The organism is Tepidibacter mesophilus, assembly GCF_002724055.1.
Lineage (GTDB): Bacteria > Bacillota > Clostridia > Peptostreptococcales > Peptostreptococcaceae > Tepidibacter_A > Tepidibacter_A mesophilus.
Genome location: NZ_BDQY01000001.1, coordinates 57,672 through 173,014 on the forward strand (window position 1 = coordinate 57,672; position 115,343 = coordinate 173,014).

Genomic DNA, 115,343 nt, shown 5'->3' on the forward strand with positions numbered 1-115,343 from the left:
TAGATTTGTCTTTCCTAAATGAAAAGAAACTTCTATCTCTTGGTATAACTAAGGACATAATTTTACCCGTTCCTTCATCAACTACCAAGTCTGATTCAGCTATAATTCCCAGTCTTTCCCCTGTTGTCAAATTAACAATCTCTTTACCAGCAATAGAAGACAATTTCATACTGCTCCCCCCTAAAAACTTAAATTTTCACTGTTTTTACCAACTACAGAAATAGCTATTTTATCTGTATTAAAAATATCTTTTATTATATTATCTATTTCATCATCTGTTACATTGTTTATTTTGTTTATTATATCTTTCGGATTATTTACTTTATTTAATAAAATTTGTGACTTACCCATAGACATCATTCTGCTACTAGTACTTTCAAGACCTAATATATAATTTCCCTTTAATTGTTCTTTTGACCTTTTTATTTCATCTTTTGTAAGACTGTACTCTCTAATTAATTTTATTTCATTAACAATAGAATTGTATACTTTATATATATTTTTTTCACTCATGCTACAAGCTATATTAAATACTCCTAATCCCTTGTTTAACGTCAAATATGAGTAAATAGAATATACCGTGCCTTGATCCTCTCTTATATTTTGAAATAATCTTGAGCTCATACTAGATCCAAATATATTGTTTACAATTGATAAAGCATATATATGTTCACTTTCAAGTCCTATACTTTCAAGCCCCATACATAAATTCATTTGCTCTATATCTTTATTTCTAGTTACGATTCCTAGATTAAAATTGCAATTATTAATGTCTATGTTTTTATTTTTTTTATTATTCCACCCTTTAAATTTTTGTTCTATGAGTTCAACCATATTATCAAAGTCGAAATTACCACATATTGATATTACGCAATTACTAGGAACATAATGTTCTTCAAAAAATTTAATCATATTTTCTTTTTTTATTTTTTGTAATGAAGTTTTTGTTCCCAATATATTCCTTCCAATTCCTTGATTTTTATAAATCATTTCAAATAGAATATCATGCGCTAAATCTTCTGGTGAGTCCTCATACATATTTATTTCTTCGAGTATAACACTTCTCTCTTTTGATATATCCTCATCTAAAAATAAAGGATTTAATATCATATCCGCCAATATATTTATCCCAGATTCTATATGTTCATCAAGCATTTTCACATAATAACAAGTTGTTTCTTTACTAGTAAAAGCATTTATGTTTCCACCTAAATTATCTACTTCCTCAGCTATTTTTTTGGCCGTTCTATTTTTAGTACCTTTAAATAACATATGCTCTATAAAATGAGACATCCCATTTGTATATTCATCTTCATGCCTACTACCGACATCTATCCAAATTCCGAAACTCACAGAGTTTACATAATTTATTTCTTCACCTACTATAACCAGACCATTATCCAAAGTATATTTTTTAGTCACTTTCTAGCCTCCCAACCTTTAAAGTTATACATCTAATTATAGTTTACATTATATATTTATTCAACATTTAAAATTCGTCTACTCACTAACGCGGTGACTCATGTCGCCAACCTGTGTTGATTTACTATATATCAAATATATCACTAAGTCTTCCAACCTCATATCCACTATTTCTTACAGTTTCTATTATGGATTTTAAAGATTGTGATGTGGCTTCCGTTGGGTGCATTAATATAATGCCAGATTCCTCTACCCCTTTTGATTTTATTCTATTTACTATTTCCTCAGGATTGTCTTTGTACTTCCAATCTATAGTATCCAATGTCCATTTTACAGGTATATAATTTAAATCAAATGCAGCTTTCACAGTATTTTCACTATAATACCCAGATGGAGGTTCAAAAAATTTAGTATCCTCATTTATTATATTATCTATTATATTCTTTGACTTTTTTATTTCATCGTAATTTGATTGATAATCAAGCTTACTATAATCAGTGTGTTTATAACCATGGTTCCCAATCTCATGACCATCAGATTTTATTTTCATGAGTATATCAGGATATTTATCTGCCCACCTGCCTGTAACCATGAAGGTTATTTTAACATTTTCTTCTTTAAGAGTTTTAAGCATACTATCTATGTATTCATTCCCCCAATCTACATTACAAGTTATGGCTACATGGTTTGAATTTTCTTTATCGCCTTTATAAAATGGTTCTTGCTTATTATCAAAGCAGGTTATACTATAGTTTGTTATAATGCTCATAATTCCAATAGCTAATATAATCAGTGTTAATGTAATTACTTTTTTCTTTTTAATTATAAATATCATAAATCCATCTCCTTTAAATTTCACTTTATCTTGAGGATACTAAGTTTAATACCTCGTCCAATATATATCTATTATCTAATTGATGGATTTATGCAATAAAAAAATAAGCACTTTACAAAGCGCTTATTTTACTTCTGTATCTTTTTTTTCAGTTTCTTTCTTTTCAGGTTTTTCAATCAATGCCTTTCTTGAAAGATTTATTCTTCCTTGTTTATCTATTTCAGTAACTTTAACTTTTACTATATCTCCTATTTTTAGAACATCTTCAACTTTTTCTACTCTTTCATGAGCTATATTAGATATATGAATTAAGCCTTCTTTTTTAGGTAATATTTCTACAAAAGCACCAAAATTCATTATTCTAGTCACTTTTCCTTCATATATTTCCCCTTCTTCAACTTCTTTAACAATAGTTAATATCATATCTTTTGCTCTTTGTCCTAATTCTTTATCCGGAGACATTATAAATACTTCTCCATCTTTTTCTATATCTATTTTAACACCAGTCTCTTCTATTATACTAGTTATAGTTTTTCCACCAGGTCCTATAACATCTCTAACTTTATCTGGATCTATTTTTAATTTTATTATTCTAGGAGCATATTCAGACATTTCTTCTCTATGAGTATCTAATGTTTTCTTCATTTCATTCAGTATATGAATTCTACCTTCTTTAGCTTGTGCAAGTGCAGTTTTTAGTATTTCTTTGTCTATACCAGCTATTTTTATATCCATTTGTATAGCTGTTATTCCATTTGGAGTCCCCGCAACTTTAAAGTCCATATCTCCTAAGAAATCTTCCATTCCTTGTATATCAGATAAAATAGCTATATTCTCATTTTCTTTTATAAGTCCCATTGCAATACCAGCTACCATATCCTTTATAGGAACTCCTGCATCAAGTAATGACAATGTACTTCCACAAACACTTGCTTGAGATGTAGATCCATTAGAACTTAATACTTCCGATACCAATCTTATTGTATATGGGAACTCTTCTTTACTTGGAATAACAGGCTCAAGTGCTCTTTCTGCAAGTGCTCCATGTCCTATTTCTCTTCTTCCAGGACCTCTTAACGGTCTTGTTTCTCCTACACTGTATGCAGGGAAATTATAATGATGCATATATCTTTTATTTTCTTCATCTTCAAGACCATCTATTATTTGTACATCACCTAGTGCTCCAAGAGTTGCTACAGTTAAAACCTGTGTTTGTCCTCTTGTGAAAAGTCCTGAGCCATGTGTTCTTGGAAGAACTCCAACTTCTGACCATATAGATCTTATCTCATCCGATTTTCTGTTATCAGGTCTTATTTTCTCATTTACAATCATATCTCTTACTAATTCTTTTATTATACTATGTAAAACAGAGTCTACATCTTTAATATTTTCTGGATATATTTGTTCAAAATGAGATAAAGTATCTTCTTTAACTTTTGCCATTTTTTCAGCTCTTTCAAGCTTTTCAATTGTTTTTATAGCTTGTCTCATATTTTCACAAGCATATTCTCTAACTGCAGCTTCAATATCATCATCAGCCTTATATAAAACAACATCTTGCTTTGACTTTCCAATTTCTGCTACTATTGTTTCAATGAATGCAACTATTTCTTTTATTTGCTCATGAGCAAACATAATAGCATCTAGCATTAAATCTTCACTTACTTCATTCGCACCAGCTTCAACCATCATAATAGCGTCTTTAGTTCCAGATACTACTAGGTTTAATTGGCTTTCTTTTTTTTGCTCTACAGTAGGGTTAACAATAAATTCTCCATCCATTAATCCTATACATATAGATCCAGTTGGACCATTAAATGGTATATCTGATATAGAAAGAGCAACAGATGAACCTATCATTGCTACTATATCAGTAGGACAATTTGGATCCGTAGACATTACAGTTGCTACAACTTGTACATCATTTCTATATCCTTTTGGAAATAAAGGTCTAATAGGTCTATCTATTAATCTAGATGTTAGAATAGCCTTTTCTGATGGTCTTCCTTCTCTTTTTATAAATCCTCCAGGTATTTTACCAACTGAGTATAGTCTTTCCTCATAATCAACGCTAAGTGGGAAAAAATCTATTCCCTCTCTTGGTTGTGAAGATGCACATGCATTCACAAGTACAACACTACCCCCATATTTTAACATACAACTTCCATTTGACATTTCACATACTTTACCTATTTCCACAGAAAGTTTTCTTCCTGCTAAATCCATCTCAAAATTTTTATACATAATTTTCCTCCTCTCATAGGTAAAAGATACTACAAATTTTAATTTTAGTAAACAATTTTATTTAAAATACGTCATATATTTATTATTCCCTAATAGGAATATATTATAATTTATTATGTATTTAAAAAGAGCAGGTAAACCCTGCCCTTTATTATTTTCTTAATCCTAATTTTTCGATTAAAGTCTTGTATCTGTTTAAATCTTTTTCTTTTAAATACTTAAGTAAACGTCTTCTGCTTCCAACCATCTTTAAAAGACCTCTTCTTGAGTGGTGATCTTTTTTGTGCATTTTTAAGTGATCATTTAACTCATTTATTCTAGTAGTAAGTAATGCTATTTGAACTTCTGGAGAACCAGTATCTCCCTCATGAGTCTTATAAGTCTCTATTATTTCTTGCTTTTTAGTTCCTTGTAACATATTAAAAACACCTCCATATTTTTTTAGCACCTATTGCTAAGCATTCGTCGGTGAATCAAATGCCGAGCAATGGTTTCAACTTTAATTATTGTAACACAACTTAGTTTATAAGTAAACTTATTTTTTATATTACATTATATTTTTTATATCCATAGACATCTGTTTCTTCAAATCCTCTAATGTATCGAACTTTATTTCATCTCTAATTCTTCTTATGAAAATAACAGATACTTCCTTCTCATATAAATCTCCATTGTATTGAAGTATATACGTTTCAACTGTAAATTCATTTTGCTTAACAGTTGGGCTGTATCCTACATTGGTTGCACCATTATAGATTTTCCCATCTATATTTACTTTTGTTTGATACACGCCAACCTTAGGAACCAATATGTTGTCATCATATTTCAAGTTAATAGTTGGAAATCCTAAATTTCTTCCTATTTTTTTACCATGTACAACAATTCCTTTAATTTCATAATCTCTTCCTAAAAATTCGCTAACTTTATCTACATCCCCAATTTCTAGCAAATTCCTTACATAAGTACTGCTTATTCTTATATTTTTCAAGCAAATAGGCTTCATAACCTTTACATCAAAACCATAAATCTTCCCCATATTTTTCAAAAACTGAGCATTTCCACCTCTATTTTGACCAAATCTAAAATCATGTCCTATAACTACTTGTTTTGCATTCAATTTATCCTTCAGAATTGTCTGTATATATTCCTTTGGATCTAATTTTATTATAAATTCATCAAATGGTATAGCAACAATTATATCTATTCCCATTTGATTTATAATTCTATATTTTTCTTCTTTAGTAATTATATTTTTTAGTTTGTCTTTTTTAAAAAAATTAACAGGATGATTAGTAAATGTAAAAAGTACACTCTTAATTTTTTTCTTTTTAGCGATTAATATAGCATCTCTTATTATTTTTTGATGGCCTTTATGTACTCCATCAAAATTTCCAATAGTTACAACAGTATCGTGGTCTATATTTAGATCTTGTAAATCTGTAATTATCTTCATCATACTCAGCTCCAATAATTAAATAAATAATTTATGGCTTTTTAATAATATATTATTGTCTTGTATTTTTATTTTCCCAATTGCACAGAACTCATCATCTATATATACTTTTACCAGTTCCTCATCCTGATATTGTTGGTTAATTATTAGACCTTTTTGATATATAGTATTCCCGTTAGAAAATGCCTTGAATGCACTTTTCTTTAAAGCTATTTCTTTATAATCTACAAGAGGATAGTCTATTCCTATTATATATTCTTGTAATTTAAAGTCTTTAGATGCTTGTTCAATTTCTTCGAGTGTATATGCATTTTCAATATCAAAATTTCCAGATTTAGTTCTAAGTAAAAACGACATATAAGCACCTACTCCAAGTTCATCTCCTATATCCTTACAAAGACTTCTAATATAAGTTCCCTTAGAAACGGTAGCTTCAAATAATACTTTTTGATTATCTATATTTTTTATTTTTATATCTTTTACTAATACTTTTCTTGATTTAATTTCAACATCAGTTTGTCCATTTCTAGCTAGTTCGTACAGCCTTTTCCCATTAACTTTTATAGCCGAGTATATAGGAGGTGTTTGTGTTATTTCTCCCTCAAATTTTTTAAATACCTTATATATTTCTTCTTTACTTATATAATCTGAGTCCTTTTTTTCTACAATTTGACCAAAAGAATCATACGTATCTGTTTGTATACCAAGTGTTAACTCTGCTATATAAGTTTTTTCTTTATTTAATATAAGTTCCGCTATTTTTGTAGCCTTTCCAAGGCATATAGGTAGCACTCCAGCAGCATTTGGATCTAAGGTTCCTGTGTGTCCTACTTTTTTCATATTTGCAATTCTTCTAATTCTCGATACAACATCATGAGATGTCATACCTGTTGGCTTTAGTATATTAAGTATTCCATTCATATTATCACTCTCTTAAATATGCTTTATTACTTCTTCTATGATTGTTATTTTTGCATTCTCTAAAGAATCATTTATTGTACATCCAGAAGCTCTTACATGACCTCCGCCTCCAAATACTTTTGCTATCTCACTAACATCAATATATGATTTTGATCTTAAGCTTATTTTAATTTGATTAAATTTCTTTTGCTTAAATAAAATACCAACTTCTACTCCATTTATATCTCTGGCATAGTTTACAAATCCATCTACATCATTAAATGTTATATTGTTATTTTTAAACATTTGAGTAGTCAATTCAATAGTAGCTACTTTACCTTGTACAACATTTAATGTATTTAAGGATTCTCCTAGTATTTTAACGTAGTTTATAGGGTTATTTTGATATATATTTTGTATTATATCTTGTTTGTCTATTCCTATTTTTAACAGATTGCATGCCATTTCAAAACTACTAGGATTAGTATTTGAATACATAAAATTTCCAGTGTCAGTTATTAACCCTGTATAAAGGCAGTTGGCTATTTTTTTGTCTATAATATTTCGATCTATTCTCATAAGCATATCATATATAACTTCACAAGTAGATGAAGCTTTAGCATCTACATAGTTTAAATCCGCATACAAATCATTGCTACTATGGTGATCTATATTTATAGTCATACTTGCTTTATCTTTTATAGTATCACTACAGCACAATCTATATTTATCTCCACAATCAAGGGATATAAGTATATAATCTTTAATGTTTATTTCCTCAGATTTATATATCTTAATATCTTTATATAAAAAATCTAAGTTAGCAGGAAGATTGTCATCTAATACGAATACAGCTTCTTTATTCATCCCTTTAAGTGCATAATATAATCCTATTGACGACCCTAAATTATCCCCATCTGGACTATAATGGGAAGTAATAATAAAATTATTACTTCCCATTATAGTCTTTATTATTTTATTCATTTGCATCATCTTCTTTTTTTGAGTTTACACTCTTAATTAAACTAGACATGTAAACCCCTTTTTCAATTGAATCATCCAATCTGAATATTATTTCAGGAGTATATCTAAGTTTAACATGTTTTCCTATTTCTTTTCTAACAAATCCACTAGCATTTTTTAATCCTTTTAGGGTTCCATCTTTATCTCCTGTAAGTACGCTAATATATATATACGCATACTTTAAATCAGAAGTTACGTTAACATCTGTAATACTTACTAGAGAAGATATTCTCGGGTCTTTTAGATCTCCTAAGAGTAATCTACTTACAACCTTTTTTATTTCTTCTCCTATTCTTCTTGTTCTAGAATATGATGCCATAGTATCTACAACCCTTCTATCTATTTTCTTTTTCTTTCATTATAAAGGCTTCTATTATATCGCCTTCTTTTAGATCGTTAAAGTTATTTAATGCAAATCCACATTCATAACCCTTAGCTACTTCTTTAGCGTCATCTTTAAATCTCTTTAAAGAATTAAGTTCACCCTCATGTATAACTATACCATCTCTAACTAATCTTACTTGAGCATTTCTCGCTAGTTTTCCTTGAATTACATATGCACCAGCTATAGTTCCAACTCCAGATACTTTAAATGTAGCTCTAACTTCTGCTTTTCCTAATTCTTCTTCTACAAATTCTGGATCAAGCATACCCTTCATTGCATGTTGTATATCTTCTATAGCCTTGTATATTATTCTATATGTTCTCATATCAACTTTTTCATTTGCAGCTACATCTGCTGCTGCTCCAACTGGTCTTACATTAAATCCTATTATTATAGCATTAGAAGCACTAGCAAGCATTACATCAGACTCAGTTATTGCTCCAACAGCTCCATGAATAGCTCTTACACTTACTTCTTCATTGCTTAATTTTTCTAAAGACTGTTTTACAGCTTGAACTGAACCTTGAACATCTGCCTTTATTATTATATTAAGTTCTTTTACGTCGCCTTGTTCCATTTGTTTGAATAATTCATCTAATGATACTTTTTGACTAGCCTTCATTTGTCTTGCTCTTATTTTATCTTTTCTTTTATCTGCTATAATTCTAGCCATTCTATCATTTTCAACTACAACAAATTGATCTCCTGCTTGTGGGACTTCAGAAAGTCCAAGTATTTCAACAGGTATAGATGGAGCTGCTTGCTTTACTCTTTTACCTAAATCATTTACCATTGCTCTTACTTTACCATGTGTAGAACCAACAACAACTGCATCTCCAACTTTTAATGTTCCATTTTGAACAAGTACAGTAGCTACCGGGCCTCTTCCTTTGTCAAGTTGAGCTTCTACAACAGTTCCCACTGCTTTTCTGTCAGGATTAGCTTTTAACTCTTCCATTTCAGAAACTAATAGAACCATTTCTAGTAATGTATCTATATTTTCATTTTTAAGAGCTGAAACCGGAACAGATATTATATCTCCTCCCCAATCTTCAACCAAAAGTCCATGCTCTGTTAATTCTTGTTTTACTCTATCTTGATTTGCTCCAACTTTATCTATTTTATTTATAGCTATTATTATAGGTACCTGAGCCGCTTTTGCATGGTTTATAGCTTCCACTGTTTGAGGCATTATTCCATCATCTGCTGCAACTACAAGTATAGCTATATCTGTAACTTGAGCTCCTCTTGCTCTCATAGATGTAAATGCCTCATGTCCAGGCGTATCTAAAAATACTATTTTCTTTTTATTAACTTCAACCTCATAAGCACCGATATGTTGAGTTATTCCACCAGCTTCTTTATCTATTACCTTGCTATTTCTAATAGCATCAAGTAATGAAGTTTTACCGTGGTCAACATGTCCCATAACAGTTACAATAGGTGGTCTTGGTTTTAAATCTTCCGGTCTATCTTCTTCTATTTCTATTTCATCATCTTGTTCGTCCTCTTCGTATTGTACAGCCTTAAATCCATAATCCATAGCTATACATGCTGCTGTATCAAAATCTATTTCTTGATTCATACTTGCCATTATTCCTAATTTTATAAGTTTTGTTATAACTTCTGTAGCACTTTTTTCTATTAGTTGTGATAAATTTTGAACTGTTATTTTATCGCCCATTTTAATTTGAGTCATATTATCATTTTCACTATTTTCAGCACCTTCGCCTGAAAGTTCCATTATCAATTCTACTTCTTCATCCGTTAAAGTACTCATATGATTTGCCACAGTTATTTCTAACGATTCCAATTTTTCCATAATTTCTTTAGTTGACATTCCTAATTCTTGTGCTAATTGATAAACTCTTGTCTTTGACAAAAGCTTCACCCCCTACTAATTTCTTTTATTTTCATTGCAAATTGCTCACTTTTTATACCAATTACTGCTCTACTACTTTTTCCTATGCTTTTTCCTAATTCTTCTTTCGTAAAAGCTATTATATAAGGTACATTCCTATATTCAGACTTATCTTTAAAAAGCTTTTTTGTATTCTCCGATGCATCATTTGCTATTATAATTAATTTTATTTTTCCTTTTTTAAGTTCAGATAATGTAGTATCATCTCCTGAAACCATGTTACCGCTTCTTAAAATAATACCTAATAACGAAAGAATTTTATTGTTCATATTTTTTTATTTCCTCCGATAAAGCATTATATACATTTTCTGGAATTTCTAATTTAAAGGCTCTATTTAATGCCCTAGTCTTCATAGCTTTTTCTAAACATTCTTTACTAGCACAAATATACGCTCCTCTACCATTAGCTTTACCTGTATTGTCTACAAATATTTCTCCATCTTTATTTTTTACTATTCTTATTAATGTTTTTTTAGAGTTTCTATCCTGGCAACTTATACATTTGCGTTGAGGTATTTTCTTTTGGCTCAAGAATATCGCCTCCTCTTTTATTAATTATTAGCTTGACTTTCACTTTTTATATCTATTTTCCAGTTAGTAAGTTTTGCTGCAAGCCTAGCATTTTGTCCTTCTTTTCCTATAGCTAATGATAATTGATAATCAGGAACTACAACCTTTGCGCTTTTTTCTTGATCGTCTAATTTAACTGAAATTACTTTCGATGGGCTTAATGCACTAGATATAAATTCAGCAGGATTTTCACTATATTTTATTATGTCTATTTTTTCTTCTTTTAACTCATCTACTATATTTTTCACTCTAGACCCTTTAGCACCAACACAAGCTCCTATGGAATCTACATTTTCATCTATAGAGTGTACTGCCATTTTAGTTCTTGATCCTGCTTCTCTTGATATAGATTTTATTTGAACAACTCCATCATATATTTCAGGTACTTCTAGTTCAAATAATCTTTTAATAAGTCCAGGATGACTTCTAGATAAAAGTATTTGAGGACCTTTTGTAGTCTTTTTAACTTCTAATATATATGATTTTATTCTTTGACCCACTTCGTATGTCTCACCTGGTATTTGTTCAGTTTGATTTAACACACCCTCTATCTTTCCAAGTGAAATATATACTAAACCTTTACTTACTCTTGCTACTATTCCTGTAACTATTTCAGTTTCTCTATTTATAAATTCTGAATATATAACATCTCTTTCTGCTTCTCTTATTCTTTGAACAACAACTTGTTTAGCTGTTTGAGCTGCAATTCTTCCAAAGTTTTTAGGTGTAACCTCAAATTCAACCAAATCATCTAGTTCATAATTTTTATTGAATTCTCTGGCTTCATCTATTGATATTTCTAAAAAATCATCATATACATCATCATCTTCTACTACTCTTTTTTGAGAGTAAACCTTAACTTCACCATTGTCTCTATCTATTTCTGTTCTAACATTTTGACACGAACCAAAATTCCTTTTATATGCTGAAACCAGTGCCGCTTCAATAGTATCTATTAATATATCCTTAGAAACACCTTTTTCTTTTTCTAATTGTTCTAAAGCTTCTATGAATTCTAAATTCATTATTTTTCCTCCTTATTAAATTTTCACAGATAATCTGATTATAGATACTTCTTTTTTGTTAAATTCCAATATCTCATCTTTATCTGTTTTTATTTTTATTATATCTTCAAATAATCCTACAAGCTCTCCTTCAAATTGTTTTTGACCATCTAAAGCTTTATAAAGTTTTAACTCAACATCTCTACCTTTATATCTGTCAAAGTCTTTGTCTTTTTTTAATGGTCTATCAATTCCTGGTGACGATATTTCTAAAAAATAGTTTTCTTTTATTGGATCTATTTTATCTAATGACTCACTTAATTCATCACTTACCATCTTACAATCATTCAGTCCGATTCCGCCATCTTTATCTATATATACTCTTAAATAATAATGTCCAGCTTCTTTGACATATTCTACGTCTATTAATTCAAAGTTGTTTTTTTCAACTATCGGTAAAACTATTTCTTCTATTGTACTTTCTATACTTCTTTTCATTTATGTAGACCTCCTTTATTTAGTTTTTAAGTTGTTTATTTTTGAATAAGTCTTGTCTCTTATTCAGTATAAAAGAAAGAGTGGGCATCATCCCCACTCTACATTTTACTAGTATATATATTTTTCTATACTAGTATACCATATAATGTTTTTTCATGCAACTTATCACAACAGAGATAGCTGGTTAGTCTCATCAAGGTCTTCAATACAGCCATGTCCTTTTAAGGTTTCAACTACTGTCTTTGAAATCTTAGTCCTTTTTCTCAAGTCCTCTATTGAAAGAAACTCTTCCTTTTCTCTTTCTCTAGCTATATTAATAGCGGCATTAGCTCCTACTCCCTGAAGAGCTATTAAAGGCGGTATTAATTTATGATCTACTATTTTAAACTGTTTGGCATCTGATTTATAAAGGTCTACTTTTGAAATTTCTATTTTTCTCGCAAACATCTCAACGACAACCTCAAGCACAGTTAGCATACCTTTTTCTTTAGCAGTAACATCATTCCCAAGATTCTCTATTTCTTTTATTTTACGAATAACTTCATCCTTGCCTTTTATAACCAAATCAGCATCAAAGTCTTCTGCTTTAGTGGTAAAATACGTAGCATAGAAAGAGTGTGGGTAATACACTTTACAATAAGCTATTCTAAACGACATCATGACATAGGCTACTGCATGTGCCTTTGGGAACATATACTTAATCTTATTACAAGAATCTATATACCATTGTGGGACATCATTATTTTTCATTTCTTCTTCATCTTCTGGTGTTAGACCTTTACCCTTTCTAACCTTCTCCATTATCTTAAATGAAAGTTTAGGTTTTAGACCTTTGAATATAAGATAATTCATTATGTCATCTCTCGTTGATATAACATCTTTTAAAGTAACAACACCATCTCTAACTAAATCCTGAGCATTATTAAGCCAAACATCTGTACCATGTGATAATCCCGATATTCTAACTAATTCTCCAAAAGTTGTAGGCTGAGTATCTATAAGCATCTGTCTTACGAATTTAGTCCCAAATTCAGGTATCCCAAGACTTCCTATGTTACAGTTAATGTCTTCGCTAGTAACACCCAAAGCCTCTGTAGATGTAAATATAGACATTGTTTTTTTATCATCAAGAGGTATTTTAGTAGCATTAATTCCTGTTATATCTTCAATCATTCGTATTATGGTGGGCACATCGTGTCCTAGTATGTCAAGCTTTAGTATTCTACCACTTATAGAGTGATAGTCAAAATGAGTTGTTATAACTCCAGAGGTTGAATCATTAGCAGGATATTGAATAGGTGAAAAATCGTATATTTCTTTATAATGAGGAACAACCATTACCCCTCCAGGATGCTGTCCCGATGTTCTTTTAATACCAGTACATCCCTTAGATAATCTATTTATTTCTGCTGATGTAGTTTTTATCTCATTTTCTTCAATATACTTTTTTGCAAATCCATAAGCTGTTTTATCCGCTACAGTTCCTATAGTGCCAGCTCTATATACATATCCTTCCCCAAATAGCACTTCTGTATACTTATGTGCATTAGGTTGATATTCTCCTGCAAAATTAAGGTCAATATCAGGCTCTTTATCTCCTTCAAAACCCAAAAAAACCTCAAACGGTATATCATGTCCATCTTTTATATAAGGTATTTTACAAACAGGACAATCTTTATCAGGTAAATCAGCTCCAGATGTATAACTTCCCGTTTCAAAAAATTCAGATCCTAAGCATTTTTCGCATCGGTAATGGGCTGGTAAAGGATTAACCTCTGTTATATCACTCATAGTGGCTACAAATGATGATCCAACAGATCCCCTTGATCCAACTAAGTATCCATCTTCTAAAGATTTCGTAACCAGTTTTTGTGATATTATATATAAAACTGCATACCCATTACTTATTATAGAATTCAACTCTCTCTCAAGTCTCTTTTCAACAACATCTGGAAGTTTTTCGCCATACATACCATGAGCCTTTTTATAACACATTTCTCTAAGGTCTTCTTCTGATCCTTCTATAACAGGCGTACAAGTCTCATCAGGTATAGGTTTTATTTCTTCTATTTGATCTGCTATTTTATTTGTATTGGTTATAACCACTTCCTCAGCAGTTTTATAATCCAAATAACTAAATTCATCCATCATATTATCCGTAGTTCTAAAATAAAGCGGAACCTCTTCATTAGCACTTTTAAATCCCTGTGAATGCTTTAATATTTTTCTATATATTTCATCATGAGGATCTATAAAGTGGGTATCTCCTGTTGCAACAACTAATTTGTCATATTTTTTGCCAAGTTTTATGATTTTTCTATTTATACTTTTAAGTTCTTCATAATCTTTAACAATTTCTTTTTCTATCATAAATTTATTATTATCAAGTGGCATTATTTCTAAATAGTCATACAGTTCCAATATTTCCTCTATTTCATATTCTTCTTTATTTTTAAGTACACTTTGATATACCTCTCCATTTTCACATGCCGACCCTATTAAAAGTCCATCTTTATATTCTTTTAAAACACTTTTAGGTATCCTAGGAGTTTTATAAAAATATTCTATATGCGATTTTGATATTAATTTATATAAATTTTTAAGTCCTGTATAGTTCTTAACCAATATAGTTATATGATTACTCCTTATTTTTTTAAAATCAGCAACTTTGAAAAGTTCATTGACTTGATGTAAATGAGTTGCTCCCTTTTCTTCTAGCATATTTAAAAACTTTATAAATATATTTGCTGTGGCTTCAGCATCATCAACTGCTCTATGATGATTTTCAAGAGAGACTTTAAGAGCCTTAGCTACTGTATTTAATTTATACCTTTTAAGATTTAAAAGCAATTCTTTTGCAAGATTTATAGTATCAACATATATATTATTAAACTCCAAAGACATTCTTTTGCAATTTTCTCTTACAAATCCTATATCAAACTCTGCATTATGAGCGACTAAAACACTATCTTGTATAAAGTCTAAAAAATCGGGTAATACCTGTTCAATAGTTCTTTCATTTTTAACCATATCATTAGTTATACCTGTAAGTTCCTGAACTTTATGGGGTATAGACTTTTCAGGATTTACTAGAACACTAAACCTATCTACGATTTCAAAATTTTCTATTTTGACAGCGCCTATTTCTGTTATCTTATCATTTTTATTAGAAAAACCCGTTGTTTCCAAATCAAATACTACAAAACTTTGGCTTAAAGGCAATTTATTAGGATTTTTTATAACTGGATTAGTATCATCTACTAGATATCCCTCAACTCCATAAATAACTTTAACACCATGCTTTTTAGATGCATCCATAGCTTCCGGGAAAGCCTGTACTATACCATGGTCAGTTACCGCTATAGCTTTATGTCCCCATTTTGCAGCTCTTTCAATAACCTTTGATACAGATGTTATTGCATCCATAGCAGACATTTGAGTATGCAAATGTAGCTCTACTCTTTTTTTATCACCTTTATCATGTTTTTCTTTTTTCCTTGATTTCTGTATATCAGAAATATTAACAATCAGTTCTTGAGAATAATTATCAAACAAAGCATTACCTCTAATTTTTAAATAAGAACCTTTATTTATATTATCAACTACACCATCTTTATTATTTTCTCTTAAAAACAATTTGCATTTTATAGAACTTGTATAATCTGTTATAGAAATAGTTAATAGAGTTCTCCCCCCCTTTAACTCTCTATTCTCAACATCAAATACTTCCCCTTTAATACATACCCTTCCCGTTTCCGGAGTTATATTCTTAATAATTTCAATATGGTCAGTAATACTTTTACCATATATAATATCCGTTTCTTCTTTTGCAGTCTTATATTCATCACTTTTAGTTTCAATTATTTCTGATTTTGGACTAGCTATAATTCTATTAGAAAGCAGATTGTCCGTTTCCTCATCTTTTTTACTTATATATTTTTTTAAGTCCATATCGCATTTACTTTCAAGATTAAATCTAACTCCTAAATCAAAACCTAATTCCTCATTTATCATACTTTTTATAGAATATGAAGCCTTCTTTAACTCTAATATTTTATATATTATTTCATTTTCTATATTTATAACTAAGCATCTATCTATATATTTCCATTTGATTTTTTCACCAGATGTAATAGATGGAACCATGGATTTCATTATAAACTCTATATTCTGCCAATATTTTTTTATAACCACACTTTCATCATCTTTAATGTCCATATATCTAATTTTAAATTTTACATCATTAAAAAAGGTGAATTCATTTTTTATCTTACATTCAATCCCTCTAAGTTCAGATATAGTTAATATTTGTTTTGATTCTAAATAAAAGTATACAATTTTATCTTCTTTAAAATAAACTATATTATTCAAAAAAATATCATCGTATTTTTTATCTAAATTTTTATATACTCCTATTTTTTCTAAATATTTTTTTATACTATCCATAATTCCTCCTAGACAGTTTCAATCTTTTTTATCATAAAGTCCAATATATAGATTAACACAAAAATTCTAGACTAAAAAGTCTAGAATTTTTCTATTTCCATTATTAATTCAGTTATCAAATCGTCACTCTTTATTTTTTTTACAATTTCACCCTTTTTAAATAAAATTGCATTTTCATTACCACCCGCTATACCAATATCAGCTTCCCTCGCCTCTCCAGGTCCATTGACAGCACAACCCATTATAGCTACAGTCATTTTCTTATCTATATTTTTTATTTGTTCTTCTATCTTTGAAGCTATATTTATTAAATCTATATTACATCTTCCACAAGTTGGACAAGATATTACTTTAATTCCTTCATCTAATAAACCTACAGATTTTAATATTTCTTTACCTACAAATATTTCTTCTTTAGGATCTCCCGTTAAAGACACCCTTATAGTATCACCTATTCCTTTAAGTAATAAATATCCTATCCCTATAGATGATTTAATAGTCCCTTTTTTTACACTTCCAGATTCTGTTATCCCTATATGGAGCGGATAGTCCACCTTTTCAGACATAAGTTCATATGCTTTTATAGTAGTATGTATATCACTAGATTTTAAAGATAGAACTATATTATAAAAGTCCATACTTTCTAAAATTTTTATATGCCTCATTGCACTTTCTACTAAAGCATCAGGTGTAGCCTTTTCATATTTTTCAAGTAAATCTTTTTCTAAAGATCCTCCATTTACACCTATTCTTATTTTTATATTTTTTTCTTTAGCTTTTTCAACTACCATTCTTACTCTTTCTATACTTCCTATATTTCCGGGATTTATTCTAAGTCCATCTACCCCTTGATTTATGGCCTCAATAGCTAATCTATAATCAAAATGTACATCTGCTATAATAGGTATATTTATACCTTTTTTTATTTGCCCAAGTTTTATAGCAGCATCCATATCAGGGACAGCAACTCTAACTATATCACAACCTACTTCTTCAAGATCTTTTATTTGATTTATTGTAGACTCTACATCCCTTGTATCAGTATTAGTCATTGATTGAATGGATATAGGATTATTCCCTCCTATTTTAACTTTGCCACAATCAACTACTGTTGTTAATTTTTTCAAAAGATCACCTTCTATTTTATTATTCTAGATACATCATTATAAATTGTAAATACCATCAAAAGCATCAATGCAACAAATCCTACAAAATGTATAGAACCTTCTCTTTCAGGATCCATTTTCTTCCCTCTAATAAGCTCTATAATTAAGAATACAATTCTCCCTCCATCTAAAGCTGGCACAGGAAGTAAATTAAATAATCCTAAATTTATACTTATAACGGCTGCCAAAAATATAACATTTATTATACCAGCATCCGCTGCTTGGCCTACTACATTTATTATGCCTACAGGACCTGCAACTTCATCTTTAGATACATTTCCAGTTATGGCTTTTCCCAGGAAATCTATCATCTGCCCTAATATAGAAAATGTTTGGTTCACTGCATATTTAAAGGATGATATTATATTTTTTTCATATTTAGGTTCTATACCTATAATTTTTTTGCCATTTTCATGTTTAGGTTTAATATTGTACTCCAGTACATTATCATCTCTTTGTACTTTAATGTTTATATCGTCAGTATTAGAAGCAGATATTGTTTTTCTTATATCATCCCAATTCTTTATACTAGAATCATTTATTTTTAATATCTTATCTCCTTGTTTAATTCCGACTTGTTGAGCTGGTAAGTTATCAACAGTCTTTTCTATAGTAGTTCCTGGAACTCCCTTATACATAAACATTACCGTAAACAACAATATAGCTAATATAAAGTTCATCACAGGCCCAGCAAATACTATGCTTATCTTTTGGAATATAGTTTTGTTGTTAAAACTTCTAGGGTCACTAGACTCTTCATCTTCACCCTCCATTCTAACATATCCACCTATAGGTAATAATCTAAGTGAATACTCTGTTTCATAGCCCTTATATGCATAAATTTTAGGTCCCATTCCTATAGCAAATTCATGTACTTTAACCCCCGCTTTTTTAGCAACTATAAAATGACCAAACTCATGAAACAAAACAAGTATTCCAAATACTATAAGAGATATAATGATATTCATATTTTCACCTTCCTATTTTATACTTTCTTTTATAAATTTTCTGCTCCAATCATCTATATACAATATTTCTTCTAATGTAGGTTCCTCTATGCTAGAATGTTTTTCCAATGCTTTTTCTATATACATTGGTATATCATAAAATTTAATTTTATCATTCAAAAATTCACTTACTAAAATTTCATTAGCTGCATTTAGAACAGTAGCATAGGTTCCACCTTTTTCTAATGAATCATAAGCAAGTTTTAAACATGGGAAAGTATTAGTATCGGCTTTTTCAAATGTTAGTGAACTTATTTTTGCAAGGTCTAATCTTTCATAATCATTATATATTCTATTAGGGTATGAAAGAGCATATTGTATCGGAAGTTTCATATCAGGATTTCCAAGTTGAGCTATAACAGAACCATCTATGAATTGTACCATAGAATGTACTATACTCTGAGGATGAACCAGTACATCTATGTCACTTGAATCAACTTCAAACAACCACTTTGCTTCTATAACTTCAAGACCTTTGTTCATTAAAGTCGCTGAATCTATACTTATTTTTCTCCCCATACTCCAATTAGGATGTTTTAAAGCTTCATTTTTAGTTACATTTATAAGTTGTTCCTTTGTTTTATTTCTAAAAGGCCCTCCTGACGCTGTTAATATAATTTTCTCGATTTCTTTATTACTTTCTCCATTTAGACATTGAAATATAGCAGAATGTTCACTATCAACTGGTAAAATATTAACTCCCATTTTTTTAGCTTCATTCATAACTAAGCTACCTGCTGTTACAAATGTTTCTTTATTTGCCAAAGCTATTGTTTTTCTATGTTTAATAGCTTCCAAAGTGGGAACTAACCCTATCATTCCCACGAGAGCTGTCAAGACTATATCTACAGATTCTAAAGATGCTATAACTTTTAATCCTTCCATTCCAGAATATATATCTACATTTACTTCCTTTGGTAGAATTTTTTTTAATTCATTAGATTTTTCTTCATTATATACAGCAACTACTTCTGGTCTAAACTCTATTATCTGATTTTTAAGAGTTTCTATGCTAGTATTTACTGCTAATGCTTCTATTTTAAATTTATCTTTATTATTTCTAACAACATCTAAAGCTTGAGTTCCAATAGAGCCTGTTGATCCTAAAATAGATATCTTTTTCACGTTATCAATCCCTTCTTAAGCAACGTAATATAATAGCTTCAGAAAATTCTGAAGCTCTAAAGTTAAATTTATTCTTTTCACTTATATTTTAATTTATCTTATAAAAAAGTATATATAATAATAAACAAAAGGAGCTGTTAAAATTATACTATCAAATCTATCTAATATACCTCCATGTCCAGGTATTAATTTTCCATAATCTTTAATTTCCAAAAACCTTTTTATTGAAGATGCAAATAAATCTCCAATTTGAGCTATCATGCTTCCTATAAGTCCAATCAAACCCATATGTATTAAATCAAACCCAAATATATACCCAAATACAATACAAGATAATGAACTTCCTATAACTCCACCTATACTTCCTTCTATAGTCTTTTTAGGGCTAACTTCGGGTATTAATTTATGCTTACCAAAAAAATAACCACTAAAATAAGCAAATGTATCTGTCATCCATGCTATTATAAAAATTAAGTATATGTAATTATAATTTGAAATTTTTGTAATCAATATAATATGACTCAAAAAATAGGGTATATATATTATTCCTAGAAAAGTTATACCCATATCAATAATATTATACTTTCTCATTACAAGTAATATACATAATATAAAAAAAACAATAAAAAAACTACATGTTACATATGTACTATCAATTTGTGAAATCACACCAAAATAAATACTTAGAGTGGATAAATATCCTAACCAACTAACACTATTAAAATTTTTATTTCTAAAGGCGTCGTAAAATTCTTTTATAGCAATTAATGAAATCACTGTAACACCTAAATATAAAGGAATTCCTCCATTTATTAAGATAAATGCTAAAACTGGCAATAATATTATCGAAGATACTATTCTAATAAACATATAAATCCTCCTATTTAAGTCCTCCAAATCTTCTTTCCCTATTTTGATAATCCAAAATAAGTTTATGTAAATTTTCTTTTCTAAAGTCCGGCCAGTATATATCAGAAAACCAAAATTCAGAATATGCTATTTCCCATAATAAAAAATTACTAATTCTATATTCGCCACTAGGTCTAACTAATATATCTGGGTCTGGTAATAATTTGGTACTTAAATAGTTCCTAATAAACTCTTCGTCAACATCATCTATACCAATCTTTTCATTCTCATAATCTTTAAGTATATTAACAATAGCATTTTTTATATCATTTCTACTTCCATAATTTAAAGCCAATGTAAGCGTTAATCCTGTATTATATTTAGTAAGTTCTTTTGATTTTTCAATTTCTTCAACAGCAGGACTAGGTAAACAAGATATATCTCCTATAGTATTAAAAATTACATTATTTTCATGTAATTCTTTTATTTCTTTTTTTAAATATTGTACTAATAAGTTCATAAGTGCGCTTACTTCATCTTTAGGTCTCTTCCAATTTTCCGTAGAAAAAGCGTACAATGTCAAATACCCAACTCCTAAGCTACTACATTCTTTAACAATCTCTCTTATAGTTTCAACTCCTGCCTTATGTCCAAACGTTCTAGGTAGAAACCTTTTCTTGGCCCATCGTCCATTGCCATCCATTATAATAGCTATGTGATTTGGTATATTGTTTTTATCTATATAGGTTAATGTATTTTTCTTCATATTTTCCTCCAATCAAATATTTTTCTAATTCCTTATAATAAGGAATTAGAAAAATATGTGACAACAAGTTCTATATAATCATTTGTTTTTTTGATATTTATAACTCTAGGACATACTAATAAGGCTTTATCTTTATGCCCTGTCGTCTCTTTTATTATATACTTTATATTATTATTTTCAAGTATCTGTTTTACTTTTGAAAGTTCGATTCCAAACAAATCAAAATAATTCAAACTAAACCTCCATTATTTCATTTTCTTTCTTCACTAAAAGTTCATCTATTAATTTTATGTTTTTATCAGTTATTTTTTGAACTTCATCTTGTGCCTTTTTTAACTCATCTTCTGTTATTTCAGAATCCTTTTGCATTTTCTTTAGCTTATCGTTAGCATCTCTTCTTTCATTTCTAAGAGCCACCTTAGCATTTTCTGCAGTCTTACTAGCCAGTTTAAATAAATCTTTTCTTCTTTCTTCTGTAAGTTGGGGAATTACTATTCTTATCATCTTTCCATCATTAGTCGGATTAAATCCTAAATCAGCAAGTTGAATAGCCTTTTCAATACTTCCAAGAGCAGACATATCCCAAGGTTGTATGACTAGACATCTAGGTTCTGGAGCCGATACAGTAGCTACTTGTTTAAGCGGAGTCTGCGATCCATAATAATCTACCATAACTCTGTCAAGCATTCCAGGGTTAGCTCTACCTGCTCTTATTACTCCTAATTCTTCTTTTAAAACAGACATTGTTTTTCCCATTTTCTCTTCTAAAACCTTATAAACTTCTAATATCATTATTATTCCTCCTCTACTATAGTTCCTATATTTTTTCCTTGAACCACATCAATTATATTTTTAGAATTATTTAATCCAAATACCCTTATAGGTATTTTATTATCCATGCATAAAGAAGTTGCTGTTGAATCCATAACTTTAAGACCTCTTTTAAGTACTTCCATATATGAAAGTGTATCAAACTTTTTAGCTTCTGGATTTATCATGGGATCACTATCATATACGCCGTCTACTTTTTTTGCTAAAAGTATAACTTCTGCCTCTATTTCCGCCGCTCTTAATGCTGCTGCCGTATCAGTTGAAAAATAAGGATTACCAGTTCCAGACGCAAATATAACAACTCTACCTTTTTCTAAATGTCTCATAGCTTTTCTTCTTATGTATGGTTCTGCAATTTGTCTCATTTCTATAGCATTTTGGACTCTAGTCAAAACCCCTATATTTTCCAGTGCATCTTGCATAGCTAAAGAATTCATAACAGTAGCAAGCATTCCTATATGGTCAGCAGTAGTTCTATCCATGCCTTCACTAGTTCTACCTCTCCAGAAATTACCACCACCTACAACTATAGCAACTTCAACTCCCATTTCATGTAATTCCTTTATAGATAATGCTATTTCATTTACAACCTCATTATTTATTCCCGTTTTCATTTCTCCAGCTAAAGCTTCTCCACTTAATTTTAATAATACCCTTTTATATATAGGTTTATCCATAAACAAAGTCCTCCATTCAATATTCTTCTAAAAAAGAGAACACAAAAGTGTTCTCTTTTTATATTATTTAAGTTGCTTAGCAACCTCTTCTGCAAAGTTTTCTTCTTTCTTTTCTATACCTTCTCCAACTTCAAATCTCATAACCTTAGCTACTTTGATTTCAGTGTTTAACTTAGTAGCAACTTCTTTAACAAGTTTTTCAACTGTTAAATCAGGATTCTTTACGAATGTTTGGTTAAGTAAGCATACTTCTTGTAATTGCTTATTCATTCTTCCAACTACCATTTTCTCAACTATTTCAACTGGCTTTCCTTCATTTAAAGCTTGTTGCTTTAATATTTCTGTTTCATGAGCTATGTACTCTGCATCTACATCGTCTCTTGATATATATTTAGGGTTCATAGCTGCAACTTGCATAGCTATATCTTTTCCTAAAGATATAACATCTTCAGAATCAGATGCTGTTTCTAAAGCAACTAATACTCCTATTTTTCCCCCACCATGAATATATCCTGCAATTTGTCCATTCTCAACTTCAAACTTTTCAAATCTTCTTACGTTCAGATTTTCTCCTATAGTAGCTATCTTAGAGTTCAGTACTTCTTGAACTGTTTCTTCTGAATCTATATATTTTTCCGTCATTAAAGATTCAACATCAGTTTTATCTGCTTTTAATACAGTAACAGCAACATCTTTAACAAACTTTTTAAAATCGTCGTTTTTAGCAACAAAATCTGTTTCTGAGTTAACCTCAACTATAACTCCAGCTTTATTATCATCAGACATACACATATCTACTAAACCTTCAGCAGCTATTCTACCTGATTTTTTAGCAGCTTTAGCAAGTCCTTTTTCTCTTAATAAATCTATTGCTTTTTCCATATCTCCATCTACTTCAGTTAAAGCCTTTTTACAATCCATCATTCCTGCACCAGTTTTTACTCTGATTTCTTTTACCATTGCAGCTGTAATTGCCATAAAATCGCCTCCCTATATATTATTAAAGGTAAGGAACCTAGTTCCTTACCAGTGTATTATTCTTGTACTTCTTCTTGCTCTTCTTCTATAACTTGTCTTCCTTCTACTATTGCATTAGCCATTGCAGCAGTTATTAACTTAACGGCTCTTATAGCATCATCATTACCTGGGATTGCATAGTCTACTTCTTCTGGGTCACAGTTAGTATCAACTATAGCAATAACTGGAATACCTAGTCTATGAGCTTCTTGTATAGCTATTTTTTCTTTTCTTGGATCAACTATGAATAAAGCTCCTGGTAATTCAGGCATTTCTTTGATTCCATTTAAGTATTTTTCTAGTTTTTCTTTTTCATGCTTTAATTTTATAACCTCTTTTTTAGGAAGAACTTCAAATACTCCTTCTTCCTCCATTTTTTCTAATTCTACTAATTTTTTAATTCTGTTTTTGATAGTTTTGTGGTTTGTTAACATTCCACCTAACCATCTTTCATTTACATAATACATTCCAACTCTTTCAGCTTCGTCTTTTATAGCATCTTGAGCTTGTTTCTTAGTTCCAACAAATAATATTGGTTTTCCAGTTTCAGCAACTTCTTTAACAAACTTGTAAGCTTCTTCAACCTTCTTAACTGTTTTTTGTAAATCAATAATGTATATTCCGTTTCTCTCAGTGAATATGTACTGAGACATTTTAGGATTCCATCTTCTTGTTTGGTGTCCAAAGTGTACACCTGCTTCTAATAATTGTTTCATTGATATAACTGCCATTTAAAGCACCTCCTATGGTTTTTCCCTCCGATTTAGTCATTTTCTTAAAAAACCCAAACAGGAACCTTCTTAAGAATTCCAAATCGTGTGTAATATTTTCGCCTCTGATAGTATAGCATATAGTAATTTCATTTACAATATGTTTTATAGTTTATTTTGTTAATATTTCTATAATTTCTATATTAGATGACCCTTTTTTTATCTTTTTTTCACCATAAATTACTTTTTTATTAGAATTAATAGAACTTAAAATAATATTAAATCCATATTCATCATCTATTAATCCATCCTTATAAAGTATATCTATTACTTGAGATTTTTTAGATATTATGATTTTAGACAAAGTATTTATCTTCCATCCTTTGCTTATGATTCCTTTTTTAGTCAATGAATTCCCAGCTTCATATATATCCAACAACATTAAATTATAAATAATTTTAAAATCTTCTTTATTATGGATCAATTCTTTTTCATAAAGAAGTTCTGCAATTTCATTACAAGTATATCCATTTTTTATATTTATATTCACATATTCATCTTCAATTTTTTTTTCAACTACTGATGTTTCTTGTATAATTTCTTCTTTTTCTATTTTCTTATTATTATCTAAAGAACTAGTTTTTTTTGTTTTATTAAAGCTTATATTAATTAGAGAAGAGGTTATAAGCCCTATCGAAAACCCTATACACAACGTAAAAATAATAATTTTTTGTATATTATTGTATTTTTTCATATCATTATCCTTTTTTCAATTTCAAAACTAAATCAACTTCACGAACACTTTTGTTGGTTTTTTTTGCTATTTCTTCTTTTGAAAATCCTAAAGACTCGAGTTTTTCTATTTCATTAGAATAACATGATTTTTCTTCAAAAATCCTTTTTTTATTATCATTTGTTTTTTTCATATTTTCCATTAATTCTACTGTATTTTTATCAATATTTTTCATATAGTTTATAATTATTTTATAGTCTTTTGATGTTTCATTGTTGCCAGGGTGTTGCTCAAATTGTTTTGAAACTTTAAACAACAAAAATATACTAACAACGCACGTAATCAGAGCTATTATTACAATTACGTAATTTATATCCATTTTTTCCTCCTAGATTTAAAGAAATTCCATTTTTGATTTTATTTTCAGTATAGCTTTACTATGAATTTGCGATATTCTAGATTCAGATATATTCAACACCTTACCTATTTCTTTATATGTTAATTCTTCATAATAATATAAATTAACTATTAACTGTTCTCTTTCATTTAAAGTATCCAATGCTAATTTCAAATTTTTAATTGTATCTTTTCTTAACAATGATTCTTCAGGATTAATATCAGTGGAACTATCTTTTATTTGTATTTTTAAATTTTCATTTAATTCTTCTTCTAGAGAAATCAAATTATAAACATTGGTTTCTTCTAATATTTTTAGTACTTCTTCATCAGTTTTTCCAAGCTCATCGCTTAGTTCTTTTATAGATGGCTCTCTTCCTAATTTATTTTCTAATTTAGAATAAGTATCTTTAATAAGCTTTGATTTTTGCCTTATAGATCTGGGTATCCAATCTAAGTTTCTTATTTCATCTATTATAGCACCCCTTATTCTAACAGATGCATATGTTTGAAATTTTATATTTTTAGTATAATCATATTTTTCTATAGCATCTATAAGACCTATAATTCCATAACTCACTAAGTCATCATATTCAATATTAGCTCCATAATAATTATAGAGTCTACCAGAAATTATTTTAACTAAATTTACATACTCCAATATAATTTCTTTTTTCAGTTCATTTTTTTCTTCAGAATTTTTCGAACTTTTATACCTAGACCACATATCTTCTCTAACCATCTAAATACACCCCTATTTAATTGTTTAGATTTTTAAAATCCACTTCTCTAAATGCCTCATCTTCTAATTCATCCTCAGTCTGATTATTTAACAAATCTTTCAATTCTGATTCTATAGGAGGTATAGATATATCTATACGTTGTTCACAAGCATTAATATTCTTCAATATGAAATTAAAGAATATTAATAATATTGCATTTATTGATATTGTTAAAGTTAAATACCTATTTATAAATTTCAAAAAGCTATTGTGAGTAACTAATACATATATTGCACATATAAATAAGATCAAATAATTTATTATCCAAAATACATATATTTTTTTAAAATTTTTCATACAATGCACACCTTTAGCTTATATTATTTTTTTGCCTTTTCCTATAGTCTTTATAGATAATTCTCCATTCATACAATTAAACTCTATAGTCCTACCATGATTACCTAACACATCTTCAGATATAATATTTATCCTATATTCAGACAATATAATTTTTACAGCTTCGACATTTCTTTTCCCTATATTCAAGGTATCGCTTTTTATTGATATATTAAACATCTGTGCTCCACCTGCTATTTTAGCTATCATTCTATTTTTTGAGGCGCCCAGTTTAATCATATCATTTAGCATTTCCGCTAATGCTGTATCAGCAAATTTAGCCTTATTTGAATTATTTTTTATATCTTTGCTATTTGGAAGCATTATATGTGCCATTCCTCCTATTTTTTTAAACTTATCATATAAAACAATTCCTACACAAGACCCTAGTCCTAAGGTTATTAAAGAATCATAGTTGCTTCCTATTTTATAATCTGCCATACCAACTTTTATAAGATTATTCATCATTTAACACTCCTAGACTCTTAAATAAGACCTTGAAAGAATCCATATCGGGCATCAAGAAAAAATTACCTACAATTTCATTTTGACCTTCTTTTAACCTATTCTCTATTAAAATTATTTTATCGCTAACTTGTCCATATTCTATGGCTGGAACACTAAGTATAGAACCTGCCATATCTATACTTACAGATGGTACAGATATATTTATATTCAGATTAGAAAAAGCTGATATAGAATTTATATAAGAACTAGCCAATATATTCCCTATTTCTTGAAATGCTGACAATTCCATATCGTCATAAAACTCACTCTCACACTGTTTTCCAAACAACATACTCAATAAATTATCACTAGATTTTTTATCCAATATTAGAAGTATAGTTCCATTTATATCCCCATAAAACTCTAAGTATACTCCTGCTACTATTAATTCTTCTCCTCCTAAAATTTCAACTATTTTTTCTATATCTAATATTTCAATAGAAGGAACTTCCATATCTATTTTAGAATCAATCATTTTAGAAAGAGACGTAGCCGAATTACCTGCACCTATATTACCTATTTCTTTGAGAACATCTATATATAAATCTTGTAAATTTTCTAATTTAAAATTCATTTTTAGATTTCCTCCTCCGCCCTAGTATTAATTTTTAACCATTATCTAGTACTTTATTTACATCTATTAATATTATTATTTGCTCTTCTATCTTTCCAATCCCTTTAATAAATCCATCATTAAATCCTTCATCAACTATAGAATAATCTATATCATCTTTATATATTTCTTTTACTTCCGTTGCAGAGTCTACTATAAACCCTACCAACATATCATCTATCTTATTTACTATAATTCTAGAATCTTTATCATAATTATAACTTTCAATATTGAACCTTTTTCTTAAGTCTATTACTGGTACAATTTCCCCTCTTAAGTTTATAACTCCCTTTACATATACGTTTGCCTTAGGTACTCTTGTTATTTCAATCATTTTTTCTATAGTTTGAACATAATTTATATTAATTCCATAAAACTCATCCTTTAATTTAAAAATAACATATCTTTCTTGAGTATTTTCCACCGTTTTTACGCCCCCTTAAAATAGAGAATTTGTATCTATTATAAGTGCTACACTACCATTTCCTAAAATCGTAGCACCTGCTATAAAATTAATACCACTTAAATATTTTCCTAGCGATTTTATTACTATCTCTTGTTGCCCTATAAGTTGGTCAACTATTATTCCTAGATCTTTATCTCCTTTTTTTACAACTACAACAGTAGATTCTTCAGAGTATTCTAAACCTTCTTTTTGTGCATCTATTACATTCGTTAAATCTACAAGTGGAAGAGTTTTTTGTCTATATAAAACAATATCTTTTCCTTCTACATTTCTTATATCTTTTCTATCTATATTAGTTATTTCTTTTATATTATTCAATGGTATTGCATATTTTTCATGGCCTACCATAACCAATAATGCCTGAATTATTGCCAATGTTAATGGTAGTCTGATTATAAATCTAGTCCCCATATTAATTTGAGTCTCTAGTTCAACAATCCCTCCTAATGCTTCTATCTTTGTTTTAACTACATCAAGACCTACTCCGCGTCCAGATATATCAGATATTTTATCAGCCGTGCTAAATCCAGGAGAAAAAATTAAATTTGCAGCATCTTTGTCATCCATTACAAGTGATTGTTCTTTAGTTATTACACCTTTTTCTATTGCTTTACTTTTTACTTTTTCAACATTTATTCCTGCTCCATCATCACGAACTTCTATAACAACATTATTTCCATCTGGATAAGAAGATAATTTAACTGTTCCAACTTCATTTTTATTTGAAGCTTTTCTAATCTCGGGTGTCTCTATTCCATGGTCTATACAATTTCTTAAAAGATGTATAAGAGGGTCTCCAATTTCGTCTATTACAGTTCTATCTACTTCTGTTTCTTCACCCTCCATTATTAAATTAATTTCTTTATTCAATTCTTTTGATAAATCTCTTATCATTCTTGGAAATCTATTAAAAACTCTTTCAATAGGAACCATTCTAACCTTAGTCACAGCATCATGAAGACTAGTTGTTATAGTTTCCAGATATTCTATTGCTTCATTCATATTTTGAGTTTTAGAAGATATATCTATATCTTCCAGTCTAGTTTTTACGATTATAAGTTCACTAACTAAATTCATCAAGTTGTCTAATCTATCAATATCTACTCTTACAGTCTTTCCTGTCTTTCCTGTCTTTCCTGTTTTTTCTTTTTTTGATTTATTTGATTTGTTTTGTATTTCACTATCGGTTTTTATACTGTTAGTTTTAGATTCACCTTTATAATTTATATCATCATTTATAACTTTTTCATTTTGCTCAATACAATCATTTATTTTCACGTCTGATACTTCTGTTATTTGAACATCACTTATTTCAGATATATTTTTGATTTTATCTATTAGAACTTGTTTTTCAGAATTTGTAATAACTGTTATACTGAAATAATTCGAAAAAATCTCATCTTCTATATCTTCAACACAAGGATTTGAGTATATTATTTCTCCATCTTCTTCAACCGATTTAAATACCAAAAATGCTCTAGCTGATTTCAACATACAACTTTCATCTAAAGTTATTTTTAAATCATATGCATTTAATCCATCTTCTCTAGCTTTAGCTGCTATGTCATTTACATAATTTCTTTCATCTTCGATTTCTTCATTCTGGATATTTGAATCACTCAGTTTCGCACTTTCTTCATTTTCTACTTGTTCTAATCTATTTAATATATTCTCTATAGATTTATCTGATTCAGAACCTTCATTTTCAATATTTTTTACGAATTCTTCTAATATATCTAATCCCTCAAACAATATGTCTACTATGTTTGTGTTTATATTAAGTTTATTACCTCTTATATCATCAAGTACATTTTCCATTTTATGAGTGAGATTAGCCATTTTTGTAAATCCCATGGTAGAAGACATTCCTTTTAAGGTATGGGCTATTCTGAATATCTCATTTACTATTTCCATATTAGAAGCATCATTTTCTAAATCCAATAATCTTTGATTTAAATTATCCAAATGTTCTTTCGATTCATCTAAAAACATATCTATATATTGTTCTAAATCAAACATAATCTAAAACCTCCCCATTAATTTATTAATTTCTCTACCTATATAATCAAGTGGAATTACTTTATCCGCTAAACCTAAATTTATAATACTCTTAGGCATTCCAAATACTACACACGTAGATTCATCCTCAGCAATTGATATAACATTATTTTTTAATTCTTTTAGTTTTTGCAAACCTTTAGAACCATCACTTCCCATTCCTGTCATTACTACAGTTATTATCTTTTTTATATTTATTTCACACAACGAATAAAACATTGCATCTGCAGATGGCTTGTGTCCAGATACTTTTTCACCATCATCTAATATTATTTTTATGTTATTTCTTTCTTCTTTAAATTTCATATGTCTATTCCCAGGTGCTATATAAACAGTATTATTTCTTAACAATTCTCCATCTTCTGCTTCCTTAACATATAAGCTGGACATATTATTGAGTCTATTAGCTAGTGATTTTGTAAATCCTGCTGGCATATGCTGAACAATAACTATAGGAGAATTTATCTGGCCAGATAAATTTGATATTACATTTTGTAAAGCTCTAGGTCCGCCTGTTGACGTTGCTATCGCTATTATATTATCTTTATTTTCTTTTTTACTCAAGTTTTTATTAAAGTCATTTTTAACAGTATCAATAGTTTCAGTTTTGTGGCTATAACTTTTATTATCTGGTTTAATACCAGATGCCATTTTGACTTTATCTATAACTAGTCCCTTCATATCACTGTCATTTATTTTAAAAATATTAGATGGCTTAGTTATAAAATCAACTGCTCCCAATTCTAATGCCTTTATAGTTAAATCTGCTCCATTTTTAGTAAGACTACTTAGCATTACAACGGAAGTAGGTTTTTTTAGCATGATTTTTTTTAATGTATCAATTCCATCCATAAGTGGCATTTCTATATCGAGTGTTATAACATCAATTTTATTTTTCATTAATTTTTCAATAGCTTCTTTACCATTTCTTGCAAAATCAATAATCTCTATCTCCCTATCTGAAGATAAAATATCTTTTAGAAGTTTTCTTATAAAAGCTGAATCATCTACTATCAGTACTTTTATTTTATTCATATCAAATCAATCCTTTTTGCCTTAATATTCTTTGCTGTTTAAATATATAAGCAACTATATAATCCCGAATATTTTTAGATAATTCTATGAATTTAAGACTAATTTCAAACTGTTCAGAATTTTTTTCATATATATTACACCTTTTTACCTGTGATTTAATAGTTAACTCTTCATCGTCTATAAACATTTTACATATTACTAATTCATTTAAATCTAATTTAACATCAGATATAAATTTTAGCCCACCTTCACTTAAATTTTTTGTATATCCATTAGCCACAAAATTATCTTTATAGTAGACAGAAATTTGATTACTAACAGGAAGTCTATAGTAGTTTCTTCTTTGCTTTATTTTAGTTTCATCAATTTGCTTTATTTTGATATATGCTATATTTTCATTATTTCTATATATAACATTAGCATCAAAGCAATAAATTCCTTTATCCTTTATACTATAAGTAATACTAACTTTACTACCCTTAGGTATATTGATTAGTTTTCCTTTATATATTGGCATAGCTATTATATATTCATCTTCAGATATTATTTCCATTAATTGACTTATCAAATTTTTATTGATATCTATATACCCATCTGTAACTTTAATTTCTAATTTATCTCCTACTTCAAAAAAATTTTTGTATTTCATAAAAATATTTACCCCCCTAAAAATAAATTAGACAGTCTATTTATAAAATTATTAAATTTGTTTTTATTTTCTGTATTGCCTAATAATGAATCACAAATATTTTCTACATCTTTACTTGCTAAGCAATTGGGTGAATTCAGCATAAAAGGAACTTGCTTTTTTACTGAACTTCTAACATTTTTATCATCACTTATATATCCTAGATAGCTTATTGGCTTATTTAAAAATCGTTTTGACACCATCTCCATTTTTTTAAATGTAGTATCTGCTTCTTTTTTATTATCAACTCGATTTATAACCATATTTATTATTTTTTCATTTGTTTTTTTTGTGATTACTTTTATTAATGCATATGCATCAGCTATTGAGGTAGGTTCTGGAGTGGTCACTACAATAACTTCTTGGGCTGCCAATACAAATGACATTACTGACTTTGATATCCCAGCTCCTGTATCAATTAATATAAAATCAACATATTGTTTCAAATAAATCATATTATTTAATATTTTGTTAATTTTATATAATGGTAAGTCAGCCACCTCATTGATTCCTGCCCCACCAGAAATTATTTTTATTCCTAGAGGTCCCTCCACCATAATATCTTCTATTTTTACATTATCCTCTACCAAATCTATAAAACCATATTTTATATCTATTCCTAATAAAATTTCTATATTAGCAAGCCCTAAATCAGCGTCGATTACTAGAACTCTATTTCCCTTTTGCCTCAATGACAATGCCAAATTTAATGTAAAATTAGTTTTTCCTACTCCACCTTTCCCACTAGATATACAGATAACTCTAGGGTTTTCATTTGAATCTATGTTCCCTTCAGACACGTAATTGTATTTATTTTTTTTTAAAATAGCGCTTCTAAGTTTAGAGGCCTGATCCACAATCTTTCCCTCCCCAAATATCATCCACTATTTTTTTAATATTGAATTCTTCTATATCGTCAGGAACATTTTGACCATATGTTATATATTTTATTTTCTTTCCGAAATGATACAATACATCCAATATAATCCCAGTTCTAGATGTTTCATCTGTTTTTGTTATTATAATTTTATAATCGTCTAAAAAACTATATTTTTCTAAAATTTCTTTTATATCTTGTATATGCCAATTCGCGCTTAAAACTAAGAAAATATTTTTTTCTTCAAAACAATTTACAAACTGTTTTAATTCCTCCATATGTTCTTTATTTTTATGACTTCTTCCAGCAGTGTCTACAAATATTACGTCTTTATTTTTTAATCTCTGTACAGCGTAAGAAACGTCATTTAAGTCATATGCTACTTCAAGAGGAGCATTTAATATATCTGCATATATCTTCAATTGATCAACAGCAGAAATCCTATATGTGTCAAGTGTTAAAAAGCCTACCTTTTTATCATTTTTCAAAACTTGTTTTGAAGCAAGTTTTGCTAGAGTTGTAGTCTTGCCAACACCTGTAGTCCCTACAAAGATGTTAATTTTACCATCAAGATTAGCATTTTCATAATTATGATTTTCAAATTTTTCAATAAAATACTTTTTTATATGTTTTATGAAATCCTCATCTCCAAAGTGTTTATCATCTATGTTACTTAATATATCTTCAATTAACTCTTTAGATAATCCTATATTCTCTAATAAATCATAATTTTTTTTTAAATTTCCATTGTTACTATCATTATTTAAGTTAATATCTACTTTACTATTTATTTTCATCATCATAGTTTTTAGTTCTTGTATTTGAGTATTTATTTCACTTACATCTTTTTCTCTATTATAATTGCTTATGCTGTAGTCTTTTCCAAATTTATTTGATTCCTCTGTACTTTTATTTAATGGTTCTGGTTTTGTATGTTGATATTCAAAAGTTTTATTATCTATACTTTGTTTTTCTAATGCAGCCAAAACTTCTACTTTTTCCTTCCTAGAGATCCCAAATACATTTTTCACCTTTATTTTTTTAGTGTGTATTATTACTGCATCATCACCTAATTCATTTCTTACTTTCTTTATTGCTTCTTGAGCATTATCTGCAACAAACTTCTTTATCTGCATATTATATACTCACCGTCCCAACAGATTGTATTTTTACTTTAGGATCTATTTCGTTATACGAAAGAACTATTATATCATCACTGATTTGATCTATAAATCGCTTAAAATATATTCTTATAATAGGAGCCGTTACTATTATAGGCTGTTCCCCTATTGACAATAATTTTTCCACCTCTTTACTTAAACTCTCTACCACCCTTTGAGAAATGTGTGGATCTAAAGCTAAATAATTTCCAGTCTCCGACTGCTGTATAGAATCCATTATTGCTTGTTCTAAGTTGTTGTCTAAGTTTATAACTCTAGCTTGATTATCAGATATGAATTGTTTTGTAATAGATCTAAATAAAGACTGTCTTACATATTCTGTTAATGTATCCGGATCTTTAGTCAAAACACCATAATCTCCTAGCGTTTCTAAGATTGTGGCTAAGTTTCTTATAGATACACCTTCTTTTAATAAGTTAGATAACACTTTTTGAATTTCTCCCAATGAGAATAAATTTGGTATAACTTCATCTACTAAAGCCGCATTAGTTTCCTTTAGATTATCTATTAGCATTTTAACTTCTTGTCTTCCTAATAATTCATATGTGTACTTTTTTATAACCTCCGTTAAATGAGTAGATATTATCGATGGAGGATCTACAACTGTATATCCAAATATTTCTGCCTTTTCTCTTTCTTTTTCATCTATCCATTTAGCAGGCAGTCCAAATGCAGGTTCTATTGTATCAATCCCTACTACATCACCTTCTGCAACACCTGAATTCATAGCAAGGTAATGATCAAACATTATTTCACCTTTAGCTATTTCTACACCTTTTATTTTTATAATATATTCATTTGCCTCAAGTTGTATGTTGTCTCTTAATCTTATCATAGGAACAATAATCCCCATTTCAAGAGCACATTGTCTTCTAATCATAACTAATCTATCAAACAAATCTCCTCCTTGAGACTTATCAGCAAGAGGTATTATTCCATATCCAAATTCAAGTTCAATCGAATCAACTTGTAAAAGAGGCAATACATTTTCAGGTTTTCTTATATCCTCTATTTCATCATTAATTTCATTACCTTGTTTTTGAGAGTCAACATTGTCTTCTTCTGTATTTTGATTTGATTTTTTCAAATTAATACCTATAACCACAAATACAATTGATAGAATGAAATATGGAGTAAATGGCAGTGGTGTTAATGATAAAGAAAATAAAACACCCGCTATTATATACATTATTTTAGGTTCTTTAAAAAGCTGACTTATAACATCTTTTCCTAAATTAGATTCAGATGCTGCTCTGGTAACAACTATACCTGTAGCTGTTGAAATTAATAAAGCAGGCACTTGAGATACAAGTCCATCTCCAACAGTTAACAATGTATATCTTATTATAGCTTCCTGAATTGAAAGGTTTTGAAAAACAACCCCCATAACAAAACCAGCTAATATATTAATGATAGCAATCATTATACCCGCTATAGCATCTCCTTTTACAAACTTAGATGCTCCATCCATAGCCCCATAAAAATCAGCTTCCATTTGTATTTTTTTTCTTCTATCTCTAGCATCTCTCTCATCTATAAGACCTGAATTTAAGTCTGCATCTATTGCCATCTGTTTTCCTGGCATAGCGTCAAGGGTAAATCTTGCTCCTACCTCTGATACTCTTTCCGCTCCCTTAGTTATTACCATAAATTGAATTATAACTATTATAATAAATACTATAAAACCAACTAATGCGTTTCCACCCATTACAAAATTACCAAATGCTTCTATTACATTTCCAGCACTCCCTGTACCTAATATATATCTAGTACTAGTTATATTCAGCGCTAATCTAAACAATGTCGTAATTAATAGTAAGGATGGAAATACTGAAAATTCCAAAGCTTCTTTATTATATATTGCAATCAAAAGTATTAATAACGATAAAGATATATTTAAACTTAAAAGTATATCAAGTGCAAACAAAGGTATAGGTATTATTATCATTAAAATTATACCTATAATACCTAAGGTAACTATAATATCTCCTGATTTTTTCACTTTAACCACCCTATCTAGTCACATTTTTTAACGAATATACATAAGCAAGTATTTCTGCTATAGCTTCATATAGCTCGTGAGGTATTATATCTCCTATATTAACGGTTGAATACAACTGCCTTGCCAACGGTTTATTCTCTATTATTGGTACATCATTTTCTCTAGCTTTTTCTTTTATTTTTAGAGCGACCATATTTTTGCCCTTTGCAACTACATATGGTGCATCACTTTGAGTCTCATCATATCTTATAGCAACAGCAAAATGAGTAGGATTAGTTATTATAACATCAGCCTTTGGAACATCTTGCATCATTCTTCTCATAGCAGCTTGTCTTTGTTTTTCTTTTATTTTTGATTTTATTTGAGGATCTCCTTCAGACTGCTTATATTCCTCTTTAATTTCTTGTTTTGACATTTTTAAATTCTTATTGTGTTCATATACTTGGTACAAATAGTCAAATATCGATAATAACAAAAGATATAGTGATAATTTTATACCCAGACTAAGAGCTAAATCTACAAGATTGTACGAAATCTGAAATTTATTTAAATTGATGCTTTTCAGAATGTATACTATATTTTTTTTCATATAACTGTACGCTATTACTGTTAAAATCAATATTTTAAAACTAGATTTCGTAAATTCAAATAAAGCTTTTATAGAAAACATCCTTTTAAGACCTTCTATAGGATTTAATTTGTCAAATTTAAATTTTAAATTTTCAGTTGTGAATAAATTTCCAACTTGAGCTTTGCTAATTATAATAGATATCACTGCCGTTATAATTACTACTACAAATCCTATTTTCAATGCAAAATAAAAAATATACATTAAAAGTTTATATCCTATCAAAGTATTATCAAATTCAGTATTAAAAAAGTTATCTTTGAAAAACAAAAAACATTCATAGAAATTAGATACTATATATTTACCCAAGTATTTTAAACTTAATAAAGAGAATAATAATGTAATTGCTGAAGTTATTTCTTTACTTTGGACTACCTGTCCTTTTTTCCTAGCTTCTTGCTTTTTTTTAGGAGTAGCTTGTTCTGATTTTTCTCCTGAAAAAAGCTGCAAATTCATACGTATATGGCTCATATATCTCATCCTTGAAGTAGTTTTATAATATTAAATATAAATTTATACATATCCTTAAACACAGTCTCCATTATAGGCTCATAATATGGAAATACAATAGAAAGTATCAGTAATCCTAATAGCACTTTTATAGGCATTCCAACAACAAAAACATTCATCTGAGGCATAGTTCTAGCTAATATACCCAATATTAGATTCGTGGACAGTATTATTACAGTTACAGGTATTGATATTTTAATAGCCATAACAAATATATAATTGAATATGTCGATTGAAAACTGTAAAATACTAGAATCAAAGTTTATTTTACTATTAATAGGTAGTATATAAAAAGTATTAACTAAAGCTTTTATTAAATAGTGATGCCCATTAATTATTAAAAATACTAGTGTAGATATTATATAAATTAAGTTTCCAGTAATAGGTACTTGAAATCCATATTGAGGATCTACTACATTTGCCATACTAAATCCTAAATCTGTGTCGATAAAAGATCCAGCTAGAAAAAAAGTAGAAAAAACAATAAAAGCTATAAACCCTATAACCAAACCTATTCCCAGTTCTTTTATTGATAGAAATAATATTTGCAAAAATGGCATGTATTCTAAATTAGAACTATCTACAAAGGGCAATACTATATAAGCTAATATCATTGAAAATCCCAATTTAAAAATATTCGGAAGGTTCTTCCTTCCGAATATAGGTGATGCTATAAATAAACCTATACATCTTGCTAATATAAGCATGTACACATTTATATAATTTAATATTTGATTTAAAATATCATTCATATTATCATCTCTTTTATTTCATAAACTTGTCAAAATTTAAAAATAAATTTTGAGTGAAATTAACCATAGTATTTATCATCCAATGTCCAAATAACGCTAACGCCAAAAATGTAACTACAATTTTAGGTACAAACGACAATGTAGCTTCCTGTATTTGAGTTGTAGCTTGAAATATACTTACCAATAGACCAACTACAAGACTTATTATCAATATAGGAGATGATAACATTAAAATCATAGTTAAAGCCTGTTGCCCTAAATTAACAGCAGAACTTACATCCACTTTTTCACTTCCCTTTTATTTAAAACCTAATACAATAGATTTAACTATTAAATTCCAACCATCTACCAGTATAAATAGTAATACCTTAAATGGAAGGGATATCATTACAGGAGGTAACATCATCATACCCATAGACATTAATGTACTTGCAACAACCATATCTACAATTATAAAAGGTATAAATAGAACAAAACCCATTTGAAATCCTGTTTTAAGCTCACTTATTAAAAAAGCTGGAATAAGAACTCTATTAGGAACATCCTCCAATTTCAAATCATTACTTTTTTCTATTTTTGCTATTTCAATAAAAAGCAACATATCTTTTTCTCTAGTTTGCTTAAACATAAAATTCCTTACTGGCTCCATACCCTTTTTAAAAGCTTCTTCTTGACTTATCTGTTGATTAAAATAAGGATTTAACGCATTGTCATAAATTTCAGTTCCAACAGGAGCCATTATAAAAAACGTTAAGAATAAAGCAAGTCCAATTAAAACTTGAGTAGGTGGATTTTGTTGAGTTGCTAGTGCATTTCTCAAGAAAGATAAAATTATTATTATTCTAGTGAACGAAGTCATCATTATTATTATTGTAGGCAATAATGAAAGAACAGTAAATAATAATATTATCTCAACAGTATTACTCAAATTACTTGGATCTGTAGTTCCATTTATATCCAATGAAATATTAGGTACCTCCGGTTGTCCCCATGTCAAACTCGTTGTACATAAAAAAACTATAACAACAAAAAAGATCTTTTTAAATTTCTTCACTTATATCATCCTTATTCTCAAAAGTATCTATTTTAATGAACTTATCTTGAGAAATACCTATTAAATATTCTCTATTTTTATATACAATTAAAACCAACTCTTTATCTTTATTCACTAAAAGTCTTTCTTTTATTTTAATACTTTTATTTTTATTAATGAACTCATTTTTTTTAGCTAAGTATTTAGATGTAATATGAGCCAAATAAAGTATTATTATAAAAATGCATATATATCCTAACATTTTCATAATTAGGTTGAATATATCCATATTTTTTATCCTAAAACCTTTTTAACCGCTTCTAATACTCTATCTGCTTGGAAAGGCTTAACAATAAAATCTTTAGCTCCCGATTGGATGGCTTCAATTACCATGCCTTGCTGTCCCATAGCAGAACACATTATTACACTAGCTGATGGATCTACTTTTTTAATTTCTTTAACAGCTTGTATACCGTCCATTTCGGGCATTGTAATATCCATTATTACAAGATTAGGTTTTAACTCCTTATACTTTTCAACTGCTTTTAATCCATTTTCAGCTTCACCAACGACTTCATAACCATTTTTAACCAATATATCCTTAATCATCATTCTCATAAAAGCTGCATCGTCTACTAACAATATACTTTTTGACATTTTAAAATTCCTCCTCTAAATTACTATACTATTTTACTTTTATTTATTATATTGATCTTAATCTTTTTTCAGGTTTTATAATATCAGTTATTCTTATACCATAATTTTCATCTATAACTACAACTTCTCCTTTTGCGACTTTTTTAGAATTCACTAATATATCTAATGGTTCTCCTACCAACTTATCTAGCTCTATTATTGTTCCTGGAGAAAATTCTAATATATCATCTATACTTTTTCTAGTTCTTCCTAGTTCTACAGTTACATTTAATAATACATCTTTAATTATATCTATATTTTCAGGCATATTATTTGAATTTATATTTGGAGATTCGAAGCTTTCAAATTTTACTGGTTGAACATTTACTGGAGACTCAATATTTTGTTTATTTTGGCTATAAGTACTTTTTTGAGACGCATTAGATACTTCTTCAATATAACTATTATCAGTAAAAGTGGATTTATTATTATTATTGCTATTATTGGTATTAATTTCTTCATTTGATGATAAATCGTCAGAATCCCCATATAACATATTATCAACCAAACTCTTAGCAAAGTCAATAGGTAGCAATTGCATTATATTACTATCAATTAAGTTACCTATAGTCATTCTAAATGAAATTCTTACTATTTTTTCATCATTCTTCATAAACTTAAAATCATAATCTTCGTCAGATAAATTAACTTTATATACTCTAGGTGGATTTATATCTATTTTTTTTGATATCATATCGGATAATGCAGTAGCAGAAGACCCAATCATCTGATTCATAGCCTCACTTATAGCACTTAAATGTATTTCATCTAATTCATCAGGAAGATTTGTTTCCCCATCTCCACCCATCATAAGAGAAGTGATTACCTTAACATCTTCTTCTTTTAAAACCAGCAAATTACTTCCATTTAATCCCTCTTTATATCCTACTTCAACAGAAACAAATGGTAGTGGATATTTGCTAGCTATTTCATTTAAAGTAACAATATCTACGGTTGGAGTAGTTATGCTTACCTTGTGACCTAACAAAGTGAATAAAGTTGTAGCAGCTGTTCCCATACTTATATTTCCAATTTCTCCAACAGCATCTTTTTCTATATCATTTAATAAAATTTTATCTTTATCTGTATCTTCAGAAGAAACTTCTTCTAAGCTCCCCTTTAAAAGAGCATTGATTTCTTCTTGTGACAGCATATCATTCATCATAATTATCATCACCCTTTTCAATGACTTGCGTTACCTTTATAGCATACTTATTTTTTTTAGTACCTGGAGAACCTTTAAATTTAAATTTATCTGATATTTTTATATCTAAATTTTCATTAGCTTCTTTTCCTAAACTTATAATATCACCTATTTGAAGATTTAAAAATTCTTCCACGGTTATATTTGTTTGAGCCAATTCAGCAATTACATCTAAATCTGCTTTTTTTATTTTTTTTTCTAATAATACTTTTTCTTCTGGAGTTATTTTTTTATTGTTAGAAGCAGTTGAAAACCAAAATTTAGTACTCAATTTTGGCAAAATAGGTTCTAAAACAATATGTGGTATACAAATATTTATAAGCCCTTCTATCTCTCCGATTTTAGCTTTTAGAGTTACTAAAGCTACAGTTTCATTAGGAGAAACAATTTGTGCAAATTGTGAATTTGTCTCTATCTTGTCAACTTTAGGAGAAAGTTCTATTACATTTTCCCACGGCTCAATGAAAAGTTTTATAATTTGTTTAAGCATCTTAGTAAGTATGGTTATTTCAATTTCTGTAAAACTTCTTATTTCACCTTGATAATTTCCATTTCCTCCCAATATCCTATCTATAATGCAAAATGAAAGTCCTGTAGATATTTCATATAACATTTGTCCTGGTAAAGGATTTAGATCTACCATGGACAACATAGCTGGGTTAGATATTGAGTTGCTAAATTCATAGTATGATAGTTCTTCTACCGAAAGCACATCTATTTGAACATAACTTCTTAAATATCCAGATAAAAAAGTGTTTAACAACCTGGAATAGTTATCATGTATTATATGAAGAGTACGCAATTGATCTTTTGCTAGTTTTTTAGGGCTCTTGAAATCATATTTTTTTATTTTTTTCTCTTTTGTATCATCTTGAATTTCTTCGACATCTACTTCTCCAGTATTTAAAGCATCCAGCAAAGCATCTATTTCACTTTGCGATAATATTTCAGACAACTACTCCACCTGCCTTTATTGAACTATATAATCTGTAAAATATACATTTTTTATAGATTTTAAATCTAAGTTTCCGGATAAATTCGATATTAATTCTTTCTCTAATTTATCTAAACCTTCATTACTAGTCATTTTTTCAGGATCTTGAGATATTATTACTTTTAATATAGTATCCCTTATTATAATATTCTTTTCTGTCATTATTTTTATATCATCTTCATCAGTAGATTCTATTACAATCTTACCTTTGAAATAGTGGTTTGAATCTCCCATATTAGTAGAAAATTCACCTGCATCATAATTGAATGTTTTCAAATCTTGATTGGATTTATTCGAGTCTTTAAAATACACAAGATATAAAGTAGATCCAAATATTAATAAAGATATTATAAATCCTATGACTGAAAATATCATAATTTTTTTTGTGTTCATTTTGTGAGCCTCCAATCTTATTGGCTGATTTATTCTAATTTTTTAGTATAACTATGTCTACTCTTCTATTTTTAGCTTTATTCTCATCTGAAGTATTTGGTACGACAGGATGATATTCGCTATAACCTGATGCCGATATACGTTCTGGATTAATCCCCGTTCCTTCAACTAAAAACCTAACCACATTACTAGATCTTGCTACAGACAGCTCCCAATTCGTGGGATATTTTGAACTATATTTTATAGGGTCATTATCGGTATGTCCTTCTATCCTTATCAGTTTATCATTAAATTCTTTTTTATTTAAAAGATCAGATATATATCTTAAAGTAACTTCTGATTTTGGTTTTAATACTGCCCTACCAGAACTAAACAGCACATTATCTTGAAATCTTAAAAGCATACCTGAATTTTCATTAAGAACTTTAACATCTTCATTTAGGTTATTATCATCTAAATATTTTTTAATTTTTCTTTCGAGATTGTCAAAGTCTTCCATCTCTTTTTGCTGATTTGTGCTTTTATCGTCTTTAAGACCTTTATCTATATACTGTTCATTAGATAAAGTCTTTCCCCCATCTAAAAAGCCTAAAGCCCCATCGAATGACTGTACTATAGATTGAAACTTTTGAACGTCTACTGATGACATGGAAAAAAGCAAAACAAAAAAGCAAAGTAATAAAGTTACCATATCACCATAAGTAGCCATCCATTCAGGTGCACCCTGTTTTGCTTCTTCTTGCCTCTTCTTTCTTGCCATATTAAGCTTCTCCTTCCTGTAGGTGTCTTCTGATAGAAGGAGGTAAGAATGCTTTTAGTTTTTCTTCTATTATTCTTGGATTTTCGCCGGCCTGTATTGATAAAAGTCCTTCAACTATAATTTCTCTTTCAAGAGTCTCTTCTCTACTTCTAATTTTTAATTTATTAGCTATTGGTATAAATATCATGTTAGCCAAGAACGATCCATAAAATGTTGTAAGAAGTGCAACAGACATAGCAGGTCCAATGGCTGATGGATCTTCTAGTTTTTTAAGCATATTTATAAGACCTATAAGTGTACCTACCATACCAAATGCAGGAGCTAAGCTTCCCATAGTTTCAAATAATCCTTGACCTGATTTATGTCTTTCCTCTAAAAATTCAAGTTCCGTTTCCAATAATGTTCTAACAAGATCTGGATCAGTTCCATCTACAACCAACATAACTCCTTTTTTTATGAAATCATCATCTATTCCAGAAGACGATTCTTCAAGAGCTAATAAACCCTCTTTTCTAGCTTTATTTGCAAGTTCAATCATACTTTCTATAACTTCGTTTGGATTACTTTGTCTCTCTTTAAATACCTTTTGAGTAAGTTTCATTATTTCTTTAACTTTAGGAAGAGGATAAGCAACTAAAGTAGCTGCTATTGTTCCTCCTACAACTATCATTATAGATGCAACATCTATAAATGCTCCTAAACTTCCATTTAGTAAAATACTACCTATAATTAAAACAAACCCTAATACTATTCCTATGAGTGTTCCTAAATCCAAGTACTACACCCCATTTCTGCTATCTACTATTTTGATAATATCTTTTTTAAAAGTTTTTACTTTTTGAATTATAGTATCTATGTCTTCTTTTACTATATATTTATGTCCATTAACCAAAGTTATTACTGTATCTGGTGTATTTTCTAACGTTTCTATCAACTCACAATTTATTACAAACTCTTCTTCATTTAGTCTCTTTACTTTTATCATATATTACCCTTCTATCTCTTTAAATTTACAAGTTCTTCAATCATAGAGTCAGTAGTAGTTATAACCCTTGAATTAGCCTGGAATCCTCTTTGAGTAGTAATCATATTAGTAAACTCTTGTCCTAAATCTACATTTGACATTTCAAGTGATCCTGGATTAAGTTCTGCAAATCCATCTTGGCTCGGCTTTCCTATATTTGCAGTTCCTGAGTTTCTAGTTTCCAAAAACATATTTGATTGAAACTTTTGAAGCGCTGCAGGATTTTTAAAATTAGCAAGTGCAACTCTACCAAGAATTCTTCTTTGCCCATTATCAAAAGCTCCTATAACTTCTCCATTAGGTGCTACAGCAAATTCACTTAAAGCTCCTTGCTTATATCCTTTTATAAACGTAGCACCTGCATTAGACTTGTCTGCAAATTGAGTTAAATTACTCAAATTCATTTCAACATTTAAAGCATCTGCACCCTTTGTTAAATCAGTTCCAATATTAAATGTCATTTTTGAAGGACTACCATCTAATACTTTACCATTTTTATCGAATTTTATAGTAAAAGATGTACAAGAGAACCCTTCTCCAGGATTTGTTTCATTGTTAGCTTCTCCAGTAGTAGTATCATACTTATTAGTTTTCCCATTTGTTATCATCCCACCATCAGGATTCATATACATAGCATCTACTTGCCATGTACTTTCTCCATTAGTACTATCCACAGATTGTTTAGTAAATAATAACTTCACTTGATGTACATTACCAAAGTCGTCAAATACCTCTATTGTAGTTTCTCTTCCCAAAGATTTACTCATCTCTTCATTTTCTTGAGTATATATAGGCTTTCCTGCTGCCTTTGATCTTTCTTCATTAAAGCTATATATAGCAGGATTTGTAGTTCCTTTTTCTCCTATAATATCTCCTTTTGCAGTTCCTGTATCATCTACTAATTTGACAGTGTTAGAATCTAAATTCCCTCCAAATGTAACTATTTCCTCACCTGGTATAGGAGGAACAGATGGTTTAGTAGCTTGAGGTGGATATACTACTGATTTATCTATTTTTAAGCCTTCTATACTACTTTTAAGTCTTCCTGTATCGTCAGCCATATATCCAAGTACCTTGTATCCATCTTGAGTAACTAAATTTCCACCACCATCTATTGAAAAGTTTCCTGCTCTTGTATAATATCTATTTAAAAAGTTAGTATCATCAGATACCATGAAATAACCTTCTCCATTTATCATAAGATCTGTTGTATTATCAGTTCTTTCAACTGCTCCTCTTTTTTGAAGTACATCAATAGATGCTACATCTGCACCAAGACCTATCTGCATAGGATTAGTTCCTCCACGTCCATCTTGAGCTCCACCTGCACCTTTTATAGTTTGTGCAAAAGTTTCCTTAAATGTAACTCTGGACCCTTTAAAGCCTACAGTATTTACATTTGCTATATTATTACCTATAACATCCATTTTTGTTTGATGTGCTTTTAAACTTGACACTGCAGAATACATTGATCTCATCATAATAAATTACCTCCCCAGAACTTATTAATTAATTACTAATATTTTCATTAAAATTTATATACTTCTATTCTAAGATTTCATTTTTAACATCTATATCATATTCTTTTTCCTTTTTTATTCCATCTTCAGTTTCTGATTTTATTACTAGTTTCATATCAGAAGTTAGCTTTGTATTGTCTGTTACAGGATTTCCATCCTTGTCATATACTTTTGCTGTTGCTTTATCTGTTATTATTAATCCATCAATTAATTGTTTTGCTGTTGTATCTGCTGGAATTTCCTTTATACTTTCATCTTTTAATATACCTATTTTACTGTTTATTATGTCACAATCATTTCCATTAAACTGTTTTAGCTCTTTTATAAGTTCATCTATCTGTTGCTCTACATTTTTATTTGCAGTTACAAAATTATTATTTAAAGATTTTATACCCTCAAATACACCTTGGAAAGATGTATTCAAATTTTGCATTTGTTCAAGTGAACTGAACTGTGCCATTTGAGATATAAATTCTTTATCTTCCATAGGCTTTAAAGGATCTTGATATTTCAACTGGGTTGTCAGTAATTTTAGAAAATCATCTTTTCCAAGATTTCCACTTTTTTTATTTATAGTTGTAGTTTCAGTTGCATTTATAGGTGTAGTTTTTATATTAGCACCTGTTATATCCGACATTATACTCCCCCCTTATACTAATCCATTAAAGTTATCATCTTCAAAGAGATATGGATTTTGTATTTCGTCTGATTGATCTTCTAATTCTATATCTATATTTTTACTTATTTTTTTATTATAAGCCATAGCCTCTAATATATTTTTATGTTTATTAAGATCTCCTTGACTGTCTACAGATACGCTTAAACTCTGTATATTGATTCCTTGTTCAGAAAGATTATTCTTAAGTTCTTCCATATTGCCCTCTATAATTGTTTTTACTTCGTCATTTTCTGCTATGAAATTAGCACTTAAAATTCCTCTTTCTAGTACAATCTTAAGTGTTAATTTTCCCAAATGTTCTGGTTCTAATTGCATTTGTATGCTTGAATTATTTTTATCTGTTATTATCTTACTATTTTTTACAATTTGGTTTATTATATTGTAAGAATCTATATTGTTAGGTTTATTATTAATTGAAACTCCAGTGCTTGCCTTTATTCCATTCGTTATCTTACCTATATTTAAATTTTGGAAATTAAAATCATTTTCAGTTTCATCTTGTTTATCTTTAATTAAAAAGTTTTTATTTATATTATCTAAATCTTCATTTTGATTATAACTTGTATTTTGATTTAAATCTTTATTTATTTGATTTGAATTTTTGTTTTGTAGACTTTCTTGTTTTGCATTATTGTCTTCTATTTTCGTATACTCTTCTTTTGTATTTTCATCAACAGTTATACCTTTTTTTACATTTGTATCATTTCTTTCTATATATTTTGAGTTGACATTCTTTTGGTTAATTATTAATTCTAATTTACTTAATATTTCTGATTTCACTTCTGTTGGTATAAACTCAGCATCTTCTAATTTTATTAGAAGATCTTTAAAATCTTCAATATTTACTTGCCCATTATCTATTTTTTCAATAAGCTCATTAATATTTTTTTGAATATTTTCTATTTCTTTTTGATTATCAATTTCTATATTAAGAGACTGTAAAATAGACATTACATTTTCTAAATCTTCTTTAACATTTTTTTCATTAAGATCTATATCTTCATTTTTATCAATATCAAGTACTTCAGATTTGTCGATACTTTTATTTTCAGTGCTTATTTCCTCTTTATCTTCTGTTTTAATATTTTTATTTTCAGTGCTTATTTCTTCTTTATCTTCTGTCTTAACATCTTTACTTTCATTGCTTATTTCATCTTTTTGTTGCTTCTTTACGTCTTTACTTTCAGTACTTATCTCTTCTTTATCTTCTGTCTTAACATCTCTGTTTAGAACTCTTTTTTCATTTTTCATATTTATATCTTTATTATCATTTTTTTTCGAATAAGAATCTAGTTTTTTTCTAAAATCTAATTTGTCGCTTATATAATCTTTTTTATTTATTTCTTTTATATAGTCTTTTTTCAAATTAAAATTTATAGGCATCAAATTATTCAATAGCCTCCCCCCCTTTTTTATTGTTTTGGTAATCCTATTTTCCTGCTTATTTCTGATGCTTTTTTGTCATCTAAATTCGATATAACGTCAGATAATAATTTAGGTTTTAATTGTTTCAAAACTTCTACCATAAGATCTTCTTCAGTTATAATGAATGCTTTTTCTTCATCTATTTTATATTCTTTATATTTAGGTTTATTTGACGTCATTTCATTTACTAAATTAGATAATTCTCTTGAGTCCATTTTTTCATAAGATAATCTTAGTGTTTTTAAATCTCTATTATATACCTCTAATACCTTCAATGTATTATTTATATCGTCAGATATACCTTTAATGTTTTCTTCTTTCTCGTTTAATTGCTCAAAAAGTTTTATTTCTTTTAAAACAACGTCTAAATAATCACTATCTTCAAATTCACAAAGTATCTTACTAGCTTGTAAGTAATCCATGTTAGCAAATATAACCCCTAAATTTTGTTCTGAATACGTATCTCTATTCTGTAATTGCATACTTGCTTCTTCAGTTTTTTTATTTGAATATATATCGGATAAAGTCTGCATATCATATATATACTTTTTATGTATCTGAGTTTGATTTTGTATATCTTTATAATATTTTTGAGATAAATTTTCTTTTATGCTCTGCGATATATTGTCATCCATATAGTATAGTACTTTTGCACTATATTCGGGTTTGAAATTTTCAATGATTTTTGCAACCTCTTCAAAATCTAAATTTAAATCTATTATATTTTGTTCTAAATCATTAATAGTTCCTAACAAACCCAGTTTCGTATAATTTTTAGCAATTTCTTCATTATACAATGCTTGTTCCTTTTCTATTGAATCTATTTCTCTTTGAAGTATATCTTTTTTAATTTTTTTATCTCTTATTTGTTGAACTAGTCCATTAGTAGAGGATAAATCGTATTTTTTCATTTTCATAATTATATCTTCGTATAATTTTTGATCTTCCTTTTCCATAATTATTAGTTTATCGATAGCTCTTTCTTCATCTAATGACAAATAATATCTTGCTAATTTATTCTTTCTATCTTCCTGTTCTTTAAGAGATGGTATTTGTTCAAAACGTTCACCAATAATAGGTGCTTTTTTCAAAATATTATTAGTCATTGCACTTATCTGATTATTCGTATAATAAAGAATTGTAAAAGTTGTAAATAAAACACCTATTATCATTAACGGTATTTTCTTTTTCTTTTTAGGTTTGTCCACTTTTTTTGTATTTTCTTCCATATTTACCTCCTAGTTACTCATGCTATGTTTAAATGTAACTATCTGATCTACAAACTTTTCCTCTTCTTTTTTAATTTTTTCATTAAATTTAACAATATCTTTTTCTTTTATTTTTTCAAACGTCTTTTTTTCTCTCGTCACCTGTATATACTCATTTTTCTTTATATCTAATTTATTTTGGGCTAATTTTAAATCTTCAAATAAATTTCTAATTTTAATATTTATTGAATCTATAAATCCATTCATAAGCTTAATCTCATTAATGCTAGTGCCTACATTCATATTTTTTTTAATTTGATGATTTTTAGTTTCTTTAATTCCGTTTAATTTTTCTATTTGAAGTTTAATGTTACCAATCTCATTGTTAATTTCATTTATTTCTATTTTCTTATTTTCTTCTAGTTTTTGTTTTATTTCTAATATTTTCTCAAATCTAAATTTATACTTCAACAAACACACCTCTATTCTTTAAATATATTAAATAACGTTTTTATAACATCTTCATATTCAAATCTATCGTGTGTCCACTGTTTTAAAAAAGAATTAATTTCATCTATTTTCTGTATTGCCATATCAATTTTCGGATTAGAACCTGGTGCATAAGCTCCTATATTTATCAAATCTTCTGCATCCCTATATGTTGCTAAAAGGTCTTTAAGTTTATTCGCAACTTGTATATGTTCTTTGTTTGTTATATTACTCATAACTCTACTTGCACTTGACAATACCTCTATAGCAGGATAATGATTTTTATTTGCAAGATTTCTTGACAATACTACGTGTCCATCAAGTATTCCTCTTACCGCATCAGCTATGGGTTCATTCATGTCATCTCCATCTACAAGAACCGTATACAAACCTGTGATAGATCCTTTATCTGAGTTCCCTGCTCTTTCTAAAAGCTTTGGTAGTACCGCAAAAACAGATGGTGTATATCCTTTTGTAACAGGCGGTTCTCCTATGGCAAGACCTACTTCTCTTTGTGCCATAGAGAAACGAGTCAAAGAGTCCATCATAAGTATTACATTTTTGCCCATATCTCTGAAATATTCAGCTATCGAGGTTGCAAGTAATGCCCCTTTCATTCTAACTAGAGGTGGTTGATCTGATGTTGCAATTACTATTACTGATCTTTTTAAGCCTTCTTCTTGTAAATCATTTTCTATAAATTCTCTTACTTCTCTTCCTCTTTCTCCTACCAATGCTATTACATTTATATCTGCCTTTGTATTTCTAGCAATCATTCCTAAAAGTGTTGATTTACCTACTCCTGAGCCTGCAAATATCCCTATTCTTTGACCTTTACCACAAGTTAATATACCATCTAAGGCCTTTACTCCTAAAGGCAGAGGTGTATCTATTTTTTCTCTTTTTAGAGGGTTTGGTGGTTGATTCATAACAGGGTAACTAAGTTTGAGATTCAATTTGTTTTTATCATCTATAGGATTTCCTAACCCGTCTAGAACTCTTCCTAATAACTCTTCTCCAACTTTAACCTCAAGTCCGTGGCCACTCGCTATAACCTTACTTCCTGGACCTATTCCATCCATTTCTCCAAGAGGCATCAATAGTACGGTTTCTGATTTAAACCCTACAACTTCAGCTAATATTGGTTGTTCAGATTTTATAGGATATATAAAACATAATTCTCCAAGCTTTACAGCAGGTCCTTTTGACTCTATAGTAAGACCAACTACTTGAGATACTTTACCAGTATACTGAATTAAATTAATTTCTTCCAGTTTTTGAAAATATTTAGATACATCTATAGACTTCATTATTATCATCATCCTAAATTAGACTTAAAAATTCTTCTTTTACTATTTTAAATTGACTTTTTATACTCGGATTAATACTCCCAGCGTTAGTGTCTATTATTAAATCTCCCTTTTCAAGAGACTTATCTACTTTTATTTGAATGTCATCTATATTACCTGCCATTGCAAGTATTTTATCTCTTGATGAATTAACTTTCTCAAAATCGTCGACATTAACTCTTACTGTTAATTTTTCAGTGAAGGTTAATTTGTTCAAGGCTTCTTTTATAAGATTTAATATTATCTCATCATCTTCATCTAGTTTTATTTTAATAATTTTATCTACCGAATTTATTACTAAATTTATAATATCTTTTTCTATTTCATCTATCTGATCTTTTTTCCATCTAATAACATCATTTTTTATGCTTATGGCTTTATCGATTTCTAATTTATATTTATCTATACTTTTTTCTTGTCCATCTTTAAATCCTTCTTCATAACCTTTTTGATAACCCTCTTGTTTGTATTTATCTAACTCTAATTCTGCTTTTTCATTGGCTGAGTTTATAATATTTTCATATTCTTTGTGAGCTGTTTCTATTATGCTATTTTTTTCTTTCATAGCATCTTCTTTCACAAATTCTATTTGTTTTAAAATATTTTTTTTTTCCAAAACTAAATTTTCTATTTCATTTTGTATTCTTATTTTTTCTTCATGAAATTTATTCTCTGTATTAATCATTTGAGGCTCAAGTCCAATAACTTTTTCTTCACTAATATTAACTTGATTATACTTTATAATTCTAGACAATTAGTTCATCTCCTCCGCCTCTTGAGATTACTATTTCTCCCGATTCTTCAAGTTTTCGTATATTGCCAACAATTTTTTGTTGAGCTTCTTCTACATCTTTTAATCTAACAGGACCCATAAATTCCATATCTTCTTTTATCATATCTGCTAAACGTTTTGACATATTAGAGAATATAATTTCTGCAACCTCTTGAGTTGCACCTTTTAATGCAATTGCAAGCTCATTGTTATCAATTTCTCTAATAAATCTTTGTATAGATACATTATCAAGTGTAATAATATCCTCAAATACAAACATTCTCTTCTTAATATCTTCAGCAAGTTCAGGATCTGACATTTCAAGATCTTCCATAATATATTTTTCAGTTCCTCTGTCTACAGAGTTTAATATATCCACAATAGACTGAACTCCACCTACAGTTGTGTAGTCTTCTGTAACAAGATTTGATAGTTTATTTTCAAGAACTAATTCTATCTCTTTTATAACTTCAGGATACGTTCTGTCCATAGTAGCAATTCTTCTTGCGACTTCAGCTTGCTTATCATGAGAAAGACTTGAAAGTATTTGTCCTGATTTTTCAGAATCTAAATAAGATAATATTAATGCTATAGTTTGAGGATGTTCATTTTGTATAAAATTCACAATCTGAGATGCATCAGCTTTTCTCGCAAAATCAAAAGGTTTAACTTGTAATGATGCTGTTAATCTGTTAATAATTTCTATAGCCTTATCTTGCCCTAGAGCTTTTTCTAGAACGTCTTTTGCATAACCTATTCCACCCTCTGATATAACATCTTGTGCTAAGCAAACCTCATAAAATTCTTGTAATATTTTTTCTTTTACTTCTGATTCTACTTTTTTCATATTGGCAATTTCTAGTGTTATTTCTTCTATTTCTTCTTCAGATAAATATTTGAACATTTTAGCAGAATATTCAGGTCCAAGTGTTATTAAGAGTATAGCTGCTTTTTGCTTGCCGCTTATCTCATTTTTACTCTTTTTTACCAAACTCAATCACCTCTTATTCCTCATCTATCCAGCTTTTTAATAGCTGTGCCACTATTTCTGGGTTTTTGTTAACAAGATTTTCTATGCTCTTTTTATATCCAGATTCTTTTATATCTAATTCTAACTCTTCTATTTCTTCTTGCATTATATTTATATCTTCTGATTCTTCTTCTTTCTTTTTTGCTTCTTTTTCTTTTTTAAGCTTCATAATATATAATATACATATACATATAGGTATTAATATAAGAAGTATTATTAATATAATAGTCCATATCGGCATGTTCAGCTTTCCTGTATCGAGTTCATCTGCTCCCTCATTTAAAGTATTGTTAAATGATTGTGCATATACCTCTACTCTTTTAGTGTCTATCCCTGCAGCACTAGACACTGTATTTACTATTTCTTTTTTCTTCTCATCAGTTAATTCTTTGTCAGGTAATATTTCACTATTAAGAACTACTGCTACCGTTATATCTTGTATTTGTCCTTTAGCTTTTTCAACTTTTCTAACTATTTCATTTAATTCATAATTCACTGTTTTATCAAAATTGTTATATTCAGAATCTTCACTTTCTTCTTGCTTATATGTGGTTATTTCTTCAGTATTACTATCTGTTCCTGGTACTCCTCCATTTTGAGAATTCTTAACTGATTCATTTTTTTCTTGCATACTCCTTATAAGACCATTTTCTTCTCCTTCTATAGGAGTATTATATTCTTTTGTTTCAGTTATATCAGTATCAAAATTAAGCTTTACACTGGCCATAACAGATACATTCCCATTACCATATATAGTAGATAAAAACTTAACCAAATTGTTTTCTATATCTTCTTTTGCTTTATTTTGAATTTCTAATTGATTTGCAGATTCATAAGATTCTTCATTTTCTTTTTTATTAAGAACTCGTCCACTAGAATCATGAATAGTTATATTATCAACACTTAATCCTTGAACTGAATTAGATACTAAAAATGCTATTCCTTCTATGCTTTGCTTATTCAAACTAAATCCATCATTTAACTCTATTACTACAGACGCCTTCGCACTTTCCTTATTTTCATCTAATATGAAAGTAGAATCTTTTGGTATGCTCAAATTAACATCAGCTTTTTTAATAGCAGGCATTTCTTCTATAACAGATTCTATTTGATTTTGAAGAGCATAATTGAAAACCTTATTTTTTTCATCTTCACTCATAAACATTGTATTCTTATCTAATAAATCATCATATGAAAATTTAGTACTAGGTATACCTTTTGTTGATAAATCCATTTTTATCTTGTTTATCTGTTCTTTTTTAACTAGTATGGTACCCTCATCATTTATCTTATAATCAATTTTGAGTTCATCTAAATTTTTGGTTATGTTTGCAGCTTCCTTTATATCTAGATCTTTATATAAAACACTATATTCAGGCTTTGTAATATTTAGTATAGCTAATGTACTTATAACTAGTATTAATATAAATCCAACAAATACATTTATCTTTTGTTTTTTAGTATATTTACTTAAAAATGTAACTACAGTTTCTTTTATTTTCAAAAAATTCTCACCCATTTATACACCTCATCCCAAGCTAGGTATATTGCTATATTTGTATTCTCATAATTTCCTTATATGCATCTAATATTTTGCTTTTTACTTCTGTAAATGCTTGTATCGCTATATCTGCCTTTTGAGTCGCAATCATAACTTCATGAATATTATCAACTTCTCCGCTTATAAATTTCATATTCATTTCATCTGATTTTTTTTCCATATCACTTACAGAATAAACTGCTTTATTTAAAAAGTCCTTAAATCCTATATTTGAATCAGGAGACTTCCTAATATTGTTTTCTGTACTACCGATAGTTAGGCTGTGAATTTTTCCTCCCTCTATTTGCACAATACTACACCCCTTTATCTGCCGATTTCTAATGCCTTCATCATCATACTTTTACTTGAATTTAATGCCGTAACATTTGCTTCATATGCTCTTGTAGCAGAAATCATATTTATCATTTCTGTTACCATATTAACATTTGGCATTAAAACATATCCGTTTTTATCAGCATCTGGATGTCCTGGATCATAAACTCTTTTAAAGGAACTATCATCCTCTTTGATGCTACTCACTTCCACTCCTCCACCCATTTTCTGATCTTTATTCATATGTTTGCTTAAGTGTGATTTAAAAGACTCTGTTTCAGCAGCTTTAAATGTAACTACTTGTCTTTTATATGGAGTTCCATTTGCTGTTCTGGTTGTATTAGCATTAGCTATATTTTTAGATATTATATCCATTCTTAATCTTTCAGCCGTCAACCCTGAAGAACTTATATTTATAGATCCAAATAACGACATATTATCTACCTCCTCCACTTATTGCATTTTTATATCTTTTAAATGCATTTGTTATCTGTTGACTTACCACATTATATTTTATATAGTTCTTACTTAACTCTGCCATTTCAACATCTATATCTACATTATTTCCATCAAGTCTAGATTTTGTGTTTTTATCAACAATAATTTTTGGTTCTAAATTCATATTTTTGTCATTATTGCCTATATGTGCAGTATTAGTTGTTTTTATGTTAATTTCATTTTCATTTGTCATTTCTTTTAATATTTTATCAAATTCTACATCCTTTCTTTTATAATTAGGAGTATTAGAATTTGATATATTGTTATTTATGGCATTTTGTCTAATAGAATATGCATCTAAACTTTTACTCAATAAGTTTACATTATCATTTAATCTCATATTTCCTCCTCTAATATTTTTTGTTAACTTTTTCATTTTAAATCTCTTTATATAAATCACCCTACATATCTTTATATAAATCATCCTACATATATATATTACATAAGGCTTAAACTATTAACAATATAATTTTATCAAAATACTACTAATTTCCTAATTATTTTACACTTTCTTAACCTATTTTACCTAAATAAAATGTATTATTGGATAAATAATACATTTTATTTATTTAGTGGATATTAAATGGATTTTATATTTTGAAATTATTAAATAGATTTTAGAATATAAAATCTATTTTGACTATAAATTATACTTAATCTTAATTTTATTGATTTTTTTTAAGGATAACTATCTATTTTTATGTAAAATTATATCATCAATTATATAATTTTGTCTATTTTTTAATTTCATAATTATACAATTTATGGTATTCATAGATTCTTCAAAACATAGTATCAGTTCTTAATTTCAATATATTTGATAATCAAATTAGATGATCTATATTATAGACTTTGTAATAAATTTGTGTTAATCTATTTTTATTTCAATAAACTAACACATTTAGAAAGGATAATAGCTATGATAAAAAACATAAAGTATAAACCCGCAATATTTTTTATTTTTCTAAACATGCTTATTATAGGTTTTTGTGAAAGTATGAAAGGAGTTTTTGTTTCTCAATTCAAGCAAATATTCGAAATTTCCGATTCTTCAATAGGATTTATGTTCTCTATTTCTGTATTCGGATACATAATTTCAACGTATGCCGGAGGTATTCTTTGCTCTAGATTTGGCCAAAAAAAAATACTTATTTTTTCTACTATGATAATAGGTGTGTCTTATCTAATAATGTCTATTGCTCCTACTTTTACGATATTGTTAATTTCTGTGTTTATAACAAACATAGGTACAGGCCTTCAAGCTATATCAGTAAATTCTATATCACCAATTTTATTCGTTACTTATGGTACAATACTTATAAATCTTACTCATTTCTTTTATGGTTTTGGCGTTAGTATAAGTCAAAAATTTTCGGGGTATATGATTTTAAAAAATTATACTTTTAGAGATATTTTTTTTATAAACAGCGGATTAATGTTAGTATCTATACTTTTTATAATATTTATTAAATTTCCAAGAGTTGAACCTATAACCATACAATTAAATATATATAAAACTTTAAAAAACAAACTAGTTTTACTATTCATATTTGCACAAGGTCTATATGTTTTTTCTGAAATAGGTTTTTTAAATTGGTTTGTTAACTTTGCACAAACTTCATATGATTTTACAATAGATAAAGCAACACACTATTCTGCTATTTTCTTTCTAGTATTCACTTTAGGAAGATTAACAGGTGGATTTGTAGTTCATAGGTTGGGCATAAAAAGGTCTATGATAACTTATTTATCAATGTCATTAATACTATTTTGGAGCGGTTATTTATTTAAATCTAATTTTATAATATTAATATCACTTTCAGGATTTTTCTTTTCAATAATTTTTCCAACCACAATAACTATGATAGGAGAAACATTTAAAGAAAATACTTCATATATAATGGGATTAATATTATCATTTGTTTCTATTATAAACATGCTTATGAACAGCTTAATGGGTATTTTGTCATCTTCCCTATCACCCTATATAGCTTTTTCACTAATCCCTATAGCACTAAGTTTATCTTTGTTATTCTATGCTAATATATTTAAAAAAATAGAAACCCTATAAACATAGGGTTTCTATTTTTTATCCATTCTATCAAGCATAATATTATATCCATTTGCCCCATAATTCAAGCATCTACTGACTCTACTTATAGTAGCTGTACTGGCTCCTGTATTTTCTTCTATTTCCGTATATGTTTTATTATCTTTTAGCATTTTTGCCACTTGTAATCTTTGTGATAGAGATTTTAATTCTTTCACCGTACATATGTCTTCAAAGAACATATAACATTCATCTATAGTATTGATTTTCAGTATAACTTCAAACAAGTTATCTATGTATTCATCTTTTAGTTTTGATTTATAATCCATTTAAATCCCCATCTCCTCATAAATAAGTTCACCCTCTATATAATAAATCATGTTAATATAAAATATATTTTTGTTCATATATTATACTATCATTTTTATAAAGATATAACAATTTATAATAAAATAAAAAAGAAGCCTTTAATTTTTGTATAAAGGCTTCTTTGTTTATTTTATTTCACTTTTAAACCAGCCGAATTTAGTATATTCCAAGGCTTATTAAAATGGGGTTGGAAGAAGAAATCTGTAAAAGCTAATTCATCCATAGTCATCTTATTTTGTATAAAGACAGACATAGTGTTTATACTTTGGGTTAAATCGACTTTAGACATTATCTGAGCACCTAGTATTATGTGAGATGTTTTATCATAAACTACTTTTAATTTAACCTTTTCATATGTTGGCATAAATTCAGGTCTATAATTGTCTTCAACAATTACATAATCCGAATCTATTTTTCTCTCTTTTGCATTAGTATAAGTCAGACCTGTAGATGCAATATTATAATCATATATTTTAATTCCTGATGTTCCTTGTGTTCCCATATATCTTGTTGTTGACTTTAATAAATTTCTAGCCACTAAAGTTCCCATTCTAACTGCATTTGTGGCTAAAGGTATATATTCATGTGTACCAGTAGGATTATATATAACTGCACAACAATCACCAGCTGCATAAATATCTTTCTCGCTAGTCTTCATATATTCATCAACAATTATAGCTCCATTCTCTAGCATTTCAATTTGATTTTTGAATAAATTTGTATTAGGTTTAAATCCTACACACATTACAACTATATCAGCATCATATTCACCTTTATCTGTAATAACTTTTGAAACTTTGCCTTCTTTGCCTTTAAAAGATTGAACTACTTGCCCCAATTCTAAATTTACTGAATGCTTAATAAATTCCTCTTCTGCTTTACTAGTGTATTCTTCATCTAGATATTTACTTAATATTCTATCCTGGGCATCTATTAAGGTAACATTTTTACCATTTTGTTGAAACGCTTCTACAAGTTCAACCCCTATATAGCCAGCTCCTATAACAACTACATTCTTTGCATCTTTGGATTTTTCAATCATACTTTTTGAATGATAAAAATTTTTAGACAGCAATATATTATCTAGTTCGATTCCATTTATATTTGGTATTATAGGCCAAGATCCTGTAGTTATTATTAATTTATCAAAATCATCTTCAAACTTTTCATTTGTTTTTAAATTTATAATATTTATTTTTTTATTTTTTATGTCAACATCTAAAACTTCATGAGACATTTTCGTAACGACACCTAGATTCGTTAATTCTTCTGGAGATGAATAAAATAATCCTTTAGGATCTTCTATTACTCCTCCTACATATAATGCAATTCCACAAGATAAAAATGATATATTGTCATTTTTTTCATATACAGTTATTTTAGAATCTGGGTATAATTTAGCACAATTAATTATAGATGCTGTCCCCGCATGAGTACATCCTATAACAGCTATTTTCATAATAAACTCCCCTTTTCCACGTTATTTTTTTAACTTTATATTTTTATTTACCCTTAGTTTTTGTGTTTAATCTACATTTTGATGTTATTTTATTTTATTATCTATCAACTCTATATAAAGCTTCGTTCTCTTATCCTTTATATTAGCTCCTTTATACCAAGGTTGTGAACTATCTATTTCATCATCAAAATATTTTGCTTTATATATAAATTCTGGACGATATTCAAAATGCAAAATATCAAAATGTTCCCACTTTCCTCCCCATATAAAATTATTATCTTCAAATATTTTAACAACATCTTGTGGATATGCTTTTAGTCTTTTTTGCCCTGCTTCTTTTGATGCCCATTTCCAATAATCACTCTTATCACTTGCCAAATCAATAGCTATGCCGAATGAATGAGGACTTAATCTACTAGTTCCAGATATAACTCTATAGTTGAATGTTCCACTTACAGGATATATATATTTATATATTCTATTATCTACCTTGCAAATACTCATAATTCCATTTATAGCCTTATTCAAACTTTCATAAGCATTATTTTTATTATTAAATGCATAATATCTATTGGCAAATCTCAAATTTTTAAGATTAATTTCGATTTCTTTTTTTGTATTTCCATATACTTCTTTTAACAGTTGATAATGTCTTATTCTGCCAGGGTCCCCATTTGGTATCTCATTAATATAATTTAGATTATATGATTCTTCCATCATATCCTGTAAATCAGGATTATTTATTTTTTCTTGCATAGTTTTATTTTTTTTGTCATCATACAATATCTTAGTTCCAGACTCCATCTGTAAGTATACTTTATCATCACATGACTCGATATCTACAATATACCCACTATATGCCATCATTAAAGATAATATATTTCTTTTCATATTTATATTATATTTTTTATTATCTTGCTGAATTTTGAAAACTGTATAATCTTCGTCCTTTATCAGTATAAGAAATGAACTTATGAATAATATAAATATAACAAAAAAAGTACATATTTTTTTCATATAATTATACCTCCTTCATATTTTTAGTACTAATTTTAAAATTTATATTATTATTATTATCTTTAATTCTATGTATATTTAGACCAAATTTAACCTTTTTTTATAGAACTGTCTATCCGTATAAGTTCAACACAGATAAAGTTTCCTTATATTAAAATAAGAAGATGCATAAGCATCTTCTTATTTGTACATTTCTTTTAATTTAGATTGTATATCTTTATTTTCTAAATACTCATCAAACTGCATACTTCTATCCATTAATCCACTTGGAGTTATTTCTATTATTCTATTAGCTATAGTTTCTATAAACTGATGGTCATGAGATGTAAATAATATACTTCCAGTAAAATTAATCAATCCCTTGTTTACAGATGTTATAGATTCAAGATCAAGGTGATTTGTTGGCTCATCTAAAATTAACACATTTGCATTAGACAACATAAGTTTAGATAACATACATCTAACCTTTTCTCCTCCAGATAATACATTTGCATTCTTAAGTGCTTCTTCTCCAGAAAAAAGCATTCTTCCTAAAAATCCTCTTATAAAGCTTTCAGATTTTTCTTCTGAATATTGTCTTAACCAATCAACTAATGAAAATTCTTTCCCATCAAAATAATCATTATGGTTTTTAGGTAAATAATCTTGAGATGTTGTAACTCCCCATTTGAAACTGCCTTCATCAGGTTGTGTAACTCCCATTAATATATCAAATAATGTTGTCTTAGCTATTTCGTCTCCTAGGAATATAACTTTATCATCTTTTTCTAATCTAAAACTTACATTATCAAGAACCTTAACACCATCTATACTCTTAGATATTCCTTCCACTGTCAATAATTCATTTCCAACTTCTCTTTCAGGACTAAATCCAACAAAAGGATATCTCCTTCTAGATGGTTGAATATCTTCTAGTGTAAGTTTATCTAATTGTTTTTTTCTAGATGTAGCTTGTTTTGCCTTAGATGCATTTGAGCTAAATCTTGCGATAAATTCTTTTAATTGTTTAACCTTTTCTTCTGTCTTTTTGTTTTGATCTTTAGCCATTTGTAATATCAATTGACTAGATTCATACCAGAAATCATAGTTTCCAACATACATTTGTATTTTTCCAAAGTCTACATCAGCCATATGCGTACATACCTTATTTAGAAAATGTCTATCATGTGATACTACTATTACAGCAGTATCTTCTAAATCCATAATAAAGTTTTCTAACCAGTTGATTGATTTAAAATCCAAGTGGTTAGTAGGCTCATCCATAAGAAGTATATCAGGTTTTCCAAACAAAGCTTGAGCCAATAATACTTTAACTTTTTCAGCACCTGATAATTCCTTCATCTGCTTATAATGTAAGTCTTTAAGTAAACCAAGACCCATTAAAATCATCTCAGCTTCTGTTTCCGCTTCCCATCCATTTAGCTCAGCAAATTCGCCTTCAAGTTCAGCCGCTTTTATTCCGTCTTCATCTGTAAATTCAGTTTTTGAGTATAATTCCTCTTTTTGCTTAATTATTTCATGTAATCTTTTATGACCCATAATAACTGTATTTATTACAACTTCTTCATCATATTGGAAATGATCTTGCTTTAACACAGATAATCTTTCTCCAGGAGTTATAGATATATCTCCTTCATTTGCTTCTACCTCTCTAGATAATACCTTTAAGAATGTAGACTTTCCTGCTCCATTAGCACCTATTACCCCATAACAATTTCCTTTATTAAATTTTATGTTAACATCTTTAAATAACTGTTTGTCTCCATATCTTAATCCTATTCCAGTAGCCTGTAACATTGTTTTCCTCCATTTCATATTTCATCTTCTTTATAAATCCACTTTATACATTCTACATTTTTAATAGTGTATTTTCAATAGTTTTTGATTATTTATTTATATTAAATTCAGATATTGTTTCTTTAACCCACTTTTTAGCTATATTTTTGCTAAGTTCTATATTTTTAGATACATTTACAAAATCTTTACAATCAACTATATTATTCATATCTAATTTCGACTTCATATTCTCTAAAGTCTTCCCCTGACCTCCCTCATGAGTACAAAACAAGAATATATTTTTGTTTTGTATATTATATTTATCAAAAAATGTTCTTAATCCTGGAGCAAATGTTCCGGCCCACACTGGAGTTCCTATAATCAGCACATCATATTCATCTATGTTTATTGCAATAGGCTCAAGTTCAGGTTTATCTTTCATAAAAACACTCTTTCCACCCCATAAATATTTCATAAATCCTTTTCTTTTAACTTCATTTTTGATTTTAAGTTCTAGGATCTCAGCGTCTAGATTTTGAGCTATTGTCTGAGATAAAAGTTTTGTATTTCCTTCAAAAGAATAATAAACCACTAATTTTTTCACAATATACACCTCCAAATCATAATTCAGTTTGACACAAAGCTATATTATGTACTTACATAATGAACTTTGTTTGTTTTTAAACCCATAAAAAGGTATAACTTCTTAATTAAGAAGTTATACCTTTTTATTATATATTAATATCCACTATTTGAGTCTTTATTTCCTGTAACTATACTAATAGATGCACTAGCTCCAATTCTAGATGCTCCAGCATTTATTACCGCTTCTGCATCTTCTGTATTTCTTACTCCTCCAGAAGCTTTAACACCTATATTTGCTCCAACAGTTTCTCTCATAAGTTTTATATCTTGTGGTGTTGACCCACCTGTTCCAAACCCAGTAGAAGTTTTAACATAATCAGTTCCTGCTTTTTTTGCAAGCTCGCAAACTATTTTCTTTTCTTCATCAGTTAAATAACAAGTTTCGATTATAACTTTTACTAAAGCTTTTCCATTTGCTGCATCTACAACTGCTTTTATATCATTTTGAACATAATCATATTTTTTATCCTTAAGAGCGCCTATATTTATAACCATATCAACTTCGTCAGCACCTTTTTTTATTGCATCTATAGTTTCGAATGCCTTAACTTCTGAAGTATTTGCTCCTAAAGGAAATCCTATGACTGTACAAACTTTAACATCAGATTCCTTTAATTGCTCTTTTGCAAACTCTATATACGACGGGTTTATACATACTGAAAAAAAGCCATATGTTTTTGCTTCTTCACAAACTTTTTTTACTTCATCCTCTGTTGTTTGTGCTTTTAAAACAGTATGGTCTATGTACTTTGCTAATTGCATGTTAACATCTCCTTTTTAATTTATATTCTAACCAATCAAAATATATTATTTCCATAGGTTATGATTATCAAATGTATATAATTCAACTTATTTATGGAATGAATTTTTCTGAACCTTTTAGCACAAGTTGTGGAACTATTATTCTTCTTTTTATTTCATCTTTTGGAGACACATTGTTCAATTTATCTATAAGCATTTTCATTCCTGCTTTTCCCATTTCTATAGTGGGACCATTTACAGAACTTATATTCATGCCTAAAATATTTACTAGCTCCAATTTATCAAATCCTATTATAGCCATATCTTTTGGAATATTTATATTTTGTTCATATATTGCTTTTATAGTTCCCAGAATCATCATGTTACTTGTCACAAATATAGCACTCGGCCTATCTTCCATTTTTAATATTTGCTTAGTAATCTCATAAGAACTTTCATAATCAAAGTCTCCATAAAAGACATATTTATCTTCAATAAGTATATTACTTTCATTTAAAGCCTTTACATAACCTTTAAATCTATCTTTAGTTATCGTGTAATTCTGTTTGCCATTAATTATGGCTATTTTACTATGTCCAGAATTTATTAATGCTCTAGTGGCATCATAAGCTCCTTTTATATGATCTATGAATATACCGCTAAATTCTAAATATTTAACATATCCATCAAGTAATATAATAGGAATACCTATATCCTCCAAAGTGTTTAAATATTCACTACTAAAATGATCCTCTGCATATGTTGGCGTTATTATTATTCCTTCTATTCTTTGTTCTTTTAATAGTTTCAGTGCTTTAAGTTCTTTATGTCTTTTATCATCAGTATTACAGAGTATTATATTCAAATTGTTTTCGTCTGCTACTTGACTTATTCCTTTTATAATTTCTCCAAAGAAAGGATTGTTTATTTCTGGAACTATAATACCAATAGTATTTGTTTTACTTGTAGATAAACTTCTAGCAATCGCACTAGGTGTATAGTTTAATTCTTTAATTACATCCATTACTTTTTTTCTCGTTTCTTCTTTTACATATCCAGAGTCATTTAATACTCTTGATACTGTAGTTCTAGATACTTGTGCTTTTTTTGCAATATCTTTTATCGTTATAGCCATTTTGATTCGCCCCCAAAAAACTCAAGAATTCTTATAATATAACTATGTTACCGATTCCATCTAGATTATACATTTTTTTTTTAAATACTTCAATACAAATACCTTAAAATATTGTTAATCTTATTTTATAGTTTATAAAAAAGCCTTTATTTTAAATATTTAAATGTAGACTTTTTTGAAGCTCATATTGATTCTTTTGCTAAAAAATAGTTGCTAATTCCGTTCGCTAACAATAGATAGAATAAATAATTTAATTCAGGTAAATTTTTCATAATTCACCTGAATTAAATTTTATATTAACCTAAAACAACCTCAATATTATGATCTTTATTATCATCTATAAGTTTCAGTTTATTTGAGTTGTTCTTATTTCCATCAATAATCATATATTTTACATTATTATTTACTTTATCAGGATTTTTAATTGATATATTATATTTGGATTTACCATATTTATATTCTATTAAATACTCTTTCCAATCCTTAGGTATGCATGGATCTATCAATATTTCATCACCACATTTTTTTAATCCCAAAATATCCTCAATACCAACTTTATACATCCATCCTGCAGTTCCGGTATACCAAGTCCATCCACCTCTGCCAATATGAGAATTAGTAGAGTATACATCAGCTGCCATAACATATGGTTCCACCTTATATTTTAAGCATTCTTTGATTGTTCTGGTGTGATTGATAGGATTTATACTACTATAAAGTTTCCACGCCTTATCTCCTTTTCCCATCATAGCATATGCTTTTATAACCCAGGTTGCTGCATGAGTATATTGACCACCATTTTCTCTAACTCCAGGTACGTAGCCTTTTATATATCCAGGATTTATATTACCTTCATCAAAAGGAGGTGTAAACAAAAGAATCATTCCTTCGTTTTCTTTTACTAGATACTTATTTAGTGACTCCATGGCTTCCTCTGTTCTAGCTTCATCACCACCATTAGATATAACAGCCCATGATTGAGCTAGTGAGTCTATAATACATTCCGAGTTTTCTATAGATCCTAGAGGAGTTCCATCATCAAAATAAGCTCTTTTATACCACTTACCATCCCATGCATTTTCTTCTATTGAATTTAATATTTTTTTAGCATAGTCATTATATTTCTTTTTAATATCCAAATCATTCATTTTTTCACATATCTCTAAAAAATTAACTAGAATAGTGTATAAAAACCATCCAAGCCATACACTCTCACCTTTTCCCTTATTTCCAACAGTGCTCATACCATCATTCCAGTCGCCAGAACCCATAAGAGGTATACCATGTTCTCCAAATTTTAGGGATCTCTCAATACTTCTTAAACAATGGTTATATACAGATGCTTTTTCTTCAGATACTCTAGGTACGCCATATCTCTCATCTTCTTCTTTTAGTTCATCTTCTTCTAAAAAATGAACTTCCTCTTCTAATATAGAATGATCGCCAGTGTGTTTTATATACTCAATCGTTGCATAAGGTAACCAAAGTAAATCATCAGAAAATTTTGTTCTTATACCCTTATCTCCAGGTCCAGGGTGCCACCAGTGCTGTACATCACCTTCAATAAACTGATGTGCACAATGAAGTAGTATTTGCTCTCTAGTTTGATCTGGGATTAAATTTAGTGCATTCATAGAATCTTGAAGCTGATCTCTAAATCCATAAGCGCCTCCAGATTGATAAAAAGCTGATCTTGCCCACATTCTACAGCATATATTTTGATAAGAAAGCCAGTTGTTTAACATCAAATCCATAGATATATCTGGAGTCTTAACTTGAATTTTTCCTAATACATCATCCCACATTTTAATCGAATCACCTAATGCATTTTTAGCTTTATCTACATTTGTATATTTATTCACAATATATTGTATGTTTTGAATATCACTATCTTGGCCTAATAAAAATACAACTTCTTTTTCCTCATTAATATCAAGTTCAATATTCGTTTGTATACAAGCACATGGATCAAATCCGGCTCCCACAGTATTTGATAACTTTTCTCTTTTTAAACTAGCTGGATTTTTCAATTCTCCATTAAACCCTAAAAACTCTAACCTATCACCAGTATAAGAATTAACCTTTTCAGAACACCCCATATAGCTAATTCTTGATGAAAAATCTGGATTATAAGGATTTTTAATAATCATTATATCATCATTCATATCTGTTATTATATACTTTTGCATAGTCTGGTCACTAACTCCCATTACTGGTCTTATATAATTTGTAAGAGTTAATTTCCTTTTAGAATTTGATTTATTTTTAAGCTTGATTATACTGATTTTTATAGATTCATCAATTGGAACAAACATAACAAGTTCTTGCTGTATTCCATTGCTATCATGAACAAACTTTGAATATCCATGACCATGATGCACCGTATAGCTTTCCCTCTCTCTTATAGGAAGAGGTGTTGTAGTCCATATGCATCCACTATAATCATCTCTTATATATATAACCTCTGAACTTGGGTCTATTACAGGGTCATTTGACCAAAGAGTCAACTTATTCTCTCTACTGTTTTCAGACCATGTATACCCCGAACCATTCTCAGATACTTGAAATCCAAACTTTTTATTAGATATCACATTTATCCAAGGCATAGGAGTATTAACATCTTCCTTTATCCTTATAATATACTCCTTTTTATCTTTAGCAAATCCTCCATAACCATTGAAATAATCAATATCTAACTCCTCATCTAAGCTTTCATATTTTGTATTGTCCTCATTAAATATTTTTTGTTCTATCTCATAATTACAATCCACATTATCCAATTGTGATTTAATAGACTCACCTTCAGACTTTAAAACTATCCTTGCCGCAGAGTAAAAAAGAATCTGATCTTCTTTAGGGATAGTATTTGCATTTCTTATAAATATACCACCCTGTTTGTCTATTAAATCATATCCGTACTTTGATCTAACTGTTTCAATTATAACATCTTGAAGTGGTTGCAAATAATTACTTTCATCCTCATTTAAAATTATAACATCGACAACAATGCCTTTCATCCTAAAATACTCATGAGCATTTAGTACTTGTTTTACAATATCTATTTCTTCTTTATTTTTTATACTAACAAGAATTATAGGTATATCACCAGATACACCATAAGCCCAAAGCGAATGTTGAGCCTTTATATTATTCTTTATTATATCCTGGTATTTTCTTTTACTAGGGCTTAAATATAGTATGTGAGATATCATATCCTGATAAGTCGTTGTTTCATCTTCATCAAAATTCAAATACGAACTTTCTACTTGACTTCTAATACTTGCCAATTCAAATATTCTATCCATACAAGATATATCATGATATTTTTTAGCCAAACTTAAAATATCATCCATATTATCAGCAATAGAAGTTGTAAAAAATACTTCTACACTACCATGAGCTTTTATATTAACTTTTTTTCTCAAACTCATTATTGGATCTAATACAGCCCCACAAGTATTAGCCAATGGTTCATTTAAGGCCTTAGGGTTTTTGATATCGTTAGCCCTTCCAATAAAATTATCTCTATTAGTTTCATACTCTAAATTTCCTATACTATCAGCATTAGTAGAAACAGTATGAGCCATCCATATTTTTTGTTCCCCTTCACTTCTTGGTCTTCTTGAACATAGTATACTTTCATATTCTAAAATAGGCTTTGTTCTTATAAATAAATTAGTAAACGCAGGATGAGCGATATCAGAAGCCTGATCTATAAGAACAGTTTCTAAATAACTAGTAAGCTCAATCATTACAGATTCATTAGAGTTATTAGTAATAGTAACCTTTCTTATCTCAGCATTATCCTCTGTAGATACTACAATCTGGGTGTTAGTTACTATATTCTTATCTTTCCTAATAAATTCAGCCTTATCTTGATAAAACTTTACTTTATAATAATCTGGTTTAGTATCTATAGGCTTATACGTTGTTGAAAAAATATCGTTATTATTTAAATTTTTCACGAATATATATACCCCATAATTACCAGTTACCAGATCTTCTCTCCACCTGCTAACCTGCAATCTATTCTTCTTGATATATCCTCCTCCACAATCAGTAACCATACTCAAATATTTTCCATTTGACAAAACATGACATCTAGGAATTTCATAATTTACACCATCATATTCTCTAATCACCTTTGGAATAACATTTTGATGCTTTTCTAAAGGATTTATCTTTTCCTTATATTCTTTAGTTATAATACTTCTTACAGGTATTTTCTCTTGAAGCAATATTTCTGCTGCTTTTACAGCAGGATCTGTATGAAATCTCTTTTGCATTATGTTAAAATTCAAATAATTGTTAATAGCTACAAAACTCATACCTTGGTGATGTGCCATAAAGCTTTCTACTATAGCATTTTCTTTATCTATAACTCTATCTTTTGTGAAATCTATTGCCTCATAAAATCCATATTTTCCTTCCATACCAATATCAATTAACTTTTTCATATTTTTAACACAGGCATTTTCATCAAATAATAAAGCTAGTATAGTGGAGTATGGAGATACAACCATATCTTTAGAAAGACCTCTTTTAAGACCCAAATCAGGAACTCCAAAAGCCTTATATTGATAATTTAAATCCATGTCAAACTTATAATAACCTGACTCCGAAGTACCCCACGGCACTTTTCTCTTAGCAGCATATTTTTTTTGTGCTCTAATTACGGTATTGTAAGTCTCATCTAAAAGTGAATTACTATAATTTTTCATTATAAGAGGAGGCATGAAATATTCAAACATAGTAGCCGTCCAAGAAACCAATCCCTTATATCCATCAATTATAGATAAAGACCTACCCAACTTAAACCAATGTTTTTGAGGAATATCCTTTTTAGCAACAGCAATATAACTTGTGAGTCTTGCCTCAGATGCTAACAGATCATAATATGAGTTTGTAAGCTTATTTGAATCTATATCATACCCAATTGAAAATAAGTCTTTTTCAAAATCATACAATTTAGTGAAGTCTGTATTATCTACAATATCATCTATAATTTTAGTTAAACCCATTATTTTATGTTCAAATTGATCTATATTAGTTATTAAACTAGATATAGTCTCTTTTGATTTTATCAACTCTTCATTTTGAATTTTTATCGTATCTATTTCTTTTAATATATCTTTATAAATTTGTTTCAATCTTAACATATCCGTATTTATATTTACTTGATTTACTAATTTGCTCAAATCTCCAATACTATTTAAGTATGTTTTATTATGGTCATTTAATAAAACATAATTGATATCATCTATAATACTTTTAATAAAATCATATATATTCAAATTTGCATCATTATAAATATTTTCATTTAAAATTAAATCTACAAATAACTTTTCAAAATCATTAATACTTAAATTTTCTTTCTCAATAACTGATTCTATTTCTTCATATTTATGATCGCAAACAATTATACTATCTCTAATTCCATCTAAAATAGATTTATCTACTATAGGTTTACTAATATATTCTAATAACCCTTGTTTTAAAGTCATTAAATATCCTACAAAATTACCACTATCTACAGTTGATATATATCTAGGTAATAAAACATTCAAACTTTTAGTATCATACCAGTTAAACAAATGACCTTCATACTTTTCTAGCTTCTGAATAGTTTCTAGTGTGTTATTTATTTTACTTAACATAGTTGTAGTAGATATATATCCTAAATCTCTTGCAGACATTATTGATATTAATAAAAAACCTATATTAGTTGGTGACGTTCTTTCAGCCACTCCATTATAAGGATTTTCTTGATAATTATCAACTGGAAGGTAATTTTGATCTTTTCCTGCAAAATCTTCATAATATAGCCAAGTTTTTCTAGCTATTTTTCTAATTAATAATATATCTTCTTTATCAATATTAATTTCCCTACCAATTTCAATCTGTTCACTTATTTTATAAGCTACAGCAGGTGATATAATCCATAGCAAACATATAAAAAAAGCATATAAAACATTAAAAGGATTCAACACATATACAAGGCCAAATGTGATGACAGATATATAAATTGATATCTGCATTCTCTTTACATAACTATTCATATCATTTTTAAGTTTCTTTTCTGTATCAGCAGCTGTTGTCCATTCTAATAAATTCTTTTTAGATACAAAAACTCTATATAAAGTTCTACTTATAGCATCCAACATTAAATATGACTGATATGGTAAAAAAGCGAATAAAATTAACGCTTGATATAAAAATTGTTTACAACCATATATTAAATCGGAATTCGTCTTTATAGTTATATTTTTATAATATTTACATACTATACAGTTTATAAACTCTAAAATTATAGGAAGTACAAATGCAAAAACTGAAAATCCTACCCAAATCCACCAGTAACCAGGAAGAATGGTTAGACCTAATACAATTAAAATCAATGTAGAAATAGGATCTAAACTTCTTCTTAAATTATCTTTTATCTTCCATTTAGATAAAGCTGATAATGGATTCTTTGAAAATAACCATCTTACAAGCTGCCAGTCACCTCTTATCCATCTATGTAGCCTCATACTAAAAGAACTATAATTAGACGGATAAGAATCTATAAGCTCTATATCTGTTGCAAGGCCAACCCTCATATAAGATCCTTCTAATAAATCATGACTTAAAACACTATTTTCAGGGATAGCTTTTTTGAGAACCTCACTAAATACATTTAAATCATATATACCCTTTCCCGTAAAAATACCTTCAAAGAATAAATCTTGATAAATATCAGAAACAGCAGTAGTATAACTATCTATACCACCTTGACCTGCAAATATTTTTGTAAACATACTTTTTCCTGTGCTTTCAATATCAAGACCTATTCTAGGTTGAATAATACCATATCCGTCTACAACTACATCTCTTGCTTTACTTAAAACAGCTTTATTTAAAGGATGAGTTATAGTTCCTATTAATTTTTTAGCGCTATCCATAACAAGATTTGTATCAGCATCAATAGTTATTACATATTTAATCTTATTTTGTATATGAGAAATATCTGATGATATCATAGAATACGAAGTATTATCAGATCCATTCAATAATTCATTTAACTCAACTAATGCACCTCTTTTTCGCTCCCAACCCATCCATCTATTTTGATGTTTTGAATATTGTCTATGTCTATGAAAATAGAAAAATATATCACCTTTTTTATACTTTCCATTCAGCATTCTTACTTTTTCAAATGCTTTATCTATTATTATATTATCTTCTTCTGTATACTCTTGTTTTGAATCTTTAAAATCTCCAGCTATACAAAAATATATATTATCCTCTTTATTTGAATTATAATACACCTCTAGCTTGTCTATAAGCTCATCAACATCTTTTTCACTTGTAACCAAAGTAGGTATTACAACCATAGTTAAAGCATTCTCATCTATTCCATTGCTATACTCTAGCTTTGGTAAAAAATTAGGTTCTACATTATGTGTTATAATCCAATTAACTAAATTTATAGCTATAGTACTTGATGGTATATAAGCAAAGATAAATACTACTAAACTAATATACATATTGTTATCCATTTTATAAGAATACATTGTCATCAATAAAGTTAATATCCACGTTATTATTACTATAGGTAAAAAATATATTAAATATGGATATTTAGTATTTTTACTTGAAATATCATTATATCCAAAACATGACAATAACTCTGTTATTCCATTTCCAACTATGTAGTATCCGACATGATTTAATTTATTATCTTTATCATCAATCTTGTTTGATAGTTCAATAGTTTTTTTTGCTATTTCAAACTCAGGTATATTATATTTTTTAGATAGTTTTTCAATTTTACTTCTATAATAATCTCTACTCTCAAAATCCATTCTATTATATATATCACAGGGGTCATCTTTTAAGATTTTTTCAACTACAGATAATCCTTCAAATACATTTATCCAATTCAACTTAGAGATTTGATTTAAACTCATTATAGAGTTTCCCATTGCCATTTGTCTATAAGCCTGTTCCCTATGTTGAAGTTCTATTATTTCATCTAGAGCTATATTATATTCGGACAAATTTTGTTCTATAAAGTTCTTTATTTTTCCTAAATCATAGTCTTCACTTCTCATTTTTTTCATCAAATATTCAATATAAAAAAAATCGATTTTATTTTCTTTATTAATTTCAATTCTAATAAAATTCATCAGTTCTTCATTGTTCATATTCAAATCTTTTATATTTTCATGCTTTAATTGATCTTTATAAATAAGTTCACAAATATTTCTTATTTTTTCAACAATGCAGCATCTAATTATAATAGATAAAGACCATATTTCTCCAATAGAAAGTATACTATGTTTTTGGTATGACTTTATAAATTCTATTATCACATCCTCATCTAACTTTGCATCAGTATGAGATACAAGCTCAAATAATATATCATACACTCTTGGGAACCCTTCAAATATGCCATTTGCTAATACACTTAATTCTAAAAATCTATCTTTATCTACCTCTTGTCTTACGAATTTAACTTCTTCTTCTAGTTTGTAAAAATTATCTAAAATCCAGATTGAAGCTCCAGATAAATTTTCTTTATCTTCATCTATTTCACTTAAATAGTTATATAATTTAGATATAATATTATAATTATTGTTTAATCTAGGTAATAAAGACCTGCAACTTGTATATTTTTCACTAACTATATGTTTTTTTGCTATATTCATAGAATGATTTTGAAGTTCTCCATTACTTAATAAAATATTATCCATACTGATATTTTCATATCCATCTATTTTTTTATTGTACTCACTCATATCTTTATTCCTCCTATAAAAGAGTCGTTATCTATTTCAATATTTATTGTAAAAAATAAAAGGCATTATAGCCTCTTATTTTTTAATAATTTCTCTATTTTTGAACTTAAATCTATCGAAAGTTCTTCAGCATATTCTTGACAAATACCCTCAGTATATAAATTGAATAGAGCTTTTTCTGTATCTGGTAAAATCAAACACCACCCTTTGTCAGTATTAATCCTTACTCCTTCAAATAGTTCTATGTCACTATTCTTATTCTGCATTATTATATTTTTTATAACCCTTCCCTTATCATCCCACTCACACTCAATTTGTTTTTTTATAAAATAAAATTCAGGGATTTCATCCACTATATCGCTAAGTCTAATTTTGTTTTCAGCTAAAAAATCTATAATTTTGCAAACAGCACCAATAGCATCAAAATTTAATAAATACTGATCAAACATCTCTTCGTCTCTTAAAATCGTATTCATAAAACAAGAGTGAGAATGTTTTGTCTTAGTTATTTCAACATCGTAATTTTGTGTTATTTCATGTATTATCATAGGCATAGTATGAGGCATTACTATTTTTTTAGCTTTTTTTGATTTTAATAGAATAAGAGTTGTTAAAACATTGTACTTTTCATTATTTATGATTCTTCCTTTTTCATCTATTAAAAGTACACTTTCTCCATTTTCACTTAAAACAACACCAAAATCCAAATTATTATCAACTATATATTTGACCATATTGCTTAAATATAAATTAATATCATCATAATCTCTAATAGCATAATCGCAAGATACATCACAACCTATTTTTTCAAAGACTTTATGAGCCAATTTCATAACATCACTACATATAGAGCTTATCAAAATCTTAGGTCTGATAGTTTTTATATCATAAAGATTATTTATATTTTTCATATTTTCATCTATATAGAAATATGAGAAATTATTCATTTCAATGATATCCTTAACATCTTTAGCCTTACATCTTTCAAAATCATCTCGGTTAAATAAATTTTCTATTTTAATTTCTGTAGATCTATCTATATTTGCTCCAGTTTCATTCATAAATTCAATGTGAATTTCATCATTTTTCAAGTGATTTATACTAACATGTATACCGCCTTTTGCTTTATAATGTCTTATTGCAAATCTATTTATTGCTAAATTTGTATTTTTAATATCTATAACTCCAACTCCAGTAGAAAGAATTCCAGATATCAATGAATTTTTAATTATTTGTGAAGCATTAAAGCAATCACAACTAATAATAATAGATGTATCTTTATGAAGTATAGATGCGTATGCAGACCCTAGTCTTGATGCAAACTCAGGGTTTATCTGTGTATTTATATGCCCATATACATCCTTATATCCAAATATATTTTTCCCTATTTTAGTACCCCATACAACATTCTGACTTATTATCGTATCTTCTTTAATTATTTTATCCGGCCAGATCTTAGCATTAGGATTTACCTTTACTCCACACGATAATAAACTGCCTTTGCCTATTGCAGATTTTTCAAATGTATTTATTCTATTTTTTAACTCTACATCATTGCATACAACCGTCCCTCTGCAATGAGTGCTACTTCCTAGCTTAGAGTTTTTCCAAAGGATACTTTTTTTTAAGCTACTGTGGTTACCTATATCGCAGTTAGGCCCAATAACTGAGTATGAATTTATGTGTACATTATCTTTAATGCTAGAATTTTTAGCGATATAAACAGGAGAATCTAATTTAGTATTTTTCCCAATTTCGACCCCATCTTCTATCCATATCCCTTTTTCCATTTCCTTAGCATTAATATCTACACAAACTTTTCTATCTAATATATTAAAATGCGTTTCCATATAAGAATTTAAATCTCCTATATCATTCCAATAATCTTGTGTAACATATCCGTACATAGGAACTTTATCTTCTAATAATTTTGGGAATAAGTCTTTACTAAAATCAAAATTAACATCTTTATCAAAATAATCTAAAACTTCTGGCTCTAATATATAAATACCCGTATTTACTGTATCGCTAAATACCTCAGACCAGCTTGGTTTTTCTAAAAATCTTATAACTCTACCTGATTCATCAGTTATAACAACTCCATACTCTAGCGGCACATCTTCTCTTCTTAATACAATAGTAGCCTTTGATTTTTTTTGCCTATGATAATGAATAGCTTTTTTTATATCAAGATCAGTCAATGCATCACCACTTATAACTATAAAGGTATCATCTAAAAATTCTTGTGTATTTTTAACACTTCCTCCAGTTCCAAGAGGAGTCTCTTCTACAAAATATTCAAGATTCACATTCCATTTATGTCCATTTTCAAAGTAATCCATTATAATAGATGGCATATAAGCCATAGTTACAGCTATATCTTTTATGCCATGCTTTCTTAATAGATCAATAGAGTACTCCATAACTGGTTTATTAAGTATTGGTACCATAGGTTTTGGTATATCGCATGTAAGAGGTCTTAACCTAGTTCCTTTACCTCCGGCCATAATAACTGCTTTAATATCAATCACTCCTTACAAATAATAACTATATATATACTCTCCAAATAATTAATTTAAATACATTATCTTACAATTTTATCCATAAATATTTTTAATCTTATTTTTATAGGTATCGTTTTTATTTCGCTATCACTTACAATATCTACACTTGCTACATTCACTCTATCTTGTGTATAATAATTTATTTTTCCAATTTTATCTCCTCTATTTATAGGATATGTCAGCTTATCTAGAATAATACTTCTTTCCATTTTTTCATTATCTTTTTTTACAATCCATAAATCTTCTTCTGTCTTTAGCTTTACTTCCAATTCACTTTCTCCATATAAATATGTTTTTCCTATAAATGTATTTTTTTCTATCACTCTACTTTTCTTAAAATTATTCTTTCCGTATTCTAAAAGCTGTTTTGATACACTAGTCCTATTTTTAGAGCTTTGAGCTCCTAAAACAATGCTTATAACTCTAAAATCCTTATTCTTCTCATTTGTACTTTTTATATTCATAGTTGAAGCTAAACAGTACCCAGCCCTTCCCGTGAATCCTGTTTTCAGTCCATCAACGTCTGGCATTATTCTAAGTAAAGCATTAGTGTTATTTCCTATGAACCCTCTTTTATAATTTGTATGAGTCTGCATACTTGTTATAGCTAGAACATCTTCCTTATAATTATCTATTAAACACTTAGCTAATAAGCTTAAATCTTTGGCTGTAGACATATTTTCTTTAGGGATTTTCATATCTCCATTTACTCCGTAAACAGGTAGTCCATGTGGATTTATGTACGAAGTATTATTCATACCTATTTCTTTGGCTTTTTTATTCATCATTTCAACAAATGTTTCTGTATCTCCACCCACATATTCAGATATTGCAACAGCAGCATCATTTCCTGATACAACCATTATTCCTTTCATTAAATTTATCAATTTCACCTTTTCTCCAGTTCTCAACCTATACGTTGATCCTGATGTTTTAGCAGCTTTAGTGCTTATCTCTACAACATCATTTTTTGATATTTTATTATTCTTTATGCTATCTAGAGTTACTAGTAACGTCATCATTTTGGTTAAACTTGCACACGGCATCTGCTGATCTGAGTTTTTTTCATATAAAACTTTTCCGCTTTCCTGATCTATAAGTATAGAAGCTTTTATATACCTATCAATATCGTAATTTTGAGCATTTGATACATTTGTAAATAGTACAAATATAATTATTAGTGTTGTGATTTTAGACTTCAAATTATCCCTCCTCAAATCTTTCCTTATCTTTAATACTATTTAATATTTACTATTTGTTTTTTATAATTCATATAAATCGAATTTTCATTTTATTTTTATCTTGACATCTTTCTTACAACAGTGGATGTCCATGTAGCTATGACAGTTACCCCTAAAAACATTTCAATTGAAGCCAATACTTTCCCATGGTAATTAATAGGTATAATATCTCCATAACCAACTGTCGTAAATGTAACTATACTGAAATACCAAGCCTGAAAATAATCACTCATAAACTCTTTAACATCTAGGCTCAATAACTCTAAAAAGCTATACTTAATCGTCCTATGATAATTCATAGTACAATCAACATTTATATTAAATCTAAGTCCAGCCATCATATATAAATAGGCAAATATACTTATCAGAATGAATGAAAAAAATAAAACATTTTGTGGTTTTTCTCCATATCCAACTATATATTTAGATACCAAATCCATTATTTTAGGTACTATATATTTATGTTTTTTATCTTTATCATTCGTACGAGGAAGTATCATTTTCCCATTGTACACTCTCTCTTCATAGTAATATTTCCCACTTTCTTCATAATCACCTATTATATTGGATTGATTTTTAGCAATTCTATATGCATTTCTAGCATCTATATATCTTTCTTTACTGTATTCTACGTTTTGAAGTATAAATTTAGTGTTAGAGGAAAATCTAATTCCATCAAACTTCACTCCGTTTGATATGTTCTTGAATACAAACTCTTGTCCTAGAAATTTACACATGTAAAAGATTGACTTACTTTTACTGCTTAAAAATTCACTTTTATCAAATATACAACTTCTTATAAATACACAATTTTCAAAAGAAACATCTTGATAAAATTTTGTATTTACAAATAAAACATTTGAATAAAATCTGTAATCATCAAAATATATATTTTTATTAAATACTGAATAAGAAAAATCAAAAGGAACTTTTTTGTTTAAGTTATTTATTTCTATCCTTCCCAGGCTAACATCTTGATCAAATATAATACCTCTAAAATCATATATGTTGTCTTCTTTATTCCATAAATACTCATTGGCTTCTATATATCCATTCAATATATTAGTTATAATTTTTTTTTCTTTTTCTGACTTAGATTTTCTATGAAATAAGCAGTATTGTGAAACATCATCTGTATATCTATAACATTTACAATCTCCAATCTCCCACTTGCATTTCATAAAATACAAACCTCCATAAACTATAAAAATTTGTCTAACGCTACGAATTGACACATACCGCCAACGAGTCCTAATGACTCCGTTGCTCAAAATAGTTGACACTGTAGCAATTCCATAAATGTTATACATAAGTTGAAATTTGTAACTTTGTATTAAGAATAAGAAAGCATTTATAATATATTATTGACACTTATATGATTTTTATCCTTAAAGAAAATACAATATATTAAATTTCATATACATTCATAGCCCCAACAACCATTAGGATTATATTGACTATACATAGTTTTAACTGTAGTTCTTTTACAAATGTAAAAATCTAAATATTTCCCGGGAATTTTATCTAACAATAAATATATATATTTCATAAACTGTTTTATAAGGAGGGAGATTCTTGTGTCTGATTTTGATAAATCAAAATTAAATATTAATTTTATGCCAGGAGTTAGCGAGGTCAATCCTATAATTCCAAGAAAATATACTCTTACTCATTCAGATAAAACAGCTCAACTTTTTTTAAAGCTCATCCTAGTTTAATTAATTCTGCTATATTTATAAAATTCTATTCTATATATCCTATTTTTAATAAAGTACAATACTTTGGAAAAATTAAAGATTATTTTATTTAAATACTAAAAGTCCTAATTTTGACTAAAATTAGGACTTTTAGTATTTATCATTAAATTATATAATTTAATAATAAAATAAAAAGAAGGGTTGGTAATATGAAAAAAATTATTGTATTGACATTACTAATTTTATGCTCATATATATACTCCCAAGTGATAGGTATTAAAGTTAATAAAGTAAATATATACTCAGATAAAATTTTTAGTGATCTAAGTATACGAATACTCCAGATATCTGATATTCACAACAGAAATTTAAATAATACAAATTTATTATATTATGTTAAAAAATCAAATATAGATATGATAGTTCTAACTGGAGATATTATAGATGCTAAAACTGAAGATTTTGAACAGATATATTCATTTTTAGATTCATTAATAAGTATAAATCCAAATGTATATTTTGTAAGCGGTAATCATGAATGGAGAAACTCAAGTAAAGATGAATTCATGGATTGTCTAAGAGATAAAAATTTAATAGATTTAAATAATTCAAATACTGTATTTGAAAAAAATAATATAAAAATCAATTTATGCGGGATCGATGATCCTTACACAAATCACGAAAACACATACTCAGCTTTAAAAAATATAAACCCTCAGCATTTTACTGTTTTATTATCTCACTCTCCAAATGTTATAATGAAATATAAATATATAAACTCAGATCTTATTTTATGTGGACATACGCACGGAGGGCAAACTAGACTACCTTTAATAGGAGGTCTTATAGCTCCTGGCCAGGGGTTATTTCCAAAATACGACAAAGGTTTATATGAATTAGATAACAGTAAATTAATTTATATAGATAGTGGTGTGGGCACAAGTTCTCTTCCAATAAGATTTTTAAATAAAAGTCAAATAAGCTTAATAGTCGTGCAAAGCAAAAGTAGATATTAACCTAGGTTAATATCTACTTTAATTATTAACTAAAATTCTGCACTTTTTGGTGTTCTTGGGAAAGGTATAACGTCTCTTATATTTCCCATACCTGTTAAATACATTATAGCTCTTTCAAATCCAAGCCCATACCCTGCATGCTTTGTTCCACCGTATTTTCTAAGTTCTAAATACCACCAATAATCCTCTTCATTAAGATTCATTTCTTTCATTCTAGACTCTAATATATCAAGTCTTTCTTCTCTTTGACTTCCTCCGATTATTTCTCCTACACCAGGAACTAATAAATCCGCTGCCGCAACTGTCCTATTATCATCGTTAAGTCTCATATAGAAAGATTTAATATCTTTTGGATAATCAGTAACAAATAGAGGCTTTTTATATACCTCATCAGTTAAATATCTTTCATGCTCTGTTTGAAGATCGCATCCCCACTCTACTGGATAATCAAATTCTTTACCTGAATTTTTAAGAATTTCTACTGCCTCTGTATATGTTATTCTACCAAAATCAGAGTTAACAACATTGTTTAATCTATCAAGTAAACCTTTGTCTATAAAACTATTGAAAAATTCCATTTCTTCAGGAGCATTTTCCATAACATAACTAATTAAGTATGTCATCATTTCTTCCGCTAAGTTCATATAATCATTAAGGTCTGCAAATGCAATCTCAGGTTCAATCATCCAAAACTCAGATGCATGTCTAGATGTATTAGAGTTTTCTGCTCTAAAAGTTGGTCCAAAAGTATATATATTTCTAAAAGCTAATGCGTAAGCTTCTGCCTCTAATTGTCCACTTACTGTTAAATTAGTCTCTTTACCAAAGAAATCTTTAGAATAATCAATATTTCCTTCCTCATTAGTAGAAGGATTCTTCATGTCTAGAGTAGTTATTCTAAACATCTCCCCTGCACCCTCACAATCACTACCAGTTATTATTGGAGTATGTGTGTATACAAAACCTTTTTCCTGAAAAAACTTATGTATAGCATATGCAGCTATAGAACGTACTCTAAATACAGCTGAGAATGTATTGCTACGAGGTCTTAAGTGTGCTATAGTTCTTAAATATTCAAGAGTATGTCTTTTCTTTTGTAGAGGATACTCACTTGAAGATTCTCCTTCAACAATTATTTTAGTAGCCTTTATTTCAAAAGGTTGCTTTGATCCAGGTGTTAATGCTAACTTTCCTTCAACTACTATCGATGTGCTAATAGATAGTTTGCTTATTTCTTTGAAATTTTCTAAGTTTTCTTCAAATACAACTTGGATATTTTTAAAGAAACTTCCATCGTTTACTTCTATAAATCCAAATGATTTTGAAGATCTTAACGTTCTTATCCATCCTGATATTTGTACAGTTTGATCAGAATACTTTTGAGTTTCTCTGTAAATTTCTTTTACCAATATATTTTTCATACTATTACCTCCTTTATACTTTCTTTACAAATAAAAAAAGTCTCTCATCCCTATGAAGGGACGAAAAACTTATTATTCGCGGTACCACCCTAATTGCCATAATATGGCCACTTGATATTAAATACAAAGATATACTTTATATTTTTCATTTGATAACGGTATGAACCCGCCTAATCCTACTCCCTATTCGGTTTCAGTTAGAAACTCCAAGCTGTTCTTCTCTATGACTTTTCATATTGGACTCTCACCATCACCAACTCGCTTTGATAAAAATAACTCATAGATACTCTTCTCTTCATTGTTTTTAAATATTTTATTCTAATTAGTATTTATATTATATTATCTTTATTTTTTAATGTCAAACATAATTTGACATTAAATTTTTATCTATTTTTGATTCTCATCATCTACCCATTCTTTTGCTTCTTCAGTTGCTCTTTGACTAGGTATTGATACATTAGTTTCATCAAATACACTTTCTATATCTGCCCATGCTGCAGTTTCATGATTTTCACTTAAATTAGTAAACTTTTTTCTTCTGTCTTTGTTTTTCATATCAACCACTCCTTTGATTATATTATTTACTTAATTTTAAAATTTATTATAATTATCTACTTTAATTTATTCTCATAGTTTATTTTTACTTGTTTTCATGGTAAAATATCTTAGATTAGATTTTTATTGTAATAAACTTATTTTTTTAGGTTGTATATATAATTATCTATAATATAAATTAATAATGGTAATTATATTAGTAATCTCAAAATTTATATCATTACTATTAAGTCATACAACTCAAGAAAATATAATTGTAGGAGGATTTATTATGAGAAAAGAATTCAAGCAAGAAATAAAAAAGAAAGTAGACTTAAAAAGTATGAATCAAACCGAAAAAGATTTATCTACTATGTTTGGTAAGATGATATTAAAAAAATCAATTATACCTATTATTTTAATATTGTTATCATTTTTTGGAACAAAACCATTCATTCCTAATATTTGGGTAAGATTCGGACTTACATTAGCGGTTACAGCAGGGTCTTTTTACTATTTAAAATTGTACAGAGATAAACTTCAACAATTAAAATACTATGAAGGAACAGTTATATACTTTCAAAAGAAAGAAAACCAATACGAACTTTTACTTAAAAACGGAAAATTACCTATTAAATTAAATATAAAAAAAGGTTTAGATGAAAAGAGTGTTAGAAAAAACCAAATCTTACGTTTATATTACAATGAGCCAGAAAAAGTTGCTATTATAGTTAAATAATTTTTAATAAAACAGAATCTTTGATTAGATTCTGTTTTTTATTTTATTACATAATTAAATTAATTATATAGATTTTTTTTATAAAAAGATATAATATATATGTATACAATATACTTACCAATTGAAAGAGGTGTTTTACTTGAAATCATTTAGACAATTAGGAATAATTTTATTTATATGTTTTTTAGGAGAAGTTATTTCTAACTTTTTACCATTTCCATTACCAGGTAGTATAGTAGGTATGATATTACTATTTATATCTCTCATTACAGGTATAATAAAACTTTATATGATAGAAGATATAAGTAATTTTTTATTAAATAATTTAGCTTTCTTTTTTATACCACCAGGAGTCGGTTTAATATCTTCTCTTGATATATTAAAAGGACAATGGTTTATATTATTTTTTATATCTATTGTTTCTACCATATTAGTAATATTTACAACTGGATTTACAATTCAAATATTGAAAAGAAGGAGAGATTAATATGAATTTTGTTAATAACCCTATATTCGGTGTACTTATAACTATATTAGCTTTTGAAATTAGTGTTCTTATAAATAAAAAAACAAAGCTTTCTATTTTAAATCCTATATTTATAAGTATGATAATTATAATTTCATTTCTTTTAATATTAGATATTGATTTTGATTCATATAATAAAGGAGCTAGCTTTATTACTTTCTTCTTAACCCCAGCTACAGTAATGCTAGCCGTTCCATTATATAAGCAAGTTGATTTATTAAAAAAAAATTTACTTCCTATTTTAATAGGAGTATTTGTAGGATGTTTAACATCTATATCTAGTATAATATTTTTAAGCAAATATTTAAATGTAAATACTAAAATAAGTTTATCCCTAATTCCAAAATCAATAACTACCCCTATAGGTATAGAAGTATCTAACCAAATAGGTGGTATACCTTCAATCACTATAGTCTGTATAATTATAACTGGTGTTATAGGAGCTGTTTTAGGCCCTCCCTTATGTAAATTCTTTAAAATAAAAGACAAAGTAGCTATAGGTGTTTCAATAGGAACTTCATCACATGCTCTTGGAACCACAAAAGCTATGGAGCTTGGAGAAACTGAAGGTGCTATGAGTAGTCTTTCTATAGGAATTGCAGGTATTATAACATTACTATTAGCTCCTATATTGATAAAATTTATAGCTTAAAATTAGAGCCGTATTCTTAATTAAGAATACGGCTTTTGTATTTTTATTATATTTTTGTTATTTTTATACATTTTTATTACTATTTTTTGTTTTCTAGTGATATAATATAATTAATTAAATTTTCTGAATTTTTCATTTTTTATTCAGCAAAAAAGGGGGGGGTATTGTTATGTTAAAAGAATCTTTAAGTAAAGACAATTTCGATGAACTAGATGATTTTATCAACTCAATTGAGGACAAAAAAGGTGCTTTAATAGAAGTCCTTCATAAAGCTCAGCATATCTTTGGTTATCTTCCTAAAGATGTTCAATTATTTATAAGTAAAAGATTGAATATCCCATCTTCAAAGGTATTCGGTGTTGTCAGTTTTTATTCTTATTTTACTACAAAACCAAGAGGACAATACGTTATAAATATTTGTCTTGGAACAGTCTGTTTTGTAAAAGGTGCTGATAAGATAATGGAAAAATTTGAACAAACACTTAATATTAAATGTGGAGAAACTACACCAGATGGTAAATTCACCTTAGAGGGCTTAAGATGTGTTGGTGCTTGTGGATTAGCGCCTGTAGTCGTTATAAATGAAAAAGTTTATGGTAAGGTTACATTAGATGATGTAGAAAAAATACTTTTCAATTATAAGGATGAAGTTGAAGATAAAAAGTTAGCACATTCTTCAATATAATTTATAAAGGGGGGAGAAAAATAATTATGAATAAAATAAAATCATTCAAAGAGCTAATCAATCTTAATGAAACTCTAAAACCACTTATAGATATCAGAACTAATACACATTCTAAATATACAGACAATAATTTAAAAGAAATTTTAGTTTGTGGAGGTACAGGATGTCATTCTGCTCAAAGTGATGAGATAATTAAAAATCTTAGAAGTAGCATTAAAAACAACAATCTATTGAATAAAGTGAAGGTTTCATTGACTGGATGCTTTGGATTTTGCGCCAAGGGTCCTATAATTAAAATATTCCCAGATAATGTGTTTTACGTAAATGTATCACCTAAAGATGCTGAAGAAATAATAAATAAACATATAATAAAGGGCAACATTATAGATAAATTATTATTCGAAGAGCCTACTATAAGCCAAAAAGTTAAAAAACATGATGATATGTCTTTTTATAAAAAGCAAATGCGAATAGCTCTTAGAAATTGTGGTGTTATAAACCCTGAAAACATAAATGAATACATAGCTAACGATGGTTATATGGCTCTTGGAAATGCACTATCATCTATGTCTAAAGGAGAAGTCATAGATTTAATAAAAAAATCGGGTCTTAGAGGAAGAGGCGGCGCTGGCTTTCCTACAGGTATAAAATGGGAATCAACTTCAAAAGCTTTATCTGATGAAAAATATGTTGTTTGCAACGCTGATGAAGGTGATCCTGGAGCATTTATGGACAGATCTGTCCTCGAGGGAGATCCTCACTCTGTTTTAGAAGCTATGATAATTAATGGCTATGCCATAGGCTCAAATAATGGATATATATACATTCGTGCCGAATATCCACTTGCTATTCATAGACTCGAAATAGCTATAGATCAAGCGAGAGAATTCGGATTTCTCGGAAAAGATATTTTAGGAACAGGATTCAATTTTGATATAAAACTTAAATACGGAGCAGGAGCATTTGTATGCGGAGAAGCAACTGCCCTTATACACTCTATTGAGGGTAATCGCGGAGAGCCTAGAATGAAAACAATAAGTTCTTCAAAACAAGGTTTATGGAATAAGCCAACTTGTGTAAACAACGTAGAAACTTATGCTAATATTCCTGCAATAATATTAAATGGGTCTAAATGGTATTCTGATATAGGAACTGAAAAGTCTAAAGGTACAAAAGTATTTGCACTTGGAGGAAAAATCAACAATGTAGGTCTTGTTGAGGTTCCAATGGGGACTACTTTAAGAGAAATAATATTTGAAATAGGCGGAGGAATACCTGATGGTAAGAAATTTAAAGCTGTTCAAACGGGAGGTCCTTCAGGTGGATGTATACCTTCAAAGTTTTTAGATATTCCAATTGATTTTGATTCTTTAAATGCAATAGGTTCTATGATGGGTTCTGGAGGAATGCTTGTTCTTGATGAAACAGATTGTATGGTTAATATAGCTAAATTTTTCTTAGAATTTACTGTTGAAGAGTCTTGTGGTAAATGTACTCCTTGCCGTATAGGAAATAAGAGACTACATGAAATATTAACTAAAATTACAGAAGGTAAAGGGTCTAAGCAAGATTTATATGATTTAAAAGAACTTGCTGAAACAATTAAGGATACATCTTTATGCGGTCTTGGAAAAACATCTCCAAATCCAGTATTAAGTACAATGAAATACTTTATGGATGAATATGAAGATCATGTTATACATAAAAAATGTAGTTCAGGTTCATGTCAAGCATTACTTGATTATTTCATAACAGATAAATGTATAGGATGTACAAAATGTTCTAAGATTTGTCCAGCTAATGCTATAAATGGAACAGTAAAAGAAACTCATGTAGTAGACAATGTAAAATGTCTTAAATGCGGTGCTTGTCTGGATGCATGCAAATTTAATGCAATAATAAAAAAATAGTTAGTGAGGTGATAATATGAATTTAGTTAATTTAACTATAAATAATAAAAATATATCTGTTCCTAAAGGAACTACTATTCTAGAAGCTGCAAAAGGATTGAATATAAAAATACCTACCCTATGTCATTTGGATCTTCATAATATAAAAATGGTTAACAAATCTGCTTCATGTCGTGTATGCGTAGTTGAAATTGAAGGAAAGAAAAATTTATTCCCAGCATGTTCTACTCTTGTTCAAGATGGTATGATAATTAGAACAGACACGCTAAGAGCTATAAAAGCACGTCGTACTATAGTTGAACTCCTTTTGTCTAATCATCCTCAAGATTGTCTTCTTTGCGATAAAAATACAAATTGCGAACTTCAATCATTAGCTGCCGACCTTGGAATTTCAGAAATCAAATATAAAGGAAAGACATCAAGCCATGGAATAGATAATTCAAGTTACTCTATAGTAAAAAATCTTGATAAATGTATTTTATGTAGACGTTGTGAAACTATGTGCAGTGAAGTTCAAACAGTAAGTGTATTATCGGGAGTTGATAGAGGTTTTGAAACTATTATATCTCCTTCTTTTTATAATCCTATGCACGAAAGTTCATGTACCTTCTGCGGTCAATGTCTAGCAGTATGTCCTACTGCAGCTTTAACAGAGGTAAATAATGTATCAAAAGTATGGGATGCTTTATCAGATAAAAACAAAACAGTTATAGTTCAGGTAGCACCTGCAGTTAGAGTTGCTTTAGGAGAAGAGTTCGGTATGAACCCAGGTGAACTCGTTACAGGTAAAATAGTTACTTCTCTTAAAAATTTAGGTTTTGATAAAGTATTTGACACTGATTTTGCTGCTGATTTGACTATAATCGAAGAGGCTTCTGAACTTATTCATAGAATAGAGGAAAGTGAAAATCTACCTATTCTTACTAGTTGTTGCCCTGCATGGGTTAAATTCCTTGAACATCAATTCCCAGATTTGTTAGACATACCTTCAACTTGTAAATCTCCACACGAAATGTTTGGAGCTATAGCTAAAACTTATTTAGCTGAAAATATGGATATAAAACCTAAAAATATGGTAGTAGTATCTATAATGCCATGCGTTGCAAAAAAATATGAAGCAGCTCGTCCTGAACTTTCTAATGATACAGCTAAAGATGTCGATATAGTAATAACTACAAGAGAATTTGCTAAAATGATAAAAGAAGCTGGGATTGACTTTGAATCTTTAAAAGACTCTAACTTTGATAATCCTTTAGGCGAATCTACGGGAGCTTCAGTAATATTCGGTGCAACTGGAGGAGTTTTGGAAGCTGCCCTTCGAACAGCTTATGAATGGATTACAAACGATACTTTAGATAATGTAGAATTCACTCAATTAAGAGGTATGGATGGCATAAAAGAAGCTAGTATAAAAATAAATGATATGAATATAAACGTGGCTGTTGCAAGTGGACTTGGAAATGCTAGGAAAATACTTGAAGATATTCACTCTGGTAAATCTAATTATCACGCTATAGAAATAATGGCGTGTCCAGGTGGATGTATAGGCGGCGGCGGGCAACCTTATCATCATGGAAATTTAGATATAATATCAGAAAGAGCAAAAGGATTATATCAAGAAGACAGATCGAAGAAAACACGTAAATCTCATGAAAATGCATATGTTCAAAGTTTATACAAAGAATTTCTAGGTAAACCATATGGAGAAAAAGCTCACAAGTTACTTCATACTCACTACCACAAAAGAGCTACAGAATAAAAAATCCGTCTAGTCGCTACGCACTGACTCATCTCGCCAACGATCCCTAACGGCCTTCGTTACTTAAAAATAGTTGCAAGTTTACTTCTTTCACCAATATTATTAACAGCTTGAAAATCATATAGTTCCTATAGCGTAAAAAGTGAAAGCTACTCATAGAATTTGAGTAGCTTTCACTTTATTTCTGAATAGTTTCAAAAATCTTCAAAAGTTTATTTGCAGTAATTTCCCAATTATACTTTTCTAATGCAAACTTCCTTCCTATTTCCCCCATGTTAATTGCCACATTTTCATTATCTAAAAGATACTTAATATATTGTTCAAAAGCTTTTGGATTATCATATTCTTTAATTGCAAATCCGTTAACTCCATCTTCTATAACTTCAGCATTTCCACCACGTGCAGTAGTTATAATAGGAAGCCCAGCTGCCATAGCTTCATAGTGAACTCTAGCAAGTGGCTCTCTCCATTGAGAAGTACATACAAATATATCTCCCATATTATAATATTTGCTGATTTCCTCTGGCGTTAAAAATCCTGTAAATATAACTGGATTTTTTAATTCATTAGACATATGTTGTAATAGCATTGTATAGTTACTAGGTGTATTAATGCCATACCATTTACTTCCTACGCACATCAATACTGTATTCGGATTAGAATTCATTACCTCTTTCATGGCTTCAAACAAAACATGAGGTCCTTTATTTTTAGATAGTCTCCCTACATAAAGAATAACCTTTGAATTTTCAAGTCCATACTTTTTTTTCATATTTATTCTATCTTGTACAACATCTTCATTCCAAAATGGTTTTATTTTATTTCCATCTACAGCTGAATATACTACATTTAATTTGCTTTCAGCCGTTGGATATATACTTTTTACTTCATCTGCTACAAATTTACTTACAGTAGTAATAAATTCAACCCTATCTATACACTCTAAAGCCATTTTAGGTTCAATTTTTTTAGGTAACATCATTTCATTATGAAGGCTAAGGCTTAAATGAGTATCAGGTAGGGCTTCACTTAATATAGATATCCAACGTGGCCTATTGAATACATGAATTAAATCAAATTCATCAGTAATTTCATTTCTAACATTATTTATATATTCATCAGCATTTTCTCTTTGTACTCTAACATAATTTATATTTCCTTTTTGTTCTCTAGAAGGAAGCTTATCATTTGCTACACTAAAAACTGTTATTTCATGATATTTTGATAAAACAGGCAATATACCTTCTATATATATTTGAATAGCGCCTCCTAAAACAGGAGGAACCGGAAGCATTTCTGTACAAATAAATGCAATTTTCATAAAATACTCCTTTCCTTAATAAATTTAGATAGAATTTCAATAATTTTTTTAATATCATTATCTATTGATATTTTCTTGATACATTATATTTAGTTAACCCATAAATGTGATTTTTTACATTAAAATACAACGTAGATGTTTAACATGTTAAACATCTACGTTGTATTTTAATTCATATATTTCATTAAAAAATATTTACTTATATTTTATTTGACTTTTAGCAAGTTATTTTTATGCTCTTTATTAATCATGTAATATAGCTTAGCCCATACAAAGAATATTATTCCTATTATAGACCATCCTATTATAATTCCCCACTCATAGGGCCAGTTAAGAGCCGCTGGAGCTGTTGGTAAATATAAGCTCATCATTCCTAAGCTTAATAAAACAGCTATACTTCCTACTAACTTACCACATTTGATTTTGTATGGTCTTTTCATTTTTGGTTCTTTATATCTTAAAACTAAAAATGATATTGTTACAATTAAGTATGCCATCACTATTGTAAGTCCACCTGCATTAACAAGCCAGCTAAGCATTTGTCTTCCAAAGAAAGGTGCTATACTTGAGAAAATACCTACTAATAAAACAGCATTAGTTGGTGTTTTGTACTTTGGATGTACATAGGCTAAAAATTTAGGAAGCATCTTTGAATCAGCCATAGCATAAATTGCTCTACTTCCCCCTACATAAAATGAATTCCAACTAGTCAATATTCCTCCAATACCAGCTACAACCATTACCTTACCAGCTAAAATACTATTGTGATATACAGATTTCATAGAATCTGCTGTGACCATATTAGATGCGTTCAATTCTGTTTGATTAAGGGCTAAAGATACAGCATAAATAATCATTATATACCAGAATATAGCCATAACTACTGATAATATAAGTATTCTTCCGATTTTTTTAAATGGCAAATCAATTTCTGCAGCAGATTGAGGTATAACATCAAAACCAACAAACATAAACGGTGTCATTATAAGAACAGATAATATGCCTTTTGATCCTCCAACGAATAAAGGTTTTGTATTGGCAACATCCCCGTTAATTAAGGCGCCTGAAAAAAACAAAATTCCTATAGCAACAACTATAAATGTTAAAATCCCTTGTAAAAAAGCTGCAGGCTTTACCCCAATATAATTTATGCAAGTTATAACAATTGAACTTACAACCCCTACTAATACCCAAGTGAAATGTACATCATAACCCATTATAGTATACATGTATCCCTTAACATAATTAGGAAATAAATATTCTAATACAGTAGGAAGTGCAACTGCTTCAAATGCAACAACCGATATGTATCCTAGTATAATAGCCCAAGTACATATAAACGACATATTCTCTCCTAATGCTCTATGACTAAATACATGCTCGCCTCCACACTCAGGCATTGCTGATGTTAATTCTGCATAAGTTAACCCTACAAACAATACCATAATACCCCCGAGTATAAATGCAATAACGGCACCTAACGACCCAGCTTTTTTTATCCATTCTCCTGCAAGTACAATCCATCCCCATCCTATCATAGCTCCAAAAGCTAATGCTAAAACATCTTTTTTAGATAGTACTCTATTAAAATTTTTGGACTTACTACCCATTTAAAATTCCCCCTTCACATATTCACTTTATATGAAACAACTTAAATAAAAATAACAAGTTGTTTCATTGCTCAAAAAAAACTTTATATTTTTATTATATATTTTTCTTTGAGATTTGTTCCAATAATTTTATACTAAATTTTCTGGTTACAATTATATCATACTTTTACATTTTTTTGAAACTTTTTTGATAATTTATATTTTAAATTAAATTGGACATAATTTATTTTTTTTGTTATTATGTGAATGAATACGATTTTAAAGGAGAGTTTAATTATGGAAAAAAAAGATATTTTAGCCTTAGTTGGCACAAAAGAAATTACTGTAGCTGATGTTGATTCTGCCCTTACTAGCTTAGGCCCTCAAAGAGCTATGCAATTTCAATCAGAAGAAGGAAGAAAAAAACTTTTAGAAGACTTAATTAATCAAGAATTATTCTATTTAAATGCTATAGAGAATGGTACTGATGAAGAAGAGGAATTTAAAAATGAAATGAAAAAAATAAAAGAAAACTTCTTAAAGCAATATGCTATTGGTAAATTACTAAGCAATGTAAAGGTTGAAGAAAAAGAAGCTAAAGAATTTTATGAAAACAACAAAGATCAGTTTAAATCTCCTGAAGGTGTACAAGCTAGTCACATACTTGTAGAAGATGAAGCTGCAGCTAAAAAAATATTAGATGAAATAAATAACGATTTATCATTTGAAGAAGCCGCTAGCAAATACTCTAAATGCCCTTCAAACGAAAGAGGTGGAGATTTAGGATTCTTCTCAAAAGGTCAAATGGTTCCTGAATTTGAAAATGCTGCTTTCAGTATGGAAAAAGGTCAGGTTAGCGAACCAGTTAAAACTCAATTTGGGTATCATATAATAAAATTAACTGATAAAAAAGAACCACAAACAAAATCTTTTGATGAAGTTAAGGATAATATATACGGACAATTAATCCACAAACAACAACAAGTTACATACTTTGAAAAAGTAGAAGAATTAAAATCTACGTATAATGTTACTATAAACGAATAACAAAAAATCCCCCTTAACTTTTTAAGGGGAATTTTTTTACTCAAATTTATTCTAATACATCTAACTTTTTTGCTACCCATTTTGTTGTACTTGCTTGAATTCCTAAAGTTATCAATATTGCCATAAATACTACTGATGATAAGATGCCTTTATTATCTACATTCATACTCATTATCATTCCAGACAGAGCTGCTGGTATTACTCCCGTTTCTCTTACCCACATCATAAATAATATTTCATTCATAGCCCACTTTGTTTTTCTATCAAAAATCACACATACTATTACGGATATAGGTCTTACAACTAACACTAATATAGCTATTAATATAAGAGATTGTTTCCAATACATTCCTAAAGATATAAAATCAACATGAGTTCCAAGTAAAACAAATATAGCAATTCTCATTATAACTGCAAGAGTTTCTCTTACGTGCGTTTGAATTTCGTAATCTTTTTCAGGAACCCATAATTTAAACGTTTTTTTATTACCACATACTAGACCTGTTATAAAAGTAGCCATATATCCACTTCCACCTATCGTTTCAGCCAGCATATAAGAAGCAATAACTGCAACTATAGAGACTAAAGGTGCAAATTCATGAAAAAATCCATATTTACCATCTGATATAGACATGGATGCCAAAACTCCAACAACTACACCTGCAATCAATCCTCCAACAATCATTATCACCAATTCTTCCATATTATTAGTTAATGAAATTTTTCCTGAATCTATTATTGTAAGTATTGAGAACACAAGTATTGCTCCAACTGCATCATTAAATGCGGATTCACTTATTACAGTTTGCTTCAATCTATCTTTTATAGTTATCTCCTTAAACACCGGAACTAGTGTTGCAGGATCTGTAGAAGCTATTACCGAACCTATCAATAAAGCAGATATAAATGTAATATTGAATATATTCATTGCTATAAATCCAATTGAAAACGCAGAAATTAATACACCTAAACTTGCTAATAATCCTACTGTTATTTTTACATCGTTTAAAATCTTAAGCTTAACCTCTCTACCACCATCATATAGTATGTAAGCTGATCCAAAAGTCAATATAAGCTGATTGGCGACAGGATAAGCCTCTACGCTAGCTATATTCAAAACAGATGGTCCTATTATAATACCTCCTATTAAAAATAGTACTACATCTGGAAGCTTAACAATTTTACTTATTTTTGAAAAAACCATTCCTACAACCAATATTATAATAGTTAATCTTAGTATTTCATTAACCGCCAACACTGTGCTATTTTCCAATTTCATAACCTCCTTTATGCTCTTTGCCTTGTATCTGACTCAACAATTATATATCAAAACATAAAAATTAAAAAATGTCATATATTCTTATATTTCCTCTTATTAGAGCAAATTACAATCTATATCTTATTTATCTCTATATTCCTTAATAATACAAAAAAGCTTATGCATTTGCATAAGCTCTTAACATTATTTAGATTTAAAGAAATAACATATATTTTCTAACGACTGTATAAGCATTTTCTGCTCATTTTCATTCAATGTAGAGACCATATTTTCTATGATTTCATAATGAAATTTTTCATGTGTTTGATAAACAAGTTTTCCCTGTTCAGTTAAATCAACCATTACTATGCGCCTATCTTCTTCTGTCTTGAATCTTCTTACATAACCTTTTTTCACAAGTCTATTAATGGATATAGTCAAGGTTCCAACTGTAATTTTTAAAACCATAGCAACTTGACTCATTTTTCTAGGAGCTTTCATACCAATAGCTTGAATAGTTCTAATTTCACTCAGTGATAAATCATTGAATTTCCCTTGAGAGAACATTTTTTTCTCTATATCTGTTAAATCATAAAAAATATTTGTTATTAATTTATTTAATGTTTTAACATTTTCATTCATAGTTGTCACCACTTTATATTTATATAGTATTAAGTTTTAAACTAGATTCTTCTACAAGCTCCTTCATCAGATTATGTACAGAAACTATTTTATCCAGTTTATATGCATTACTTCCACTAAATATAAGCCCATTTTTTATATCTCCATTGACAGCACTAACCAATGCATCCGTTATACAATATGGAATATCTTTTGGACTACATCCAGATATACAGTTGTAACATTTCCCAACTGGAATTTTTCCAATTTTAGTTTTTTTAACAAATTCATTACTAATAGCTCTCCCTGGCATACCTACAGGACTTTTTATAAGTTCAATCTCTTCTTTTTTAGAGTTTATATAAGCTTTTTTAAAATCTATGTGTGCTTCACATTCATCAGTTGCTACGAATCTAGTTCCCATTTGGACACCATCTGCACCAGCTTTAATATATTTAGCTATATCCTCACCATCGAACACTCCTCCAGCTACAACAACAGGTATATCTTTTTGATATTTTTCTCTAAAAGGCTTTAAGCTTTCTTTAACTTCATTTATTATTTTAATCAAATCTATATTTTCAATTGATACTAATTCACTTATAGAAAACCCTAAATGTCCTCCAGCCTTAGGTCCTTCTACTATTACCATATCTGGTACATAATTATATTTTCTATCCCAAAGCTTTGATATTAATGTTGCAGCTTTTGCAGAAGATACTATTGGAGCAATCTTAGTCTTTGATCCCTTTATAAATTCTGGCAACGACTTAGGAAGACCCGCTCCGGATATTATTAAGTTTACCTTTTCTTCTACTGCAGTTTTTACCATTTCTTTATAGTTTTCCATTGCAACCAAAAAATTGACTCCTATAATTCCATTGGGACTTAAATTCTTTGCTCTTTTTATTTCACGTCTTAAAGCTCTGATATTTGCTTCTTTATTATTAACTCTAAAATCATCTTCTTTATAACCTATTTGTACTCCTGATATAACTCCAATTCCACCTTCATTAGCAACGGCCGATGCCAATCTAGCACCCGAAACGCCAACACCCATTCCGCCTTGAATAATTGGAACTTTAGCAATTAAATCTCCTATATTTAAAGATGGTAATTTCATAAATTCATCGTCCTTTCATTTTTTATTTTTTATTTTGAAATTCAAACCTTTTGATATTCAAAGTATATAAAAAAACATATTAAAAGTCAACACAGATTAAGTTTTTTTGTTAATATATATAATACTATAATTTCCTATTTATTATAAAAAATTCGTATCATTCTATTACATAATTAATGCTTCGAATAAGATTTTAATAAACTCCTTTTTTAAATAGTTGATGATTTGATTAATGGAAAGAATAACGCCTATTAGAATACAATTGTATTCTAATAGGCGTTATTCTTTCCATTAATCACTATATAATTCACTACAATACTTTACTTAAAAAATCCTTAGTTCTTTCATTTTGAGGATTCTCAAATATTTCTTTAGGACTTCCTTGTTCTATAATTTTTCCTCCATCCATAAAAACAACTCTATCTCCTACTTCTTTTGCAAATCCCATCTCATGAGTTACTACAACCATAGTCATCCCCTTTGAAGCAAGATTTTTCATAACATCTAGAACTTCTCCTACCATTTCAGGATCCAGTGCAGATGTTGGCTCATCAAATAACATAACATCCGGAGACATAGCAAGGGCTCTTGCTATTGCTATTCTTTGCTTTTGTCCTCCTGATAATTGCTTCGGATAATTACCTGACTTATCTTCAAGTCCTACAGTTTTCAATAACTGAATAGCTATTTTTTCACTTTCTTCATCAGCCATACCCTTAAGTTTCTTAGGTGCAAGTGTAATATTATCTAATACACTCATATGTGGAAATAAATTAAATTGTTGAAAAACCATTCCCATTTTTTCTCTTTGCTTGTCTATATTATTAGTGTTACAAGTTATAGATTTTCCTTCAAATATTATATCTCCACTTGTAGGATGCTCCAGTAAATTAAGACATCTTAAGAATGTACTTTTACCAGATCCACTCGGTCCTATTACAACTACTACTTCACCTTGCTTTATATGTTCATCAATGCCTCTTAGAACATGATTATTTCCAAATTTTTTATTTAGATTATTAATCTTAATCACTTACAGTCATCCCCCTTTCGATTTTATTCATGAATTTAGAGAGTGTAAATGTCAATACAAAATATATAAAAGCTGCAACTATTAACGGCTCAAACGGTTGGAACGTATTCCCTCTAACAATATTTGTATTATACATAACATCCGCAATACCAACCATCATAACTATAGATGATTCTTTTATTAAAACTATGAATTCATTACCTAAAGCAGGTAATATATTTTTAACTCCTTGAGGTATTATAATATATCTCATAGCTATATTATGGCTCATTCCTAAAGACCTTGCAGCCTCCATTTGCCCTTTATCAACGGCTTGTATACCCGCTCTTATTATCTCAGCTACATACGCTGAACTATTAATTGATAATGCTATTATTCCAGCTACAAAAGGTGGCATGTCTATACCTAGAGTAGGAAGTCCATAATATACTATGAATAATTGAACTAATATAGGTGTTCCTCTTAAAAACTCTACGTATACACTCGCTATTATATTTAATACCTTATTTTTAGATAATTTCATAAGTGATACAAAAAGACCTAATACTACACCTATAAATACTGAACATACCGAAAGTAAAACTGTGTTTTTAGTTCCCATTAAAAAGAACATATAATATTTACTTAAAAAAGAAAAATCCACTATACTCAACTCCTACTCAATCATATCTGTCGCTTTAACTACAAAGTTTTCTATTTTATTTTCTTTAATCAATTTGTCTAATGTTTTATTTATTTGATCTGTAAGTTCTTGATTTCCCTTTTTAATAGCTATAGCAGATCCTGCTGTTTCATCTTTAACTGTTATACCTGAAAGTGAGATATCAGCATTTTTATCTATATAAGCTTTTGCAACAGGAAGTTCTACTATTAAAGCATCTACTTTATCATTCTTAAGCTCAAGCATAAGATCTGGTACTCTTGAAAGAGACTTAATTTGAGCGTCTTTTATTTGATCTTTAGCTATCCCTTCTTGGACAGAACCCATTTGAACCCCTACTATTTTTCCTTTTAAATCATCCATAGATTTTACCTTATCTTTATTTTCTGCCTTAACAACTACAGCCTGAGTTGCATTATAATATATCTCACTAAAATCTACCTTTTCTTTTCTTTCATCAGTAGGTGTCATTCCAGCTACTACAAAATCGACTGTTCCTGTATTTAAAGCCGCAAGTAACCCTCCAAAATCCATATCCTTAATTTCAAGTTCAACTCCCATATCCTCTGCTATTGATTTAGCAATTTCAATATCAAATCCAACTATTTGGTCTTTTCCATCCACTTCTTTGTGAAATTCATACGGTGGATAATCAGCACTAGTCCCAAGTACTATTTTTCCTGATTTTTTTATTTTTTCATATTGAGAAACCTCATTTTTACCACATCCTACGAAAACCATGGCTAAACATAAAACCATAACTACAACAATCATCTTATTAAAACTTTTTTTAAACATTCTAATTTCCCCTCTCATATTTTATTTTAATTAACTTTATTAATTTAAATCATCAAAGTGCAACATTTAACTATTTCCTTTTAAACACCTCCTACATAATAAATTCATATAAAAAAACCTCGCCTCTTATAAAAATAAGAGACGAGGTATATGCCCGTGTTACCACTCTTGTTGATACAATAAAAAATCGTATCCACTCATTAACCTTTAACGATAGGCAGCGTATCTTCTTACTACTATTTCAGAAAATCTCCTCCATGACTCTCTTCAATATAACTATGTTACTAGACTCACACCAACTCTAGCTCGCTTTAACAATCATTATACCTACTCTCCACTTCATAGGATTTAAATAAATTATATAATTTTAAATATAAAAAACTCGTCTCTTAAAAATAAGAGACGAGGTATATGCCCGTGTTACCACTCTTGTTGATACAATTAAAAATTGTATCCACTCATTAACCTTTAACGATAGGTACCGTATTTTCCTACTAATATTTCAGAAAATCTCCTCCATGACTCTCTTCAATATAACTATGTTACTAGACTCACACCAACTCTAGCTCGCTTTAACTATCATTATACCTACTCTTCACTTCAATGGATTTCATGTCATTTTGTTTGTTTTTTTAACTTAATATGTATTATACACACATAATTTTAAAGTGTCAATATATTTCTAATTTTTTTTATTAAACAATGATTTATAACAATAATCTATAATCTCACTTCTCTTTATTATACCTATAAAAATATTTTGATCATCAACAACAGGCACAAAATTTTGATTTATACTTAAAGAAATTAAATCTTCTATATTTGAATCAATATAAACAGGCTTATTATCCATTTTTCTAGATATATCTTTTAATAAAATTTTACTAGTATTTTTAAAATTTAAATCAGGTGTATTCTTTAATTTCCAAAGCAAATCCCCTTCAGTAATTGTTCCTATATACCTTCCGTCATCAATTATAGGAATAGCGGTATATCTGTGATACTCCATTTTCTCTAAAGCTTGGCGCATTGTCGATTCTGGTGTTAAATAAGCTACCTCTATTTTAGGTGTAAGAAAAAAAGCTATATTCATATGTTTTCTCCCCTATTTTCAAATTTTAGTTTATCTAAATAGTATGTTACTTGAGATTAGAAAAGATGTCAAGTTTGACCTAATGCATAAATTCCCATAATAAAATAAACCTGTATCATGTTATACTTATAAATATAGTATTTTTTACTTTGAATAAGAGTTAAAAATTTATTTAGGGGGGATTAATTTTGAGTAATATAATAAGATTTGTAGGTATATTGATGAGCTCATTTGGAATTGTTTTAAGCTTAATATCATCATATCAATTTTCAAATATAGATAATTTTAAAAAGTTGTTTTTTGCAGCAATTATAGGAGTTTTAAATGTATTTGCCCTATTATTATTCATAGATAATAAAACTTATACAAAAAATGATATGAATTAGAAAAGTTCACTTCTTAATCACAAATAAGTCCTTTTACCAGCTAAAATAATAAAAGTCGCTTTTATGAAAGCGACTTTCTAATATAATCAATCTATATATAAATTATACAAATTAACTATTATAATTTAATAACATTAGCAGCTTGAGGTCCTCTAGCTCCATCAACTACTTCAAATTCAACTTGTTGTCCTTCTTCTAATGATTTATATCCATCTCCTTCTATAGCTGAAAAATGTACGAATACATCTTCTCCACCTTCGATAGATAAGAATCCATAACCTTTTTCTGCATTAAACCACTTAACAGTTCCCTTTTTCATTTAAAACATCCTCCTAAATAAAACGAATTTGAAACAAATAAATTATTTGTTACATTATAATTAAAAATACTACATTTAAACATCAATGTCAATACATAAAACTAAACTTATCAATAATGTACCCTAACAAGCCAAAACTTTATTTTTCTATTGCTCCAACCAAGATCCCAAGGAACTCTATATCTATCAGTATTGTGACAATTTACAAGAGAATATCCCTTAGAATCAGACCCTGTTACAACTGAAATATGAGTTACCTTACCTTGCTTTTCATAAGCTACAAAATCACCTGGTTCAAGCTTATAGGATGCCTTATAAACCTTATCATAATCTCCATACGCTATTAATGAAGCTCTTCCACTATATATCATATAATTTTTAAATGCATGTGCATTTACCCAAGCTTTAGTAGCTCCATTTGAATCATAATTCCATTGTCCTGTTTTCCTAAAACTACCTCCCTCATATAATATTTGAGATGCAAAGTTAGCACAATCTCCTCCTAAAGGATTGTAATTTCTATACTTTTTATTGTAATTATATTCATGTTCCTCATCTGCTGCTGCACCACAAAACATATCTGCATATTCTAATGCTTTTTTCCTTCTTTCATTCATGTTAGAGCTATCTCTTTTTTTCTGCTCTAAAATATGTTTTTTAATATCGTCAAACTTTATATTTTCTAAATTAAGAGAATCCGCAAAAGGATCTGTATACCACTCTTTAGTTATACACCATCCTTCTTCATTCTTCATAGTATTCAATGAGTGATATGTTCCTATTCTAAACATATTGGTTTCATTTTTAGAATCATCATACTCATATTTATACTCAGTTGATGCAGTAAAGTTTATCAAATATCCTCCTTCTTTACTTTTTACTCTATTTATCTTTAGTTTAGTCTTTATGTCTTTAAATGTAATCCCCTGTTTATTTGACCACATATGCAAGTACTTCATTTTTTTCATTTCATGTTCATATGCCCATACTCCATATTTAGTACTTTTATCGTACAAATTATTTAATTTTTTCTCATCTGCATCCAAAAGTGCTTTGTTCCTTGTTTCAAATAATTCTTCTAATATTTCGCTACACTCTTGATCAGTAAAAGCAGCTATAACCTTGGTTTGAATTTCAAATGAATATAAAGATATAACTAAAGCTAGTATACATAGCATTCCAATAACAGATTTTCTTTTATTTATTATAATAAGCACATTTATACCCCCTAAAATCTATTCAAAGAATTATATGTATTTGATTTTTAAAATAGAATATATATAATCTATATATTGTAATTTTTGTCATACTTTTTTATAAAAAATTAATACTTTAATCCTGCCTTCAACTTTTTTAAATTCTCCTTCATAAGTTCTATGTACCCTCCTTTTGTATTATTACTTAAACTTTCAATAGAATTCAAAGGTAAAATGCCTACTTTTAGTTTTTTTGATATTTTATTTAAATCTTCATCCAATTCTTTATCTGAAAATATATATTTTATTTTATTATTATTTATAAATTTATATAAATCATCTTCTTTAGAAATATTAGAAATATCTATTTGATTCAAATCGTATCTATTCGCAATATAAGAAAAAGCATTGCTTGAAACTAATATATCTTTTTTATTTAGATTATTTATCTCATTAGAATATAACTTATCTAACTCTATTAATTCTCGTTTAAATAAATAGTAATTTTTTTCATAAAATTTTTTATTTTTATTATCAGCTTTTATAAATGCATTTTTTATATTATTTGACTCTCCTATTACATTTAACGGATCCAGCCATATATTAACATCTTTTTTTGTATCATCTATAGTTTTTATGCCTTCACCTGCTTTTACAATTATTAATTTATCATTTGCAATAGAATTTATAATATTATCAATCCACGGTTCTTCTCCATCATATATTAATACATCACTTTCATTTAACTGTTCTATAATTTCTTGAGTTGGCTCAAATTGATTTGATATTACTGAATTTGGAATCATCATTTTTAAATCAATTTTATCTTTACCTATATTATTTGCAAATTCATATATTGGGTAAATTGTAGTATAAACTTTAATCTTATTCTCCTGCCTTAAAACTTCATTTGATGTTTGTATAGTTTTACTTTTATCTACGGATATTATAAATATCGATAAAATAACAGCAAAAAAAATTAATACCTTACTTTTCATATAAAATTCCTCCTATTCATATATTCTCTATAATTTTTCACATAAATAGTTAACAATATACACGTTAACCTATTTATAATTCAACTATGTATATAAAAAAATAAAATTATAAATATGAAGAGTTTATATATTTAATATTGATATTGAATTTCTATCTATTTTTAAATAAACTATATACATCATTATAAGGAGGTCTTTTATGATTTCAAATACACTATCTATAGTCTTAATATTAAATATTTTATTTGCAATTGCAATAATTTTTTTAGAAAGAAAAAAACCAAGCACTAGTCTAGCTTGGCTTATGCTTTTACTTTTACTACCTAATGTAGGTTTTATTATTTATTTATTATTTGGAAAAAATCTAAGTAGAAAAAAAATATTTGAAATAACAAAAGAAGAAGCAGATACTATAAATACTGCTTTAGAAGATCAAAAACTAAAACTAAAAACTAACTCATTAAAATTCAACGATCCATCTATTGAACAGTACAAGGATATGCTTTATATGCATTTAACTCATAGTGAATCTATTCTTACCCAAAACAATAGTATTGAAATATTCACAGATGGAAACTATAAATTCGAATCACTAATAAACAGTATTCAAAGTGCTAAAGACCATATACACATGGTTTACTTTATAATAAAAAATGATTCATTAGGTAACAAGATAGTATATGAACTTACAAAAAAAGCAGAGGAAGGAGTAGAAATAAGATTTTTATACGATGCTATAGGAAGTCATTCTCTTCCTAGAAACTTTTTCAAAAATCTTAAGCAAGCAGGGGGAGAGGCTGTGGCTTTTTTTCCTATAATGATTCCTTTTTTTAATCTTAATATAAATTATAGAAATCATAGAAAAATAGCAGTAATAGACGGTATAGAAGGCTTTATAGGCGGTTTTAATATAGGTGATGAATATTTAAGCTTAAATAAAAAAATGGGCTATTGGAGAGACTCTCATATAAAAATAACAGGAGATGCTGTACATATGCTACAAACTAGATTTTTATTTGACTGGAGAAGTGCTAACAGTGAAAAATTGGAAATAAATCCAAAATATTTTCCTAAAATAAATTCAACTGGTAATAGCGCTATACAAATCATATCAAGTGGGCCAGATTCTGAATTGGAGCAAATAAAGTACGGTTATCTTAAAATGATTAGCTCAGCTAAGAAAAGCATATATATACAAACACCTTACTTCGTACCAGACGAAAGTATACTTAACGGTTTAAAACTTGCTTGTTTATCAGGAATAGATGTTAAAATAATGATTCCAAATAAACCAGATCATATGTTTGTATATTGGGCCTCATCTTCATATGCTAGCGAATTAATTAAAGCAGGCGCTGAATGTTATATATACGAAAAAGGATTTATACATGCAAAAACAATAGTTGTAGATGGCAAAATAGCATCTGTAGGAACAGCTAATATGGACGTTAGAAGCTTTAAGCTAAACTTTGAAGTTAACGCGTTCATATATGATAGTGTAGTATCAAATGAATTTAAATTAATATTCGAAAAAGATATAAATGATTGTACTCAAATTACTCAAGAAATTTATGACAATAGATCTTTGATAATAAAATTTAAAGAATCTATCTCAAGACTCTTGTCCCCTTTATTATAAAAAAATAAACGAGAATTCTCGTTTATTTTTCATAATAAAGCTGAGAGTTCTAAACCTCAACCTTAATTAAATTTCACTTTATAATGAATCTAATATTTTTTCAATTTTTCTCATTATTTTATTTACTTTTTCATCAATACCTTCATTCCTTATTTTAGCTCCACACTTTGGACAATAAACAGTGCTTTTAGGTAATACAGCATTGCATCCTGGATCTGGACAAAATATATGTCCTACATCCTTTGATGTTATTTTTCTTTTACACCTAGGACATCTACTTCCAGGTATATCCGAAATTTCTTTATTGCACTTAGGACATTTAAGCATTTTATTTCACCTCGTATAAATAATGAAAGAGCTCTTTGATTAAAAACTCTTTATATATACTATTCTTTTTTCATTATTATTGATAAAATGTAAATATAAATAATGATTAGAATCCAGTTGAAGTACAATTTTCATCTGAATTAAGTTTCGCTTTATCCGTAGCAATATAAATAGGAGTGATTTTTTTGAATTATATAATTTTTGATCTTGAGTTAAATAGTAAACCTTTTAAAAATAAAATACCAAATGAAATAATAGAAATAGGAGCAGTTAAGCTGAATAATGATTTAGAAATAATAGACAGGTTTCAATCTTTTATAAAGCCAAAGTATTTCTCCAAATTATTTTCACTGATAAAGAAAAAAACTAATATAAAGCAAGTTGATATAGATAATAGCGACTCTTTCAAATCAATAATAAGAAGTTTTAAAGAGTGGTTAGGTGAAGATTATTTATTATGCTGTTGGGGATATGACGATTATTATCATATAAAATCAAATTGTAAGCTGCATAACATAAAATCAAGTTGGATTAGTGAATTTTTAGATATACAAAAACAATTTTCTAGAATTCATAAATTAGAAAAAGGTAAAACAGCTAGTCTTTCAAATGCACTAGCTTTGTGTTGTATAGAAATAAATGACGAAAATATGCACAGAGCTGATATTGATGCAGAATATACTTGTAAACTATTCATTAATATATTTCAAAAACTCGATTTTTCTAGTATTTCTATAAAAAAATAAAAGCCCAATATTGAGCTTTTTATTTTTTTGTGAATATTTTTTTTGCCTCAACCATACGTTGAATTGCAGTTATAAATATCAATAAAGAAAATATGTTAGTTATTAAACTCGTATTATTTGGAATTAATATCATGCATGTAAAAAATATAAACCCTTCCGTTCTTTCTGCTATACCAGCTTGATAATAAAATGACTTTATACCATTTTTTTCACTTAAAGCTCCAACAGTTAAAAATATAGTCATTGAAAAAATTATACAACAACTAAGTATCAAATAGTTAAATAATAATTCCTCAAATTTAAATGCCAAGCTTATTATAATAAATATTTCTACAATCCTATCAAAAGTAATATCAAGCAAAGTCCCCCAAGGAGTGGAGTTATTACTAGTTCTTGCCATAGCACCATCGACAGCATCTAAAAAACCTGACATCCAAAGTAATAAACATGCAAGTATACTGTAATTAAAATACACTGCAATAGATGCTGTTATTCCTATTATAAATGCTAATACTGTGACTTGGTTTGGTGTCACTTTCAAATTTAAAAAACCTTTAGAAGCTTTATCTATAATAGGATTAATATATTTTCTTGCATGCGTATCTAACATTATATTCCCTCCTCATCTGCTATAAATAAAAGTCCTTTTTCATCATATTTTACAAAAACTCTTTCATTAACTTTAAATTCTATATCTGACTCATACAATTGTATTGTTTCAAATTCAATAGAATTGATATCTATTTTAAACAATATAAAACCTTGTCTAAATGAGTATTCTTTTATTCTACCTTCAAAAATATTTGTATGTTCATTACAATTATCAAATTTTATTACTTTTAGATATTCAGGCTTTAAAATAAGATGTCCACTTACATCATCTTCATTAAATTTGCTTAACTTTATTTTTAAATTATTTGATTTAAATATTTTGTCCTCAATATTTCCATATAAAGCATTGTTAATTCCCATAAATTCGGCAACATGAGCATTAATAGGATTCTGATATATTTGCATAGGGGATCCGTTTTGTAATATCCTTCCCTCTTTCATTATAATCATATCATCGAATAAATTAAATGCTTCTTCTATATCGTGTGTTACAAACACTATAGTCATCTTATATTCTTTATGAATTTTTAATATAAGATTTCTCATTTCTTTTCTTAGTCCAGGATCTAAAGCACTAAAAGGCTCATCCATAAGTAATACTTCAGGCTTTAATACTAGACTTCTAGCTAAAGAAACCCTTTGCTTTTGTCCCCCACTCAATTCATTTGGATATCTTTGTTCAAATCCTTTAAGTGCTACAGATTCAAGCACATCGCCTATTAATTCTGAGATTTTTTCTTTTGAATTTTTTTTAATTTTAAGGCCAAAACTTATATTTTCATAAACACTCATATGAGGAAACAATAAATTTTCTTGAAATATCATACCTATATTCCTTCTTTGAGGTAAAATATCATTAATTGTTTTTTCATTCATACAAATAGTTCCCTCATCAATATTAATAAGGCCTGCTATTATCTTTAAAAGTGTTGTCTTTCCACACCCAGATTCTCCAACTATTCCAAAAAAATCTCTATCCTTAATTCTAAGTTTATCTATATTCAAGTCAAAATTAGACGTTTTTACATATTTACCATAAGTTTTTTTAATATTTTTTAAGTATAATTTCGTCATAAGCAAATCTTCCTCTCATGTCTATATCACAGTGAATCATAATATTTTTTTAAATAATATTCCATAATCTCAAGTGTAGATAAGCATATAAATGCAAATATTATGGCATATACACATCCTATAGTTTTTTCTCCAGAATTAATATACGGAATCATATTGGTTGAAAGAGTCTGTATCTGTCCTCCTCCTATTAGAATAGTAGTTATATATTGACTAAAAGATATCAACGCCGTTAGGGTAGAACCAGCTATAATTCCCGGAAGTAAGAAATATATTTTCACATTGATAAGAGTCTTTAATTTACTTGCTCCAAGCATTTGGCACTGCTGTTCCCATTCAAATCCAAAATTTTCAAAACTAATTTTAATAGCCCTTATCATATACGGTAGAGTCGGTATTATATGTACTAAAACCACTCCCAATATACTTTCTGTTAGATTCATCCTTATAAAAGCTTTATGTATTCCCATAGTAGATATTATTGGAGGTATAACAATAGGCATAATCAAAAAAAACTCGATTGTCTTTTTATATTTAAAATCATACCTAGCTACTGCATCTGCTGCCGGGATTGCTATTATTAAATTTATAACAACCACAATTAAAGCTATTTTTAAACTCATAAATATAACATCTAATGAATTACTATTTAATAAAACATATTTCCATCCTTTAATACTTAGATTCTTAGGAATTATATCAGGCCATACCCATCCACTAGAAAAACTCATACAAAAAATAAAAACTATTTGAATTATTGAAAATAATATAATTAAAGACAATATACCTAATGATATCTTATCCCCATATTTGTCCTTTATCACTTTATCTTCCTCCATTTTCTCATTCTCAATTGATTTAATGTATATCCAGCGCCAATTATAACTAATACTACAATTACGTTTATAGCAAAAGCCTTAGGTCTTTCAATTAAATCTGAATTCATATACATTTGATATGAATAAACAGAAACCATTTTAGGATAAGTTACCCCTAATAAGAAAGGGATTTCAAATTCAGCAAAAGTGTATGAAAATATTATAAAACACGACATTTTCAAAGGATTAATCAACATCTTCAGTATAACTTCCTTAAACAATTCATTTCTATCTCCACCTAACATATGTGTTAATTCTAACCAATTTGATTCAACCTTTAAAATAACAGGGTAGAGCATTAGAACTATAAAAGGAGTGGTTTTTAATACATATGTTAATATTATTCCTACACCAAACTCATCATTTACTATTACAGGAAATTCATTACTACTACTTATTATCCCTAATTTTAAGAAAACAGAACTTATCCATCCACTTCTATTGAATATAAGCAATATAATATATGAATACACCAAGTACGGAAATAACATAGGTATTTGGATTAAAAGTTTGAACTTAGATGCAAATTTATAAAATACTCCAGTCTTTAGTATATACAATAAATATACTATACAAGTTCCTGCTAATGCAGATAATACTGTCGATATTATAGCTACTTTCAGTGTCATAAAAAATGACACCCAAAATTCTGTAGATATAAACAGTTCTTTATAATACACAAAAGTAATACCACCCATATTATTCATAGATGGTATTCCTAAGCTTTGTGTAAACCCTTGTATTAATCCTGATGCAAACAATACAATAGTTACTATTATTGCTGGTAATAATAATAAGTATGGTCTATTTTTTTGATACATTTTCGCTCCAGCCTTTTTCTATTTGATCTATATACTTAGCCTTCATTTCTGGAATTTTATATTTGTTAATTTCATTTAAAAACTCTAATTTATTTTCTTTATAAATCTCATCTATTTTTAATTTGTCTTCATCTGAAAGTTTATCATATGATATAGCAAGTCCATCTCCCCAATTACTAGGATTCAATTTATATATCTGAGATTTAGGTGATAGTAAGAAATCTATAACTGCCATTGCTCCAGCTTTATTGGCTGCATTAAATGGTATGCTCAAGTAATGAGTATTAGACAAGGTACCATCATTTAGCACGAATACATCTGTTGATTCTTTAAACTCCCCATTTTGTATTTTATTAAATGCATGAAGTGGATTATAAGACATACTCATCAATATTTCTGAATTTGAATACAGCATATCAAGTTTAGCACTACTCTCAGGATATGTTTCTCCTTTTCTCCATAAATATGGTTTTATATCATTCATATAATCCCACATACTGCTTAATTCTTTATCTTCTATGTAATCTTTTTTGAATAAATTCATATAAGTTTGACGTATAAATGCACTTCCTGTAAAATCAGGTACTGATGGATATGTAAATTTTCCAGGATTTTGTTTTATCCAGTCAGTAAGTTCATTTATATCCTTTGGTGGATTCTTTATAATACTAGAATCGTATATAAATACAAATTGAGATTTTCCAAAAGGAACTTCCATTCCCATAGTATCTTCTCCAAAATCATACTTAATGTCATCTGCTTTTTTATCAACATATTGATTATAATTCGGAAGTTTATCCGCAAAAGGTCCCCAAAGTAATTCATTTTCCTTTGCTAACTTGAAATTTTCTCCATTCATCCATATTATATCTATACTTCCATTTGCTTTTTCTACCTCTTTTTCTGTAATTAACTTATTTAACATATCCTTTGGATCGTTTATTGGCACTCTGTTTAAATTAATATTTAATTCTTCTTTTATCAATGGCTTAACCCAATTATCCATATATTTATTTACAGATTGGTCTCCACCCCACATATATATATTAACAGTTTGTCCATTGGCCACTTTAGAAACATTTTCCCATTTCATTTCAAGTAAATTGGATGATTCGTTTTTATCTTGATTAGAGCATCCCGATAAAACACTCAAACTAATCATTATTACAAGTAGCATTGATATTATTTTTTTCATAAATTACTCTCCTTTATTAGTATTATTTAGTTTCTCAATATATGTTTTGCATGTATACCTATTCATCCATTTTTTCAAGTAACTAATATTTTGTTGATTAAAATGTGAGTTCATATTATCATTAAATATTAAATCTAATATATGGATACTTTTTTTTCCTGCTGTTTTCATAGATTTAACGCAAGATTCACAATACGTTAATATATGATTAGAGTTGGCTTCATAAGCTCTTTTTTTCATATGATTTAACGCTAGCTCTTTATTCTTTATACTTAATTTTCCTCCACAACACACAGTTTTTTCTCTACAATTATGAAATTCTTCTATTTTAATTTCCATTTCACTTAATACCTTTCTAACACTTTCATGTATAATATTTTCCTTTTTTATAGGACATGGATCATGCAAAGCAAATACTATATCTAAACCTTTATATCTATCCTTAACATCCGCTGGTATACCTATATCATTTATTGATTCCCAAATAGATTTAACCTCAATATCTGGACTATTTTCTTTTATAGTCTTATAGCATGTTTGGCACGCTGTTATTATCTCTTTTACTTCCATATTTTCTATTTCTTCTTGTAATTGTGAATAATATGATTTAAATCCCTCTTTATCTCCTGATATTTTAGAAGGAGCAGCACAACATTTTGAAATAATACCTGTATTACCTAGATTATCATTTAAATATTTATATGTTTTCATTACTATTTCGGGACTATAGTCTGTTAGACTACAGCCTGGAATAAAAGCTCTCACATTATCTTTATTATAATTACTTGACGCAGTGAAAACTTTTGAAAAACTAGATAATTGATGTAATTTAACTCCTAAATTATTTTTTTTCATAGTCAATTCATCCTTTAACTTTAATTTGTCCTATTATTAGTTAAAAACATTACAATTTTTCTTAATATATGTCAAAATAAAGTATATCATATATAAATATTGTTTAACTATACAAAATTTATATACGATTGAGCTTCTCTATTAATTTTTTTTATAAGAATTTTCTTAAACATTAAAAAAGGGTCTTAATACAATGTATATCAAGACCCTTTAGTATAACTATTTTAATTTTTCTTTTAATGCTGCTTGAGCTGCTGCAAGTCTAGCAATAGGAACCCTATAAGGAGAACAAGATACATAGTTAAGTCCTATATTGTGGCAGAATTCTACAGAAGCAGGTTCTCCTCCATGTTCTCCACATATACCAAGTTTTATATCTGCTCTTGTATTTCTTCCAAGCTTTGCTGCCATTTCAACTAATTTTCCAACACCATTTTTGTCTAATACCTGGAATGGATCTTTTTCAAATATTTCTTTTGATTCATATTCTACTAGGAATTTATTTGCATCATCTCTAGAGAATCCATATGTCATTTGAGTTAAGTCATTAGTTCCAAAACTAAAGAATTCAGCTTCTTTTGCTATTTCATCAGCAGTAAGCGCTGCTCTTGGAACTTCTATCATAGTTCCAACCATATATTTCATATCTGATTTTGATTCACTTAAAACAGTTTCCACTGTATTTACAACAAATTCTTTTATATATTTAAGCTCATTTACATCTCCAATAAGAGGTATCATAATTTCTGGCGATACATCAAATCCTTTGTTTTTAGCTTCAATAGCACCTTCCATTATAGCTCTTGCTTGCATTATATATATTTCAGGATAAGTTATCGCAAGACGGCATCCTCTATGCCCAAGCATAGGATTGAATTCCTCTAAATCCTCGATTCTCTTTAATATATCTTCATATGATATATTCATTCCATCTGCTAAGTTCTTTATATCTTCTTCTTTTTTAGGTAAAAATTCATGAAGAGGAGGATCTAAAAGTCTTATAGTTGTATCTCTTCCTTCCATAGCTTCAAATATTTGTGCAAAATCTTCTCTTTGCATAGGAAGTAGTTTTTCTAAAGCTTCTTGTCTTTCATCTATAGTCTTAGATAAAATCATTTTTCTAACAACAGGTATTCTATCTTCTTCAAAGAACATATGCTCAGTTCTACAAAGGCCTATTCCTTCAGCTCCAAATTTAACAGCAGTTTTAGCATCCTTTGGAGTATCAGCATTAGTTCTTACTTTAAGAACTCTTACTTCGTCTACCCAATCCATGAACTCTTCAAATTTTCCTACAAGTTCAACCTCATTTTTAGGTATATTTCCTATATAAACACTACCAGTTGATCCATCAAGAGATATATATTCTCCTTCTTTTATAACAATATCTTTAACTCTAAGTTCCTTTTTATCCTCATTAACTTTTATATCCGAGCAACCCGCTACACAACACTTACCCATACCTCTTGCAACAACAGCTGCATGTGATGTCATTCCACCTCTTGCAGTAAGTATACCTTCACTTGATACCATTCCCTCTATGTCTTCTGGTGATGTTTCAAGTCTTACAAGAATAGCTTTTTCTCCATTTTCATTAGCAGCGACAACATCATTTGCGTTAAAATATACCTTTCCAGATGCTGCTCCAGGTGATGCCGGAAGTCCTTTTGATATAATAGTTGCTTCTTTTAGTGCTTTATCTTCAAAGTTAGGATGTAAAAGTTGATCTAATTGTTTAGCATCTATTCTCATTATAGCTTGTTCTTTGGTTATTAAATTTTCGCTTACCATATCAACAGCTATATTTATAGCAGCCTTTGCTGTACGTTTTCCATTTCTAGTTTGTAAAATATATAACTTTTCATTTTCTATAGTAAACTCTATATCTTGCATATCTTTATAGTGATTTTCAAGTGCTTTAGTAATAACTTCGAATTTATTATATATATCAGGCATAATATTTTTTAAGCTAGCTATAGGTTCAGGTGTTCTAATACCAGCAACAACATCTTCTCCTTGAGCATCTACCAAATATTCTCCAAATAATATATTATCACCAGTAGATGGATTTCTTGTAAAAGCAACTCCTGTACCTGATGTTTGACCCATATTTCCAAATACCATAGACTGTATATTTACAGCAGTTCCTAGCTTATGAGGTATATCATTCAGCTTTCTATATATATTTGCTCTAGGATTATTCCATGAATCAAATACAGCCTTAACAGCTAATATTAATTGTTCCTTAGGATCAAACGGAAACTCTTGTCTTAGTTCACTCTTATATATATTTTTAAACTCTTCAACTATATTTTTTAAATCTTCAACAGTAAGTTCAGTATCGTATTTGTATCCTTTTAATTCTTTTACATTATCCAATACTCTTTCAAACTTGTATTTTTGAATTCCCATGACAACATCTGAAAACATTTGAATAAACCTTCTGTAACTATCATAAGCAAATCTTTCATTATTAGTTTTTTTAGAAAGAGCTTGCACAGCTATATCATTAAGTCCTAAGTTTAGTATAGTGTCCATCATTCCAGGCATAGATATAACAGCACCGGATCTTACCGAAAGAAGAAGCGGATTTTCATTATCTCCTAATTTTTTATCTAAGTTTTTTTCTAATTTTGAAAGATTATCCATTATTTCATCTAAAAGTTCATTCCATATCTTTTTATCTTTCTTATAGTAAGTATTGCAAGCATCTGTTGTAATTGTAAATCCCGGAGGAACCGGTAGCCCAATCTTAGTCATTTCGGCTAAATTAGCTCCTTTTCCACCTAATAAATTTTTCATTTCCTTTGAACCTTCGTTAAAGCTGTATACAAATTTCCCCACGTCTCGCACTCTCCCTTTAATATAGACTTTAATATTATTTAAGTTATATTATATTTTTATAATTACTATGATTTCATGTTAGTTATTAAGAAATCCCTTATACACTCTAAGACCATTTTCTTTCATTATATTTATAATAAGTCCTGCGGTTTCTTCAATAGCTTTATTTGATACATCTATTATTGGACATCCTAACTTTTTCATTATATTTTCTGCATATTCAATCTCTTCTAGTATTCTTTGCATATTTGCATAATTAGCATTACTAGAAAGACCTAATGCCTTTAATCTTTCTTGTCTTATCTGATTTAACTTTTCTGGGGTGTTAGTAAGACCTATTATTTTTTTATTAGATATTTCAAATAGTTCTTTAGGTACTGGTACTTCAGGAACTAAAGGTACATTAGCTACCTTTATATTTTTATTTGCAAGATACATACTAAGAGGAGTTTTAGAAGTTCTAGATATACCAACTAACACTAAATCTGACTTTATAAGTCCTCTTGAATCTTTTCCATCATCATATTTTACAGCAAATTCTATAGCCTCAACTCTCTTAAAATATTTCTCATCAAGCTTTCTTATTATTCCAGGTTCTCTTAATGGATTTAAATCTGTTCTTAATCCTATAGCATCTATAAGAGGATTCACCAAATCTAGTCCTGGTATATTATTCTCCTCACAAAATCCTGATGTGCGCTTTGCAAGTTCTAAATCTACAAGTGTATAAACTATTATAGAATTTTGATTCTTTGCATCATTTAATATTTCATCCAAAAATTGCCTATCTAATACATATGGATATTTTCTTATTTCATAGTTTTTCAGGTCAAACTGACCTATAGAGGCTTTAGCTACCTGCTCTCCTGTCTCTCCTAGAGAATCAGATATTATATATATAACTAAATTTTCCATAATACACTCCTTTATCCTTCAAATAACTCTAAAAATAATTTTGTTATATTGGTTTTAGATACCCTACCCATAACTTTATAATATTCTTTATTATCTTTTAACTCTTTCTGTACCACAGGTAATGAATCAACCTCGTGCTCTATTATCTTTTTTACTACTTTAATCACAGTGTCTTCTTCTTTACACATAATAACATTTGGCATTCTAGTCATAATCATGCCTACTGGTATTTTATTTATATCAATTCCACCTATCGTGCTTTTAAGTAAGTCTTTTCTTGATACTACACCCGATAAGTGTCCATCATTTATTATATATATACTACCTACATCTTCTAAAAACATAGTAACAATAGCATTATATACTGTAGTTTCTTCTGTTAGCATAACTGGTATACTCATCATTTCACTAACTTTTTTATTTTTTAATTCATCTGATATTATATGATTTTGATTTATGCCAGCATAAAAATAACCAACTTTCGGTCTTGCATCTAATATTCCTGTCATAGTTAGTATTGCAAGATCTGGCCTTAAAGTTGCTCTTGTCACATTTAACATTGATGCTATATTTTCACTAGTTATAGGCTGATGCTCTTTAACTATATCTATTATCTTAATTTGTCTATCGTTAAACTGTATATTAAACACCTCTTTTCTTTCAATGTGATATACTTTTTATCACTTGTTCCTTATATAGTATATTATATATACTTATGTGTTATATGTAAACAAGAAATTTAAATTTAAGAAAAAAATTCGTCTAACCCTACTCATTGACTCATATGGTCAACAAGTCTTACAACTTTATTGTTTAAAATAGTTGATATTTTACTTCACCAATCAATATTATCCACAACTTATATAGCATATACTTTCCCATAGAGTAAAAAAGTCGGGAATTTATCCCGACTTTTCTATTTATATACTATTTTTGATAAATCACATATTAAAAGCATAGTATCATATATTTGTTTTAATAAAGCTAATCTATTATTCCTGATATTTTCATCTTTGTCCATAATCATTACAGTCTCAAATAAATTGTCAATAGGACTTTTAAGTACGATAAATTCATCTAAAGCCTTAGAATATTCTTTTTTATCTATAGATGCTTTAACAATATCTTTTACTTTTTTAAACTCATCATATAAAACTTTCTCTTCATTAGCTTGTAGATATTCTTCTTTTATTTCACTTGATTCAGCCTTTTGAGCTAAAGTAGATACTCTATTAAATGCAGTTAATATCTCTGTTATTTCATCTTTTTTTATCCATACATTAAGCTCTTTTGCTCTATTGTACATATCAGATATATCATCTATACCAGAACTAATAACAGCATCTATAACGTCATATCGTACCCCCATCTCACTGAACATATTTTTTATTCTTTGATTAAAGAACTCCAATATTTCTAAGCTAACTTTTTCTTTATTAAATTCTAGATTTTCATAATTATCCAAAGAAAAATCTATTATGTTTTTTAAGCTTACATTAATATTTTTATCCATTAGTATATTAATTATACCTAAAGCTTGTCTTCTTAGCGCATATGGATCTTGAGATCCCGTAGGTTGTATCCCTATTGCAAAAAATCCTACTATTGAATCCATCTTATCCGCTATAGATATAACCGTTCCAGCATCCGTAGTAGGTAGCATATCACCCGAAAATCTTGGCAGATAATGTTCAAATATAGCATTAGCTACTACATCATTGTCCCCAGATATCTTAGCATATTCCCTTCCCATAACACCTTGAAGTTCTGTAAATTCAAATACCATATTAGTAACCAAATCAGATTTACATAGTTTTGCAGCTCTTATAGTATTGTCTCTTTCTTGTTCATATCCAAATTCTGAAACTAATTTCTTAGATAATTCCTCTATTCTTAAAGTTTTATCATATATAGTCCC

At 28.5% G+C, this 115,343-nt stretch carries 112 protein-coding genes and 3 other annotated features (2 of these 115 cut by a window edge); of the genes, 14 read left to right on the forward strand and 98 right to left on the reverse strand.

Annotated elements, in window-relative coordinates:
- From Tmeso_RS00250 to flgB, 62 genes are all read right to left on the reverse strand, one after another.
- Positions 1-169, reverse strand: partial view of a YlmC/YmxH family sporulation protein gene (locus Tmeso_RS00250; protein WP_099187171.1) — the 5' portion only. 77 nt of this gene lie to the left of the window's left edge; 169 of the gene's 246 nt are visible here — the first part of the coding sequence; it begins with the start codon at positions 167-169; its stop codon lies beyond the left edge, outside the window.
- A gap of 11 nt (positions 170-180) precedes the next feature.
- Positions 181-1,422, reverse strand: a complete 1,242-nt coding sequence (locus Tmeso_RS00255) for a M16 family metallopeptidase (RefSeq protein ID WP_099187172.1) — start codon at positions 1,420-1,422, stop codon at positions 181-183.
- Between the two features lie 124 nt (positions 1,423-1,546).
- Positions 1,547-2,257 (reverse strand): polysaccharide deacetylase family protein, encoded by a 711-nt coding sequence (locus tag Tmeso_RS00260; RefSeq protein ID WP_099187173.1) that lies wholly within the window; start codon positions 2,255-2,257, stop codon positions 1,547-1,549.
- 123 nt (positions 2,258-2,380) lie between these two features.
- Positions 2,381-4,501, reverse strand: a complete 2,121-nt coding sequence (gene pnp, locus Tmeso_RS00265) for a polyribonucleotide nucleotidyltransferase (RefSeq protein WP_099187174.1) — start codon at positions 4,499-4,501, stop codon at positions 2,381-2,383.
- Between the two features lie 151 nt (positions 4,502-4,652).
- Positions 4,653-4,919, reverse strand: a complete 267-nt coding sequence (gene rpsO, locus Tmeso_RS00270) for a 30S ribosomal protein S15 (protein WP_099187175.1) — start codon at positions 4,917-4,919, stop codon at positions 4,653-4,655.
- 129 nt (positions 4,920-5,048) lie between these two features.
- Entirely contained in the window at positions 5,049-5,954 is a 906-nt protein-coding gene (locus Tmeso_RS00275) for a bifunctional riboflavin kinase/FAD synthetase (protein WP_187296166.1), read from the reverse strand.
- Between the two features lie 18 nt (positions 5,955-5,972).
- Entirely contained in the window at positions 5,973-6,875 is a 903-nt protein-coding gene (gene truB / locus Tmeso_RS00280) for a tRNA pseudouridine(55) synthase TruB (RefSeq protein WP_099187177.1), read from the reverse strand.
- A gap of 12 nt (positions 6,876-6,887) precedes the next feature.
- Positions 6,888-7,838: a DHH family phosphoesterase gene (locus Tmeso_RS00285; RefSeq protein WP_330400271.1), complete on the reverse strand. Its 951-nt coding sequence runs from the start codon at positions 7,836-7,838 to the stop codon at positions 6,888-6,890.
- Entirely contained in the window at positions 7,831-8,196 is a 366-nt protein-coding gene (gene rbfA, locus Tmeso_RS00290; RefSeq protein ID WP_099187179.1) for a 30S ribosome-binding factor RbfA, read from the reverse strand. The genes Tmeso_RS00285 and rbfA overlap by 8 nt, the downstream gene beginning before the upstream one ends.
- Before the next feature lie 16 nt (positions 8,197-8,212).
- Positions 8,213-10,144 carry a translation initiation factor IF-2 gene (gene infB, locus Tmeso_RS00295; protein ID WP_099187180.1) on the reverse strand — a complete coding sequence of 644 codons (1,932 nt, stop codon included), beginning with the start codon at positions 10,142-10,144 and terminating at the stop codon, positions 8,213-8,215.
- 5 nt (positions 10,145-10,149) lie between these two features.
- Positions 10,150-10,452 (reverse strand): L7Ae/L30e/S12e/Gadd45 family ribosomal protein, encoded by a 303-nt coding sequence (locus Tmeso_RS00300; protein WP_099187181.1) that lies wholly within the window; start codon positions 10,450-10,452, stop codon positions 10,150-10,152.
- A complete protein-coding gene (rnpM, locus tag Tmeso_RS00305; protein ID WP_099187182.1) occupies positions 10,442-10,714 on the reverse strand; it encodes an RNase P modulator RnpM in 273 nt (90 codons plus the stop codon). The genes Tmeso_RS00300 and rnpM overlap by 11 nt, the downstream gene beginning before the upstream one ends.
- Before the next feature lie 20 nt (positions 10,715-10,734).
- Positions 10,735-11,778: a transcription termination factor NusA gene (gene nusA / locus Tmeso_RS00310; RefSeq protein WP_099187183.1), complete on the reverse strand. Its 1,044-nt coding sequence runs from the start codon at positions 11,776-11,778 to the stop codon at positions 10,735-10,737.
- Positions 11,779-11,793: 15 nt separating this feature from the next.
- The gene (rimP, locus tag Tmeso_RS00315; RefSeq protein WP_099187184.1) at positions 11,794-12,255 is read right to left on the reverse strand and encodes a ribosome maturation factor RimP; all 462 of its coding nucleotides are present in this window, start codon (positions 12,253-12,255) and stop codon (positions 11,794-11,796) included.
- A 165-nt stretch (positions 12,256-12,420) separates the two neighbouring features.
- Positions 12,421-16,701 carry a PolC-type DNA polymerase III gene (locus tag Tmeso_RS00320; protein ID WP_099187185.1) on the reverse strand — a complete coding sequence of 1,427 codons (4,281 nt, stop codon included), beginning with the start codon at positions 16,699-16,701 and terminating at the stop codon, positions 12,421-12,423.
- Positions 16,702-16,781: 80 nt separating this feature from the next.
- The gene (ispG, locus tag Tmeso_RS00325; RefSeq protein ID WP_099187186.1) at positions 16,782-17,828 is read right to left on the reverse strand and encodes a flavodoxin-dependent (E)-4-hydroxy-3-methylbut-2-enyl-diphosphate synthase; all 1,047 of its coding nucleotides are present in this window, start codon (positions 17,826-17,828) and stop codon (positions 16,782-16,784) included.
- 11 nt (positions 17,829-17,839) lie between these two features.
- Positions 17,840-18,835: an RIP metalloprotease RseP gene (rseP, locus tag Tmeso_RS00330; protein ID WP_099187187.1), complete on the reverse strand. Its 996-nt coding sequence runs from the start codon at positions 18,833-18,835 to the stop codon at positions 17,840-17,842.
- A gap of 12 nt (positions 18,836-18,847) precedes the next feature.
- Positions 18,848-19,999: a 1-deoxy-D-xylulose-5-phosphate reductoisomerase gene (locus tag Tmeso_RS00335; RefSeq protein ID WP_099187188.1), complete on the reverse strand. Its 1,152-nt coding sequence runs from the start codon at positions 19,997-19,999 to the stop codon at positions 18,848-18,850.
- Between the two features lie 93 nt (positions 20,000-20,092).
- Entirely contained in the window at positions 20,093-20,869 is a 777-nt protein-coding gene (locus tag Tmeso_RS00340) for a phosphatidate cytidylyltransferase (RefSeq protein WP_099187189.1), read from the reverse strand.
- Between the two features lie 10 nt (positions 20,870-20,879).
- Entirely contained in the window at positions 20,880-21,614 is a 735-nt protein-coding gene (locus Tmeso_RS00345) for an isoprenyl transferase (protein WP_099187190.1), read from the reverse strand.
- A gap of 32 nt (positions 21,615-21,646) precedes the next feature.
- The gene (locus Tmeso_RS00350; RefSeq protein WP_099187191.1) at positions 21,647-21,847 is read right to left on the reverse strand and encodes a hypothetical protein; all 201 of its coding nucleotides are present in this window, start codon (positions 21,845-21,847) and stop codon (positions 21,647-21,649) included.
- Position 21,848: 1 nt separating this feature from the next.
- Positions 21,849-22,406: a ribosome recycling factor gene (gene frr / locus Tmeso_RS00355; protein WP_099187192.1), complete on the reverse strand. Its 558-nt coding sequence runs from the start codon at positions 22,404-22,406 to the stop codon at positions 21,849-21,851.
- A gap of 2 nt (positions 22,407-22,408) precedes the next feature.
- A complete protein-coding gene (gene pyrH, locus Tmeso_RS00360; protein WP_099187193.1) occupies positions 22,409-23,122 on the reverse strand; it encodes a UMP kinase in 714 nt (237 codons plus the stop codon).
- A gap of 63 nt (positions 23,123-23,185) precedes the next feature.
- Positions 23,186-24,100 (reverse strand): translation elongation factor Ts, encoded by a 915-nt coding sequence (tsf, locus tag Tmeso_RS00365; RefSeq protein WP_099187194.1) that lies wholly within the window; start codon positions 24,098-24,100, stop codon positions 23,186-23,188.
- 56 nt (positions 24,101-24,156) lie between these two features.
- On the reverse strand, positions 24,157-24,870 hold the full coding sequence (rpsB, locus tag Tmeso_RS00370) for a 30S ribosomal protein S2 (RefSeq protein ID WP_099187195.1): 714 nt from the start codon (positions 24,868-24,870) through the stop codon (positions 24,157-24,159).
- Positions 24,871-25,021: 151 nt separating this feature from the next.
- On the reverse strand, positions 25,022-25,603 hold the full coding sequence (locus Tmeso_RS00375; protein ID WP_099187196.1) for a hypothetical protein: 582 nt from the start codon (positions 25,601-25,603) through the stop codon (positions 25,022-25,024).
- Between the two features lie 4 nt (positions 25,604-25,607).
- A complete protein-coding gene (locus Tmeso_RS00380) occupies positions 25,608-25,961 on the reverse strand; it encodes a hypothetical protein (protein WP_099187197.1) in 354 nt (117 codons plus the stop codon).
- A gap of 15 nt (positions 25,962-25,976) precedes the next feature.
- Positions 25,977-26,720 carry a sigma-70 family RNA polymerase sigma factor gene (locus Tmeso_RS00385; protein WP_099187198.1) on the reverse strand — a complete coding sequence of 248 codons (744 nt, stop codon included), beginning with the start codon at positions 26,718-26,720 and terminating at the stop codon, positions 25,977-25,979.
- Between the two features lie 16 nt (positions 26,721-26,736).
- Positions 26,737-27,057 (reverse strand): hypothetical protein, encoded by a 321-nt coding sequence (locus Tmeso_RS00390; protein WP_099187199.1) that lies wholly within the window; start codon positions 27,055-27,057, stop codon positions 26,737-26,739.
- 18 nt (positions 27,058-27,075) lie between these two features.
- Positions 27,076-27,561: a chemotaxis protein CheD gene (locus Tmeso_RS00395; protein WP_099187200.1), complete on the reverse strand. Its 486-nt coding sequence runs from the start codon at positions 27,559-27,561 to the stop codon at positions 27,076-27,078.
- The gene (locus tag Tmeso_RS00400; RefSeq protein ID WP_099187201.1) at positions 27,554-28,177 is read right to left on the reverse strand and encodes a chemotaxis protein CheC; all 624 of its coding nucleotides are present in this window, start codon (positions 28,175-28,177) and stop codon (positions 27,554-27,556) included. Before Tmeso_RS00400 ends, Tmeso_RS00395 begins: the two co-directional genes overlap by 8 nt.
- Before the next feature lie 34 nt (positions 28,178-28,211).
- Complete coding sequence (locus Tmeso_RS00405; RefSeq protein WP_099187202.1) at positions 28,212-28,640, reverse strand: chemotaxis protein CheW; 429 nt, start codon at positions 28,638-28,640, stop codon at positions 28,212-28,214.
- Positions 28,641-28,655: 15 nt separating this feature from the next.
- A complete protein-coding gene (locus Tmeso_RS00410; RefSeq protein WP_099187203.1) occupies positions 28,656-30,701 on the reverse strand; it encodes a chemotaxis protein CheA in 2,046 nt (681 codons plus the stop codon).
- Between the two features lie 3 nt (positions 30,702-30,704).
- Entirely contained in the window at positions 30,705-31,775 is a 1,071-nt protein-coding gene (locus Tmeso_RS00415; RefSeq protein WP_099187204.1) for a protein-glutamate methylesterase/protein-glutamine glutaminase, read from the reverse strand.
- A 1-nt stretch (position 31,776) separates the two neighbouring features.
- Entirely contained in the window at positions 31,777-32,424 is a 648-nt protein-coding gene (locus tag Tmeso_RS00420; RefSeq protein ID WP_099187205.1) for a flagellar brake protein, read from the reverse strand.
- An 8-nt stretch (positions 32,425-32,432) separates the two neighbouring features.
- Positions 32,433-33,320: a MinD/ParA family protein gene (locus Tmeso_RS00425; RefSeq protein ID WP_187296167.1), complete on the reverse strand. Its 888-nt coding sequence runs from the start codon at positions 33,318-33,320 to the stop codon at positions 32,433-32,435.
- On the reverse strand, positions 33,304-34,476 hold the full coding sequence (gene flhF, locus Tmeso_RS00430; protein ID WP_099187207.1) for a flagellar biosynthesis protein FlhF: 1,173 nt from the start codon (positions 34,474-34,476) through the stop codon (positions 33,304-33,306). Before flhF ends, Tmeso_RS00425 begins: the two co-directional genes overlap by 17 nt.
- A gap of 1 nt (position 34,477) precedes the next feature.
- A complete protein-coding gene (gene flhA / locus Tmeso_RS00435; protein WP_242967801.1) occupies positions 34,478-36,469 on the reverse strand; it encodes a flagellar biosynthesis protein FlhA in 1,992 nt (663 codons plus the stop codon).
- A gap of 64 nt (positions 36,470-36,533) precedes the next feature.
- Positions 36,534-37,622 carry a flagellar biosynthesis protein FlhB gene (gene flhB / locus Tmeso_RS00440; RefSeq protein ID WP_099187209.1) on the reverse strand — a complete coding sequence of 363 codons (1,089 nt, stop codon included), beginning with the start codon at positions 37,620-37,622 and terminating at the stop codon, positions 36,534-36,536.
- Positions 37,623-37,627: 5 nt separating this feature from the next.
- Positions 37,628-38,413 carry a flagellar biosynthetic protein FliR gene (fliR, locus tag Tmeso_RS00445; RefSeq protein WP_099187210.1) on the reverse strand — a complete coding sequence of 262 codons (786 nt, stop codon included), beginning with the start codon at positions 38,411-38,413 and terminating at the stop codon, positions 37,628-37,630.
- A 13-nt stretch (positions 38,414-38,426) separates the two neighbouring features.
- Entirely contained in the window at positions 38,427-38,696 is a 270-nt protein-coding gene (fliQ, locus tag Tmeso_RS00450) for a flagellar biosynthesis protein FliQ (protein WP_099187211.1), read from the reverse strand.
- Positions 38,697-38,711: 15 nt separating this feature from the next.
- On the reverse strand, positions 38,712-39,467 hold the full coding sequence (gene fliP / locus Tmeso_RS00455) for a flagellar type III secretion system pore protein FliP (RefSeq protein WP_099187212.1): 756 nt from the start codon (positions 39,465-39,467) through the stop codon (positions 38,712-38,714).
- A complete protein-coding gene (locus tag Tmeso_RS00460) occupies positions 39,454-39,714 on the reverse strand; it encodes a flagellar biosynthetic protein FliO (RefSeq protein ID WP_145993125.1) in 261 nt (86 codons plus the stop codon). Before Tmeso_RS00460 ends, fliP begins: the two co-directional genes overlap by 14 nt.
- Before the next feature lie 26 nt (positions 39,715-39,740).
- On the reverse strand, positions 39,741-40,103 hold the full coding sequence (locus tag Tmeso_RS00465; RefSeq protein WP_099187214.1) for a response regulator: 363 nt from the start codon (positions 40,101-40,103) through the stop codon (positions 39,741-39,743).
- 46 nt (positions 40,104-40,149) lie between these two features.
- On the reverse strand, positions 40,150-41,304 hold the full coding sequence (gene fliY / locus Tmeso_RS00470; RefSeq protein WP_099187630.1) for a flagellar motor switch phosphatase FliY: 1,155 nt from the start codon (positions 41,302-41,304) through the stop codon (positions 40,150-40,152).
- On the reverse strand, positions 41,297-42,301 hold the full coding sequence (fliM, locus tag Tmeso_RS00475) for a flagellar motor switch protein FliM (protein ID WP_099187215.1): 1,005 nt from the start codon (positions 42,299-42,301) through the stop codon (positions 41,297-41,299). Before fliM ends, fliY begins: the two co-directional genes overlap by 8 nt.
- Before the next feature lie 15 nt (positions 42,302-42,316).
- Positions 42,317-42,733: a flagellar basal body-associated FliL family protein gene (locus Tmeso_RS00480; protein ID WP_099187216.1), complete on the reverse strand. Its 417-nt coding sequence runs from the start codon at positions 42,731-42,733 to the stop codon at positions 42,317-42,319.
- A gap of 34 nt (positions 42,734-42,767) precedes the next feature.
- A complete protein-coding gene (locus Tmeso_RS00485; RefSeq protein WP_099187217.1) occupies positions 42,768-43,493 on the reverse strand; it encodes a flagellar motor protein MotB in 726 nt (241 codons plus the stop codon).
- Position 43,494: 1 nt separating this feature from the next.
- A complete protein-coding gene (locus Tmeso_RS00490; protein WP_099187218.1) occupies positions 43,495-44,268 on the reverse strand; it encodes a flagellar motor protein in 774 nt (257 codons plus the stop codon).
- 3 nt (positions 44,269-44,271) lie between these two features.
- A complete protein-coding gene (locus tag Tmeso_RS00495) occupies positions 44,272-44,478 on the reverse strand; it encodes a flagellar FlbD family protein (RefSeq protein ID WP_099187219.1) in 207 nt (68 codons plus the stop codon).
- 11 nt (positions 44,479-44,489) lie between these two features.
- Entirely contained in the window at positions 44,490-45,998 is a 1,509-nt protein-coding gene (locus tag Tmeso_RS00500; RefSeq protein ID WP_099187220.1) for a flagellar hook protein FlgE, read from the reverse strand.
- Between the two features lie 64 nt (positions 45,999-46,062).
- On the reverse strand, positions 46,063-46,674 hold the full coding sequence (locus Tmeso_RS16670; protein ID WP_207653812.1) for a flagellar hook assembly protein FlgD: 612 nt from the start codon (positions 46,672-46,674) through the stop codon (positions 46,063-46,065).
- A gap of 12 nt (positions 46,675-46,686) precedes the next feature.
- Complete coding sequence (locus Tmeso_RS00510; RefSeq protein WP_099187221.1) at positions 46,687-48,111, reverse strand: flagellar hook-length control protein FliK; 1,425 nt, start codon at positions 48,109-48,111, stop codon at positions 46,687-46,689.
- 17 nt (positions 48,112-48,128) lie between these two features.
- Positions 48,129-49,370 (reverse strand): hypothetical protein, encoded by a 1,242-nt coding sequence (locus Tmeso_RS00515; RefSeq protein WP_099187222.1) that lies wholly within the window; start codon positions 49,368-49,370, stop codon positions 48,129-48,131.
- A gap of 9 nt (positions 49,371-49,379) precedes the next feature.
- On the reverse strand, positions 49,380-49,820 hold the full coding sequence (gene fliJ, locus Tmeso_RS00520) for a flagellar export protein FliJ (protein WP_187296168.1): 441 nt from the start codon (positions 49,818-49,820) through the stop codon (positions 49,380-49,382).
- Between the two features lie 11 nt (positions 49,821-49,831).
- A complete protein-coding gene (gene fliI / locus Tmeso_RS00525) occupies positions 49,832-51,148 on the reverse strand; it encodes a flagellar protein export ATPase FliI (protein ID WP_099187224.1) in 1,317 nt (438 codons plus the stop codon).
- A 13-nt stretch (positions 51,149-51,161) separates the two neighbouring features.
- On the reverse strand, positions 51,162-51,941 hold the full coding sequence (locus Tmeso_RS00530; RefSeq protein WP_099187225.1) for a FliH/SctL family protein: 780 nt from the start codon (positions 51,939-51,941) through the stop codon (positions 51,162-51,164).
- A complete protein-coding gene (gene fliG, locus Tmeso_RS00535; RefSeq protein ID WP_187296169.1) occupies positions 51,934-52,950 on the reverse strand; it encodes a flagellar motor switch protein FliG in 1,017 nt (338 codons plus the stop codon). The genes Tmeso_RS00530 and fliG overlap by 8 nt, the downstream gene beginning before the upstream one ends.
- A 13-nt stretch (positions 52,951-52,963) precedes the next feature.
- Positions 52,964-54,508: a flagellar basal-body MS-ring/collar protein FliF gene (fliF, locus tag Tmeso_RS00540; RefSeq protein ID WP_099187227.1), complete on the reverse strand. Its 1,545-nt coding sequence runs from the start codon at positions 54,506-54,508 to the stop codon at positions 52,964-52,966.
- 31 nt (positions 54,509-54,539) lie between these two features.
- A complete protein-coding gene (fliE, locus tag Tmeso_RS00545) occupies positions 54,540-54,839 on the reverse strand; it encodes a flagellar hook-basal body complex protein FliE (protein WP_242967780.1) in 300 nt (99 codons plus the stop codon).
- A gap of 14 nt (positions 54,840-54,853) precedes the next feature.
- Positions 54,854-55,297, reverse strand: a complete 444-nt coding sequence (gene flgC / locus Tmeso_RS00550) for a flagellar basal body rod protein FlgC (RefSeq protein WP_099187228.1) — start codon at positions 55,295-55,297, stop codon at positions 54,854-54,856.
- Position 55,298: 1 nt separating this feature from the next.
- Positions 55,299-55,700, reverse strand: a complete 402-nt coding sequence (gene flgB / locus Tmeso_RS00555) for a flagellar basal body rod protein FlgB (RefSeq protein WP_187296170.1) — start codon at positions 55,698-55,700, stop codon at positions 55,299-55,301.
- A gap of 630 nt (positions 55,701-56,330) precedes the next feature.
- Here flgB and Tmeso_RS00560 point away from each other — a divergent pair.
- Positions 56,331-57,431, forward strand: coding sequence for an MFS transporter (locus tag Tmeso_RS00560; protein WP_278281309.1), 1,101 nt, complete (start codon positions 56,331-56,333; stop codon positions 57,429-57,431).
- Between the two features lie 11 nt (positions 57,432-57,442).
- On the opposite strand, the gene Tmeso_RS00565 is transcribed toward Tmeso_RS00560, so the two are convergent.
- The 11 genes from Tmeso_RS00565 to Tmeso_RS00615 form a co-directional block, all read right to left on the reverse strand.
- Positions 57,443-57,739, reverse strand: coding sequence for a YerC/YecD family TrpR-related protein (locus Tmeso_RS00565; RefSeq protein ID WP_099187231.1), 297 nt, complete (start codon positions 57,737-57,739; stop codon positions 57,443-57,445).
- 170 nt (positions 57,740-57,909) lie between these two features.
- On the reverse strand, positions 57,910-59,238 hold the full coding sequence (locus Tmeso_RS00570; protein WP_099187232.1) for an FAD-dependent oxidoreductase: 1,329 nt from the start codon (positions 59,236-59,238) through the stop codon (positions 57,910-57,912).
- Between the two features lie 84 nt (positions 59,239-59,322).
- Entirely contained in the window at positions 59,323-60,255 is a 933-nt protein-coding gene (locus Tmeso_RS00575; protein ID WP_099187233.1) for a M15 family metallopeptidase, read from the reverse strand.
- Between the two features lie 180 nt (positions 60,256-60,435).
- A complete protein-coding gene (locus Tmeso_RS00580; protein WP_099187234.1) occupies positions 60,436-62,052 on the reverse strand; it encodes an ABC-F family ATP-binding cassette domain-containing protein in 1,617 nt (538 codons plus the stop codon).
- An 88-nt stretch (positions 62,053-62,140) separates the two neighbouring features.
- The gene (locus Tmeso_RS00585) at positions 62,141-62,635 is read right to left on the reverse strand and encodes a flavodoxin family protein (RefSeq protein WP_099187235.1); all 495 of its coding nucleotides are present in this window, start codon (positions 62,633-62,635) and stop codon (positions 62,141-62,143) included.
- Positions 62,636-62,769: 134 nt separating this feature from the next.
- A complete protein-coding gene (gene deoC, locus Tmeso_RS00590) occupies positions 62,770-63,438 on the reverse strand; it encodes a deoxyribose-phosphate aldolase (RefSeq protein WP_099187236.1) in 669 nt (222 codons plus the stop codon).
- A 91-nt stretch (positions 63,439-63,529) separates the two neighbouring features.
- A complete protein-coding gene (locus tag Tmeso_RS00595; RefSeq protein WP_099187237.1) occupies positions 63,530-64,552 on the reverse strand; it encodes a LacI family DNA-binding transcriptional regulator in 1,023 nt (340 codons plus the stop codon).
- A gap of 296 nt (positions 64,553-64,848) precedes the next feature.
- Positions 64,849-73,332: a GH36-type glycosyl hydrolase domain-containing protein gene (locus tag Tmeso_RS00600; protein WP_099187238.1), complete on the reverse strand. Its 8,484-nt coding sequence runs from the start codon at positions 73,330-73,332 to the stop codon at positions 64,849-64,851.
- Between the two features lie 65 nt (positions 73,333-73,397).
- A complete protein-coding gene (locus tag Tmeso_RS00605; RefSeq protein WP_099187239.1) occupies positions 73,398-75,863 on the reverse strand; it encodes a sugar phosphate nucleotidyltransferase in 2,466 nt (821 codons plus the stop codon).
- A gap of 53 nt (positions 75,864-75,916) precedes the next feature.
- Positions 75,917-77,098, reverse strand: a complete 1,182-nt coding sequence (locus Tmeso_RS00610; RefSeq protein WP_145993126.1) for a D-alanyl-D-alanine carboxypeptidase family protein — start codon at positions 77,096-77,098, stop codon at positions 75,917-75,919.
- Positions 77,099-77,193: 95 nt separating this feature from the next.
- Positions 77,194-78,318, reverse strand: a complete 1,125-nt coding sequence (locus Tmeso_RS00615; protein ID WP_187296172.1) for a potassium channel family protein — start codon at positions 78,316-78,318, stop codon at positions 77,194-77,196.
- 396 nt (positions 78,319-78,714) lie between these two features.
- Between Tmeso_RS00615 and Tmeso_RS16675 the strand changes: the two genes are divergently transcribed.
- The 3 genes from Tmeso_RS16675 to Tmeso_RS00625 all read left to right on the forward strand — a co-directional run bounded on the left by Tmeso_RS16675 (position 78,715) and on the right by Tmeso_RS00625 (position 79,850).
- On the forward strand, positions 78,715-78,855 hold the full coding sequence (locus tag Tmeso_RS16675; RefSeq protein WP_242967781.1) for a staygreen family protein: 141 nt from the start codon (positions 78,715-78,717) through the stop codon (positions 78,853-78,855).
- A 17-nt stretch (positions 78,856-78,872) separates the two neighbouring features.
- Entirely contained in the window at positions 78,873-78,947 is a 75-nt protein-coding gene (locus Tmeso_RS17135; protein ID WP_242967803.1) for a hypothetical protein, read from the forward strand.
- Between the two features lie 96 nt (positions 78,948-79,043).
- On the forward strand, positions 79,044-79,850 hold the full coding sequence (locus tag Tmeso_RS00625; RefSeq protein WP_099187242.1) for a metallophosphoesterase: 807 nt from the start codon (positions 79,044-79,046) through the stop codon (positions 79,848-79,850).
- 29 nt (positions 79,851-79,879) lie between these two features.
- Here the strand turns inward: Tmeso_RS00625 and asnS are convergent, their stop codons facing one another.
- Both asnS and Tmeso_RS00635 read right to left on the reverse strand, forming a co-directional pair.
- A complete protein-coding gene (asnS, locus tag Tmeso_RS00630) occupies positions 79,880-81,271 on the reverse strand; it encodes an asparagine--tRNA ligase (protein WP_099187243.1) in 1,392 nt (463 codons plus the stop codon).
- A 53-nt stretch (positions 81,272-81,324) separates the two neighbouring features.
- Positions 81,325-81,579, reverse strand: a binding site (T-box leader).
- A 79-nt stretch (positions 81,580-81,658) separates the two neighbouring features.
- Complete coding sequence (locus tag Tmeso_RS00635; RefSeq protein WP_099187244.1) at positions 81,659-81,826, reverse strand: CDIF630_02480 family spore surface protein; 168 nt, start codon at positions 81,824-81,826, stop codon at positions 81,659-81,661.
- A 271-nt stretch (positions 81,827-82,097) separates the two neighbouring features.
- Here Tmeso_RS00635 and Tmeso_RS00640 point away from each other — a divergent pair, with 271 nt between their 5' ends.
- From Tmeso_RS00640 to Tmeso_RS00665, 6 genes are all read left to right on the forward strand, one after another.
- Positions 82,098-82,544 carry a hypothetical protein gene (locus Tmeso_RS00640; protein WP_099187245.1) on the forward strand — a complete coding sequence of 149 codons (447 nt, stop codon included), beginning with the start codon at positions 82,098-82,100 and terminating at the stop codon, positions 82,542-82,544.
- 139 nt (positions 82,545-82,683) lie between these two features.
- Positions 82,684-83,031 carry a CidA/LrgA family protein gene (locus Tmeso_RS00645; protein WP_099187246.1) on the forward strand — a complete coding sequence of 116 codons (348 nt, stop codon included), beginning with the start codon at positions 82,684-82,686 and terminating at the stop codon, positions 83,029-83,031.
- Between the two features lies 1 nt (position 83,032).
- Positions 83,033-83,722, forward strand: coding sequence for an LrgB family protein (locus Tmeso_RS00650; RefSeq protein WP_099187247.1), 690 nt, complete (start codon positions 83,033-83,035; stop codon positions 83,720-83,722).
- A 169-nt stretch (positions 83,723-83,891) separates the two neighbouring features.
- Entirely contained in the window at positions 83,892-84,407 is a 516-nt protein-coding gene (nuoE, locus tag Tmeso_RS00655; RefSeq protein WP_099187248.1) for an NADH-quinone oxidoreductase subunit NuoE, read from the forward strand.
- A 26-nt stretch (positions 84,408-84,433) separates the two neighbouring features.
- Positions 84,434-86,317 carry an NADH-quinone oxidoreductase subunit NuoF gene (locus Tmeso_RS00660; RefSeq protein WP_099187249.1) on the forward strand — a complete coding sequence of 628 codons (1,884 nt, stop codon included), beginning with the start codon at positions 84,434-84,436 and terminating at the stop codon, positions 86,315-86,317.
- A 16-nt stretch (positions 86,318-86,333) separates the two neighbouring features.
- Complete coding sequence (locus Tmeso_RS00665) at positions 86,334-88,076, forward strand: NADH-dependent [FeFe] hydrogenase, group A6 (RefSeq protein WP_099187250.1); 1,743 nt, start codon at positions 86,334-86,336, stop codon at positions 88,074-88,076.
- Positions 88,077-88,254: 178 nt separating this feature from the next.
- On the opposite strand, the gene Tmeso_RS00670 is transcribed toward Tmeso_RS00665, so the two are convergent.
- Positions 88,255-89,397, reverse strand: coding sequence for a glycosyltransferase family 4 protein (locus Tmeso_RS00670; RefSeq protein ID WP_099187251.1), 1,143 nt, complete (start codon positions 89,395-89,397; stop codon positions 88,255-88,257).
- 206 nt (positions 89,398-89,603) lie between these two features.
- On the reverse strand, positions 89,604-91,007 hold the full coding sequence (locus tag Tmeso_RS00675) for an APC family permease (RefSeq protein WP_099187252.1): 1,404 nt from the start codon (positions 91,005-91,007) through the stop codon (positions 89,604-89,606).
- Between the two features lie 276 nt (positions 91,008-91,283).
- Between Tmeso_RS00675 and Tmeso_RS00680 the strand changes: the two genes are divergently transcribed.
- Positions 91,284-92,033 carry a peptidylprolyl isomerase gene (locus tag Tmeso_RS00680; protein ID WP_099187253.1) on the forward strand — a complete coding sequence of 250 codons (750 nt, stop codon included), beginning with the start codon at positions 91,284-91,286 and terminating at the stop codon, positions 92,031-92,033.
- Between the two features lie 46 nt (positions 92,034-92,079).
- On the opposite strand, the gene Tmeso_RS00685 is transcribed toward Tmeso_RS00680, so the two are convergent.
- The 7 genes from Tmeso_RS00685 to Tmeso_RS00715 all read right to left on the reverse strand — a co-directional run bounded on the left by Tmeso_RS00685 (position 92,080) and on the right by Tmeso_RS00715 (position 98,620).
- Entirely contained in the window at positions 92,080-93,312 is a 1,233-nt protein-coding gene (locus Tmeso_RS00685; protein WP_099187254.1) for a cation:proton antiporter, read from the reverse strand.
- A gap of 183 nt (positions 93,313-93,495) precedes the next feature.
- On the reverse strand, positions 93,496-93,933 hold the full coding sequence (locus Tmeso_RS00690) for a MarR family winged helix-turn-helix transcriptional regulator (RefSeq protein ID WP_099187255.1): 438 nt from the start codon (positions 93,931-93,933) through the stop codon (positions 93,496-93,498).
- A 19-nt stretch (positions 93,934-93,952) separates the two neighbouring features.
- Positions 93,953-95,035: an NAD(P)H-dependent flavin oxidoreductase gene (locus Tmeso_RS00695; RefSeq protein WP_099187256.1), complete on the reverse strand. Its 1,083-nt coding sequence runs from the start codon at positions 95,033-95,035 to the stop codon at positions 93,953-93,955.
- Positions 95,036-95,345: 310 nt separating this feature from the next.
- Positions 95,346-96,068 (reverse strand): amino acid ABC transporter ATP-binding protein, encoded by a 723-nt coding sequence (locus Tmeso_RS00700; RefSeq protein ID WP_099187257.1) that lies wholly within the window; start codon positions 96,066-96,068, stop codon positions 95,346-95,348.
- On the reverse strand, positions 96,061-96,711 hold the full coding sequence (locus tag Tmeso_RS00705; RefSeq protein WP_099187258.1) for an amino acid ABC transporter permease: 651 nt from the start codon (positions 96,709-96,711) through the stop codon (positions 96,061-96,063). The genes Tmeso_RS00700 and Tmeso_RS00705 overlap by 8 nt, the downstream gene beginning before the upstream one ends.
- A gap of 12 nt (positions 96,712-96,723) precedes the next feature.
- Positions 96,724-97,527 (reverse strand): ABC transporter substrate-binding protein, encoded by an 804-nt coding sequence (locus Tmeso_RS00710; protein WP_099187259.1) that lies wholly within the window; start codon positions 97,525-97,527, stop codon positions 96,724-96,726.
- Positions 97,528-97,661: 134 nt separating this feature from the next.
- Positions 97,662-97,879, reverse strand: a binding site (T-box leader).
- 43 nt (positions 97,880-97,922) lie between these two features.
- Positions 97,923-98,140 (reverse strand) — a binding site (T-box leader).
- 69 nt (positions 98,141-98,209) lie between these two features.
- Positions 98,210-98,620: a CBS domain-containing protein gene (locus tag Tmeso_RS00715; RefSeq protein WP_099187260.1), complete on the reverse strand. Its 411-nt coding sequence runs from the start codon at positions 98,618-98,620 to the stop codon at positions 98,210-98,212.
- A 188-nt stretch (positions 98,621-98,808) separates the two neighbouring features.
- Between Tmeso_RS00715 and Tmeso_RS00720 the strand changes: the two genes are divergently transcribed.
- On the forward strand, positions 98,809-99,006 hold the full coding sequence (locus Tmeso_RS00720; protein WP_099187261.1) for a hypothetical protein: 198 nt from the start codon (positions 98,809-98,811) through the stop codon (positions 99,004-99,006).
- Between the two features lie 118 nt (positions 99,007-99,124).
- Here Tmeso_RS00720 and Tmeso_RS00725 read toward each other — a convergent pair whose 3' ends face one another.
- The 3 genes from Tmeso_RS00725 to Tmeso_RS00735 all read right to left on the reverse strand — a co-directional run bounded on the left by Tmeso_RS00725 (position 99,125) and on the right by Tmeso_RS00735 (position 101,519).
- A complete protein-coding gene (locus Tmeso_RS00725; protein ID WP_099187262.1) occupies positions 99,125-99,325 on the reverse strand; it encodes a cold-shock protein in 201 nt (66 codons plus the stop codon).
- A 110-nt stretch (positions 99,326-99,435) separates the two neighbouring features.
- Entirely contained in the window at positions 99,436-100,542 is a 1,107-nt protein-coding gene (locus tag Tmeso_RS00730; protein ID WP_242967783.1) for an amidase domain-containing protein, read from the reverse strand.
- A gap of 107 nt (positions 100,543-100,649) precedes the next feature.
- Positions 100,650-101,519, reverse strand: a complete 870-nt coding sequence (locus Tmeso_RS00735) for a metal ABC transporter solute-binding protein, Zn/Mn family (RefSeq protein WP_099187263.1) — start codon at positions 101,517-101,519, stop codon at positions 100,650-100,652.
- A gap of 199 nt (positions 101,520-101,718) precedes the next feature.
- On the opposite strand from Tmeso_RS00735, the gene cls reads away from it, so the two are divergent.
- Positions 101,719-103,158, forward strand: coding sequence for a cardiolipin synthase (gene cls, locus Tmeso_RS00740; RefSeq protein WP_099187264.1), 1,440 nt, complete (start codon positions 101,719-101,721; stop codon positions 103,156-103,158).
- A gap of 78 nt (positions 103,159-103,236) precedes the next feature.
- Here cls and Tmeso_RS00745 read toward each other — a convergent pair whose 3' ends face one another.
- Positions 103,237-103,485, reverse strand: coding sequence for a hypothetical protein (locus Tmeso_RS00745; RefSeq protein WP_099187265.1), 249 nt, complete (start codon positions 103,483-103,485; stop codon positions 103,237-103,239).
- Positions 103,486-103,670: 185 nt separating this feature from the next.
- On the opposite strand from Tmeso_RS00745, the gene Tmeso_RS00750 reads away from it, so the two are divergent.
- On the forward strand, positions 103,671-104,231 hold the full coding sequence (locus tag Tmeso_RS00750; RefSeq protein ID WP_187296174.1) for a 3'-5' exonuclease: 561 nt from the start codon (positions 103,671-103,673) through the stop codon (positions 104,229-104,231).
- A gap of 19 nt (positions 104,232-104,250) precedes the next feature.
- On the opposite strand, the gene Tmeso_RS00755 is transcribed toward Tmeso_RS00750, so the two are convergent.
- The 10 genes from Tmeso_RS00755 to glyS all read right to left on the reverse strand — a co-directional run.
- Positions 104,251-104,841 (reverse strand): CDP-alcohol phosphatidyltransferase family protein, encoded by a 591-nt coding sequence (locus Tmeso_RS00755; protein ID WP_099187267.1) that lies wholly within the window; start codon positions 104,839-104,841, stop codon positions 104,251-104,253.
- On the reverse strand, positions 104,841-105,917 hold the full coding sequence (locus tag Tmeso_RS00760; RefSeq protein ID WP_099187268.1) for an ABC transporter ATP-binding protein: 1,077 nt from the start codon (positions 105,915-105,917) through the stop codon (positions 104,841-104,843). Before Tmeso_RS00760 ends, Tmeso_RS00755 begins: the two co-directional genes overlap by 1 nt.
- Positions 105,918-105,943: 26 nt before the next feature.
- Positions 105,944-106,741, reverse strand: a complete 798-nt coding sequence (locus Tmeso_RS00765; RefSeq protein ID WP_099187269.1) for an ABC transporter permease — start codon at positions 106,739-106,741, stop codon at positions 105,944-105,946.
- The gene (locus Tmeso_RS00770; RefSeq protein WP_099187270.1) at positions 106,738-107,616 is read right to left on the reverse strand and encodes an ABC transporter permease; all 879 of its coding nucleotides are present in this window, start codon (positions 107,614-107,616) and stop codon (positions 106,738-106,740) included. Before Tmeso_RS00770 ends, Tmeso_RS00765 begins: the two co-directional genes overlap by 4 nt.
- The gene (locus Tmeso_RS00775; RefSeq protein ID WP_099187271.1) at positions 107,600-108,811 is read right to left on the reverse strand and encodes an ABC transporter substrate-binding protein; all 1,212 of its coding nucleotides are present in this window, start codon (positions 108,809-108,811) and stop codon (positions 107,600-107,602) included. The genes Tmeso_RS00770 and Tmeso_RS00775 overlap by 17 nt, the downstream gene beginning before the upstream one ends.
- A gap of 3 nt (positions 108,812-108,814) precedes the next feature.
- On the reverse strand, positions 108,815-109,666 hold the full coding sequence (locus Tmeso_RS00780; RefSeq protein WP_099187272.1) for a (Fe-S)-binding protein: 852 nt from the start codon (positions 109,664-109,666) through the stop codon (positions 108,815-108,817).
- Between the two features lie 219 nt (positions 109,667-109,885).
- Positions 109,886-112,510 carry a pyruvate, phosphate dikinase gene (gene ppdK / locus Tmeso_RS00785; protein WP_099187273.1) on the reverse strand — a complete coding sequence of 875 codons (2,625 nt, stop codon included), beginning with the start codon at positions 112,508-112,510 and terminating at the stop codon, positions 109,886-109,888.
- Positions 112,511-112,588: 78 nt separating this feature from the next.
- Positions 112,589-113,425: a pyruvate, water dikinase regulatory protein gene (locus Tmeso_RS00790; protein ID WP_099187274.1), complete on the reverse strand. Its 837-nt coding sequence runs from the start codon at positions 113,423-113,425 to the stop codon at positions 112,589-112,591.
- A gap of 11 nt (positions 113,426-113,436) precedes the next feature.
- Complete coding sequence (locus Tmeso_RS00795; protein WP_099187275.1) at positions 113,437-114,075, reverse strand: helix-turn-helix transcriptional regulator; 639 nt, start codon at positions 114,073-114,075, stop codon at positions 113,437-113,439.
- Between the two features lie 266 nt (positions 114,076-114,341).
- Positions 114,342-115,343, reverse strand: the final stretch of a protein-coding gene (glyS, locus tag Tmeso_RS00800; protein ID WP_099187276.1) for a glycine--tRNA ligase subunit beta. The gene runs 1,068 nt beyond the window's last position; the window shows 1,002 of its 2,070 coding nt (coding positions 1,069-2,070); its start codon lies beyond the right edge, outside the window; it ends in the stop codon at positions 114,342-114,344.

Coding starts and splice junctions, on each gene's coding strand:
- Tmeso_RS00595 (WP_099187237.1), bottom strand. CDS start 64,552: ATGGCTATAACGATAAAAGATATTGCAAAAAAAGCACAAGTATCTAGA.
- Tmeso_RS00345 (WP_099187190.1), bottom strand. CDS start 21,614: ATGAAGAAAAATACATTAACCTATATAGATAAAAACAATATACCAAAT.
- Tmeso_RS00735 (WP_099187263.1), bottom strand. CDS start 101,519: ATGAAAAGTAAGGTATTAATTTTTTTTGCTGTTATTTTATCGATATTT.
- Tmeso_RS00760 (WP_099187268.1), bottom strand. CDS start 105,917: ATGACGAAATTATACTTAAAAAATATTAAAAAAACTTATGGTAAATAT.
- fliY (WP_099187630.1), bottom strand. CDS start 41,304: ATGAATGATATGCTGTCACAAGAAGAAATCAATGCTCTTTTAAAGGGG.
- Tmeso_RS00285 (WP_330400271.1), bottom strand. CDS start 7,838: ATGAATAAAATAATAAAGACTATAATGGGAAGTAATAATTTTATTATT.
- flgC (WP_099187228.1), bottom strand. CDS start 55,297: ATGTCGTTATTTGGATCTATAAATATAAGTTCTTCAGGGTTGACGGCT.
- deoC (WP_099187236.1), bottom strand. CDS start 63,438: ATGCAATTAGCAAAGTACATAGACCATACTGTTTTAAAAGCACAAACA.
- flgB (WP_187296170.1), bottom strand. CDS start 55,700: ATGAGATTAAATGATAATGTAAACTTATTGAGTAAAAGTTTAGATGCA.
- Tmeso_RS00575 (WP_099187233.1), bottom strand. CDS start 60,255: ATGAAAAAAATATGTACTTTTTTTGTTATATTTATATTATTCATAAGT.
- pyrH (WP_099187193.1), bottom strand. CDS start 23,122: ATGGATAAACCTATATATAAAAGGGTATTATTAAAATTAAGTGGAGAA.
- Tmeso_RS00780 (WP_099187272.1), bottom strand. CDS start 109,666: ATGAAAAAAAATAATTTAGGAGTTAAATTACATCAATTATCTAGTTTT.
- Tmeso_RS00300 (WP_099187181.1), bottom strand. CDS start 10,452: ATGAACAATAAAATTCTTTCGTTATTAGGTATTATTTTAAGAAGCGGT.
- asnS (WP_099187243.1), bottom strand. CDS start 81,271: ATGAAAAATATATTGGTAAAAGAAATTTACAGAGAAACTCAAAAGTAT.
- Tmeso_RS00775 (WP_099187271.1), bottom strand. CDS start 108,811: ATGAAAAAAATAATATCAATGCTACTTGTAATAATGATTAGTTTGAGT.
- Tmeso_RS00685 (WP_099187254.1), bottom strand. CDS start 93,312: ATGAAATTGGAAAATAGCACAGTGTTGGCGGTTAATGAAATACTAAGA.
- flhA (WP_242967801.1), bottom strand. CDS start 36,469: ATGATAATAATACCTATACCTTTGTTTGCACTTGATATACTTTTAAGT.
- Tmeso_RS00715 (WP_099187260.1), bottom strand. CDS start 98,620: ATGAATATAGCTTTTTTTCTTACACCTAAAATAGAGGTAGCTTATTTA.
- Tmeso_RS00460 (WP_145993125.1), bottom strand. CDS start 39,714: ATGAAAATGTTAGGATATATATGCATTTTTATAATAATACTTTATTTG.
- Tmeso_RS00515 (WP_099187222.1), bottom strand. CDS start 49,370: ATGGAAGAAAATACAAAAAAAGTGGACAAACCTAAAAAGAAAAAGAAA.
- fliI (WP_099187224.1), bottom strand. CDS start 51,148: ATGAAGTCTATAGATGTATCTAAATATTTTCAAAAACTGGAAGAAATT.
- Tmeso_RS00385 (WP_099187198.1), bottom strand. CDS start 26,720: ATGGTTAGAGAAGATATGTGGTCTAGGTATAAAAGTTCGAAAAATTCT.
- Tmeso_RS00710 (WP_099187259.1), bottom strand. CDS start 97,527: ATGTTTAAAAAAAGTTTTAATAAGATGATTGTTGTAGTTATGGTTTTA.
- Tmeso_RS00790 (WP_099187274.1), bottom strand. CDS start 113,425: ATGGAAAATTTAGTTATATATATAATATCTGATTCTCTAGGAGAGACA.
- fliR (WP_099187210.1), bottom strand. CDS start 38,413: ATGAATGATATTTTAAATCAAATATTAAATTATATAAATGTGTACATG.
- Tmeso_RS00570 (WP_099187232.1), bottom strand. CDS start 59,238: ATGAAAATAGCTGTTATAGGATGTACTCATGCGGGGACAGCATCTATA.
- Tmeso_RS00415 (WP_099187204.1), bottom strand. CDS start 31,775: ATGAATAAAATAAAAGTACTGATAGTAGATGATTCAGCTTTTATAAGA.
- Tmeso_RS00640 (WP_099187245.1), top strand. CDS start 82,098: ATGAGAAAAGAATTCAAGCAAGAAATAAAAAAGAAAGTAGACTTAAAA.
- Tmeso_RS00650 (WP_099187247.1), top strand. CDS start 83,033: ATGAATTTTGTTAATAACCCTATATTCGGTGTACTTATAACTATATTA.
- Tmeso_RS00755 (WP_099187267.1), bottom strand. CDS start 104,841: ATGTTAGATACGCATGCAAGAAAATATATTAATCCTATTATAGATAAA.
- Tmeso_RS00635 (WP_099187244.1), bottom strand. CDS start 81,826: ATGAAAAACAAAGACAGAAGAAAAAAGTTTACTAATTTAAGTGAAAAT.
- Tmeso_RS00375 (WP_099187196.1), bottom strand. CDS start 25,603: ATGAAAAAATACAATAATATACAAAAAATTATTATTTTTACGTTGTGT.
- rseP (WP_099187187.1), bottom strand. CDS start 18,835: ATGAATATCATTATATCTCTTATAGTATTTGGAATACTTGTTTTGTTT.
- Tmeso_RS00500 (WP_099187220.1), bottom strand. CDS start 45,998: ATGATGAGATCAATGTATTCTGCAGTGTCAAGTTTAAAAGCACATCAA.
- rimP (WP_099187184.1), bottom strand. CDS start 12,255: ATGAAAAGAAGTATAGAAAGTACAATAGAAGAAATAGTTTTACCGATA.
- truB (WP_099187177.1), bottom strand. CDS start 6,875: ATGAATGGAATACTTAATATACTAAAGCCAACAGGTATGACATCTCAT.
- Tmeso_RS00400 (WP_099187201.1), bottom strand. CDS start 28,177: ATGAATTTTAAATTAGAAAATTTACAAGATTTATATATAGATGTTCTC.
- Tmeso_RS00480 (WP_099187216.1), bottom strand. CDS start 42,733: ATGAACACAAAAAAAATTATGATATTTTCAGTCATAGGATTTATAATA.
- fliF (WP_099187227.1), bottom strand. CDS start 54,508: ATGGGTGAGAATTTTTTGAAAATAAAAGAAACTGTAGTTACATTTTTA.
- Tmeso_RS00340 (WP_099187189.1), bottom strand. CDS start 20,869: ATGTTTATTAGAATAGTATCTTCGATAATATTATTGCCAGTTTTAGCA.
- Tmeso_RS00495 (WP_099187219.1), bottom strand. CDS start 44,478: ATGATAAAAGTAAAGAGACTAAATGAAGAAGAGTTTGTAATAAATTGT.
- Tmeso_RS00485 (WP_099187217.1), bottom strand. CDS start 43,493: ATGGCAAGAAAGAAGAGGCAAGAAGAAGCAAAACAGGGTGCACCTGAA.
- Tmeso_RS00680 (WP_099187253.1), top strand. CDS start 91,284: ATGGAAAAAAAAGATATTTTAGCCTTAGTTGGCACAAAAGAAATTACT.
- Tmeso_RS00320 (WP_099187185.1), bottom strand. CDS start 16,701: ATGGATAGTATAAAAAAATATTTAGAAAAAATAGGAGTATATAAAAAT.
- Tmeso_RS00275 (WP_187296166.1), bottom strand. CDS start 5,954: ATGAAGATAATTACAGATTTACAAGATCTAAATATAGACCACGATACT.
- Tmeso_RS00670 (WP_099187251.1), bottom strand. CDS start 89,397: ATGAAAATTGCATTTATTTGTACAGAAATGCTTCCGGTTCCTCCTGTT.
- Tmeso_RS00565 (WP_099187231.1), bottom strand. CDS start 57,739: ATGGATTATAAATCAAAACTAAAAGATGAATACATAGATAACTTGTTT.
- Tmeso_RS00625 (WP_099187242.1), top strand. CDS start 79,044: ATGAAAAAAATTATTGTATTGACATTACTAATTTTATGCTCATATATA.
- Tmeso_RS00745 (WP_099187265.1), bottom strand. CDS start 103,485: ATGCTTAAATGTCCTAAGTGCAATAAAGAAATTTCGGATATACCTGGA.
- Tmeso_RS00410 (WP_099187203.1), bottom strand. CDS start 30,701: ATGTTTGATTTAGAACAATATATAGATATGTTTTTAGATGAATCGAAA.
- Tmeso_RS00665 (WP_099187250.1), top strand. CDS start 86,334: ATGAATTTAGTTAATTTAACTATAAATAATAAAAATATATCTGTTCCT.
- Tmeso_RS00675 (WP_099187252.1), bottom strand. CDS start 91,007: ATGGGTAGTAAGTCCAAAAATTTTAATAGAGTACTATCTAAAAAAGAT.
- Tmeso_RS00560 (WP_278281309.1), top strand. CDS start 56,331: ATGCTTATTATAGGTTTTTGTGAAAGTATGAAAGGAGTTTTTGTTTCT.
- rpsB (WP_099187195.1), bottom strand. CDS start 24,870: ATGGCAGTTATATCAATGAAACAATTATTAGAAGCAGGTGTACACTTT.
- Tmeso_RS00380 (WP_099187197.1), bottom strand. CDS start 25,961: ATGGATATAAATTACGTAATTGTAATAATAGCTCTGATTACGTGCGTT.
- frr (WP_099187192.1), bottom strand. CDS start 22,406: ATGATATTAGAAGTTTATAAGGTTTTAGAAGAGAAAATGGGAAAAACA.
- flhF (WP_099187207.1), bottom strand. CDS start 34,476: ATGCAGATAAAGAAGTTTGTTGCAGATAATGCTCAAGAAGCAATAAAG.
- Tmeso_RS00465 (WP_099187214.1), bottom strand. CDS start 40,103: ATGTCAAAAAGTATATTGTTAGTAGACGATGCAGCTTTTATGAGAATG.
- nuoE (WP_099187248.1), top strand. CDS start 83,892: ATGTTAAAAGAATCTTTAAGTAAAGACAATTTCGATGAACTAGATGAT.
- Tmeso_RS00770 (WP_099187270.1), bottom strand. CDS start 107,616: ATGTATCAAAAAAATAGACCATACTTATTATTATTACCAGCAATAATA.
- Tmeso_RS00615 (WP_187296172.1), bottom strand. CDS start 78,318: ATGAAATGCAAGTGGGAGATTGGAGATTGTAAATGTTATAGATATACA.
- Tmeso_RS00695 (WP_099187256.1), bottom strand. CDS start 95,035: ATGAAATTACCATCTTTAAATATAGGAGATTTAATTGCTAAAGTTCCA.
- rpsO (WP_099187175.1), bottom strand. CDS start 4,919: ATGTTACAAGGAACTAAAAAGCAAGAAATAATAGAGACTTATAAGACT.
- Tmeso_RS00390 (WP_099187199.1), bottom strand. CDS start 27,057: ATGAAAAATTTTAAAAAAATATATGTATTTTGGATAATAAATTATTTG.
- Tmeso_RS00690 (WP_099187255.1), bottom strand. CDS start 93,933: ATGAATGAAAATGTTAAAACATTAAATAAATTAATAACAAATATTTTT.
- nusA (WP_099187183.1), bottom strand. CDS start 11,778: ATGAATTTAGAATTCATAGAAGCTTTAGAACAATTAGAAAAAGAAAAA.
- Tmeso_RS00395 (WP_099187200.1), bottom strand. CDS start 27,561: ATGAATAATCTTATAAAAGTTGGTATGGCAGATTATAAAATAGGAAGC.
- Tmeso_RS16670 (WP_207653812.1), bottom strand. CDS start 46,674: ATGTCGGATATAACAGGTGCTAATATAAAAACTACACCTATAAATGCA.
- Tmeso_RS00580 (WP_099187234.1), bottom strand. CDS start 62,052: ATGTTACAGGCTACTGGAATAGGATTAAGATATGGAGACAAACAGTTA.
- Tmeso_RS00660 (WP_099187249.1), top strand. CDS start 84,434: ATGAATAAAATAAAATCATTCAAAGAGCTAATCAATCTTAATGAAACT.
- rbfA (WP_099187179.1), bottom strand. CDS start 8,196: ATGGCATCATATTCTAGAACAAGAAGAATAGGAGAAGAAATAAAAAAG.
- tsf (WP_099187194.1), bottom strand. CDS start 24,100: ATGGCAATTACAGCTGCAATGGTAAAAGAAATCAGAGTAAAAACTGGT.
- cls (WP_099187264.1), top strand. CDS start 101,719: ATGATTTCAAATACACTATCTATAGTCTTAATATTAAATATTTTATTT.
- Tmeso_RS00420 (WP_099187205.1), bottom strand. CDS start 32,424: ATGAAATACAAAAATTTTTTTGAAGTAGGAGATAAATTAGAAATTAAA.
- pnp (WP_099187174.1), bottom strand. CDS start 4,501: ATGTATAAAAATTTTGAGATGGATTTAGCAGGAAGAAAACTTTCTGTG.
- flhB (WP_099187209.1), bottom strand. CDS start 37,622: ATGAGCCATATACGTATGAATTTGCAGCTTTTTTCAGGAGAAAAATCA.
- Tmeso_RS00260 (WP_099187173.1), bottom strand. CDS start 2,257: ATGATATTTATAATTAAAAAGAAAAAAGTAATTACATTAACACTGATT.
- Tmeso_RS00725 (WP_099187262.1), bottom strand. CDS start 99,325: ATGAAAAAGGGAACTGTTAAGTGGTTTAATGCAGAAAAAGGTTATGGA.
- Tmeso_RS00600 (WP_099187238.1), bottom strand. CDS start 73,332: ATGAGTGAGTACAATAAAAAAATAGATGGATATGAAAATATCAGTATG.